This window comes from Streptosporangium roseum DSM 43021, from assembly GCF_000024865.1.
GTDB classification, from domain to species: domain Bacteria; phylum Actinomycetota; class Actinomycetes; order Streptosporangiales; family Streptosporangiaceae; genus Streptosporangium; species Streptosporangium roseum.
The window spans coordinates 1020297-1132732 of sequence record NC_013595.1 but is presented as its reverse complement, the minus strand read 5'-3'; the positions used below and the strand labels follow the sequence as shown (position 1 = coordinate 1132732).

General features: G+C 70.0%; 117 protein-coding genes and 1 tRNA gene (2 of these 118 cut by a window edge). 25 read left to right on the top strand and 93 right to left on the bottom strand.

Annotation, left to right across the window (positions count from 1 at the left end; all coding sequences use genetic code 11):
- From SROS_RS52695 to SROS_RS05145, 44 genes are all read right to left on the bottom strand, one after another.
- A protein-coding gene (locus SROS_RS52695) for a tRNA pseudouridine synthase A (protein ID WP_012887864.1) crosses the window boundary here: on the bottom strand, positions 1–465 show its 5' portion. The gene continues 618 nt to the left of window position 1, outside the view; the window shows 465 of its 1083 coding nt (coding positions 1–465); it begins with the start codon at positions 463–465; its stop codon lies off the left edge, out of view.
- An 80-nt stretch (positions 466–545) separates the two neighbouring features.
- On the bottom strand, positions 546–1076 hold the full coding sequence (gene rplQ / locus SROS_RS05355) for a 50S ribosomal protein L17 (protein WP_012887863.1): 531 nt from the start codon (positions 1074–1076) through the stop codon (positions 546–548).
- An 87-nt stretch (positions 1077–1163) separates the two neighbouring features.
- Positions 1164–2180 (bottom strand): DNA-directed RNA polymerase subunit alpha, encoded by a 1017-nt coding sequence (locus SROS_RS05350; RefSeq protein ID WP_031171182.1) that lies wholly within the window; start codon positions 2178–2180, stop codon positions 1164–1166.
- A gap of 97 nt (positions 2181–2277) precedes the next feature.
- Positions 2278–2904, bottom strand: coding sequence for a 30S ribosomal protein S4 (gene rpsD, locus SROS_RS05345; RefSeq protein WP_012887861.1), 627 nt, complete (start codon positions 2902–2904; stop codon positions 2278–2280).
- 20 nt (positions 2905–2924) lie between these two features.
- The gene (gene rpsK, locus SROS_RS05340) at positions 2925–3329 is read right to left on the bottom strand and encodes a 30S ribosomal protein S11 (RefSeq protein ID WP_012887860.1); all 405 of its coding nucleotides are present in this window, start codon (positions 3327–3329) and stop codon (positions 2925–2927) included.
- 45 nt (positions 3330–3374) lie between these two features.
- Positions 3375–3755 (bottom strand): 30S ribosomal protein S13, encoded by a 381-nt coding sequence (gene rpsM / locus SROS_RS05335; RefSeq protein ID WP_012887859.1) that lies wholly within the window; start codon positions 3753–3755, stop codon positions 3375–3377.
- A 211-nt stretch (positions 3756–3966) separates the two neighbouring features.
- On the bottom strand, positions 3967–4080 hold the full coding sequence (gene rpmJ / locus SROS_RS05330) for a 50S ribosomal protein L36 (protein WP_003956441.1): 114 nt from the start codon (positions 4078–4080) through the stop codon (positions 3967–3969).
- A 24-nt stretch (positions 4081–4104) separates the two neighbouring features.
- Positions 4105–4326, bottom strand: coding sequence for a translation initiation factor IF-1 (gene infA / locus SROS_RS05325; RefSeq protein WP_012887858.1), 222 nt, complete (start codon positions 4324–4326; stop codon positions 4105–4107).
- 185 nt (positions 4327–4511) lie between these two features.
- On the bottom strand, positions 4512–5060 hold the full coding sequence (locus SROS_RS05320; RefSeq protein WP_043654804.1) for a class F sortase: 549 nt from the start codon (positions 5058–5060) through the stop codon (positions 4512–4514).
- A 184-nt stretch (positions 5061–5244) separates the two neighbouring features.
- Positions 5245–5700 carry a hypothetical protein gene (locus SROS_RS45700; RefSeq protein WP_148268961.1) on the bottom strand — a complete coding sequence of 152 codons (456 nt, stop codon included), beginning with the start codon at positions 5698–5700 and terminating at the stop codon, positions 5245–5247.
- A gap of 198 nt (positions 5701–5898) precedes the next feature.
- Positions 5899–6354, bottom strand: coding sequence for a hypothetical protein (locus tag SROS_RS05310; protein ID WP_012887855.1), 456 nt, complete (start codon positions 6352–6354; stop codon positions 5899–5901).
- A 106-nt stretch (positions 6355–6460) separates the two neighbouring features.
- Positions 6461–6916 carry a DUF1707 SHOCT-like domain-containing protein gene (locus SROS_RS05305; protein WP_012887854.1) on the bottom strand — a complete coding sequence of 152 codons (456 nt, stop codon included), beginning with the start codon at positions 6914–6916 and terminating at the stop codon, positions 6461–6463.
- 32 nt (positions 6917–6948) lie between these two features.
- Positions 6949–7767, bottom strand: a complete 819-nt coding sequence (gene map, locus SROS_RS05300) for a type I methionyl aminopeptidase (RefSeq protein WP_012887853.1) — start codon at positions 7765–7767, stop codon at positions 6949–6951.
- A gap of 117 nt (positions 7768–7884) precedes the next feature.
- Entirely contained in the window at positions 7885–8535 is a 651-nt protein-coding gene (locus SROS_RS05295) for an adenylate kinase (protein WP_012887852.1), read from the bottom strand.
- Positions 8535–9851: a preprotein translocase subunit SecY gene (secY, locus tag SROS_RS05290; protein ID WP_012887851.1), complete on the bottom strand. Its 1317-nt coding sequence runs from the start codon at positions 9849–9851 to the stop codon at positions 8535–8537. Before secY ends, SROS_RS05295 begins: the two co-directional genes overlap by 1 nt.
- A 210-nt stretch (positions 9852–10061) precedes the next feature.
- A complete protein-coding gene (gene rplO / locus SROS_RS05285) occupies positions 10062–10517 on the bottom strand; it encodes a 50S ribosomal protein L15 (RefSeq protein WP_012887850.1) in 456 nt (151 codons plus the stop codon).
- Positions 10518–10519: 2 nt separating this feature from the next.
- Positions 10520–10702, bottom strand: a complete 183-nt coding sequence (rpmD, locus tag SROS_RS05280; protein WP_012887849.1) for a 50S ribosomal protein L30 — start codon at positions 10700–10702, stop codon at positions 10520–10522.
- A 3-nt stretch (positions 10703–10705) separates the two neighbouring features.
- On the bottom strand, positions 10706–11338 hold the full coding sequence (rpsE, locus tag SROS_RS05275; RefSeq protein WP_012887848.1) for a 30S ribosomal protein S5: 633 nt from the start codon (positions 11336–11338) through the stop codon (positions 10706–10708).
- Positions 11339–11378: 40 nt separating this feature from the next.
- Entirely contained in the window at positions 11379–11762 is a 384-nt protein-coding gene (gene rplR, locus SROS_RS05270; RefSeq protein ID WP_012887847.1) for a 50S ribosomal protein L18, read from the bottom strand.
- A 2-nt stretch (positions 11763–11764) separates the two neighbouring features.
- Positions 11765–12307 carry a 50S ribosomal protein L6 gene (gene rplF / locus SROS_RS05265; RefSeq protein ID WP_012887846.1) on the bottom strand — a complete coding sequence of 181 codons (543 nt, stop codon included), beginning with the start codon at positions 12305–12307 and terminating at the stop codon, positions 11765–11767.
- A 17-nt stretch (positions 12308–12324) separates the two neighbouring features.
- Positions 12325–12723, bottom strand: coding sequence for a 30S ribosomal protein S8 (gene rpsH, locus SROS_RS05260; protein ID WP_012887845.1), 399 nt, complete (start codon positions 12721–12723; stop codon positions 12325–12327).
- A gap of 145 nt (positions 12724–12868) precedes the next feature.
- Positions 12869–13054: a type Z 30S ribosomal protein S14 gene (locus SROS_RS05255; RefSeq protein ID WP_012887844.1), complete on the bottom strand. Its 186-nt coding sequence runs from the start codon at positions 13052–13054 to the stop codon at positions 12869–12871.
- A 2-nt stretch (positions 13055–13056) separates the two neighbouring features.
- Complete coding sequence (gene rplE / locus SROS_RS05250; RefSeq protein WP_012887843.1) at positions 13057–13641, bottom strand: 50S ribosomal protein L5; 585 nt, start codon at positions 13639–13641, stop codon at positions 13057–13059.
- Entirely contained in the window at positions 13641–13946 is a 306-nt protein-coding gene (gene rplX, locus SROS_RS05245; protein ID WP_012887842.1) for a 50S ribosomal protein L24, read from the bottom strand. The genes rplE and rplX overlap by 1 nt, the downstream gene beginning before the upstream one ends.
- Positions 13947–14315 carry a 50S ribosomal protein L14 gene (gene rplN, locus SROS_RS05240; protein ID WP_012887841.1) on the bottom strand — a complete coding sequence of 123 codons (369 nt, stop codon included), beginning with the start codon at positions 14313–14315 and terminating at the stop codon, positions 13947–13949.
- 260 nt (positions 14316–14575) lie between these two features.
- Positions 14576–14857: a 30S ribosomal protein S17 gene (rpsQ, locus tag SROS_RS05235; protein WP_012887840.1), complete on the bottom strand. Its 282-nt coding sequence runs from the start codon at positions 14855–14857 to the stop codon at positions 14576–14578.
- Positions 14850–15086, bottom strand: a complete 237-nt coding sequence (rpmC, locus tag SROS_RS05230) for a 50S ribosomal protein L29 (protein ID WP_012887839.1) — start codon at positions 15084–15086, stop codon at positions 14850–14852. Before rpmC ends, rpsQ begins: the two co-directional genes overlap by 8 nt.
- Positions 15086–15505: a 50S ribosomal protein L16 gene (gene rplP, locus SROS_RS05225; RefSeq protein ID WP_012887838.1), complete on the bottom strand. Its 420-nt coding sequence runs from the start codon at positions 15503–15505 to the stop codon at positions 15086–15088. The genes rpmC and rplP overlap by 1 nt, the downstream gene beginning before the upstream one ends.
- 2 nt (positions 15506–15507) lie before the next feature.
- On the bottom strand, positions 15508–16374 hold the full coding sequence (gene rpsC, locus SROS_RS05220) for a 30S ribosomal protein S3 (protein ID WP_012887837.1): 867 nt from the start codon (positions 16372–16374) through the stop codon (positions 15508–15510).
- Positions 16374–16727, bottom strand: coding sequence for a 50S ribosomal protein L22 (rplV, locus tag SROS_RS05215; RefSeq protein WP_012887836.1), 354 nt, complete (start codon positions 16725–16727; stop codon positions 16374–16376). Before rplV ends, rpsC begins: the two co-directional genes overlap by 1 nt.
- A 32-nt stretch (positions 16728–16759) precedes the next feature.
- Complete coding sequence (rpsS, locus tag SROS_RS05210; protein ID WP_012887835.1) at positions 16760–17038, bottom strand: 30S ribosomal protein S19; 279 nt, start codon at positions 17036–17038, stop codon at positions 16760–16762.
- Between the two features lie 11 nt (positions 17039–17049).
- Positions 17050–17886, bottom strand: a complete 837-nt coding sequence (gene rplB / locus SROS_RS05205) for a 50S ribosomal protein L2 (RefSeq protein WP_012887834.1) — start codon at positions 17884–17886, stop codon at positions 17050–17052.
- Positions 17887–17978: 92 nt separating this feature from the next.
- A complete protein-coding gene (gene rplW / locus SROS_RS05200) occupies positions 17979–18281 on the bottom strand; it encodes a 50S ribosomal protein L23 (RefSeq protein ID WP_012887833.1) in 303 nt (100 codons plus the stop codon).
- Positions 18281–18928 carry a 50S ribosomal protein L4 gene (rplD, locus tag SROS_RS05195; RefSeq protein WP_012887832.1) on the bottom strand — a complete coding sequence of 216 codons (648 nt, stop codon included), beginning with the start codon at positions 18926–18928 and terminating at the stop codon, positions 18281–18283. The genes rplW and rplD overlap by 1 nt, the downstream gene beginning before the upstream one ends.
- Positions 18925–19578 (bottom strand): 50S ribosomal protein L3, encoded by a 654-nt coding sequence (rplC, locus tag SROS_RS05190; protein ID WP_012887831.1) that lies wholly within the window; start codon positions 19576–19578, stop codon positions 18925–18927. Before rplC ends, rplD begins: the two co-directional genes overlap by 4 nt.
- Positions 19579–19592: 14 nt before the next feature.
- Complete coding sequence (rpsJ, locus tag SROS_RS05185) at positions 19593–19901, bottom strand: 30S ribosomal protein S10 (protein WP_012887830.1); 309 nt, start codon at positions 19899–19901, stop codon at positions 19593–19595.
- 337 nt (positions 19902–20238) lie between these two features.
- Positions 20239–21432 carry an elongation factor Tu gene (gene tuf, locus SROS_RS05180; RefSeq protein ID WP_012887829.1) on the bottom strand — a complete coding sequence of 398 codons (1194 nt, stop codon included), beginning with the start codon at positions 21430–21432 and terminating at the stop codon, positions 20239–20241.
- A gap of 163 nt (positions 21433–21595) precedes the next feature.
- Complete coding sequence (gene fusA, locus SROS_RS05175) at positions 21596–23644, bottom strand: elongation factor G (RefSeq protein WP_043654799.1); 2049 nt, start codon at positions 23642–23644, stop codon at positions 21596–21598.
- 87 nt (positions 23645–23731) lie between these two features.
- Positions 23732–24202 carry a 30S ribosomal protein S7 gene (gene rpsG / locus SROS_RS05170; protein WP_012887827.1) on the bottom strand — a complete coding sequence of 157 codons (471 nt, stop codon included), beginning with the start codon at positions 24200–24202 and terminating at the stop codon, positions 23732–23734.
- A gap of 2 nt (positions 24203–24204) precedes the next feature.
- On the bottom strand, positions 24205–24576 hold the full coding sequence (gene rpsL / locus SROS_RS05165; RefSeq protein WP_012887826.1) for a 30S ribosomal protein S12: 372 nt from the start codon (positions 24574–24576) through the stop codon (positions 24205–24207).
- A gap of 545 nt (positions 24577–25121) precedes the next feature.
- Entirely contained in the window at positions 25122–29009 is a 3888-nt protein-coding gene (locus tag SROS_RS05160) for a DNA-directed RNA polymerase subunit beta' (protein WP_012887825.1), read from the bottom strand.
- Positions 29010–29035: 26 nt separating this feature from the next.
- Positions 29036–32503 (bottom strand): DNA-directed RNA polymerase subunit beta, encoded by a 3468-nt coding sequence (rpoB, locus tag SROS_RS05155; protein WP_012887824.1) that lies wholly within the window; start codon positions 32501–32503, stop codon positions 29036–29038.
- A 443-nt stretch (positions 32504–32946) separates the two neighbouring features.
- Positions 32947–33462 carry a hypothetical protein gene (locus SROS_RS05150; RefSeq protein ID WP_012887823.1) on the bottom strand — a complete coding sequence of 172 codons (516 nt, stop codon included), beginning with the start codon at positions 33460–33462 and terminating at the stop codon, positions 32947–32949.
- Complete coding sequence (locus SROS_RS05145; protein WP_043651381.1) at positions 33459–33968, bottom strand: hypothetical protein; 510 nt, start codon at positions 33966–33968, stop codon at positions 33459–33461. Before SROS_RS05145 ends, SROS_RS05150 begins: the two co-directional genes overlap by 4 nt.
- A 196-nt stretch (positions 33969–34164) precedes the next feature.
- On the opposite strand from SROS_RS05145, the gene SROS_RS53745 reads away from it, so the two are divergent.
- The 3 genes from SROS_RS53745 (at position 34165) to SROS_RS05135 (ending at position 35589) form a co-directional block, all read left to right on the top strand.
- Positions 34165–34296, top strand: a complete 132-nt coding sequence (locus SROS_RS53745) for a hypothetical protein (protein WP_012887821.1) — start codon at positions 34165–34167, stop codon at positions 34294–34296.
- 160 nt (positions 34297–34456) lie between these two features.
- On the top strand, positions 34457–35038 hold the full coding sequence (locus SROS_RS05140) for a helix-turn-helix domain-containing protein (RefSeq protein ID WP_012887023.1): 582 nt from the start codon (positions 34457–34459) through the stop codon (positions 35036–35038).
- Positions 35035–35589 (top strand): transposase, encoded by a 555-nt coding sequence (locus tag SROS_RS05135; protein ID WP_081453037.1) that lies wholly within the window; start codon positions 35035–35037, stop codon positions 35587–35589. Before SROS_RS05140 ends, SROS_RS05135 begins: the two co-directional genes overlap by 4 nt.
- A gap of 57 nt (positions 35590–35646) precedes the next feature.
- Here the strand turns inward: SROS_RS05135 and SROS_RS05130 are convergent, their stop codons facing one another.
- The 9 genes from SROS_RS05130 to SROS_RS05090 form a co-directional block, all read right to left on the bottom strand.
- A complete protein-coding gene (locus SROS_RS05130; RefSeq protein ID WP_012887820.1) occupies positions 35647–36648 on the bottom strand; it encodes an ABC transporter ATP-binding protein in 1002 nt (333 codons plus the stop codon).
- Positions 36649–36946: 298 nt separating this feature from the next.
- Entirely contained in the window at positions 36947–37339 is a 393-nt protein-coding gene (gene rplL, locus SROS_RS05125; RefSeq protein WP_012887819.1) for a 50S ribosomal protein L7/L12, read from the bottom strand.
- Between the two features lie 84 nt (positions 37340–37423).
- Positions 37424–37948 (bottom strand): 50S ribosomal protein L10, encoded by a 525-nt coding sequence (rplJ, locus tag SROS_RS05120; protein WP_012887818.1) that lies wholly within the window; start codon positions 37946–37948, stop codon positions 37424–37426.
- A gap of 284 nt (positions 37949–38232) precedes the next feature.
- Positions 38233–39063 carry an SCO4651 family lipoprotein gene (locus tag SROS_RS05115; protein ID WP_012887817.1) on the bottom strand — a complete coding sequence of 277 codons (831 nt, stop codon included), beginning with the start codon at positions 39061–39063 and terminating at the stop codon, positions 38233–38235.
- Positions 39064–39206: 143 nt separating this feature from the next.
- Positions 39207–39920 (bottom strand): 50S ribosomal protein L1, encoded by a 714-nt coding sequence (gene rplA / locus SROS_RS05110; RefSeq protein WP_012887816.1) that lies wholly within the window; start codon positions 39918–39920, stop codon positions 39207–39209.
- A 178-nt stretch (positions 39921–40098) separates the two neighbouring features.
- Positions 40099–40530, bottom strand: a complete 432-nt coding sequence (gene rplK / locus SROS_RS05105; protein WP_012887815.1) for a 50S ribosomal protein L11 — start codon at positions 40528–40530, stop codon at positions 40099–40101.
- Positions 40531–40646: 116 nt separating this feature from the next.
- Entirely contained in the window at positions 40647–41447 is an 801-nt protein-coding gene (nusG, locus tag SROS_RS05100) for a transcription termination/antitermination protein NusG (RefSeq protein WP_012887814.1), read from the bottom strand.
- Between the two features lie 67 nt (positions 41448–41514).
- Positions 41515–41763, bottom strand: a complete 249-nt coding sequence (gene secE / locus SROS_RS05095) for a preprotein translocase subunit SecE (protein ID WP_012887813.1) — start codon at positions 41761–41763, stop codon at positions 41515–41517.
- A gap of 75 nt (positions 41764–41838) precedes the next feature.
- Positions 41839–41911, bottom strand: a tRNA-Trp gene (locus tag SROS_RS05090).
- Between the two features lie 245 nt (positions 41912–42156).
- Between SROS_RS05090 and SROS_RS05085 the strand changes: the two genes are divergently transcribed.
- Positions 42157–43362 carry a pyridoxal phosphate-dependent aminotransferase gene (locus SROS_RS05085; protein ID WP_012887812.1) on the top strand — a complete coding sequence of 402 codons (1206 nt, stop codon included), beginning with the start codon at positions 42157–42159 and terminating at the stop codon, positions 43360–43362.
- Between the two features lie 254 nt (positions 43363–43616).
- On the opposite strand, the gene SROS_RS05080 is transcribed toward SROS_RS05085, so the two are convergent.
- Entirely contained in the window at positions 43617–45566 is a 1950-nt protein-coding gene (locus SROS_RS05080; RefSeq protein ID WP_012887811.1) for an ATP-binding protein, read from the bottom strand.
- A gap of 390 nt (positions 45567–45956) precedes the next feature.
- On the opposite strand from SROS_RS05080, the gene SROS_RS05075 reads away from it, so the two are divergent.
- A complete protein-coding gene (locus SROS_RS05075; RefSeq protein ID WP_043651378.1) occupies positions 45957–47003 on the top strand; it encodes an adenosine deaminase in 1047 nt (348 codons plus the stop codon).
- 171 nt (positions 47004–47174) lie between these two features.
- Here the strand turns inward: SROS_RS05075 and SROS_RS05070 are convergent, their stop codons facing one another.
- Positions 47175–47741, bottom strand: coding sequence for a hypothetical protein (locus SROS_RS05070; RefSeq protein ID WP_012887809.1), 567 nt, complete (start codon positions 47739–47741; stop codon positions 47175–47177).
- A 61-nt stretch (positions 47742–47802) separates the two neighbouring features.
- Between SROS_RS05070 and SROS_RS05065 the strand changes: the two genes are divergently transcribed.
- A complete protein-coding gene (locus tag SROS_RS05065; RefSeq protein WP_043651375.1) occupies positions 47803–48006 on the top strand; it encodes a hypothetical protein in 204 nt (67 codons plus the stop codon).
- Here SROS_RS05065 and SROS_RS05060 read toward each other — a convergent pair.
- The 5 genes from SROS_RS05060 to SROS_RS50755 form a co-directional block, all read right to left on the bottom strand.
- Positions 47999–48601 carry an RNA polymerase sigma factor gene (locus SROS_RS05060; RefSeq protein WP_245564562.1) on the bottom strand — a complete coding sequence of 201 codons (603 nt, stop codon included), beginning with the start codon at positions 48599–48601 and terminating at the stop codon, positions 47999–48001. The genes SROS_RS05065 and SROS_RS05060 overlap by 8 nt on opposite strands.
- Positions 48598–50310, bottom strand: coding sequence for an ATP-binding protein (locus SROS_RS05055; protein WP_012887807.1), 1713 nt, complete (start codon positions 50308–50310; stop codon positions 48598–48600). Before SROS_RS05055 ends, SROS_RS05060 begins: the two co-directional genes overlap by 4 nt.
- Positions 50311–50355: 45 nt before the next feature.
- Positions 50356–52284, bottom strand: a complete 1929-nt coding sequence (locus tag SROS_RS05050) for an ATP-binding protein (protein ID WP_148268960.1) — start codon at positions 52282–52284, stop codon at positions 50356–50358.
- An 11-nt stretch (positions 52285–52295) separates the two neighbouring features.
- Positions 52296–54578, bottom strand: coding sequence for an ATP-binding protein (locus SROS_RS05045; protein ID WP_012887805.1), 2283 nt, complete (start codon positions 54576–54578; stop codon positions 52296–52298).
- 79 nt (positions 54579–54657) lie between these two features.
- Positions 54658–56682, bottom strand: coding sequence for an ATP-binding protein (locus SROS_RS50755; protein ID WP_169369258.1), 2025 nt, complete (start codon positions 56680–56682; stop codon positions 54658–54660).
- Between the two features lie 151 nt (positions 56683–56833).
- On the opposite strand from SROS_RS50755, the gene SROS_RS05035 reads away from it, so the two are divergent.
- The 3 genes from SROS_RS05035 to SROS_RS50750 all read left to right on the top strand — a co-directional run bounded on the left by SROS_RS05035 (position 56834) and on the right by SROS_RS50750 (position 60049).
- Complete coding sequence (locus SROS_RS05035) at positions 56834–57544, top strand: class I SAM-dependent methyltransferase (RefSeq protein ID WP_245564561.1); 711 nt, start codon at positions 56834–56836, stop codon at positions 57542–57544.
- Positions 57545–57741: 197 nt separating this feature from the next.
- On the top strand, positions 57742–59616 hold the full coding sequence (locus tag SROS_RS05030) for an acyl-CoA dehydrogenase family protein (protein WP_012887802.1): 1875 nt from the start codon (positions 57742–57744) through the stop codon (positions 59614–59616).
- Positions 59617–59875: 259 nt separating this feature from the next.
- A complete protein-coding gene (locus tag SROS_RS50750) occupies positions 59876–60049 on the top strand; it encodes a hypothetical protein (protein WP_012887801.1) in 174 nt (57 codons plus the stop codon).
- Positions 60050–60102: 53 nt separating this feature from the next.
- Here SROS_RS50750 and SROS_RS05025 read toward each other — a convergent pair whose 3' ends face one another.
- The 10 genes from SROS_RS05025 to SROS_RS04980 form a co-directional block, all read right to left on the bottom strand.
- Positions 60103–61248 (bottom strand): acetyl-CoA C-acetyltransferase, encoded by a 1146-nt coding sequence (locus SROS_RS05025; RefSeq protein WP_012887800.1) that lies wholly within the window; start codon positions 61246–61248, stop codon positions 60103–60105.
- A 75-nt stretch (positions 61249–61323) separates the two neighbouring features.
- On the bottom strand, positions 61324–62793 hold the full coding sequence (locus SROS_RS05020; protein WP_012887799.1) for a DUF2079 domain-containing protein: 1470 nt from the start codon (positions 62791–62793) through the stop codon (positions 61324–61326).
- A complete protein-coding gene (locus SROS_RS05015) occupies positions 62790–63665 on the bottom strand; it encodes a class F sortase (RefSeq protein WP_012887798.1) in 876 nt (291 codons plus the stop codon). The genes SROS_RS05020 and SROS_RS05015 overlap by 4 nt, the downstream gene beginning before the upstream one ends.
- A 14-nt stretch (positions 63666–63679) precedes the next feature.
- Positions 63680–64600 carry a hypothetical protein gene (locus SROS_RS05010; RefSeq protein ID WP_012887797.1) on the bottom strand — a complete coding sequence of 307 codons (921 nt, stop codon included), beginning with the start codon at positions 64598–64600 and terminating at the stop codon, positions 63680–63682.
- Positions 64601–64895: 295 nt separating this feature from the next.
- On the bottom strand, positions 64896–65678 hold the full coding sequence (locus SROS_RS05005; RefSeq protein WP_245564560.1) for a class I SAM-dependent methyltransferase: 783 nt from the start codon (positions 65676–65678) through the stop codon (positions 64896–64898).
- Between the two features lie 34 nt (positions 65679–65712).
- Positions 65713–66999: an MFS transporter gene (locus SROS_RS05000; protein WP_012887795.1), complete on the bottom strand. Its 1287-nt coding sequence runs from the start codon at positions 66997–66999 to the stop codon at positions 65713–65715.
- 497 nt (positions 67000–67496) lie between these two features.
- Positions 67497–67910 (bottom strand): STAS domain-containing protein, encoded by a 414-nt coding sequence (locus SROS_RS04995; RefSeq protein ID WP_012887794.1) that lies wholly within the window; start codon positions 67908–67910, stop codon positions 67497–67499.
- Positions 67911–68258: 348 nt separating this feature from the next.
- Positions 68259–69227, bottom strand: a complete 969-nt coding sequence (locus tag SROS_RS04990) for a helix-turn-helix transcriptional regulator (RefSeq protein WP_012887793.1) — start codon at positions 69225–69227, stop codon at positions 68259–68261.
- 227 nt (positions 69228–69454) lie between these two features.
- Positions 69455–70582 carry a glycerophosphodiester phosphodiesterase family protein gene (locus SROS_RS04985; RefSeq protein ID WP_012887792.1) on the bottom strand — a complete coding sequence of 376 codons (1128 nt, stop codon included), beginning with the start codon at positions 70580–70582 and terminating at the stop codon, positions 69455–69457.
- Positions 70583–71242: 660 nt separating this feature from the next.
- Complete coding sequence (locus SROS_RS04980) at positions 71243–72157, bottom strand: alpha/beta fold hydrolase (RefSeq protein WP_012887791.1); 915 nt, start codon at positions 72155–72157, stop codon at positions 71243–71245.
- Between the two features lie 265 nt (positions 72158–72422).
- On the opposite strand from SROS_RS04980, the gene SROS_RS04975 reads away from it, so the two are divergent.
- Positions 72423–72692 carry a DUF1876 domain-containing protein gene (locus tag SROS_RS04975; protein ID WP_012887790.1) on the top strand — a complete coding sequence of 90 codons (270 nt, stop codon included), beginning with the start codon at positions 72423–72425 and terminating at the stop codon, positions 72690–72692.
- A gap of 80 nt (positions 72693–72772) precedes the next feature.
- Here the strand turns inward: SROS_RS04975 and SROS_RS04970 are convergent, their stop codons facing one another.
- The gene (locus SROS_RS04970; RefSeq protein ID WP_043651369.1) at positions 72773–73531 is read right to left on the bottom strand and encodes a hypothetical protein; all 759 of its coding nucleotides are present in this window, start codon (positions 73529–73531) and stop codon (positions 72773–72775) included.
- 268 nt (positions 73532–73799) lie between these two features.
- Here SROS_RS04970 and SROS_RS04965 point away from each other — a divergent pair, with 268 nt between their 5' ends.
- Genes SROS_RS04965 through SROS_RS04955 form a run of 3 tightly spaced genes read left to right on the top strand, consistent with a single transcriptional unit; the run spans position 73800 to position 76593 of the window.
- Positions 73800–75296, top strand: a complete 1497-nt coding sequence (locus SROS_RS04965; protein WP_012887788.1) for an MFS transporter — start codon at positions 73800–73802, stop codon at positions 75294–75296.
- Between the two features lie 14 nt (positions 75297–75310).
- Positions 75311–76093, top strand: coding sequence for an alpha/beta hydrolase (locus tag SROS_RS04960; RefSeq protein ID WP_148268959.1), 783 nt, complete (start codon positions 75311–75313; stop codon positions 76091–76093).
- Complete coding sequence (locus SROS_RS04955) at positions 76090–76593, top strand: hypothetical protein (protein ID WP_012887786.1); 504 nt, start codon at positions 76090–76092, stop codon at positions 76591–76593. Before SROS_RS04960 ends, SROS_RS04955 begins: the two co-directional genes overlap by 4 nt.
- Positions 76594–76658: 65 nt before the next feature.
- Here the strand turns inward: SROS_RS04955 and SROS_RS04950 are convergent, their stop codons facing one another.
- The 8 genes from SROS_RS04950 to SROS_RS04920 form a co-directional block, all read right to left on the bottom strand.
- Complete coding sequence (locus tag SROS_RS04950; RefSeq protein ID WP_012887785.1) at positions 76659–77822, bottom strand: FAD-dependent monooxygenase; 1164 nt, start codon at positions 77820–77822, stop codon at positions 76659–76661.
- Positions 77823–77874: 52 nt separating this feature from the next.
- Positions 77875–80985, bottom strand: a complete 3111-nt coding sequence (locus SROS_RS04945) for an ATP-binding protein (protein ID WP_012887784.1) — start codon at positions 80983–80985, stop codon at positions 77875–77877.
- Positions 80986–81043: 58 nt separating this feature from the next.
- Positions 81044–81460 carry a hypothetical protein gene (locus tag SROS_RS04940; RefSeq protein ID WP_012887783.1) on the bottom strand — a complete coding sequence of 139 codons (417 nt, stop codon included), beginning with the start codon at positions 81458–81460 and terminating at the stop codon, positions 81044–81046.
- Positions 81461–81731: 271 nt separating this feature from the next.
- Entirely contained in the window at positions 81732–82064 is a 333-nt protein-coding gene (locus SROS_RS51970; protein WP_012887782.1) for a hypothetical protein, read from the bottom strand.
- 1040 nt (positions 82065–83104) lie between these two features.
- Positions 83105–83398 (bottom strand): hypothetical protein, encoded by a 294-nt coding sequence (locus SROS_RS51965; protein WP_012887781.1) that lies wholly within the window; start codon positions 83396–83398, stop codon positions 83105–83107.
- 18 nt (positions 83399–83416) lie between these two features.
- Positions 83417–83587 carry a hypothetical protein gene (locus SROS_RS50745; protein ID WP_169369256.1) on the bottom strand — a complete coding sequence of 57 codons (171 nt, stop codon included), beginning with the start codon at positions 83585–83587 and terminating at the stop codon, positions 83417–83419.
- A 171-nt stretch (positions 83588–83758) separates the two neighbouring features.
- Entirely contained in the window at positions 83759–84415 is a 657-nt protein-coding gene (locus tag SROS_RS53740; protein WP_169369254.1) for a hypothetical protein, read from the bottom strand.
- A 1290-nt stretch (positions 84416–85705) separates the two neighbouring features.
- The gene (locus SROS_RS04920) at positions 85706–86608 is read right to left on the bottom strand and encodes an alpha/beta fold hydrolase (protein WP_012887777.1); all 903 of its coding nucleotides are present in this window, start codon (positions 86606–86608) and stop codon (positions 85706–85708) included.
- Between the two features lie 169 nt (positions 86609–86777).
- On the opposite strand from SROS_RS04920, the gene SROS_RS04915 reads away from it, so the two are divergent.
- The 4 genes from SROS_RS04915 to SROS_RS04900 all read left to right on the top strand — a co-directional run bounded on the left by SROS_RS04915 (position 86778) and on the right by SROS_RS04900 (position 89807).
- On the top strand, positions 86778–87308 hold the full coding sequence (locus tag SROS_RS04915; protein ID WP_012887776.1) for a CGNR zinc finger domain-containing protein: 531 nt from the start codon (positions 86778–86780) through the stop codon (positions 87306–87308).
- A 186-nt stretch (positions 87309–87494) separates the two neighbouring features.
- Entirely contained in the window at positions 87495–88172 is a 678-nt protein-coding gene (locus SROS_RS04910) for a sulfotransferase family protein (RefSeq protein ID WP_012887775.1), read from the top strand.
- Positions 88173–88210: 38 nt separating this feature from the next.
- Positions 88211–88462, top strand: a complete 252-nt coding sequence (locus SROS_RS04905; RefSeq protein WP_245564559.1) for a nuclear transport factor 2 family protein — start codon at positions 88211–88213, stop codon at positions 88460–88462.
- Positions 88463–88496: 34 nt separating this feature from the next.
- Positions 88497–89807 carry an FAD-binding oxidoreductase gene (locus tag SROS_RS04900; protein ID WP_012887773.1) on the top strand — a complete coding sequence of 437 codons (1311 nt, stop codon included), beginning with the start codon at positions 88497–88499 and terminating at the stop codon, positions 89805–89807.
- A gap of 79 nt (positions 89808–89886) precedes the next feature.
- Here SROS_RS04900 and SROS_RS04895 read toward each other — a convergent pair whose 3' ends face one another.
- Positions 89887–90336: a hypothetical protein gene (locus tag SROS_RS04895; RefSeq protein WP_012887772.1), complete on the bottom strand. Its 450-nt coding sequence runs from the start codon at positions 90334–90336 to the stop codon at positions 89887–89889.
- Between the two features lie 215 nt (positions 90337–90551).
- The gene (locus SROS_RS04890) at positions 90552–93719 is read right to left on the bottom strand and encodes an AfsR/SARP family transcriptional regulator (RefSeq protein WP_012887771.1); all 3168 of its coding nucleotides are present in this window, start codon (positions 93717–93719) and stop codon (positions 90552–90554) included.
- Between the two features lie 92 nt (positions 93720–93811).
- Here SROS_RS04890 and SROS_RS04885 point away from each other — a divergent pair, with 92 nt between their 5' ends.
- The 4 genes from SROS_RS04885 to SROS_RS04870 all read left to right on the top strand — a co-directional run bounded on the left by SROS_RS04885 (position 93812) and on the right by SROS_RS04870 (position 96963).
- Positions 93812–94420, top strand: coding sequence for an NADPH-dependent FMN reductase (locus SROS_RS04885; protein WP_012887770.1), 609 nt, complete (start codon positions 93812–93814; stop codon positions 94418–94420).
- Positions 94417–94953: a dihydrofolate reductase family protein gene (locus SROS_RS04880; RefSeq protein WP_012887769.1), complete on the top strand. Its 537-nt coding sequence runs from the start codon at positions 94417–94419 to the stop codon at positions 94951–94953. Before SROS_RS04885 ends, SROS_RS04880 begins: the two co-directional genes overlap by 4 nt.
- A gap of 202 nt (positions 94954–95155) precedes the next feature.
- Entirely contained in the window at positions 95156–95656 is a 501-nt protein-coding gene (locus SROS_RS04875) for a SigE family RNA polymerase sigma factor (RefSeq protein ID WP_012887768.1), read from the top strand.
- Positions 95653–96963, top strand: coding sequence for a TolB family protein (locus SROS_RS04870; RefSeq protein ID WP_012887767.1), 1311 nt, complete (start codon positions 95653–95655; stop codon positions 96961–96963). The genes SROS_RS04875 and SROS_RS04870 overlap by 4 nt, the downstream gene beginning before the upstream one ends.
- Before the next feature lie 474 nt (positions 96964–97437).
- On the opposite strand, the gene SROS_RS04865 is transcribed toward SROS_RS04870, so the two are convergent.
- The 4 genes from SROS_RS04865 to SROS_RS50730 form a co-directional block, all read right to left on the bottom strand.
- Positions 97438–97674 carry a DUF397 domain-containing protein gene (locus tag SROS_RS04865; RefSeq protein WP_043654756.1) on the bottom strand — a complete coding sequence of 79 codons (237 nt, stop codon included), beginning with the start codon at positions 97672–97674 and terminating at the stop codon, positions 97438–97440.
- A 33-nt stretch (positions 97675–97707) separates the two neighbouring features.
- On the bottom strand, positions 97708–97944 hold the full coding sequence (locus SROS_RS53735) for a Scr1 family TA system antitoxin-like transcriptional regulator (protein ID WP_281047998.1): 237 nt from the start codon (positions 97942–97944) through the stop codon (positions 97708–97710).
- 147 nt (positions 97945–98091) lie between these two features.
- On the bottom strand, positions 98092–98946 hold the full coding sequence (locus tag SROS_RS53730; RefSeq protein ID WP_012887764.1) for a class F sortase: 855 nt from the start codon (positions 98944–98946) through the stop codon (positions 98092–98094).
- Between the two features lie 17 nt (positions 98947–98963).
- Positions 98964–100448 (bottom strand): hypothetical protein, encoded by a 1485-nt coding sequence (locus tag SROS_RS50730; RefSeq protein ID WP_043651359.1) that lies wholly within the window; start codon positions 100446–100448, stop codon positions 98964–98966.
- A 295-nt stretch (positions 100449–100743) separates the two neighbouring features.
- On the opposite strand from SROS_RS50730, the gene SROS_RS04850 reads away from it, so the two are divergent.
- Positions 100744–101889 carry an acyl-CoA dehydrogenase family protein gene (locus tag SROS_RS04850; RefSeq protein WP_012887762.1) on the top strand — a complete coding sequence of 382 codons (1146 nt, stop codon included), beginning with the start codon at positions 100744–100746 and terminating at the stop codon, positions 101887–101889.
- 277 nt (positions 101890–102166) lie between these two features.
- Here the strand turns inward: SROS_RS04850 and SROS_RS04845 are convergent, their stop codons facing one another.
- The 3 genes from SROS_RS04845 to SROS_RS50725 all read right to left on the bottom strand — a co-directional run bounded on the left by SROS_RS04845 (position 102167) and on the right by SROS_RS50725 (position 103905).
- Positions 102167–102826, bottom strand: coding sequence for a DUF998 domain-containing protein (locus SROS_RS04845; RefSeq protein WP_425358630.1), 660 nt, complete (start codon positions 102824–102826; stop codon positions 102167–102169).
- A 150-nt stretch (positions 102827–102976) separates the two neighbouring features.
- A complete protein-coding gene (locus SROS_RS04840) occupies positions 102977–103255 on the bottom strand; it encodes a hypothetical protein (protein ID WP_218919815.1) in 279 nt (92 codons plus the stop codon).
- 128 nt (positions 103256–103383) lie between these two features.
- Positions 103384–103905, bottom strand: a complete 522-nt coding sequence (locus SROS_RS50725) for a hypothetical protein (RefSeq protein WP_169369250.1) — start codon at positions 103903–103905, stop codon at positions 103384–103386.
- A 102-nt stretch (positions 103906–104007) separates the two neighbouring features.
- Here SROS_RS50725 and SROS_RS50720 point away from each other — a divergent pair, with 102 nt between their 5' ends.
- A complete protein-coding gene (locus SROS_RS50720) occupies positions 104008–104169 on the top strand; it encodes a hypothetical protein (RefSeq protein ID WP_012887758.1) in 162 nt (53 codons plus the stop codon).
- Positions 104170–104297: 128 nt separating this feature from the next.
- Here SROS_RS50720 and SROS_RS04830 read toward each other — a convergent pair whose 3' ends face one another.
- The 5 genes from SROS_RS04830 to pdxH all read right to left on the bottom strand — a co-directional run bounded on the left by SROS_RS04830 (position 104298) and on the right by pdxH (position 110303).
- A complete protein-coding gene (locus tag SROS_RS04830) occupies positions 104298–105071 on the bottom strand; it encodes an alpha/beta fold hydrolase (protein ID WP_012887757.1) in 774 nt (257 codons plus the stop codon).
- A gap of 56 nt (positions 105072–105127) precedes the next feature.
- Positions 105128–107359: an ATP-binding SpoIIE family protein phosphatase gene (locus SROS_RS04825; protein WP_012887756.1), complete on the bottom strand. Its 2232-nt coding sequence runs from the start codon at positions 107357–107359 to the stop codon at positions 105128–105130.
- A 120-nt stretch (positions 107360–107479) separates the two neighbouring features.
- Positions 107480–108184 (bottom strand): iron-dependent transcriptional repressor DtxR, encoded by a 705-nt coding sequence (locus SROS_RS04820; protein ID WP_012887755.1) that lies wholly within the window; start codon positions 108182–108184, stop codon positions 107480–107482.
- 157 nt (positions 108185–108341) lie between these two features.
- Complete coding sequence (locus SROS_RS04815; RefSeq protein WP_012887754.1) at positions 108342–109589, bottom strand: MFS transporter; 1248 nt, start codon at positions 109587–109589, stop codon at positions 108342–108344.
- Positions 109590–109649: 60 nt separating this feature from the next.
- Entirely contained in the window at positions 109650–110303 is a 654-nt protein-coding gene (pdxH, locus tag SROS_RS04810; RefSeq protein WP_012887753.1) for a pyridoxamine 5'-phosphate oxidase, read from the bottom strand.
- 169 nt (positions 110304–110472) lie between these two features.
- On the opposite strand from pdxH, the gene SROS_RS04805 reads away from it, so the two are divergent.
- The gene (locus SROS_RS04805) at positions 110473–111579 is read left to right on the top strand and encodes a citrate synthase 2 (RefSeq protein ID WP_012887752.1); all 1107 of its coding nucleotides are present in this window, start codon (positions 110473–110475) and stop codon (positions 111577–111579) included.
- Positions 111580–111704: 125 nt separating this feature from the next.
- A protein-coding gene (gene serC / locus SROS_RS04800; protein WP_012887751.1) for a phosphoserine transaminase crosses the window boundary here: on the top strand, positions 111705–112436 show its 5' portion. 378 nt of this gene lie beyond the right edge of the window; only the first 732 of its 1110 coding nucleotides appear in the window; the start codon lies at positions 111705–111707; the stop codon falls past the right edge of the window.

Sequence of the window (112436 nt, the reverse complement as noted above, 5' to 3'; positions counted from 1 at the left end):
GGCGGCGGCCCCGGCAAGGACGGATCCGATCTCGGCGGCGGCCCCGGCGGGGCGGGCGGCCTCGGGCCCGGACTCGACCGCGCGAGCGGCAGCGGCCCCGGCCTCAACCGCGCGGACGGCATCGGCGGCGGTCCCCGCCTCGGCCGCGCGGACGGCGGGCCCGGCTTCGGCGGGGCGGGCGGCGGGCCCGGCTTCGGCGGGGCGGGCGGCGGGTGCCCGGCGGCCGTGCCGGCTCTCCAGCGCGCCGAACGCCTCGACCCCCAGATCCACGTGGGCCACCTGGCCCCGGGCGTGCACCCCCGCGTCCGTCCGCCCGGCCACGGTCAGGACCGGCGGCTCGGGGAGCCTGAGGATCTTGCCGAGCGCCTCCTCGATCTCCCCCTGGACCGTCCGCCGGCCCGGCTGCTTCGCCCAGCCGGAGAAGTCGGTGCCGTCATATGCGAGGTCCAGGCGCAGCCGTACCACGATGTTCCTCCCGAAAAACGGGAACGGGCCCGGCACCTCCCCAGAAGGGGATGCCGGGCCCGTTCACAGGACCTGAAAGATCAGGCGTTGTCCTTCTTGGCCTCGGTCTCCTCGGCGGGAGCCTCGGTGGCCTCAGCGGTCTCCTCGGTGGCCTTCGGCTCCTCGGTGACCTCGGCGGTCTCCTCGGCCTTGGTCTCCTCGGCCTTGGGGGCCTCGGTGGCGGCCGGGGCCTTGGTGGTGCGGACCGTGTTCAGCGGCTCGGACACCAGCTCGATGACGGCCATGGGGGCGGCGTCGCCCTTACGGAGGCCGACCTTCGTGATGCGGGTGTAGCCGCCCGGACGCTCGGCGAAGGTCGGCGCGATCTCCGTGAACAGGTGGTGGACGACACCCTTGTCACGGACGACGGTCAGCACCTGGCGACGGTTGTGCATGTCGCCCTTCTTCGCCTTGGTGATCAGCCGCTCCGCCAGCGGGCGCAGACGCTTGGCCTTGGCCACCGTGGTCTTGATCCGGCCGTGCTGGAACAGCTGGGTGGCGAGGTTCGCCAGGATCAGCCGCTCGTGAGCCGGGCTTCCGCCGAGACGGGCACCCTTTGCGGGCTGAGGCATTTCGTTCTCCTTGAGAGTGAACCCGCCCCGGCCGTATCAGGTACCGGGGTCAGGCCGGGGAGTCGCTCGATCCCCGTTACAGAAAAATCAGTACTGCTCGGTCTCGACGTACGCGCTGTCGTCGTCGTCGTAGCCGCCGCCGGCCACCGCGCTGGGGTCGAACCCGGGCGGGGAGTCCTTCAGGGCGAGCGTCATCTCGTGCAGCTTCTGCTTGACCTCTTCGATGGACTTCGCACCGAAGTTACGGATGTCCAGCAGGTCCTGCTCGCTGCGGGCCACGAGCTCACCCACGGTGTGGATGCCCTCGCGCTTGAGGCAGTTGTAGGAACGGACCGTGAGGTTCAGCTCCTCGATCGGCAGCGCCAGGTCGGCGGCCAGAGCCGCGTCCGTCGGCGACGGGCCGATGTCGATGCCCTCGGCCTCGACGTTCAGCTCGCGGGCGAGGCCGAACAGCTCGACGAGGGTCTTGCCGGCGGAGGCCACCGCGTCACGGGGCTTCATGCACGGCTTGGTCTCGACGTCCAGGATCAGACGGTCGAAGTCGGTGCGCTGCTCGACTCGGGTCGCCTCAACCTTGTAGGTGACCTTGAGCACCGGGGAGTAGATGGAGTCGATCGGGATGCGCCCGATCTCCTGGCCCGGCTGCTTGTTCTGCGCCGCGGAGACGTAGCCGCGACCGCGCTCGACGGTCAGCTCCATCTCCAGCTTCGCCTTGCCGTTCAGCGTGGCGATGCGCAGCTCGGGGTTGTGCACCTCGACACCGGCCGGGGGCGCGATGTCGGCGGCGGTGACCTCGCCGGGGCCCTGCTTACGCAGGTACATGACCACGGGCTCGTCGTGCTCGGAGGAGACGACCAGCTCCTTGAGGTTCAGGATGATGTCGGTGACATCCTCCTTGACCCCCGGAACGGTCGAGAACTCGTGCAGCACGCCCTCGATGCGGATGCTGGTCACGGCCGCGCCCGGGATGGACGACAGCAGCGTGCGCCGCAGCGAGTTGCCGATGGTGTAGCCGAAACCCGGCTCCAGCGGCTCGATGATGAACTTGGACCGGGTCTCCTCGAGGGACTCCTCGAGAAGGGTCGGACGCTGAGCGATCAGCATGTGGGTCTCCCCTTGCATGGCGGCGCCCGCTATTTGACGCCGCTCGAACAACAGCATAGGTGCCGTACGGCGAACCGTACGGCACCTGCGTGAGCCGCTACTTGGAGTAGAGCTCGACGATCAACTGCTCCTGGACCTGGGTGTCAATCTGCTGACGGACCGGGAGCTGGTGGATCAGGACGCGCATGGCCTCCGGAGCGACGCCCAGCCAGGCCGGGAACGTCTTGTCGCCCGAGGTGGCGCGGGCCACCTCGTAGGGCAGGAGGTTGCGGGAGCGCTCGCGGACCTCGACGATGTCGTGCTCGCGGACGCGGTACGACGGGATGTCGACCTTCTTGCCGTTCACCAGGATGTGTCCGTGACGGACCTGCTGGCGGGCGGCGTCGCGGGACTCGGCGAAACCGGCGCGGTAGACCACGTTGTCGAGACGGCTCTCCAGGATCTGGAGGAGGTTCTCGCCGGTCTTGCCACCCTTGCGGTTGGCTTCCTCGTAGTAGTTGCGGAACTGCTTCTCGAGGATGCCGTAGATGCGGCGGGTCTTCTGCTTCTCACGGAGCTGGAGCTGGTACTCCGACTCCTTCGGCCGACCACGGCCGTGCTCACCCGGCGGGTAAGGACGGATCTCGATGGGGCACTTCGCGGACTCGCACTTCTTGCCCTTGAGGAAGAGCTTGGTCTTCTCCCGACGGCAGAGCTTGCAGTCCGCACCCGTGTAACGAGCCATTTTCTATCTTCTCCTGGGCGTCAGACGCGACGGCGCTTGGGCGGACGGCAGCCGTTGTGCGGCACGGGGGTGACGTCCTGAATGGAGCCAACCTCGAGGCCGGTCGCCTGCAGCGAACGGATTGCGGTCTCACGGCCGGAACCGGGGCCCTTGACGAAGACGTCGACCTTGCGCATGCCGTGCTCCATGGCGCGGCGAGCGGCGTTCTCGGCGGCCATCTGCGCGGCGAACGGGGTGGACTTACGGGAGCCCTTGAACCCGACGTGGCCGGCGCTGGCCCAGGAGATCACGTTCCCGCTCGGGTCGGTGATCGAAACGATCGTGTTGTTGAACGTGCTCTTGATGTGGGCGTGCCCGTGAGCGACGTTCTTCTTTTCCTTGCGGCGCACCTTCTTCGGGGCACCCTGGCGGCTCTTAGGAGGCATTCTTTGCCTTCACTCCTGAGGTCTTCGGTCCTGCGGCTGCGCGGACTACTTCTTACCGGGCTTCTTCTTGCCGGCCACGGTCTTCTTCTTGCCCTTACGGGTACGCGCGTTGGTCTGCGTACGCTGACCGTGCACGGGAAGGCCACGGCGGTGCCGGATGCCCTGGTAGCACTGAATCTCGATCTTGCGACGGATGTCGGCCTGAACTTCGCGACGGAGGTCACCCTCGATCTTGTAGTTCGCCTCGATGTAGTCACGCAGCGGGACGAGCTCTTCGTCCGTGAGCTGGTGAACACGGAGGTCACCGTTCACGCCGGTGGCCTTGAGGGTCTCGAGCGCACGGGTGCGGCCGATTCCGAAAATGTAGGTGAGAGCGATCTCCAGCCGCTTGTCGCGGGGGAGGTCGACGCCAACCAGGCGAGCCATGGTCGGGCATTCTCCTTCTTTATGGCGGAGGTCCTACGCCTCACTTCCCCTCCCCATGCCCGGGGTGAGGGCCCCGGCCTCCGACCGGGGGTCTCCTGCGGGGTACGGCCGTGGGCCGCCTGCACAGGTGTGAAGCGCGATTACTTTGCGGCCTCACATGGGTCGAGTCCGCCACCAAGGAGCGGACTCTTGCAAGACCTGTTTACTGCGACTATCCCTGACGCTGCTTGTGGCGCAGGTTGTCGCAGATCACCATGACGCGACCGTGCCGGCGGATCACCTTGCACTTGTCGCAGATCTTCTTGACGCTCGGCTTGACCTTCATAGTCCTTATTCGTCCCTCAGACGCTTATTTGTATCGGTAGACGATCCGCCCACGACTGAGGTCGTAGGGGCTCAGTTCGACGACAACCCTGTCGTCAGGAAGGATCCGGATGTAGTGCATCCGCATCCGCCCGCTGATGTGGGCCAGGACCTTATGGCCGTTGTCGAGCTGCACCCGGAACATCGCGTTCGGGAGCGACTCAACCACAGTGCCCTCGATCTCGATGGCGCCGTCTTTCTTGGCCATGTCCCTCGCGTTTCACTGATCGGTCGTCTGAGGCTTCGGAACACTAAGCAGCCGCGACCCAGCGCTTCGATGAGAGCGGCGGTTGCGACACCGCCGACGCGCAATGGTCATAGTGAACCGAAAAAGGAGTGTACGGCACCGGGCGAGGAAATGCGAAACACCCGGCCGGTACCTTGACACAACCGCTACTCAGGATACCTCAGATCCGAGGTGAGATATCCCGCACGGTACAGCGCGTGGACGATTATGTTGTCGTCGTAGGAACGTCTGGCCTGGTCAAAGCTACCACCGCAGGTCACGAGCCGCAGCCGCCGCCCGCCTGTCGGGCCGTACACCCGCTCCGCGGGGAAACGGTCCTTGGGCGCCTGCTCCAACCGCTCCACCGCGAAGAGCGCCACGGTCCCGTCCCCGCGCGCCACGCCGATGGAGTCCCCCGGCCTGAGCTCGTCGAGCCGGGCGAACACGGCGGGCCCGGTCCTGGTGTCCAGATGGCCGACGATGACCGCCGAACCGGGCTCCCCGGGTGTCGGGCCCCCGCCGTACCAGCCCGCGACGTCGGCGTGGTCGAGCGGCGGCACGGCGAGCGCGCCGTCGCCCTCCAGGCCGAGCACCACCAGAGGGGCGTTCACCCCGATGCGCGGAATCATGATGCGTGTCGGCTCGCCGCGGCCCAGCTCCCCCGCGAGCGGTGTCGGCCGGCCCCGCCCACCGGGCCCGGCCCACCCGGACGGCATGCCCGCCGGAGTGGTCACCGGCACGGCCACCGGCCGCCCGCGCCCGCCCTCCGGTACGGCTACGCCGCACCCCGCCGCGAGCGCGAGGCACAGAAGAACGCGGACGGAACAGCCGGGTCCGTGCCCGCCCGGAACGCCGCCCCGCCGATGGGCGGCATGAAAGGTCCCGGGCGGACACGGAGGTCTAGTGATCGGTTCGCTTGCGGCGTCCGCGCGCCAGCGCGAAGCTCGCGCCCAGCGCCGTCACGATCGCGATCAGCGACCCGAAGAGCCAGGCGGTGCGCGCGGTGTGGTCGGCGACGGTCATCGCGAGTCCGCCGCCGCCGGTGTCCGGGCCGCTGGTCGGGTGGGCGTCGCCCACGACGAAGGTGCCGTTGTACGGCCCGCCCTGGACGCAGCGGACGGTGATGGCGTAGGTGCCGGGCGCGGCGTGGGGACTGATCCTCGCGCTGCCCTGCATCGCGCGGGCGTGACGGTCGAGCCGCGCCGCGGTGGCGCGGAACGCCGCCGAGTAGGCGGTCGCCGGAGTGCCGCACCGACCGGCGGAGATGTTGACCGTCTGCCCCGGCCGGACGGTCGACGGCGTGACCTCCACATCCCCGACACCGGTCATGCCACCCGCGAACATGAGGGCCACCATGCTTCCCAGCATGACTTTGGCCGTCGTCACAGGGTCTCGCCCGAGGCCCATCACCCACCCCCACCTCACGGCCTGACCGGACAACGATCATCTACCCGGTCATGTCCAGGACAACTGCCACGGGCGGTAAAGCTCTGACACAACGCGAAAAACCCTCCGATGACCATGGTCATCGGAGGGCCCGCCCGGCCGAACGCCCTAGAAGGCGTCCCGCCAGCCGCCGCAGTCGTCGAAGCGGTTGTCGCCCTCGCAGACGCGGATCTTGAAGTCGTCGAAGCCACGGCTCTTCTTGAAGCCGCCGAACTTGTCGAAGTGCAGACCCCTGAAGGTCTTGTAGTACTTCACGTGGCTGCCGGAGTTGTCGTGCCACCTGAACCAGACGTAGCTGTACTCGCGGTCGCGATCCCGGTCGACCAGGTCGCCGAAGAACCAGTAGCGACCGCCGTCCTTGTACCAGTAGCCCTTGAAGTAGGAGCGGTGGCCGGAGCTCTCGCCGCCGCCGAACGTCGAATGGTACGGACCGAAGAAGTGCTTCTGGGGGCTCTGGACCTGCTGGGCGCCGGCCGTGGCGGCCTGGGCCGGGGCCGCGGCGAGGCCGGCGGCGAGCGAACCGGCGAGAGCGGCGCCGATGAGAAGGGTGCGGGCCTTCTTCATTTCTTCCTCCTGAGACGGTGTCCTGCTGTTCGGACACCGCTCACGTTAGGAAGAGTTGACCCGGACTTCTGTGGAGGAATGCACACTCAACGCCGAGCGTGGACTATTACCGGTTCCGCTTGTCGCCCAGGCCGGCGAAGAAGGTGGTGACCAGCAACACCGCACCCCACGGCCCCATCACCCACAGCGGCCAGGGGTAGGGGAAGTCGAAGCCACCCGTCACCCCGAGGATGAGCCAGACCGCCCAGTTGATGCCGCTGGCCGTCGCCCAGGTGGCCCACATCGCCGTCAATCCCCGCTTCTGCACCTGACGGACGTCGCGGTCCTCGCGGCGCTCCGGCGTGCGGTTGGAGGCCTCGGGGAGCCGGCCCAGGTCGACGTCGGGGAGGTCGGAGGTGAGCGTGGCGAGCTCGCCGTACGTCTTGCTCGTGTAGAGCTGCTCCAGCCGCTCGTCGAACTCCTCGACGGTGAGCCGGCCCTGCGCGTAGTGCTCCCGCAGGACCGAGGCGACCTTGTCCCGATCTCCGTCCGACGCCCGCATCTCCGGCCCAGCCGCCATCATCAACCACATCCGCTCACCGGCGGGCGCCGTACTCAGCCCGCGTCTCCCAACAGTTCGGCAAGCCGCTCTTCACCCCCGTCAAGGGCGGTCAGTACCCAAGGTCCATTATGTGTCACCGCGACGCTGTGCTCGAAGTGCGCGGACGCCTTGCCGTCGACGGTGACGACGGTCCAGTCGTCGGACAGCACCTTGGTCCGGTCGGTGCCGAGGTTCACCATCGGCTCGACGGCGAAGCACATGCCCGGCTCGAAGCGCGGCCCCCGGCCGGGCCTGCCGTGGTTGGCGACCCACGGGTCCATGTGCATCTCGGTGCCGATGCCGTGCCCGCCGTACTCCTGGGGGATGCCGTAGCGGCCCTGGGAACGGACGTACTTCTCCACCTCGTGGCCGATGTCGGACAGGTGGCGGCCCACGGTGAGCGCGGCGATGCCCCGCCACATGGCCTCCTCGGTCACCCGCATCAGCTCGGTCAGCTTGGGGTCCACCTCGCCGATGGGAACGGTGATGGCCGAGTCCCCGTGCCAGCCGTCCAGGATGGCGCCGCAGTCGATGGAGATGACGTCGCCCTCCCGCAGCGCGCGCCGGTTACCGGGGATGCCGTGGACGACCTCGTCGTTCACCGACGCGCAGATCGACGCCGGGAAACCCTGGTAGCCCTTGAAGGAGGGGATCGCCCCCTCGTCCCGGATCGCCTTCTCCGCGATCACATCGAGGTCCAGCGGCGTCATCCCGGGCTGGACGCTCTCGCGGAGCAGCTTCAGCGTCCGGCCGACCACGAGCCCCGCCGCCCGCATCTTCTCCAGTTGCTCAGGCGTCTTTACCTGAATTCCATGCTTGTTCTTCTTGAACACGTGCACACCCCCTGGGGTGGTTCAACGGGCAATCCGGGAGCCCAATTCCCCCGATTGTGCCCTAAACGACAGCACGCCACCCATGGGAGCCCATGGGTGGCGTGCTGGTGAATGTCGCTAACCCGCGAAGGGACGCAGGGCCTCCATCGCGCGCTGGGTGACCTCTTCCACCGGACCGGTCGCGTCCACCCCGACCAGGATGCCCTCGTCGGCGTAGAAGGAGACCAGCGGAGCGGTCTGCTCCTGGTAGACCTCCAGGCGGTGCCGGACGGTCTGCTCCTTGTCGTCGTCCCGCTGGTAGAGCCGTCCACCGCAGGCGTCGCAGATGTCGTCCTTCTTGTCGTCGAAGTCGACGTGCCAGATGCGGCCGCACTGGCTGCAGGTACGGCGGCCGGCCAGCCGGCGCACGACCTCCTCGTCGTCGACCACGAGCTCCAGGACGATGTCCAGTCCGGCGCCGAACTCCTCGAGCATCTTCTTCAGGATCTCGGCCTGGGGCACGTTCCTGGGGAAGCCGTCGAGCAGGAAGCCGTCCTGCGCGTCGCTCTCTGAGAGACGGTCGCGGACCATCGCGATGGTGACCTCGTCGGGCACGAGGTCGCCGCGGTCCATGTATTCCTTGGCAAGCTTGCCGAGCTCCGTGCCGCCCGAAACGTTGGCACGGAAAATGTCACCTGTCGAGATCTTCGGGATAGACAGGTTCGATGCAACGAACTGGGCCTGCGTCCCCTTACCCGCTCCGGGGGGCCCTACCAGGACGAGACGCACTATTTCAGGAAGCCTTCGTAGTTACGCTGCTGAAGCTGGCTCTCGATCTGCTTCACGGTGTCAAGGCCGACACCAACCATGATCAGAATGCTCGTCCCTCCGAACGGGAAGTTCTGACTCGCGCCGACGAGCGCCAGTGCGATGATCGGCACCATGGAGATCAGGCCCAGATAGAGCGCACCGGGAGCAGTGAGTCGCGTGAGCACGTAGTTCAAGTACTCAGCCGTCGGCCGGCCCGGGCGGATACCCGGGATGAACCCACCGTACTTCTTCATGTTGTCAGCGACTTCAACGGGGTTGAAGGTAATGGACACATAGAAGTAAGTGAAGAAGACGATCAGCAGGAAGAAGGTGATCATGTAGGCCGGGGTGTCACCCGTGACCATGTTCTGCTGGATCCACTGGACGACCGCGTTCGGCTCCTCCTGGGAGTTGCTGAACAGCGTCGTGACCAGCTGCGGCAGGTAGAGCAGCGAGGAGGCGAAGATGACCGGGATGATGCCCGCCTGGTTCACCTTCAGCGGGATGTAGGTCGAGGTCCCGCCGTACATCCGGCGGCCCACCATCCGCTTGGCGTACTGCACCGGGATCCGGCGCTGGGCCTGCTCGACCATGACCACCAGGGCGATCATCGCGATACCGGTCACGATCACCACGGCGAAGACGAAGGCGCCCTTCTGGCGGCCGATGTTCAGCAGCTCGGCCGGGAAGACCGCGATGACCTGGGTGAAGATCAGGATGGACATGCCGTTGCCGACGCCGCGGTCGGTGACGAGCTCACCCAGCCACATGATGACGGCGGTACCGGCGGTCATCGTCAGCACCATCGTGACGATGGCGAAGACGTTGTCCTTGTCCAGCAGGATGTCCTCACGGCACTGCGGGAACAGCTGCCCGGTGCGCGCGAGGGCGATGAAGGCGGTCGACTGGAGGATCGCCAGGCCGATCGTCAGGTAACGCGTATACTGTGTGATCTTGGTCTGGCCGGCCTGCCCCTCCTTCTTGAGGGCTTCCAGGCGCGGGATCACCACCACCAGAAGCTGAAGGATGATGCTCGCGGTGATGTACGGCATGATGCCGAGCGCGAACACCGACAGCTTCAGCAAGGCGCCACCGCTGAACAGCTGCACCATGCCGTAGATGTTGCCGGCATCGCCGGCCTGTGCCTGCTGGAGGCATCGGGCGATGTTTTCGTTGTTGACACCCGGAGTCGGAAGAACCGAGCCGAGCCGGAACAGCGCGATGATGCCCAGTGTGAAGAGCAACTTATTGCGCAGGTCCGGCGTACGGAACGCTCGGGTAAACGCGGTCAGCACGGTCCCTCCTGCGCGCCTGAAAGGCGAGGTCGGTCAGCGATGGTTCGGGGGTGGTCCATCTTTGCTATCTCAAGTCAGCGAGCCGACGGAAATGAGTTGAGGCCCACTATCCAGCGAACTCTAACGCACTACGGGCGCGGGGGCCCATAATGAGCCCCCGCGCCGCGTGATTATGCCCACGGCTCCGAGACAGAGCCACCGGCATTATGCCTACAGCTCCGAGACAGAGCCACCGGCGGCGGTGATCTTCTCCTTGGCGCTGGCGGAGAAGGCGTGCGCCTGCACGTTCAACGCCACGGAGATGTCGCCGGTTCCCAGAACCTTCACGAGCTGCCTCTTGCGGACCGCGCCCTTGGCGACCAGCGTCTCGACGGTGACGTCGCCACCCTCGGGGAACAGCTCGCTGAGCTTGTCCAGGTTGACGACCTGGTAGGTCGTCTTGAACAGGGCGTTGGAGAAGCCCTTCATCTTGGGCAGACGACGCTGGAGCGGAACCTGGCCACCCTCGAAGCCGAGGGGAACCTTGTTCCGTGCCCGCGTGCCCTTGGTGCCACGACCGGCGGTCTTGCCCTTGGACGCCTCGCCGCGGCCCTTGCGGACCTTCGACTTGTTGGCGCCGGGGGCCGGACGCAGGTGGTGGATACGGAGCGGAGTGTTCTCTGCCATGTCTAGTCGACCTCTTCCACGGTGACGAGGTGCGTCACCACGGTGACCATGCCGCGGATCTCCGGCCGGTCCTCCTTGACGACGACATCGCCGATTCGCTTCAGACCGAGGGAACGCAGCGAGTCACGCTGGTTCTGCTTGCCACCGATCTTCGAGCGGACCTGAGTGATCTTCAGGCGTGCCATTGGCTAGCTCACCGCCTTAGCAGCCGCAGCCTCCGCGATACCCTCGGCGCGAGCCTTGAGCATGGCCTTGGGGGCGACGTCCTCGATCGGCAGGCCACGGCGGGCCGCGATCTCCTCGGGGCGGCTGAGGCCCTTCAGAGCGGCCACGGTGGCGTGCACGATGTTGATCGGGTTGTCCGAGCCTAGCGACTTGGACAGCACGTCGTGGATGCCGGCGCACTCCAGCACGGCGCGCACCGGGCCACCGGCGATGACGCCGGTACCGGGCGAGGCCGGACGGAGGAAGACGACACCGGCGGCCTCTTCACCCTGCACGATGTGCGGGATGGTGCCCTGGATACGGGGCACCCTGAAGAAGTGCTTCTTGGCCTCTTCGACGCCCTTGGCGATGGCCGCGGGAACTTCCTTGGCCTTGCCGTAGCCGACGCCGACCATGCCGTTGCCGTCACCGACGATGACGAGGGCGGTGAAGCTGAAGCGACGACCACCCTTCACGACCTTGGCCACTCGGTTGATCTTTACGACGCGCTCGATGTACGAGACGCCCTTGTCAGCGTTGCCACCGCGGCGATCGTCACGACGACCGTCACGCCGCTCGCCACCGGCGGCGCCACCGCGACGCGGAGCTCCAGCCATCAGTGGTTCCTCTTCTCGTTGCTCTTGTTAGAACGGGCCATCAGAACTCCAGCCCGCCTTCGCGGGCGCTGTCCGCGAGGGCCGCGATGCGACCCGCGTAGCGGTTTCCGCCACGGTCGAACACGACCGCGGTGATCCCGGCAGCCTTGGCCCGCTGAGCGAGAAGCTCGCCGACCTGCTTCGCCTTGTCGGTCTTCGCGCCGGAGTCCGCGCGCAGGGAGGACTCCATGGTGGAGGCGCTCACCAGCGTGTGGCCCTGGGCGTCGTCGACGATCTGCACGAACAGGTGTCGCGTGGAACGGTTGACGACCAGGCGCGGACGCGCGGCCGTACCGACCACCTTCTTGCGGACTCGGCCGTGGCGGCGGGCCCGCGAGACGGCGCGGGCGGCCGTGTGCTTGCCGAACGCAGTCTTGCCAGCCATGCCTACTTACCAGCCTTTCCGACCTTGCGGCGGATAACCTCGCCCTGGTAACGCACGCCCTTGCCCTTGTACGGGTCGGGCTTGCGCAACTTCCGGATGTTCGCGGCGATCTCGCCGACCTTCTGCTTGTCGATGCCGTCCACGTGGAACAGGGTCGGCTTCTCGACGCGGAAGGAGACACCCTCGGGGGCGTCGACGATCACCGGGTGGCTGAAGCCGAGAGCGAACTCGAGCTGAGTCGGGCTCTTGGCCTGAACGCGGTAACCGACGCCCACGATCTCCAGGGTCTTGGAGTAACCCTGAGTCACACCGGTCACCATGTTGGCGATCAGCGTGCGGGACAGTCCGTGCAGCGCACGGACCTTGTTCTCGTCGTTGGGACGAGAGACGGTAACGGTGCCGTCGTCGCCCTTGGCGACGTCGATCGGCTCCGCGACCTTGTGAGAGAGCGTGCCCTTGGGGCCCTTGACCGTGACATCCCGGCCGTCGATGGCGACGTCCACGCCGTTCGGTACAGGGATGGGCAGCCGTCCGATACGTGACATGCTGTGATTTCTCCCTTCTACCAAACGAAGGCGAGGACTTCCCCGCCCACTCCACGCTTGCCGGCCTGCTTGTCGGTCATGAGGCCACCGGACGTCGAGATGATCGCGACGCCCAGTCCGCCCAGGACCCGAGGCAGGTTGTCCTTCTTTGCATAGACCCGCAGGCCGGGCTTGGAAACCCGGCGCAGGCCCGCGAGCGACCGCTCACGGCTCGGCCCGAACTTGAGCTCCACCACGAGGTTCTTTCCGACCTTGGCGTCCTCGACGCTCCAGGCCTGAATGTAACCCTCCTGCTGGAGGATCTCGGCGATGTGCGCCTTGATCTTCGAGTACGGCATCGCCACGGTGTCGTGGTACGCCGAGTTCGCGTTTCGCAGACGCGTGAGCATGTCTGCGATCGGGTCGGTCATCGTCATGGCCGGTGGCCTTCCTCACCGCGGTTTCCACAAGGGACCTACGGTGCGGTCATGGGCGCTTGAGGCAGCGCCCGGTGAATACGAACTTCTATGTACGGCTGGGAGCCCGCGCGGGCCTGCGGCGTCCACAGGGCCGCGCGGAGGGCTACCAGCTGGACTTGGTGATGCCAGGCAGCTCGCCCCGGTGCGCCATCTCGCGGAAGCAGATGCGGCACAGGCCGAACTTCCTGTAGACAGCGCGGGGACGACCACAGCGCGAGCACCGAGTGTACGCCCGGACCTCGAACTTGGCCTTGCGAGCAGCCTTGACCTTGAGCGACGTCTTCGCCATGATCAGGCCTCCTTGAAGGGGAAACCGAGGAGCTTGAGCAGCGCCCGGCCCTGGTCGTCGGTCTTCGCGGTGGTCACGACCGTGATGTCCATACCACGCTGACGGTCGACCTTGTCCTGGTCGATCTCGTGGAACATGACCTGCTCGGTGAGACCGAAGGTGTAGTTGCCGTTGCCGTCGAACTGCTTGGGCGACAGGCCGCGGAAGTCACGGATACGCGGCAGCGCCAGCGACAGCAGCCGGTCCAGGAACTCCCACATGCGGTCGCCGCGCAGCGTGACGTGCGCGCCGATCGGCATGCCCTCACGCAGCTTGAACTGGGCGATGGACTTGCGGGCCCGGACGACCGCCGGCTTCTGACCGGTGATCACGGTGAGGTCACGGACGGCGCCGTCGATGAGCTTCGAGTCGCGCGCGGCCTCGCCGACACCCATGTTCACCTTGATCTTGGTGATCGTGGGCACCAGCATGATGTTCTCGAACCCGAACTCCTCGTGCAGCTTCGCGATGATCTCTTCGCGGTAGCGCTGCTTGAGGCGCGGGAGCTGCCGCTCGGTCGCGACGGACTCAGTGGTGTTCGCGGTCATCAGTTGTCCTCACCCGACTCGTCAGAGGCGGCCTTGGCCGACTCCTTCTTGGCAGGCTTCTCGTCATCCTTGAGCTTCTTGACGTTGCTCACGTGGATGGGAGCCTCCATGGTCTGCACGCCGCCGGTCTTGGCGCCACGCGGGCCCTGGTTGGTCTCCTTGGAGTGCTTCTTGATCATGTTCACGCCTTCGACCACCACGCGCTCCTCGCGCGGGTGGGCGGCGATGACACGACCCTTGGCACCCTTGTCCTTACCGGCGATGACCTGAACCAGGTCACCCTTCTTCACGTGGAGCTTCGGCATTTACAACACCTCCGGCGCGAGCGAGATGATGCGCATGAACTTCTTGTCACGCAGCTCACGTCCGACGGGGCCGAAGATACGCGTGCCACGAGGGTCACCGCTGTCCTTGATGATGACGGCGGCATTCTCGTCGAAGCGGATGTAGGAGCCGTCGGGCCGGCGGCGCTCCTTGACAGTCCGGACGATGACGGCCTTGACCACATCGCCCTTCTTCACGGTGCCGCCAGGAATGGCGTCCTTGACCGTGGCGACGATGATGTCGCCGATTCCCGCGTAGCGCCGACCCGAGCCACCGAGCACACGAATGCAAAGAACTTCCTTCGCACCCGTGTTGTCGGCGACCTTGAGTCGCGACTCCTGCTGGATCACTTGTACTCCTGTTTGTCTCGCTGGTTCTCACCCGCGGTGAGCCTTGCGGAACCTGATGTGGTCTTTTTCCCCCGGCGACAGTTCTGCCTGGTCGAGCCGGCCTCGCCCGGCACTCCCGCGGCAGGGCTCACGCCCTCCCGCCGTGCCGGACCCGGCCTTCTCGCCCACGAACCGCCGCCGCAGGCGGAGCGAAGATCAACTTCGCCCCCTTGGACACCAGCATGGGGGGTGACTGCGTCACCCCCCACGAGGCGCGTTTCTTACTTGGCCTTCTCGAGGATCTCGATGACCCGCCAGCGCTTGCTGGCGGACAGCGGCCGGGTCTCCATCAGGAGAACGCGGTCGCCGACGCCACAGGCGTTGGCCTCGTCGTGCGCCTTGTACTTGGTCGTCCGACGGATGACCTTGCCGTACAAGGGGTGCTTCACGCGGTCCTCGACAGCGACGACGACAGTCTTGTCCATCTTGTCGCTGACGACCAGACCCTCACGGGTCTTGCGGTAGTTCCGCGTCTCGGTTGTGCTCTCAGCTGTCTCAGCCATCGATCGACTCCTTCTCAACCGTAACAATGCCGAGCTCCCGCTCGCGCATCACGGTGTAGATACGGGCGATCTCGCGGCGGACAGCACGCAGCCGCCCGTGGCTCTCCAACTGGCCGGTCGCGGCCTGGAAGCGGAGGTTGAACAGCTCCTCCTTGGCTTCCTTCAGCTTCTGGACCAGGGTGTCCTGGTCCTCCACCCGCAGCTCACCGGCGGTCAGGCCCTTAGCCATCACGCCTCACCCACTTCACGCTTAACGAACCGGCACTTCATCGGGAGCTTGTGCATCGCACGACGCAGGGCTTCGCGAGCCACCGGCTCAGCGACACCCGACAGCTCGAACATGACGCGACCGGGCTTGACGTTGGCGATCCACCACTCCGGCGAACCCTTACCGGAACCCATGCGGGTCTCGGCCGGCTTCTTGGTGAGGGGACGGTCCGGGTAGATGTTGATCCAGACCTTGCCGCCACGCTTGATGTGACGGGTCATGGCGATACGAGCCGACTCGATCTGGCGGTTGGTCACATAGGAGTGCTCAAGCGCCTGAATGCCGAACTCGCCGAACACGACCCTGGTGCCACCCTTGGCGGCGCCGTGACGGTCGGGCCGGTGCTGCTTGCGGTGCTTGACCCTGCGCGGGATCAGCATGGTCAGCTCCCTTCAGCACCCGGCTGCGCAGCCGGGCCGGTCTCGGGGGCAGCCTGCGAGGCCGCCTCAGTCCTGGGTGCGCGGTCGCCGCGGGCGGCTCCGCCACGACGGGGACGGTCGCCACCGGCGCCGCCGCCACGACGGGGACGGTCGCCACCGGCGCCGCCGCCACCGCGACGGTCGTCGCGGTCCCGACGCTGGCCTGCACGAGCGCCGGCGGCAGCCGCCTCACGCTCGGCGCGGCTGGTCGGGGCCTCACCCTTGTAGATCCATACCTTCACGCCGATGCGGCCGAAGGTGGTACGGGCCTCGTAGAGGCCGTAGTCGATGTCCGCACGGAGGGTGTGCAGGGGCACGCGGCCCTCGCGGTAGAACTCCGAACGGGACATCTCAGCGCCGCCCAGACGGCCGGAGCACTGCACCCGGATGCCCTTGGCGCCGCTCTTCATGGCCGACTGCATCGCCTTGCGCATGGCCCGACGGAACGAGACACGGCTGGACAGCTGCTCGGCCACACCCTGAGCGACGAGCTGAGCGTCGATCTCGGGGTTCTTGACCTCGAGGATGTTCAGCTGGACCTGCTTCTTGGTCAGCTTCTCGAGGTCGCCACGGATCCGGTCCGCCTCGGCGCCGCGGCGGCCGATGACGATGCCCGGACGGGCGGTGTGAATGTCGACCTGTACCCGGTCGGTGGTCCGCTCGATCTCCACCTTGGAGATGCCGGCCCGCTCCATGCCCTTCTTGAGCATGCGGCGGATCGCCACATCCTCGGCAACGTACGACTTGTAGAGCTTGTCGGCATACCACCGGCTCTTGAAGTCGGTCGTGATGCCGAGGCGGAACCCGTGCGGGTTAACCTTCTGACCCACTAGCGGGTCCTCCCCTTCGGCTCGCGGGACTCCACGATCACGGTGATGTGGCTCGTCCGCTTGTTGATCCGATAGGCACGACCCTGAGCGCGGGGACGGAACCGCTTCAGCGTCGGGCCCTCGTCGACCCAGGCACGGCTCACGAAGAGCGTGTCGCGGTCGAGCTTGAAGTTGTGCTCCGCGTTGGCAATGGCGCTGGACAGCACCTTGTACACGGTCTCGCTCGCCGACTGGGGAGCGAACTGCAGCACGGCCTGCGCCTCCGAAGCGGGCAGCCCGCGAATGAGGTCCACCACACGGCGGGCCTTCATGGGCGTGTGGCGCGCGAACCGCACCTGAGCCCTGGCTTCCATCGCTTACTCCTCTTACCTTCTTCGACAGGCGCTTACCGCCGGCTGCGGCGGTCTTCCTTGACGTGGCTGCGGAACGTCCGCGTCGGCGCGAACTCACCGAGCTTGTGACCGATCATCGACTCGGTGACGAACACCGGGACGTGCTTGCGGCCGTCGTGAACGGCGATCGTGTGACCGAGCATGTCCGGCACGATCATGGAGCGCCGCGACCACGTCTTGATGACGTTCTTGGTGCCCTTCTCGTTCTGGACATCCACCTTCTTCTGAAGGTGGTCGTCCACGAAGGGACCCTTCTTAAGGCTACGTGGCATTTTGGCTGCTCCTACCGCTTCTTCCGCTTAGTCCGACGACGGATGATCAGCCGGTCGCTGGCCTTGTTCGCCGCACGAGTACGACCCTCGGGCTTGCCCTTGGGGTTGACGGGGTGACGACCACCGGAGGTCTTACCCTCACCACCACCGTGCGGGTGGTCGACCGGGTTCATCGCGACACCGCGGACGGTGGGGCGCTTGCCCTTCCACCGCATACGGCCGGCCTTACCCCAGTTGATGTTGGCCTGCTCGGCGTTGCCGACCTGGCCGATGGAGGCCCGGCAGCGGACGTCGACCTGGCGCATTTCGCCGGAGGGCATACGCAGCGTGGCGTACTGGCCCTCCTTGGCGAGAAGCTGGATCTGCGCACCGGCGGACCGGCCCAGCTTGGCGCCGCCACCCGGACGGAGCTCCACCGCGTGGATGAAGGTACCGGTCGGGATGTTGCGCAGCGGGAGGCAGTTACCCGGCTTGATGTCGGCCGCGGGGCCGTTTTCAATCAGGTCGCCCTGCTTGAGGCCGGTCGGGCAGAGGATGTAGCGCTTCTCCCCGTCGGCGTAGTGCAGCAGAGCGATGCGGGACGTGCGGTTCGGGTCGTACTCGATGTGAGCGACCTTGGCCGGGATCCCGTCCTTGTCGTGGCGCCGGAAGTCGATGATCCGGTAAGCACGCTTGTGGCCGCCACCCTGGTGGCGGGTGGTGACTCGGCCGTGGACGTTACGGCCACCCTTGCTGTGCAGGGGTGCAAGCAGCGACTTCTCGGGCGTGCTGCGCGTGATCTCGGAAAAGTCCGAGACGCTGGCGCCGCGGCGACCCGGGGTCGTCGGCTTGAGTTTACGGATGCCCATCTTTTTCGTTCATCCTTCGTCGGTTAATCCGGGTGAATGCCCCTCGCCGCCTGGCGAGGGGCGTCCGCCCCGTTACTTACTGAGCGAGCGGGTCAGCCGACCTGGCCGAAGATGTCGATCCGGTCTCCCTCGGCCAAGCTCACGATCGCGCGCTTGGTGCTGGGACGCTGCCCGTAACCGGCCCTGGTCCGCTTGCGCTTGCCCTGGCGGTTGATGGTGTTGACGCTGGCCACCTTGACGCCGAAGATCTGCTCGATGGCGATCTTGACCTGCGTCTTGTTGGCCGTCTTCCGCACCAGGAACGTGTACTTGTTGTGCTCGTCGATCAGGCCGTAGCTCTTCTCCGACACAACCGGCTTGATGATGATGTCGCGCGGGTCGGCGATCTTTTCCATCAGGCGTCTTCCTTCCCGCTCTTGCTCAGGCGCGTGACGACCTGGTCGTACGCCTCCTGAGTGAAAACGACGTCGTCGTAGCAGAGCACGTCGTAGGTGTTCAGCTGCCCGGCGTCCAGCAGGTGGACCTCGGGAGCGTTGCGCAGGCTCAGCCAGGTGAGCTCGTCACCCTCGTCGACGACGACGAGGACGCTACGGGTCTGCGTGATCTTCCGCAGCGACTCGAGAGCCGCCTTGGTCTTCGGGGTCTCCCCCTGGACCAGGGCGCTGACCACGTGAACGCGGCCGCCGTTGGCCCGGTCGGAGAGGGCGCCACGCAGGGCGGCGGCCTTCATCTTCTTGGGGGTCTTCTGGGAGTAGTCCCGGGGAAGCGGCCCGTGGACGATGCCACCGCCGGCGAACTGCGGAGCGCGGGTCGAACCCTGACGGGCGCGGCCGGTGCCCTTCTGGCGGTACGGCTTCTTGCCGCCACCGCTGACCTCACCGCGGGTCTTGGCCTTGTGGGTGCCCTGCCGGCGAGCGGCGAGCTGGGCCACGACGACCTGGTGGATCAGCGGAATGTTGACCTTGGCGTCAAAGATGTCGCCAGGCAGGTCGACGGTGCCGGTCTTCGCGCCGCTCACGTCGAGGACGTCAATGGTGCTCACTTGGCAGCCCCCTTCTTGGCAGCGGTACGGACGAGAACCAGGCTGCCGTTGGCGCCGGGGATCGCACCCTTGATCAGGATGAGGCCCTTCTCGGCGTCCACGGCGTGGACCTTGAGGCTCTGGACGGTGGTGCGGACGTTACCCATCCGACCGGCCATGCGCAGGCCCTTGAAGACGCGGCCCGGGGTGGCGCAGCCACCGATGGAACCCGGCGAGCGGTGCTTGCGCTGGGTACCGTGCGAGGCGCTGAGGCCCTTGAAGCCGTGGCGCTTCATGACACCGGCGAAACCCTTGCCCTTGCTCTTGCCCGTCACGTCGACGAACTGGCCGGCCTCGAAGGTGTCGGCGGAGAGCTCCTGGCCCAGGGTGTAGTCGCCCGCGTCCTCGGTACGGATCTCCGCGAAGTAGCGGCGCGGGGTGATGTCGTGCTTGCGCAGGTAGTCGCCGAGCGGCTTGTTGACCTTCCGCGGGTCGACCTGCCCGAAGCCGAGCTGCACGGCGGAGTAGCCGTCCTTCTCGGGGGTGCGGACGCGGGTCACGACGCACGGACCAGCCTCGACGACGGTCACCGGGACCATCCGGTTGTCCGCGTCGAAGACCTGGGTCATGCCGAGCTTCTTGCCCAGGACGCCCTTGATCTGCTTAGCCATGTCAGTGCGTTCCCTCAGAGCTTGATCGAGATGTCAACGCCGGCGGGGAGGTCGAGTCGCATGAGCGAGTCGACCGTCTTCGGCGTCGGGTCGATGATGTCAATCAGCCGCTTGTGCGTGCGCATCTCAAAGTGCTCGCGGCTGTCCTTGTACTTGTGCGGCGAGCGGATGACGCAGTACACGTTCTTCTCGGTCGGCAGCGGCACCGGGCCCGCGACCTTAGCGCCAGTCCTCGTCACCGTCTCGACGATCTTCTTGGCCGAGCTGTCGATGACCTCGTGGTCATAGGCCTTGAGCCGGATGCGGATCTTCTGTCCCGCCATAATGGCCTCGGTGTCCTTCGCTGTCGTCTGAAAAAGTTACGTGCGGCCTGTTGCCGCTGTATGAGGTCGAGTCCGCCTCGTCCGGTGTCCTGCGGGCCCGTCTCCGGAATCCCGCCGTCTCCGGCTCGGCTTCTTCTCCCAGCCCCACGTAGCAGACACTATGGATCTGCGCTTTCTTCCGTGATCTGGCAGTTACTTCGGTCACTCCGTGGCCGAACCAACTGCGAGATCACGGTTCGTGGGGATCCTGCCGGGGGTGCGTGCCGTACGGCACGAGCCCCCTCGTGGTGCGGCGGTCGGCCCTGCGTCGAGGGCCGACCGCCACTCCGCGATCGTACTACTTGATGATCTTGGTCACTCGACCCGCACCGACGGTGCGGCCACCCTCGCGGATGGCGAACTTGAGACCGTCCTCCATCGCGATGGGCTGGATCAGCGAGACGCTCATCTCGGTGTTGTCACCGGGCATGACCATCTCGGTGCCCTCGGGCAGGTTCACAACACCGGTCACGTCAGTCGTACGGAAGTAGAACTGGGGACGGTAGTTGTTGAAGAACGGCGTGTGGCGGCCGCCCTCGTCCTTGGACAGGATGTAGACCTGAGCCTCGAACTCGGTGTGCGGGGTGGTCGTGCCCGGCTTGATGATGCACTGGCCGCGCTCGACGTCCTCACGCTTGATACCGCGCAGGAGCAGACCGACGTTGTCGCCCGCCTGGCCCTCGTCGAGAAGCTTGCGGAACATCTCGACACCGGTGACCGTGGTCGTGGTCTTGGTGTCCTTGATGCCGATGATGTCGACGGTCTCGTTGACCTTGACGATGCCGCGCTCGATACGACCGGTGACGACGGTGCCACGACCGGTGATCGAGAAGACGTCCTCGATCGGCATGAGGAACGGCTTGTCGGTCTCACGAGCCGGCTGCGGGACGTTCTCGTCCACAGCGGTCATGAGCTCGATGATGCTGTCGCCCCACTTCTCGTCGCCCTCAAGCGCCTTCAGCGCCGAGACGCGGACGACGGGCAGGTCGTCGCCGGGGAACTCCTGGGCCGAGAGAAGCTCGCGGACCTCGAGCTCGACGAGCTCCAGGATCTCCTCGTCGTCCACCATGTCGGCCTTGTTCAGGGCGACAACGATGTAGGGGACGCCGACCTGGCGGGCCAGGAGGACGTGCTCCTTCGTCTGCGGCATCGGGCCGTCGGTGGCGGCGACCACGAGGATCGCGCCGTCCATCTGAGCCGCACCGGTGATCATGTTCTTCACGTAGTCGGCGTGACCGGGGCAGTCCACGTGAGCGTAGTGGCGCTGCTCGGTCTGGTACTCGACGTGCGCGATGGAGATCGTGATACCACGAGCCTTCTCCTCGGGCGCCTTGTCGATCTTGTCGAACGGGGTCGCCTCGTTGAGGTTCGGGTAACGCTCGTGGAGCACCTTGGTGATCGCCGCGGTCAGAGTGGTCTTGCCGTGGTCGATGTGTCCAATGGTGCCGATGTTTACGTGCGGCTTGGTCCGCTCGAACTTGGCCTTGGCCACTGCTCTGTCTCCTTAGAGATTCTGACTTGACTTGCGTCTTCGTACTTGGGCTTGGGGAGGCCGGGCCTTTTCAGGACCGGCCGACGAGAAACTACTCGCCCCGCACCCCCTCGGCGCCGGGAAGGCGATCTCCTCGCCTCCCGCACCGAAACGGATGCCGGACTTACTCGCCCCGCACCTTCGCGACGATCTCCTTGGCGATGTGCGCAGGCACTTCCGCATAGGAGTCGAACTGCATGCTGTAGCTCGCGCGTCCCTGCGTCTTGCTACGGAGGTCACCCACGTAGCCGAACATCTCAGAGAGCGGCACGAGCGCCTTGACGATGCGGGCGCCGGAGCGCTCGTCCATCGCCTGGATCTGCCCGCGGCGACCGTTGAGGTCACCGATGACATCACCCATGTAGTCCTCGGGCGTGGTGACCTCAACGGCCATCATCGGCTCCAGGATTACGGCGTCCGCCTTGCGCGCGGCCTCCTTGAAGGCCATCGAGCCGGCGATCTTGAAGGCCATTTCGGACGAGTCCACCTCGTGGTAGGCACCGTCCTGCAGGGTGACCTTGACCCCGACCATGGGATAGCCGGCGAGAACACCGAACTCGGCGGCCTCCTGGGCACCCGCGTCGACCGACGGGATGTACTCCCGCGGGATGCGGCCACCGGAGACCTTGTTGGAGAACTCGTAGCCGTCGTTTCCGTCGCCCAGCGGCTCAATGTCAATGATGACCTTGGCGAACTGGCCGGAACCACCGGTCTGCTTCTTGTGGACGTAGTCGACCTTCTCCACCTTGCGGCGGATGGTCTCCCGGTAGGCCACCTGCGGACGACCGATGTTGGCCTCGACCTTGAACTCGCGGCGCATCCGGTCGACGAGGATCTCCAGGTGGAGCTCGCCCATACCCCAGATGACCGTCTGCCCGGTCTCCTCGTCACGCCGGACCTGGAAGGACGGGTCCTCCTCGGCCAGACGCTGGATCGCGGTGCCCAGCTTCTCCTGGTCGCTCTTGGTCTTGGGCTCGATGGCGACGCTGATGACCGGCGCCGGGAAGTTCATCGACTCCAGGACCACGGGGTTGGCCGGGTCGGCCAGGGTGTCACCGGTGGTGGTGTCCTTCAGACCCATGACGGCGACGATCTGACCAGCGACGGCCGACGGGCGCTCTTCGCGCTTGTTGGCGTGCATCTGGTAGATCTTGCCGATCCGCTCCTTGCGGCCCTTCACCGAGTTGACCACGGCGGTGCCGGTCTCGAGCGTGCCCGAGTAGATGCGGATGTAGGTGAGACGGCCCAGGTGCTGGTCGGCCGCGATCTTGAAGGCGAGCGCGGAGAACGGCTCGGTGACGTCAGCGTGACGCTCGATGATCTCGTCTTCCTTGCCGACCGCGTGGCCCTTGAAGGCCGGGATGTCGATCGGGGCGGGAAGGTAGGCGACGATCGCGTCGAGCAGGGGCTGTACGCCCTTGTTCTTGAACGCGGTGCCGGTCAGGACCGGGTTGATGGCGCTGGCCAGCGTCGCGCGGCGGATGGCCGCGACCAGCTGCTCCTCGGTGGGCTCGACGCCCTCCAGGAAGAGCTCCATCAGCTCGTCGTCGTTCTCGGAGACGGTCTCGACGAGCTTGTCACGCCACTCGCGGGCGGTCTCGGCGTGCTCCGCCGGGATGTCCACGGTCTCGTACATCTCGCCCTTGGCCGCCTCGGCGCTCCAGAGCAGGCCCTTCATCTTCACCAGGTCGATGACGCCCTTGAAGTCAGCCTCGACGCCCCAGGGAAGCTGGATGACCGCGGGGGTCGCGTTCAGGCGGCTGATCATCATGTCGACGCAGCGGTGGAACTCCGCGCCGACCCGGTCCATCTTGTTGACGAAGCAGATCCGGGGAACCTCGTAGCGGTCGGCCTGACGCCACACCGTCTCGGACTGCGGCTCGACACCGGCGACGCCGTCGAACACGGCGACGGCACCGTCGAGGACGCGGAGCGAGCGCTCCACCTCGATCGTGAAGTCCACGTGACCCGGCGTGTCGATGATGTTGATCGTGTGGCCGAGCCACTCGCAGGTCGTAGCAGCGGAGGTGATGGTGATACCACGCTCCTGCTCCTGCTCCATCCAGTCCATCGTGGCTGCGCCCTCGTGGACTTCACCGATCTTGTAGTTGATACCGGTGTAGAACAGGATGCGCTCGGTCGTCGTGGTCTTGCCCGCGTCGATGTGGGCCATGATCCCGATGTTGCGGACCTTGGCCAGGTCAAGAGCGGTCGTGGTGGCCACTTCTCTCGCGTCCTCGTCGTCTCGTCGAACCCGCTGTTACCAGCGGTAGTGGGCGAAGGCCTTGTTGGACTCGGCCATCTTGTGGGTGTCCTCGCGCTTCTTGACACTGGCACCGAGGCCGTTGCTGGCGTCGAGCAGTTCGTTCATGAGGCGCTCGGTCATGGTCTTCTCGCGGCGGGCGCGGGAGTACTGCACCAGCCAGCGCAGGGCCAGGGTGGTGCTGCGCGCGGCGCGCACCTCGACCGGGACCTGGTAGGTCGCGCCACCGACACGGCGGCTGCGGACCTCAAGGGTGGGCTTGACGTTGTCCAGCGCGCGCTTCAGGGTGACGACCGGGTCGTTGCCGGTCTTCTCCTTGGCGCCTTCGAGGGCGCCGTAGACGATGGACTGCGCGATGGAGCGCTTGCCGTCCAGGAGAACCTTGTTGATGAGCGCGGTGACCAGCGGCGAGTTGTGGACCGGGTCAGCCATGAGCTGACGACGGCCAGGAGAACCCTTGCGAGGCATTCTTACTTCTCCTTCTTCGCGCCGTAACGGCTACGGGCCTGCTTGCGGTTGCGGACACCCTGGGTGTCCAGCGAGCCGCGGATGATCTTGTATCGAACACCCGGCAGGTCCTTCACACGACCGCCACGGACGAGCACGATGGAGTGCTCCTGGAGGTTGTGGCCGACACCCGGGATGTAGGCCGTGACCTCGATGCCGTTGGTGAGCCGGACACGCGCGACCTTGCGGAGGGCGGAGTTCGGCTTCTTGGGGGTCGTGGTGTAAACGCGCATGCAGGTGCCGCGTCGCTGGGGGCTGGCCTTGAGCGCCGGGGTCTTGGTCTTGGTGACCTTATCCTGGCGGCCCTTGCGGACCAGCTGCTGAATCGTAGGCACCGCGTCTCCGTTCGTGCTTGCCGGTGATTCGAATATTGTGCTTTTTGCAGGCACTGCCGGTGTCATGACCTGCGGATTTTCCATCCACTCCGACCCACGCGGTCGGGCGTGTCGCGCATGTATCGCGCCACATCCTCGGCCAGGCCAGTGGAGGAGGCCATACGGCGCCTCTGCCGACTCCCCGTGGGAAACCTGTCGACGCGCACGCATGAGAGCCCATGAAGCCACGGGCACGAAGGGAAAGACTACCTAGTCCAACGCAACACGTCAAAACGGCTGCGCCCATCGAGCACCGTTACAAGCGCCCGCGTGCGTGTCGTGACTCCCGCGATCGGTTTCCGGCCGACCGCTGCTGGGTCCATAACGAGTTTACCGGCAGTAGGGGACTTCTCTGGCCGTTCTCTTCATCAAGGCGCGGCTTTCCCCGCAACGTTCCGGTCAAGAAAGATCCGCGGATCTCGGGCCGGACACGCGACGGCGCCCGGCCCCTCTGGGAGGGACCGGGCGCCGGCTTTGATCACTCAGCGGTTGTACCGACCGGGCGTCTAGCGGTTGTACTGACCGAAGTCGTACTCCTCCAGCGGCACGGCCTCGCCGGAGCCCGAACCGAAGGTGTAGTCCGCCGCGGAGCCGTCGTAGCCGCCGACCGTGTACATCGCGGCCTTGGCCTCCTCGGTGGGCTCGACCCGGATGTTGCGGTACTGCGGCATGCCGGTACCGGCCGGGATGAGCTTTCCGATGATGACGTTCTCCTTGAGACCGAGCAGCGAGTCCGACTTGGCGTGGATCGCCGCGTCGGTGAGCACCCGGGTGGTCTCCTGGAAGGACGCCGCCGACAGCCAGGACTCGGTGGCGAGCGAGGCCTTCGTGATGCCCATCAGCACCGGACGGCCCGAGGCCGGCGTACCGCCCTCGGCCACGCACTCGCGGTTGATCCGCTCGAAGCGCGGCCGCTCGACCAGCTCACCGGGCAGCATGTCGGCGTCACCGGACTCCAGCACGTTCACGCGCTTGAGCATCTGCCGGACGATGATCTCGATGTGCTTGTCGTGGATCGACACACCCTGCGAGCGGTAGACCTGCTGGACCTCGGCCACCAGGTGCAGCTGCACGGCCCGGGGGCCGAGGATGCGCAGTACCTCGTTGGGGTTGACGGCACCGGCGATCAGCTGCTGACCGACCGTGACGCGCTGCCCGTCGGAGACCAGCATGCGCGACCGCATGGAGACCGGGTAGGCGACCTCCTCCGAACCATCGTCCGGGACGATCACGATCTTGCGGGACTTGTCCGTCTCGTCGATCCGGACCCGGCCCTCGGCCTCGCTGATCGGGGCGACGCCCTTGGGGACGCGCGCCTCGAAGAGCTCCTGCACACGGGGCAGACCGTGGGTGATGTCCGCACCCGCCACACCACCGGTGTGGAAGGTACGCATCGTCAGCTGGGTGCCCGGCTCGCCGATCGACTGGGCGGCGATGATGCCGACCGCCTCGCCGACGTCCACGAGCTTGCCGGTCGCGAGCGAGCGGCCGTAGCAGGTGGCGCAGACACCGATCTTGGCCTCGCAGACGAGAGCGCTGCGGGTCCTGACGGTCTCCACTCCGGCCTCGACCAGCGCGGTGACGTGGGTGTCGTTGATGTCGACCCCCGCGGACGCGATGACCTTGCCGTCCACCTCGACGTCCTCGGCCATGATGCGGCCGTGCACGTTGCTCTCGGCGTTCTCCGCCTTGACCAGGTTGCCCTGGGAGTCACGCTCGCCGACGTGCAGCGGGACCCCGCGGTCGGTGCCGCAGTCGATCTCACGGACGATGACGTCCTGCGCGACGTCCACCAGACGACGGGTCAGGTAACCCGAGTCGGCGGTCCGCAGCGCGGTGTCCGCCAGACCCTTCCGCTGTCCGTGGGTGGAGATGAAGTACTCCAGCACCGACAGGCCCTCGCGGAACGAGGCCTTGATCGGACGCGGGATCGTCTCACCCTTGGTGTTGGACACCAGACCGCGGATACCGGAGATCTGCCGGACCTGCATCAGGTTTCCTCGGGCGCCCGACTGGACCATCATCCAGACCGGGTTGGTCTTCGGGAACGCCTTCTGCATGTCGTCGGTCACGTCACTGGTCGCGTGCGTCCAGATCTCGATGAGCTCCTGACGGCGCTCCTCGTCCGTGATGAGACCGCGCTCGTACTCGCGCTGGACCTTGTCGGCCCTGCGCTCGTACGTCTCCATGATCGCCGCCTTGTTGGGCGGCGAGATGACGTCCTCGATGGAGATCGTCACACCGGCCCGGGTGGCCCAGTAGAAGCCGGCGTCCTTGAGCGCGTCGAGCGCGGCCGCCACCTCCACCTTGGGGTACTTCTCGGCCAGCTCGTTGACGATCGCCGAGAGCTGCTTCTTGCCGACCTGGGAGTTCACGTACGGGTAGTTCGCCGGCAGCGTCTGGTTGAACAGGCAGCGGCCGAGCGTGGTCTCCAGGCGGTAGCTGTCACCCGGCTCCCAGCCCTCGGGGGCAGTCCAGCCGCGGGGCGGCGGGACCTCACCCTTCAACCGGATCTGGATCTTGGCCTGGATGTCCAGCTCGCGCCGGTCATAGGCCATGAGCGCCTCGGACACCGAGCCGAAGACCCTGCCCTGGCCGGGAGCGTCCTCGTCGTCGTCCTTGAGGGTGGTCAGCGAGTACAGGCCGATGATCATGTCCTGGGTGGGCATGGTCACGGGCTTGCCGTCGGCCGGCTTCAGGATGTTGTTGGTCGACAGCATCAGGATGCGGGCCTCGGCCTGCGCCTCGGCCGACAGCGGCAGGTGCACGGCCATCTGGTCACCGTCGAAGTCCGCGTTGAACGCGGTGCAGACGAGCGGGTGGATCTGGATGGCCTTGCCCTCGACCAGCTGCGGCTCGAAGGCCTGGATGCCCAGACGGTGCAGCGTGGGCGCACGGTTGAGCAGCACCGGGTGCTCGGTGATGACCTCTTCGAGGACATCCCAGACGACCGGGCGGGCACGCTCGACCATCCGCTTGGCCGACTTGATGTTCTGCGCGTGGTTGAGATCGACCAGGCGCTTCATCACGAACGGCTTGAAGAGCTCCAGCGCCATCTGCTTGGGCAGACCGCACTGGTGCAGCTTCAGCTGCGGGCCGACGACGATGACCGAACGGCCGGAGTAGTCGACTCGCTTGCCCAGCAGGTTCTGGCGGAACCGGCCCTGCTTGCCCTTCAGCATGTCGCTGAGGGACTTCAGCGGGCGGTTGCCGGGACCCGTGACCGGGCGGCCGCGGCGGCCGTTGTCGAACAGCGCGTCGACGGCCTCCTGGAGCATCCGCTTCTCGTTGTTCACGATGATCTCGGGGGCGCCGAGGTCGAGGAGACGCTTGAGGCGGTTGTTCCGGTTGATCACACGGCGGTACAGGTCGTTCAGGTCCGAGGTCGCGAACCGGCCACCGTCGAGCTGCACCATCGGGCGCAGGTCCGGCGGGATGACCGGGATGCAGTCCAGAACCATGCCGTTGGGCGAGTTGCGGGTGTTCAGGAACGCGGACACGACCTTGAGACGCTTGAGCGCGCGGGCCTTCTTCTGGCCCTTGCCGCTGCGGATCGTCTCGCGCAGGTTCTCGGCCTCGAGGTCGAGGTCGAAGTTGGTCAGACGCTCCTGGATGGCCTGGGCGCCCATGCCACCGCGGAAGTAGCGGCCGAAGCGGTCGCGCATCTCGCGGTAGAGCAGCTCGTCGCCCTCAAGGTCCTGGACCTTGAGGTTCTTGAAGCGGCTCCAGACCTCGTCCAGACGGTCCAGCTCGCGCTGGGCCCGGTCGCGGAGCTGGCGCATCTCGCGCTCAGCGCCCTCACGGACCTTGCGGCGCTGGTCGCCCTTGGCGCCGGCGGCCTCCAGCTCGGCCAGGTCGTTCTCGAGCTTCTTCTGCCGGGCCTCGATGTCGGCGTCGCGACGCTGCTCGACGTGCTGCCGCTCGACCGAGATCTTCGCCTCGAGCGAGGGCAGGTCACGCTCACGCATTTCCTTGTCGACATGCGTGATCATGTAGGCCGCGAAGTAGATGACCTTCTCAAGGTCCTTCGGGGCCAGGTCGAGCAGGTATCCCAGACGGGACGGGACACCCTTGAAGTACCAGATGTGCGTGACGGGCGCGGCCAGCTCGATGTGGCCCATCCGCTCACGACGCACCTTGGCGCGGGTCACCTCGACGCCACAGCGCTCACAGATGATGCCCTTGAAGCGGACGCGCTTGTACTTACCGCAGTAGCACTCCCAGTCCCGGGTCGGGCCGAAGATCTTCTCGCAGAAGAGTCCGTCCTTCTCGGGCTTGAGGGTCCGGTAGTTGATGGTCTCGGGCTTCTTCACCTCGCCGTGCGACCACTGGCGGATATCGTCAGCCGTCGCGAGGCCGATCCGAAGCTCGTCGAAGAAGTTGACGTCCAGCACTTGTATTCCCCTCCTCAGCTTCTAGATCAGACCTCTTCGACGCTGCTCGGCTCACGCCGAGACAGGTCGATGCCGAGCTCTTCCGCGGCGCGGAAGACGTCCTCGTCGGTGTCGCGCATCTCGATGGACATGCCGTCGCTGGAGAGCACCTCGACGTTCAGGCACAGCGACTGCATTTCCTTGATGAGGACCTTGAACGACTCCGGAATGCCCGGCTCGGGGATGTTCTCGCCCTTGACGATGGCCTCGTAGACCTTCACCCGGCCGAGGACGTCGTCGGACTTGATCGTCAGCAGCTCCTGCAGGGCGTAGGCGGCGCCGTACGCTTCCAGCGCCCACACCTCCATCTCACCGAAGCGCTGTCCACCGAACTGTGCCTTACCACCGAGCGGCTGCTGGGTGATCATGGAGTACGGGCCGGTCGAACGAGCGTGGATCTTGTCGTCGACCAGGTGGAGCAGCTTCAGGATGTAGATGTAGCCGACCGAGATCGGGTGCGGGAACGGCTCGCCGGAGCGGCCGTCGAACAGCTGGGCCTTGCCGTTGGCACCGACCATGCGCCCGCCGTCCCTGTTGACCAGGGTGTTGTCGAGCAGACCGACGATCTCTTCCTCATTGGCACCGTCGAACACCGGGGTGGCCATGTTGGTGCGCGGGTCGACCTCGGCGAAGCCCTTGTCGCGCAGCCGCTCGGCCCACGCCTCCTCGATCCCCGAGATGTCCCATCCTCGGGCGGCGATCCACCCCAGGTGGGTCTCCAGGACCTGGCCGACGTTCATACGGCCGGGCACGCCCAGCGGGTTGAGGATGATGTCGACCGGCGTGCCGTCCTCAAGGAACGGCATGTCCTCGACCGGAAGGATCTTGGAGATGACGCCCTTGTTGCCGTGACGGCCGGCCAGCTTGTCGCCGTCGGTGATCTTACGCTTCTGGGCCACGTAGACGCGGACCAGCTCGTTGACGCCCGGAGGGAGCTCGTCGCCCTCCTCGCGGCTGAACACGCGGACACCGATGACCTTGCCCTGCTCGCCGTGCGGCACCTTCAGGGAGGTGTCACGGACCTCGCGGGCCTTCTCACCGAAGATCGCGCGCAGCAGCCGCTCCTCGGGGGTCAGCTCGGTCTCGCCCTTGGGCGTGACCTTGCCGACGAGGATGTCGCCGGGGACGACCTCGGCGCCGATGCGGATGATGCCGCGCTCGTCGAGGTCGGCCAGGACCTCCTCGGAGACGTTCGGGATGTCCCGGGTGATCTCCTCGGGGCCCAGCTTGGTGTCACGGGCGTCGACCTCGTGCTCCTCGATGTGGATCGAGGAGAGGACGTCGTCCTGGACCAGACGCTGGGACAGGATGATCGCGTCTTCGTAGTTGTGACCCTCCCACGGCATGAACGCCACGAGCAGGTTCTTGCCGAGCGCCATCTCACCGTCGTCGGTGCAGGGACCGTCGGCGACGACCTGGTTCACCTCGATCCGGTCGCCTTCCTTGACGATCGGCTTCTGGTTGAAGCAGGTGCCCTGGTTGGAGCGCTTGAACTTGGCGACACGGTAGGTCGTGCGGGTGCCGTCGTCGTTCATCACGGTGACGTAGTCGGCGGAGACCTCCTCCACCACGCCCGCCTTGTCGGCGGTGATGACGTCGCCGGCGTCGGTCGCGGCACGGTACTCCATGCCGGTGCCGACCAGCGGCGCCTCGCTCTTGAGCAGCGGCACCGACTGGCGCTGCATGTTGGAGCCCATGAGCGCGCGGTTGGCGTCGTCGTGCTCCAGGAACGGGATCATCGCGGTCGCGACGGACACCATCTGGCGCGCCGACACGTCCATGTAGTCGACCTCGTTGGCCCGCAGGGACTCGAACTCCCCGCCCTTACGGCGGACGAGCACGCGGTCCTCAAGGAACGTGCCATCGGAACCGATCGGCGTGTTCGCCTGGGCGATGACGTAACGGTCCTCCTCGTCCGCGGTGAGGTACTCGACCGTGTCGGTGACCCGGCCGTCGAGGACCTTGCGGTACGGCGTCTCGACGAAGCCGAAGGAGTTGACCCGGCCGAAGGAGGCCAGCGAGCCGATCAGACCGATGTTCGGTCCTTCCGGCGTCTCGATCGGGCACATGCGGCCGTAGTGCGAGGGGTGGACGTCACGGACCTCGAAGCCGGCCCGCTCACGGGACAGACCACCGGGGCCCAGCGCGGACAGACGCCGCTTGTGCGTCAGGCCGGCCAGCGGGTTGGTCTGGTCCATGAACTGCGACAGCTGGGAGGTTCCGAAGAACTCCTTGATCGACGCGACGACCGGACGGATGTTGATCAGGGTCTGCGGCGTGATCGCCTCGACGTCCTGAGTGGTCATCCGCTCGCGGACGACGCGCTCCATACGGGCCAGACCCAGGCGGACCTGGTTCTGGATGAGCTCGCCGACCGTGCGCAGGCGACGGTTGCCGAAGTGGTCGATGTCGTCGGTCTCGACGACGATCTCACCGTTGGCGCCCGCCATCGAGGTCTCGCCGGCGTGCAGCTTGACGATGTACTCGATCGTGGCGACGATGTCCTCTTCGGTCAGCGTCCCCTGCGTGATCTCGCTGTCGACGCCGAGCTTCTTATTGATCTTGTAGCGGCCGACCTTGGCGAGGTCATAACGCTTGTGGTTGAAGTACAGGTTCTCCAGCAGCGTCTGTGCCGACTCCTTGGTCGGCGGCTCGCCCGGACGCAGCTTGCGGTAGATGTCCAGCAGGGCGTCGTCCTGGCCGGCCGTGTGGTCCTTCTCCAGGGTGGCGCGCATGGACTCGTACTGTCCGAAACGCTCAAGGATCTGGTCGTTGGTCCACCCGAGCGCCTTCAGCAGGACCGTGACGGCCTGCTTGCGCTTACGGTCGATGCGGACGCCGACACTGTCACGCTTGTCGATCTCGAACTCGAGCCAGGCGCCCCGGGAGGGGATCACCTTGCAGCCGTAGAGGTCCTTGTCGGAGGTCTTGTCGACGCTGCGGTCGAAGTAGACGCCCGGGGACCGGACCAGCTGGGAGACCACGACACGCTCGGTGCCGTTGATGATGAAAGTGCCCTTGCCGGTCATGAGCGGGAAGTCGCCCATGAACACGGTCTGGCTCTTGATCTCACCAGTGGTGTTATTGATGAACTCCGCCGTGACGAACATCGGGGCGGAGTAGGTCATGTCCTTGTCTTTGCACTCATCGACTGAGTACTTGGGCGGCTCGAACCGGTGATCCCGGAACGACAGGGACATGGTCCCGGAGAAGTCCTCGATGGGACTGATCTCTTCGAAGATCTCTTCGAGACCCGACTGGGCCGGAACGTCCTTGCGCCCGGCCTGGCGAGCCGCCTCGACCCGCCCCTTCCACTTCTCGTTGCCGAGCAACCAGTCGAAGGACTCGGTCTGGAGAGCGAGAAGATCAGGAACTTCGAGCGGCTCCTGAATTCGTGCGAAAGACACACGACGGGGACCAGCGGGTACGGCGGAGGCGTTGCGCGAGGCTGCCAACAGATGTCCTTCCGAGGGCTCGCGGCGGACTGACTACACGCACGCCAGACGACCATGCATCAGAGCACCAAAAGAAGCGGGTCGTCAAAGGGCAGCGCAAAGGGGCAGTGTAGCCGAACGGCATACACCTGTCCACTTCAGTCTTGCTGCATGCTCCACGTTGGTCGCAGCATCGCCCGTCAGCGCCGAAACGTCAAGCCCGTGACCCGACATTTCGGCCGAGGAACAGCCGTGACGCTGGGAGTTTCCCCCCGGGTGACCTGCGCACACCACTGGATCCAAGACGATACCCGCGACCTGGTGTGGCTAACGCTCAGTCACACGGCGGTTCGAACGCTAGCCGAGTTCGGGCTGACGATCGACGTTGCCATGGCTGATGTACCCAGAGGCACGCCAAAGCCAAACATGGTCTTTACTAACAATTGGGTAACCCGCCACGCCGACTAGCCCGGCGGAGGGTTTCCGAGCAGCGTGGACAGCTCCGCCACCAGCCAGCGCGAGTCCTTTTTGACCATGACCAGCCGGGCCCGGTTCTGGCTGACCTGGCGCCGGGGCTCCTTCTCCCCGGCGAGGGTCTTCACGGTGCCCGTGTTCATGAAAAGCAGCACCTCGACCCGGCCGGGCTCCGCCGACTCCACCGCCGCCCCGGCCACCGTCACCTGCTGAACCGTGTGCTGCTGCCTGGCCAGCGGCACCAGGGTCGCGGCGAGCTGCCTGTAGTGCTCGGTGAGGGCGCCGGTGGTGTGTCCCCCGGCCCGTGCGAAATCTTGTTCGATCGTACGATAGTCGTACGACAGCATGTCGGAGGCGACCAAGCGCGCCGCCGTCAGCGCCTCCTGCCCGGCGGCCTCGTTGCCGCGCAGGCGGCTCAGGTCGGCGTACATGACCCAGACCGCGGCCGCGAGGGCGAACGCCACAGCGGTCAGCACCCCGATCACCAGCAGGGAGACGCGCGTCACAGGACCAGCTCCGCCTTCGACACGAGCCAGACGCCCTCGACCTTGGTCATCTCCATGTTCCACCGGTAGAAGCGCTCCTGGGGGGCGCTCTTGCTCCCCTCCCAGCGGATCACCGCGTCGCCCACCACCATCACCCGGGCCGCGTTCCCCTTCAGCGAGACGAGCCCGGAAGCCCGCAGCGCGCCCGTCTGGACGACCTTGTTCTTGACCGTGGTCTCCTTGAGCTTCACGAGATTGCCGGTGTACTCCGCCTTGGCCGGCCCGGTGGAGGTGTCGAGGATGCGTTTGACGTCCGCGTCGACGCTCTGGTGGCTGACCGAGAGCAGATCGACCGCGTGCGCTCCCGCCGCCCGGACCGCAGCCCTGCGGTCGTCGGCCGCCGCCTGGGCTTCGCGCAGATCACCGCCGATCCAGAAGGCGGCGCCCAGCAGTGCCGCGATCAGCACGCCCAACGCCGGCCCGGCGATCCTCAGCGGGCGGAGGGGCCGAGCAGTTCTCACCGCCATGCGTCGCCTCCCATCGCACGGTCTCCGGAACACCGGCCGGTGACCGCGTGGCGTGGGCCGTCCAGGCCGACAAGCCCCCGGTCGCCGGATCATAACCCGCCGCACGATCACCACAGGAGGCTTTCCAGAGCCGTTTCGGAGCCGTTTCGGCCCCGGCCGGGACTCTCCTGCCACCGGACGGCCCGGCGGCCGGGGTATGGCGGGCACAGGCGGAGCGGCGGGTACAGGGGACACCGGCCGGACGGGCACCCGCCGGGCGGACGCCGGCGAGGCGGGCGCCGGCGAGGCGGGCGCCGACGGGGAGAACGGCGGCGAGGAGAACGCCTAGAGAGAGGACGCCCGGAGGGGAGGACGCCCGGAGGGGAGGACGCCCGGAGGGGAGGACGCCTAGAGACCCGGCGGGGAGGACACCTAGTGCTGCGTTCCTGAATGCGGCCGTACATCCCTGCCCGCCGACCTGGGGAGATGATGGTCTCAGGGGTATTGTCATGCCGAAACTGCTGTACGCGCGTCCGCCGGCGGACGCCGAAGAAGAGCGGCAGATCCGCAAACTGGCCGGGGCCCGCCATGCCCCGGCCGACTGGATCACGCGGGCGCAGATGATCGCCTTCAGCTGGCAGGGGCAGCGCACCAGCGCCATCGCGGCCAGGCTGGGCTGTCACATGCAGACCGTGCGCGAGCGGATCGAGCGCTTCAACGCCGAAGGCCTGGCCGGGCTCGGCGATCGGCCCGGGGCGGGCCGTAAACCCCGGCTCACCGAGATCGAACGCGGGTGTGTCATCGCCCTGGCGCGCTCGGCCCCGCCCGGACGACCGGTTCGCGAAGGGGCTGGCGACCTGGTCGCCGACGACGAGAGCGGTCCCGCGCAGTGGACTCTGGACAGCCTGACCGCCGCCGCCCGCGCGCAGGGCATCGTCATCGCCCGCAGCCAGGTCCGCCGGATCCTACTCACAGAGAAGGTCCGCTGGCGGCACACCCGCTCCTGGAGCGAATCGACCGATCCGCAGTTCACCCCAAAAGGGCCGAAATCATCGGCCTCTACACCCACCCGCCGCCCGGCACCACGGTGATCTGCGCCGACGAGCTGGGACCGGTGACCCCGCGCACCTTCCCGCCCGCACCCGGCTGGTCGGTCGGCGGGCATCGGATCAAGGACCGGCTGGAGTATTCACGCGGCACCGACAAGACCTGGGTCTACGGCGCGCTGCGCATCCGCGACGGCACCGAGCTCACCTTCTGCGCGCCCTCGCGCAACAGCGACGGCTGGATCCAGCTGCTGATGCGGATCGCCACCGCCAACCGGCGTGGCCCGATCGTCGTCATCACCGACAATCTGTCCAGCCATTTCAGCTGGCGGGTCCGCCAATGGCTGGCCCGTCATCCGCGGATCCGCCAGGTGTTCATCCCGGTCAGGGCCTGCTGGCTGAACCTGGCCGAGGGCTGGTGGCGACTACTACGCCGGGCCGCGTTCGCCGGGCAGACCTTCGCCGACGCCACCGAGATCGCCTACGCGGTCGCCCTCGCCACCGCCCAACTCAACGCCCACGCCCAGCCCTGGATCTGGGGACGGCCATCCCCGCAGCCCCGAATCCTCCGGCATAAGTTCGTCTACCTGCTTTAAGGAACGAAGCACTAGGGAGAGGACACCCGGAGGGAGGGATCATCTGTGTGACAGAAGTCACCGCACGCCGTTGACGTGAGCCGCGACGAGCCGGGGGTACTCCTCCAGCCAGTTCCGGCCGCGCTCGTCCACGAACGAGTTGGGCGGCGGGATGACGCCGTTGGCGGCCAGCCAGGAGCCCGGCGGGCGCTGCGTGCGCCGGATCCGGCTCTCGCTGGGCATGAGCTGCGGCGGGATCGGCGGCAGGCCGCCCGGGTCGTGCCCCATCTGCGCCTCGGCCTCCAGCTCGGAGACGTCCTTCTCCTCGGACATGCCGATGGGGCCGTGCCTGCGGGCGTTGAGGAACTGCCGGACCACCGGCTCGTCGCTGGAGAGCAGCATCTCGCGCGGCCCGAACATGACCAGCTCGCGCCGGAACAGCAGGCCTATGTCGTCGGGCACCGTGCGCGCGGTGTTGATGTCGTGGGTGACGATGAGGAACGTCGCCTCGGTCTCCGCGTTGAGGTCGACGAAGAGCTGGTTCAGATAGGCCGTGCGGACCGGGTCCAGGCCGGAGTCGGGCTCGTCGACCAAGATGACCTCCGGATCGAGGACGAGCGCCCTGGCCAGGCCGGCCCGCTTGCGCATGCCCCCGGAGATCTCACCGGGAAGCTTCGCCTCCGCGCCGACCAGGCCGACGAGGTCGATCTTCTCCATGACGATGCGACGGATCTCGGTCTCGCTCTTCCTGGTGTGCTCGCGCAGCGGGAAGGCGATGTTGTCGTAGAGGTTGAGCGAGCCGAACAGGGCTCCGTCCTGGAACAGGACGCCGAACAGCCTCCGGAACTCGTAGAGCTTGTTCTCGCTGCAGTTGGCCAGGTCGTGGCCATCGATCCAGATGTGGCCGCGTTCGGGCCGCAGAAGGCCGACCAGGGTCTTCAGGAAGACGGATTTGCCGGTTCCCGAAGGGCCGAGCAACACCGAGATCTCCCCGGCGGGGAGCGTCAGCGTGACGTCCTCCCAGATGACCTGCCTGCCAAACGACTTGGTCAGGCCCTCGACCACGACTTCGACGCCCACGTGCCGCCCTCCAGAGACTACGGACCGTGACCGGTCGATAGCTTGACGGGGAATCACCCACGGATGACACAACCGTAGCGACGATCCCCCGAATTGGAAGAGGGTCCAATAAGTTCCGGTGATCGTTACGGCACGGTTACGGGGCACCGGGTCCGACCGCCGACATGCGGGCGGACGCCGGGAAAAGCCGCGATCGGCGTCACGACACCCCCGGCGGCCGCAAGGGCACCGGGGGTGGAGACACGGAAAGAGCGGGCCACCGGCACCTGGTGGACCCGCTCTTTCCGGTGAAGCTGAACTACTTGACGGTGACCGTCGCGCCGGCGGCCTCGAGGGCGGCCTTGGCCTTCTCAGCCTGCTCCTTGTTGACCTTGCCGTCGAAGACGGGCTTGGGGGCGCCGTCCACGAGGTCCTTGGCCTCCTTGAGGCCCAGGCTCGTCAGAGCGCGGATCTCCTTGATGACCTGGATCTTCTTGTCGCCGGCGGCCTCGAGGACGACGTCGAACTCGTCCTGCTCCTCAACCTCTTCGGCGGCGGCAGCGCCACCGGCACCCGGGGCGGCGGCAACGGCGACCGGAGCGGCGGCCTTGACGTCGAAGGTCTCCTCGAAGAGCTTCACGAAGTCGGACAGCTCAAGGAGGGTCATCTCCTTGAAAGCGTCGAGCAGCTCGTCGGTGCTGAGCTTCGCCATGGTGGTTCCTCCGTATGGATCTAACGATTAAGAATTGGGACCGCGGTATGTATGCGCTAATCCCCTGCGACCGCTTGCGCGGACCTACTCGCCGGCCTCGTCGCGCTTGGCGCGCAGAGCCTCGGCCAGCTGAGCCATGTTGGTGGGCAGCGCGTTGAAGACGGCGGCCGCGTGGCCCTGCTTCGCCTTCAGAGCGCCGGCCAGCTTCGCGAGGAGAACCTCACGCGACTCGAGGTCGGCAAGCTTGCTGATCTCGGCCGGGGTCATCGACTTGCCGTCGACGACACCACCCTTGATGACCAGGAGGGGATTGGCCTTGGCGAAGTCACGCAGACTCTTGGCAGCCTCGACCACGTCGCCGTTGACGAACGCGATCGCAGACGGACCCGCGAGCAGGTCGTCGAGCTGGCTGATCCCGGCCTCGTTGGCCGCGATCTTGGTCAGCGTGTTCTTCACCACGGCGAACTTCGCATTCTCACCGAGAGAAACGCGCAGCTGCTTGAGCTGAGCGACGGTGAGACCGCGGTACTCGGTCAGAACGGCAGCGCTAGAGCCGTCGAAGCTGCTCTTGAGCTCGGCTACAGCCGTTGCCTTTTCCGCCTTCGCCATGGGCCTCCTTCCAGATGTGCCGCCGGCAAAGGCCCATAAACGCGAACAAGCCCCGGCGCGGGCGCACGGGGCTCACATAAGGAGATCAATCCAAATGAAAACTCACATCACACCTGCGCGGGCCGTCCACTGATGTGGATCCTTGGGTCATCAAGCCATGAGGCCTGACGACGACCGGCGGTCTTCGGCGTTGGTATCTTACGCCCTATCGGGCCGCACGCCAAATCATGTGGAAAAGCCCGCGCCCCCGGCCGGATGGCCGGGGGCGCGGGCTTTGACGGACATCAGTTTCCGCGGTGGTTCTCCGGCAGGTCACCCACCTGGTCGGCGGGCGGGGCGGCGATCTGCACGGGCTCGTTGAAGCCCTTGAAGGACGCCGCCAGATTGAACGTGGCGTTCTGCTCGGAGCCGCTCAGCGTCACCTTGCGGGGCAGGCTCTCGGCGTCGGACCACAGGTCGAACTTGACGTTCTTGATCCGCGAGAGCTTCTCCTGGAGTTGCTCGCGCTTGGCCGGGTCGATCACCTGGGCGGCCTCGGCCACCGGGAAGGTGCCGCTGTAGTGGGTCGTCTCCACCCCGCCGACCGTCTCGGTACCGACCGCCTTGACGTCCTTCGACGTCGTCAGCAGCTTGACGGTCCCCGCGAGGTCGAACTGCTGGACCTGAGCCATGAAGTCCCTGACCTTGGCCTGCTCGTTGGTTTCGAGATCGCTGAGCGACACCTTGACCCACGGCTTGGTCGCGCCGGCGAACTTGTTGAGCAGCTCCGACTTCACGTACACGGTCTCGCCGGTCAGGATCGCCCGTGCCCCGCCCGGCACGTTCTGCCCGCCGAAGGTGATCGTGTCCAGCTTGATGTCGGTGGCCAGTTGGGGCTTGCTCTGGTAGAGCAGGCTGCCCTGCACCTTGCTCGCGCCCTTGTCTCCGCCTGTGGCGTCGAGCACCAGGTCCGCGGAGTAGGAGGTGACCTCTCCGGCCCTCTGCGCACTCTGCTGCACCGCCTCGGCGGCGGCCAGCTTGATGTTTCCGAGGGAACCGGTGCTCTGCGCACCGCATCCCGTGACCGCGACCAGAGCGGCCGCTCCCAATGCCAGTGCGGGAGCCAATCGGCGCATCCGTCCTCACCCCTTCGTGTCCCCCGATGAACTTGTCTACGACACTACGCGGCGGCGCGCCGGAGCGCGTCCTCCGGGAGAACGAAGAAAGGCCTCAACCGAATGGCCATTCGGTTGAGGCCTCCCTACGGAGACGTCTGGTATCAGGCGTCGAGTTCGGCGGTCATCGCCCGCGTCACGTTCGGGTCGACCGGGATGCCGGGGCCCATGGACGTGGAGAAGACGACCTTCTTGACGTAACGGCCCTTGGCCGCGGACGGCTTGAGACGCAGCACCTCGTCGAGGGCGGCGGCGTAGTTCTCGATGAGCTGACGCTCGCCGAACGACACCTTGCCGATGATGAAGTGCAGGTTCGCGTGCCGGTCGACACGGAACTCGATCTTGCCGCCCTTGATGTCGGTGACGGCCTTGCCGACGGCCGGGGTCACGGTGCCGGTCTTGGGGTTCGGCATCAGACCACGCGGACCGAGCACGCGGCCCAGGCGGCCGACCTTGCCCATGAGGTCCGGGGTGGCGACGACGGCGTCGAAGTCGAGGCGGCCCTTGGCGACCTCGTCGATCAGTTCGTCGGCACCGACGATGTCGGCACCCGCTGCGCGGGCCTCCTCGGCACGGTCGCCGGTCGCGAAGACCAGGACCCGGGCGGTCTTACCGGTGCCGTGCGGGAGGTTGACGGTGCCACGCACCATCTGGTCCGCCTTACGGGGGTCGACGCCGAGTCGCAGAGCGACCTCGACGGTCGCGTCGAACTTGGTGACCGAGGTCTCCTTTGCCAGCTTGGCCGCCTCGGCCGGGCTGTAGAGGTTCTCGTTGTCGACCTTCTCCGCTGCGCTGCGGAAAGCCTTGCTGCGCTTCACTTGATCACTCCTGTGGATCCGAGTGTTCGTGGTACGGGCCAGCGCCTGGCCCCTCCACTTACTTCGAAGTTGTGGTGACGGACCTCGCGGTCGCGTCCGCTGTCGGACCTTCGACGGTCACGCGGATCATGTCCGGCATCCGCGCCGCCGCCCTCGGGCCCTGCTCGCCGCTTTCCGACTAGTCGGCGATCGTGATGCCCATCGACCGGGCGGTGCCGGCGATGATCTTCTCGGCCGCCTCGATGTCGTTGGCGTTGAGGTCCTGCATCTTGGTCTCGGCGATCTGGCGCAGCTGCTCCTTGGTGAGCTTGCCGACCTTGTCCTTCTGCGGGACGGGCGAGCCCTTCGCCACACCGGCGGCCTTCTTGATCAGCTCGGGCGCCGGAGGCGTCTTCGTGACGAAGGTGAAGGTGCGGTCCTCGAAGATGGTGATCTCAACGGGGATGATGTTGCCGCGCTGGGCCTCGGTGGCAGCGTTGTACTGCTTCACGAAGTCCATGATGTTGACGCCGTGCGGACCGAGGGCGGTACCGACCGGCGGAGCGGGCGTGGCCTGGCCAGCGGGAAGCTGGACCTTGACCAGTGCCGCAATCTTCTTCTTAGGAGGCATGGTTCTCTCCGGGTCCTAATCGGGGTGATGCGGCTCCCACGCAGACACGGGGAGCATGTCGGCAGGCCGCGCTTCGCGAAGCACGGCCGCCGAACGTCTTAGTTTATGTGATCCGGTCAGATCTTCGAGACCTGGTTGAACGAGAGTTCAACGGGGGTCTCACGACCGAAGATCGACACCAGCACCTTGAGCTTCTGCGACTCGGCGCTGATCTCACTGACCGTGGCGGGCAGCGTGGCGAACGGGCCGTCCATGACCGTGACGGACTCGCCGATCTCGAAGTCGACGGTCGCGGCGGAGGCCTTGGCGGTCGACTTCTTGACCTCTTCGGACGGCTCCGGCGCGAGCAGCTTGGCGACCTCGTCGAGGCTCAGCGGGCTCGGCTTGTTCGACAGACCGACGAAGCCGGTGACGCCGGGCGTGTTACGCACCGCGGACCAGGACTCGTCGGTGAGGTCCATACGGACGAGCACGTAGCCGGGCAGCACCCGCTCCTTGACGAGCTGGCGCTTGCCGCTCTTCACCTCGGTCACGTGGTGGGTGGGCACCTCGACCTGGAAGATGTAGTCCTCCATGTTGAGGGACTGCGTGCGGGTCTCGATGTTCGACTTCACGCGGTTCTCGTAACCCGCGTAGGAGTGGATGACGTACCACTCGCCGAACTGGCTCCGCAGCTGGCGCTTGAACTCCTCGACCGGATCGACGTCGGGAAGGACGTCACCGTCCTCGTCGACCTCGCCGGCCGGGGCCTCGTCGGCCTCGTCGGTGTCGGCCGGGGCCTCGGCGGCCTCGTTTTCGGCGTCGACGTCAGACTCGTCGGACTCGACGAGCGAGTCCTCCGTAACGTCGACGACCTCTTCCGGCTCGCCCGCCCGCTCTTCGCGGGACTCGCCGGCCGACTGTGAAGACTCGGACACGGTGGCTCATTCTCTTTCCGTCGATGGGCTGATGGACTTACCGCGGGATGACACGCCGGATGCCGGCTCAGGCTCCGCCGAAGATCCGCAGCACACCCTCGGTGAACACCGCGTCGAGCCCAGACACGATCCCGACCATGATCAGAACAAAGACCAGGACGATGATGGTGTAGGAAATAAGGTCCTTGCGCGTAGGCCAGATGACCTTGCGCAGCTCAGCGACAACCTGCCGGTAGAAGAGGGCGGGAGAAGTTCGCTTCGCCTTCTTCTCACCGCTCGGCTTGTCTGCGGTTTCGCCGCGCGTGTCGATCGCCACAGTCCTCACCTGATCCGTCGTATCCAACGCATGTCTGCGGCGCGCTAGACGCCCTGATGCGCGGACCGCTCCTCGCAGGGCACGAGGGACTCGAACCCCCAACCGCCGGTTTTGGAGACCGGTGCGCTACCAATTGCGCTAGTGCCCTAAGACATGAACCACCATACATCGGTTGGACCGAAGTTTGTCCGTGGCTCACGGTCTTGACCGCCGATTCACGCATACGGCGGAAAGACCATGCCGGAGTCTACGTGGGAATGGTCCCTACGTCGAACCGGCAGAAGACGGCCCCGCGCAGACCCCTTTCATCGCGTCTTGCACGGCTTCCCCACGGCTCGTCCACATCCTGGATAAGCGGGGAAAACAGCCGTACAGGTCTGTAACCATGGAGGTATGACCCGTCCTCGCATCTCAGCGCGCATCTCCGCGATCTCCGAGTCCGCCACGCTCGCCGTGGACGCCAAGGCCAAGGCGATGAAGGCGGCGGGCCGCCCGGTCATCGGCTTCGGCGCCGGCGAGCCGGACTTCGCGACTCCCGACTACATCGTCGAAGCGGCCGTCGAGGCGTGCCGGAACCCCAGGTTCCACAAGTACACGCCGGCCGGCGGCCTCCCGGAGCTGAAGCAGGCCATCGCCGACAAGACGCTCCGCGACTCCGGCTACCAGGTCGACGCCGCCCAGGTCCTGGTCACCAACGGCGGCAAGCAGGCCGTCTACGAGGCGTTCGCCACGCTGCTGGACCCGGGTGACGAGGTTCTGGTCATCGCCCCCTACTGGACGACCTACCCCGAGGCCATCAAGCTGGCCGGCGGCGTCCAGGTCGATGTCGTGACCGACGAGACCACCGGCTACCTCGCGAGTGTGGAGCAGCTCGAAGCCGCCCGCACCGAGCGCACGAAGGTCCTGCTGTTCGTCTCCCCGTCCAACCCGACCGGCGCGGTCTACACCCCCGAGCAGGTCGAGGCGATCGGCCGCTGGGCCGCCGGGCACGACCTGTGGGTCGTCACCGACGAGATCTACGAGCACCTCACCTACGGCGACGCGACCTTCGCCAGCATCGCCACCGTCGTCCCCGAGCTGGGCGACAAGGTCGTCGTCCTCAACGGCGTCGCCAAGACCTACGCGATGACCGGCTGGCGGGTGGGCTGGCTGATCGGCCCCAAGGACGTCGTCAAGGCCGCGACCAACCTGCAGTCGCACGCCACCTCCAACGTCTCCAACGTCTCCCAGGCCGCCGCCCTGGCCGCCGTCACCGGCGACCTGGCGGCCGTGGCGATGATGCGCGAGGCCTTCGACCGCCGGCGCCAGACCATGGTCCGCATGCTGAACGAGATCCCGGGCGTGCTCTGCCCCGAGCCGAAGGGCGCGTTCTACGCCTACCCGTCGGTCAAGGAGCTGCTGGGCAAGGACTTCGGCGGCAAGCGCCCGCAGACGTCCGCCGAGCTGGCCGAGATCATCCTTGAGGAGGCCGAGGTCGCCCTCGTCCCCGGCGAGGCCTTCGGCACCCCGGGCTACTTCCGCCTGTCCTACGCACTGGGCGACGAGGACCTCGTCGAGGGCGTCAGCCGGGTGGCCAAGTTCCTGGGCGACGCCCGCTAGCTCCGCACGCACGTCGACGGCAGAAGGCCCGGAGCCCCGCGCTCCGGGCCTTTGCCGTGCGGGGGGGCGGGAAGAAGGCCCCCGACTTCCGTGCGGGGGGGCGGGAAGAAGGCCCCGGCATCCGTGCGGGGAGCGGAAAGAAGGCCCCGGCATCCGTGCGGGGGACGGGAAGAAGGCCTCGGCCTCCGTGCGGGCCGGACGTCCGTACGGAATCCGGACGAGGACCCGGAAGAGGACCCGGTTCCGCGTGAGGGTCAGGGGAAGGTCCCCCGGAGCGCGTGCTCCACGGCGGCCTCCAGGCCGGTCGACGCTCCCAGCCCGGTCAGCCGCTCGAACTCCGCCCTGCCCATGCGCCCGCGCAGCCTCAGTTTGGCGGTGCGCAGCAGGCTCGTGAGCATGGGCGAGCGGCTGGGCGGCACCTCCGCGCGCGTCCAGGCGGCGTAGGAGGCGCCGAGCAGGAGGGCGGCGAGCGCGTCGTCCACGCCGGCCTCGGCGATCACGGCGGACACCTCCAGCGCCTCCAGCATGGAGAAGGTGTCGCCGAACAGCCGGGCGCCGCGCAGGGAGTCGTGGGTGGCCACGACGGCCTCGGCGCTGTTGCCGAGAAGGTGCTCGGCCAGGGCCAGCAGGAGGTCCAGGCGGATGAGGGTCCACTGGTCGCCGCAGGAGTCGCACAGCTCGCGGCCCTCCTGCAGGACGGACACGGCCTGCCCGTGGTTGCCCGCGAGGATCATGGCGGTGGCCACGACCGTGTAGGTGGGCAGGAATCCGGGGAAGACGTTGCCGGTCGAGCGGTGCCGCACCCGGGCGTTCCTGATCAGCCGCAGGGCCTCGCCCACGTCGCCCCGGAGGACCGCCAGGTGGGCCTGGAACTGGCTGACGTAGGCCGTGGCGTATCCATGGGAGTCTTCGGCGACGCACTCGGCGAGGGCGCGCTCCGCGCGTACGAGGTCGCCGCGCTGGATCGACACCCAGGCGTGCACCCACAGTGCCTTGATCCGCTCGGGGCTGGGGGTGGGGTCGAGGTCCAGGCCCTGCTGGAGAAAGTTGTTGCCGGGGGCGTGCATGCCGCAGCAGGCCCACAGGAACCACAGGTTGCCGACCAGGTCGAGGCCTTTGCGGCGTTCGTCGGGCCGGGAGTAGCAGTATTCGATGGCCTGGCGCACGTTGGCGCACTCCAGGACCAGCCTGCGGTACCACTCCAGCTGCTGGCACTGCCAGCCCATCTCGGCGCGGGCCGACAGGGCGAGGAAGTGGTCGCGGTGCCGCAGCCGCATCTCGTCGGTCTCCCCGAGGAGGTCCAGCCAGCCGGCGCCGAACGCGCGGACGGTGCCCGGCATGCGGTAGCGGACGCCGCACTCCCCTTCCTCCCTGGTGAGGACGGACTTGTCCAGCAGGCCGAGCAGGGTGTCGAGGACCTCGTCGGCGCCGAGGCCGTCGGCGGCGCAGACGTCCTTGGCGGCTTCGAGGTCGAACGTGCCGTCGAAGATCGACGCCCTGGCCCACAGGAGGCGTTCCTGCGGGCCGCACAGCTCGTGGCTCCAGCCGTAGGCGGCCCGCATGGAGCTGTGCCGGCGGGTGTCGGCGGCGGCGGCGAACACGTCGGTGGTGGCCGGATCGGGGCCGGCGGCGGCGAGCTCGATCGCCAGGGGCAGGTTGTCGAGCCGTCCGCAGAGCTCGGCCGGCTCCACGCCGTCGAGCCTTCTGTCGGCGAGAATGGTGAGCAGCTCGACGGCGTCGTCCGGGCGCAGGCCGTCGACCTGGTAGAGGTGCTCGCCGGGCAGCCCCAGCCGCTGCCTGCTGGTGACCAGGATCCGCAGCTCCTCGACGGACCGCAGCAGCAGGCCGGCCAGGATGCCCGCCGTACCGACGACGCGGTCGCAGGTGTCGAGGACGATCAGGCTGCGGCGCGGGACGAGGTCGTTGACCAGGGCCTCCAGCACGGGCACGCCCGGCCGCCGGTCGACGCCGATCACGTCGGCGAGCATCCCGGCCAGGGAGGTGAGGTCTCCGGGAGCGTCGGACAGGTCGACGACGTGGACGCCCCCGGGGAACTCGGATTCGAGGGTCCGGGCCAGGCGGAGCGCGAGGCAGGTCTTCCCCACCCCCGCGGTGCCGGTCAGCGTGACATGCCTGGCTTTTGACAGCAGGGCGGAAACCTCGTCCAGCTCTGTCTGTCTGCCGACGAAGACGTCCGCTCTCATTGCAGCCCCAGATCCGTACTGACTACACGTGCTCCTACGGTCGCACGGCGGAACGGTCGGCTGAAACCCCGTTGGCCACATTTCCTCGGGTCACGACTTGAGTCAGAGACGTGTGCCGTGGTAGGAGCACATTCGTTCTTCAAATGACTTAAGACGCCATAAGCCGACGAATCAGCAAACAGACGTCATCGGCCCCAGGGGCGACATGCCGGTACGGCTCGCACGAGATCGCGCGAGCCGCACCGGGCCGGCCGGAGCGGGCCGCGAGCCGTGGCGGGGCTCTGCTCCGTCGTCGGCGAGGACCCCTTTCGACCTCCCGACGCACGAGCGCGTCGTCAGGTTGAGAGCAATCGTGGCCGGGGAGTGCCGGCCGTACGGCACCATATGGAAATGCCACGTCCCCTCAGCGAACTGCCCAAGGCCCACCTGCATCTGCACTTCACCGGCTCGATGCGGCACTCCACCCTGATCGAGCTCGCCCAGGAGCAGGGCCTGCACCTGCCGGACGCGCTGAAGGAGGACTGGCCGCCCAAACTCCGGGCGACGGACGAGCGGGGCTGGTTCCGGTTCCAGCGGCTGTACGACATCGCGCGGACGGTCCTGCAGCGGGAGTCCGACGTCTACCGGCTGGTGCGCGAGGCCGCCGAGGACGAGGCCGCAGAGGGGTCGCGGTGGCTGGAGATCCAGGTGGACCCGTCCGGGTACGCCCACCGGTTCGGCGGGCTCACCCCGACCCTGGAGCTGATGCTCGACGCCGCGCACAAGGCGGCCGGCTACGCGGGGATAGGGGTCGCGGTCGTGGTGGCCGCCAACCGGACCCGGCATCCGCTGGACGCCAAGACGCTGGCCCGCCTCGCCACGCAGTACATGGACCAGGGCGTGGTCGGGTTCGGGCTCTCCAACGACGAGCGCCGCGGCCGGGCCCGTGACTTCGACGGGGCGTTCCGGCTCGCCAAGCGGGCCGGGCTGCTGGCCGTACCGCACGGCGGGGAGCTGCTGGGCGCCGGCAGCGTGGCCGAGTGCGTGGACGTGCTGGGCGCCGACCGGGTGGGGCACGGCGTGCGCGCGGCCGAGTCGCCGAGGCTGATGGAGCTCCTCGCCGACCGGCGGATCACGTGTGAGATCTGCCCCACCTCCAACATCGGGCTCGGGGTGGTCGAGCAGGCCGAGGACGTGCCACTGCGGCGGCTGTTCGACGCCGGGGTGCCGATCGCGCTGGGCGCCGACGACCCGTTGCTGTTCGGCGCCCGGTTGCTGCCGCAGTACGAGCTGGCCAGGCAGGTGTACGGCTTCGGCGACGCGGAGCTGGCCGAGCTGGCCCGGCAGTCGGTCCGGGCGTCGGCGGCCCCGGAGTCGGTGCGCGAGAACCTGCTCAAGGAGATCGACGGCTGGCTGGCCTCGGAGGGGCCGGAGGTCCCGGAGGGGGCAGCGGGCTGAGCGGGCTCGGAGAGGTCAGCGGACGGGCGGACCGGGCGGGTTGAGCGGACCGGGCGCGCTCAGCTGAGCGGGCTCGGAGAGGTCAGCGGACGGGCGAGCTGAGCGGGCCGACTGGGCTCGGCGGATCGGGTGGGCTCGGCGGATCGGGTGGCTCAGCAGGACCGGGTGGGCTCAGCGGATCGAGCGGGCGATCCGCAGAGCCCGCTGCAGGTCGTCGACGCCCTCCAGGCGCAGACCGGCCTGCGCCGACTGCCAGATGAGGGTGGGGCCGGCCGAGCGAGGACGGAGCGGGGCCGTGCCACCGCCGCGGGGCAGGTAGGTCAGACCGTGGCGGGCCGGGATCCACTGCGCCTGCGAGGGGCCCAGATAGACCTCCTCCGGCCAGGGCGGGCCCAGCTCCTTGCGGAAGACGACCTCAAGCGTGCCGTCGTACTCGTCCAGCCTGACCCCCGGCCATAACAGCGACACCACGCGTCCGCCGTCACTCACCCTGACCTCGTGGGGATCGCCCAGCTCGGTGGGGACGGAGATCGGGAACGCCACCTGTCCCCGGGCCTGCTCCAGCGTGACCCGCCGTTCTCCCGGCAGCGGCACGGGCATCCCGGACGGCTGCGGCCCGGGATCGCCGATCCTCAGCTCCACCCCCGCGAACCGCAGGATCTCCGCCACCGCGGCCCGTCCCACCGGCGTGCCTCCGAGGAACAGCGCGACGAGGACGGCGACGGCGGAGAGGACCATCCGCCGCCGCAGGCGGACGCCCGGCCCCGGCCCCGGCCTCCGCCATGCCCGCCGTACCGGCGTGCGCGGGAGGTCGTCCGGACGGCGCGAGGACGGGCCGTCCGGGGCGGGGCGCGCGGTCCGGGGCGGGCGCGAGATCGCGGTCCGGGGCGGGGAGGGATTCGAGGCGCGCCCGTACGGCCCGCGCCACCTCCGCCGGGGGCGGCGCGGGGACGTCGAGGGACTCGCCGAGGGCGAGGAGCCGGGCTTCGAGATCGTCAGGTGAGGTCACGGGCCACCCCCTCACGCAGACGCTGCAGGCCGCGGAAGGTCCGCGACTTGACGGTGCCGGCCGGGAGGTCGAGCACCTGGGCGGTCTCGGCCTCCGACAGCTGCAGGAAGTACCGGCAGACGACGACTTCACGTTCCCGCTCGGGAAGCGTACGCACCACGTCGAGGAGCCGGGCGCGCCGGTCGGTGGCGACGGCCACGTCCTCCGGGCCGTCCGCGCCGGGAGGGTCCAGCTCGGTCAGCTTCACGGCGAGCTCGGCCCGGCGGCCCCGCGAACGGGTCAGGTTGTGGGTCTCGTTGGCCACGATCCGCAGCAGCCACGGACGGAACGGCGCGTCACGACGGAAGGTGGCCAGGTGGCGGTAGGCCTTGACGAACGCCTCCTGGACCACGTCCTCGGTCTCGTCCGCGGCGCCGAGCATCGCCGCCGTGCGATGTGCGAGCGCGCTGTAGCGGGTGACCAGCACCTCGTAGGCGGCCAGGTCACCGGCCAGGGAGCGGGCGATCGCCTCGTCGTCGTCCGTCGGGGGCTCCTTCGCGGTGTCGGGAGAGATTCCACCGCACGGGAGCACCCGAGGGGAAGCCCTCAACCGAGGGCGTAGGCCACCGCGGAGTCGGGGTCGTCGTCGTTGCCCTCGGCGAAGGCCGCGTCGTAGGCGTCGTCGCCGAGCAGCTGCCTGGCCGTGCGCTCGGCGACCGTCCTCGGCTCCGACATGCCCTCCGAACCGAACTCCCGCAGCCCGAACATGGCCCGCAGCCGCACTCCCGCACCCTGCATGCGGGCCGTGCGGTAGCCGTCTCCCTGGACCGCGGCGATCACCGCGAGCTGGTCGGCGGCCAGGGCCACTCCGGTGGCGTCACGGAAGCGCCACTTGGCGTCGAGCGACTGCCGGGCCGACACCGCCGCCTCGGCCACCCGCCCGAGGCCGAGCTGGGCGATGGAGAGCACGTAGTCGGCGCTGGCGCGGGCCCAGCGCTCGCCCCGGGCGTCACAGAGCCGCCGCACCTCCTCCAGCACGGATACGGCCTCGGTGAACTCGCCGCGCCAGGTGGCCGCCATCGCCACGGTCACCAGGGCGAGCGGCTCGCCGACGGTCGCGCCGCCGGCCCTGTGGAAATACTCACGCACCAGCTCGATGCCGGGCTCCACCTTGTGGAGGGCGCCGACGGCCGGCGAACCGCCGGCCGGCGAACCGCCGGCCGGCCGGAGCTGGGCGTGCCCGGCCGCCTCGTAGTCGCCCCGGTCGAGGGCGGCCGACAGCGCCGCCTCCGCCCGCCGGCGGCCGGACTCCAGGTCTCCCTGGGCGATGGCCACGCAGCCGTCGGCCCACAGGAGCCTGGGCAGCCCGGGGTCGGTGACGGGCGCGGCGTCGATCGACCGTCCCATGTAGTGGCGGCCCTCGCTCGACCGGCCCAGGCAGGACCAGAGGATCCAGAGCATCCCGGCGAGCTCGACGGACAGCGGGGCGGCGGGATCGCCGGAGTCGAGCGCGAGGCGGATGTCGGTGATCGAGAAGTTCAACCGGGCCGCCCATTCCTCCTGCCTGGGGCCGTACCAGGCGGCGTCGGCCTCGCGGGCCGGGTCGAGGTGGTAGCGGCGGTGCCGCTGGACCAGCCGGGCCTCCTCACCGAGCCGGACGAGCCACTCCCCGCCGTGGTCCCTGATCGCCTCGGGCTGCCGGTAGCCGCCGGGGACCCGGGCGAGCAGCGACTTCTCCGCGAGGCCGGGCAGGACGTCCCGGGCCCGGTCGAGGAACAGCCGGAGCGCGTCGTCCGTCCGCGGGTCCGCGGCATCGGGGGCGGGCGTCTCGAACGGCTCGACGGACAGCAGCGCCTCCCGGGGAAGACCGAGTGCCCGCCGGGAGGTCACGATGACCCGCACCCCCGGGGCCCGCTCCAGGATGGCGGCGACGAGGGCGCGGCAGGCGTCCAGGAGACGCTCGCATGCGTCCAGCAGCACCAGGAGGTGCTTGTCCGCGAGGAACTCGGCCAGCGTCTCGATCCGGGGGCGGGCCGAATGCTCGCGCACCCCCAGGACCGCCGCGACGATGGAGGCGAGCAGCTCGCCGTTGCGCTCGCCGGACAGTTCCACCAGCCAGGTGCCGTCCGGATAGGAGTCGCGGCATTCCTCCGCCGCCTTGACGGCGATCCGTGACTTGCCGACCCCTCCGCCGCCGGTGACTGTGACCAGTGAGGTCTCGGCCAGGAGCTTCAGCAGCTCCCGGATCTCGGTCTCACGGCCGATGAAGCCGCTCGTCTCCGCGGGGAGGTTCCCGCGCCACCATGGGTTCCGTTCCATCGGTTCGCGCTCCTTCCACTCTGTGGGAATCGCACTCCGCCTGGGTCACGAACCGGTCGGACGCCCTTCCTCGGGTGGGGTTTCCTTCTCACCCAGTGCAAAACTCACCGCGGTTTCGAGGTCGAACTTCCTCCCACGCGCGGTGAAATTTCCGAATCGCTCACATTTGGCATCTAATGCGGCAGAGTCGCTGATCAACGCCAGGACGGGCGAGCGCAGGTGCCCGCCCCCCAGCGCGGACCAGGCGCCGCGGGCGGCCGCCAGCAACGTCGCCCCCCTCTCCACCCGTCCCTCCGCGATCGCCAGCACCCCGATCAGCTCGACCCCGGAGGCCTGGGCCACCCGGTCGCCGAAGAGACGGGCGGTCCGCAGGGCCTCGCGGGCGTGCTCTCCGGCGGCGGCGACGTCACCGCGCAGGCAGTCCGCCTGGGCGCGGAGGTGGCGGAGATGGGAGCGGGTCCAGGACTCCTGGCAGGCCTCACAGAGCTCAAGGCAGTCGGTGAGGACCTCGACCGCGGCGTCGACGTCTCCCCCGGCCAGCAGCGAGGCGGCCATGACGGTGGAGCTGGGCAGCAGGCCGGGGAAGACGTCGCCGGCCGAACGGTGCCGGTCACGGGCGTCCCGGATGAGCGGCATGGCACGGGCGGCCTCGCCGCGCTGGGCGGCGACCTGCGCCCGGAGCTGGTTGACGTAGGCCGCCGCGTGGCCGTCGGGATCGCCCGCGCGGCACTCGGAGAGCCGTCCCTCCGCCGACGGCAGGTCGCCCTGGACGGCGGCGACCCAGGCGCAGACCCACAGGGCCTTGGTCCGCGCGGGGCCCGCCCTGCGGTCCCCCGCCAGGGCCCTGTCAAGGTGGTGCCGCCCTTCCTCCTGCATGCCGCAGCACACCCACAGGAACCACAGCGCGCCCGCGAGGTCCAGGCCGGTCCCGGTCTCCATGCCGGTCTCCAGCGCCAGCCGGAGATTGCCCAGCTCCAGCCGGAGCCTGTGGCACCAGAGCAGCTGGCGCCCCCGCCACTCCGCCTCGGCACAGCGGGCGAGGCGCAGGTAGAAGTCACGGTGGCGCAGCCGTACCGCGCCCTGCCGGCCGAGCCGCGCGAGCCAGCCGGCGCCGAACTCGCGCAGCCCCTCAAGCATCCGGAACCGGACTCCCGCCGGGGTCTGCCGGCGGAGCAGCACGGACTTGTCCACCAGGCCGGCGATCATGTCGGCCATGTCCTCGGCGCCGAACTCGTCGTCCTGGCAGACGTAGGTGGCCGCCTCCAGGTCGAACTCCCCCGCGAACACCGAGGCCCGTGCCCAGAGCAGCCGTTCCCCGACCGTGCACAGCCGGTGGCTCCAGCCGATGCAGGTGGCCAGCGCCCGGTGGCGGGACGGGCCGCGGCTGTCGTCCACCAGGAGGCCGAACCGGTCGTCCAGGCCGGCGAGAACGTCGGCGGGGCTCATCGTGCGCAGCCGTACGGCCGCCAGCTCGATCGCCAGCGGGAGACCGTCGAGCCTGTCGCACACCTCGGGGAGCCACGCGCCGCTCAGAGCGGCGAGAAGGGTGCACGCCTCCGCGCCGGACAGGCCGGCCAGCACCCGCAGGTGCTCGCCGGAGACCGCGAGCGACTGGCGGCTGATCGCCAGGACGCGGAGCCGGGGGTCCGCCGTGAGCAGCTCGCTCACCAGCGAGGCCACCTGGTCGATCAGCGCTTCGCAGGTGTCCAGCACGAGCAGGGAGACATCCGGTCCGCCCAGCGCGCAGGTGACGGCAGGGGCCAGCGCCTCGGGGCCGTCCACGGCGGCGACGTCGACGATCACCGCCGTCCCCGGGGCGACCCTCCCGGCGATCTCAAGGCCGAGCCGGGTCTTGCCCACGCCTCCGCTGCCGGACAGGGTGACGAGCCGCACCCGGTCGAGCAGGGCCGTGATCTCCGCGACCTCGGCCCGCCTGCCGACGAACGCGCCCATCCCACCGTCCCCTCGGGGCATGCGCATTCATGCTAAAGGTGATCGAAGCCCCGGGTATCCCGAATCCGCGCCACGGCCGCGCCCGGATCCATGGCCAGCCCCTGGGCGAACAGGCGCTCGTAGACCGCGTCTCCGACGAGAGCCCTGGCCCGGCTCTCCGTGAGCTCGCGGGAGATCGGGAAGCCCTGGCGGGACGGCACGGGGCCCCCGCGTGCGGGCGGAGGGCCTTCGCGAGGCGGCGCGGAAGCCTCGTGCGACAGGTGAGAACCCTCACGGGACGGCAGCACGGGGCTCCTGCGAGGCGGCGGGGAAAGCTCGTGCGACGGGAGCGGACCACCGTGAGACGCCACCGGACCCTCGTATGGGAGGACCGGCCCCTCGTGGGGGAGCAGGGGCCCCTCACCGCGCGCGGGCGGAGTCACGGGCTCGGGCACGCCGGACCGGGGCAGGCCGAAGGCCGTCCACATCCGCCGGCCGGCGCCGAGCAGGCACGCGGCCCGCCGCCCGTCACCGCGCGCCACGGCGGTGGCGGCGAGCTGGTCCATCGCCATGGCGCTGCCCATCGCGTCACCCAGGCGCCACTTCCCGTCGAGCGCCGCGCGCGCGTAGACCTCGGCGATGCCGGGCTCACCGCGGCCCAGCTCGGCGAGCGACCGCGCGTGGTCGCCGTGGGAACGCGCCCACAGCTCGCCGCGTTCCGCGCACCGCGCCCACTGCCGCGTCAGCACCTCCACGGCCCGGTCGAACTCGCCCCGGACACCGAACGCCACGGCGAGCGTCACCTCGGCGAGGGGGAGCCCGATGTGGGAGGAGACCGCCCGCCCGAACAGCTCCGCCGCCTCGGCCGCGAGACGTTCGGCTCCGTCGAGGTCGCCGCAGATCAGAGCCGCGGCTGCGGCGTTCTGCCGGGCGCACCCGGCGGCGGCGAAGTCGCCCGCGGCCATCGCCGCCTCGTAGGCCTCGGCCGCCCGGTCGCGGGCCGCGGCGGTGTCACCCGCGCTGAGCGCGGCCCAGGCGTACGCCCACAGCGCCTTGGTCCGCGCCGGACTCGGCCGCTTGTGCCGCCGGAGCACCCGGTCCAGGTAGTAGCGGCCCTGCCGGACCTGGCCCAGGCAGCACCAGACGAACCACAGGGCCGTCACCAGGTCGAACCCGTCGTCGTGGTCGAGGGCCACCTTCAGGTTCGGCAGCTCGCGGTGGGCCCAGTCGGCCCACCGGAGCTGGTGCGGGCCGTACCACTCGGCCTCGGCCCTGCGGGCCTGCGCCAGGTAGTGGTCGCGATGGCGGCGGATCAGGGTCTTCTCCTCGCCCAGCCGGCGCAGCCACTCCCTGCCGTAGTCGCGGATCGTGTCGAGCATCCGGTAGCGCGACCCCTCGGCGATCAGGATCGACTTGTCCACGAGCCTGAGCAGCGGGAGCCAGCTCAGCCGCTCGTCGGCGCAGACCGCCCGCGCGTCGTCGGCGTCGAACCAGCCGGCGAAGACCGACAGCCGCGCCCAGAGCAGGCGCTCCTCGGCGGTGCAGAGCTCATGGCTCCAGCCGACCGCGGTGCGCATGGTCTGGTGGCGTCTCAGCGGGGTACGGCTCCCGCCGACGAGCAGCGCGAAGCGGTCGTCCAGCCGTTCGGCGATCTGCTGGACCGACAGCGCCCGCAGCCGCCGGACGGCGAGCTCGACGGCCAGTGGGATGCCGTCCAGCAGGCGGCAGACCTGGGCGACCGCCACCGGATCGAGGGTGAGGTCGGGCACCAGCGCGTGGGCCCGCTCGGTGAACAGCCGGACCGCGTCGGTCCCGGCGGCGCCGGTGGACCCGGGTTCGGGCACCGCCAGCGGCTCGATCGGCAGCACCCGCTCCCCGGGCAGGCCGAGCGGCTGGCGGCTGGTGGCGAGCACCCGCGCGTGCGGGGCATCCGACAGCACCCGGCGCAGCAGCGCCGCGCAGGCGTCGATCAGATGGTCGCAGGTGTCCAGGACCAGCAGCAGCCTCTTGTCCGCGACGAAGTCGGCCAGCACCTCGGACTGGGGGCGCGCCGACTGCTCGCGCAGGCCGAGCACCTCGGCGATGTCGTGACCGATCAGGTCACCGTTCTGCTCGGCCGACAGCTCGACGACCCACACCCCGTCGGCGAAGGAGTCACGGAGCCGGTCGGCCGTCCTGATGGCCAGCCTCGTCTTGCCCACGCCGGCGACCCCGGTGAGGGTCACCAGCGGTGAGCGGCCGATCAGCACGGCGATCTCGTCGAGTTCCGCTCTGCGCCCGACGAGACTGCTCGTCTCCGCCGGGATGTTGTCCCGGCGCGTCCGCGTCTCCGCCACCGATCTCCAGCCCCTCCGCGTGAGGTGGCAAGCCAACCACGGAACCGGCAACGGAACCGACGGGGTGCGGCACCCCCGGTTATGAGATCTTCTCCTCCAGCGCATATTTCACAGCGATGCCCAGGTCAAGGCGGTGTCCCTCGGCAAACAGGGTGTCGAATTCTCCACCGCCGAGGGCTCTCACGGCCTGGTTCACCGCCCGCCTCCGGATCGGAATGAAGATCGGCGAGCCGAACTGCGACAGCCCCGAGGAGTCCCAGACGGCCTGGGCCGCGCCCAGCAGCCGTGCCGCCCTGCCCGCGGCGCCCTCCACCGCCACCGCCCAGGCGATCATCTCGACGCAGACGACGCTCAGGAGCAGGTCGTCGAAGAGCCGTGCGGCGGTGAGCGCCGCCCTGGCGTGCCGGAGCGCTCCGGAGGTGCCGCCCTTGACATGCTCGGCCCAGGCGAAGACGTATTCCATCTGGGCGCGGCTCCACTCCTCCCCGTGGGCCTCGCAGAGCGCCTGCCCCTCCGACAGGGTCTCCATGGTCTCCTCCGGCCGGCCCGCGGCCAGCAGGCTGAGCGCCGCCAGCGTGTAGCAGGGCAGCAGCCCGGACAGCACGTCGCCCTCGGCCATGTGCCAGGCCATCGCCTCGTCCAGCAGCTCGACCGCCCGGGGGTAGTCCCCCCGCATCAGGGAGATCAGGCCCTCGATCTGGATGGCGTAACCGGCGGCGCTCCCCCCCGGATCCTCGGCGCGGCATCGGTCGAGCCGTTCCCACGCGCCGTCGAGGTCGCCCTGGAGCGCGGCCACCCACGCGCAGACCCACAGGGCCCTGATCCGCTCCGGGCCGGGCCGGGTGTCCATCCCCAGCGCCGTCTCCAGGTAGTGGCGGCCCTCGCGCAACATGCCGCAGCAGACCCAGAGGAACCACAGGGTCCCGGCCAGGTCCAGCCCCGTCCGGGACCACTCCGGATCGGCCAGGCAGAGCTCGAACGCCTTGCGGAAGTTGCGCTGCTCGGCGCGTATCCGTCCGTACCACTCGACCTGCCGGCCGGGCCATTCGGCGGCGCACCGCCTGGCCAGCCGGAGATAGTGGTCGCGGTGGCGGTCCCGGACCGCGCCGGTCTCGCCCAGCAGCAGAAGCCACTCGGCGCCGAACTCCCTGACGGTGTCGAGCATGCGCAGCCGTACCCCGGCGGGATGGTCCTCCCGCTGCACGAGGGACTTGTCGACCAGGCCGGTCAGCGTTTCGAGGACCAGTCCGGACGGGAGCGGCCCGCCCGCGCAGACCCGCTCGGCCGCCTCCAGGTCGAACCCCGCGGCGAACACCGACAGCCGGGCCCACAGCAGCCGCTCGGCCGGGGTGCACAGCTCGTGGCTCCAGCCCATCGCCGCGCGCAGCGACTCGTGCCGCATCGGGCCGTCGCCTCCGGTCAGCAGGCGATAGCGGTCGTGCAGCTGCGGGGTGAGCAGGGCGGGCGGCATGGTGCGCAGTTGCACGGCCGCCAGCTCGATCGCCAGCGGGATGCAGTCGAGCCCCTCGCAGAGCGCGGCCATGCCCTCCGCGCCGTCGCCGGCTGTCCCGGCCCCGTCCGCGTCACCCGCGTCACCCGCGTCGCGGGCCAGGCCCGCGCGGTCGCGCAGCAGGGCCACCGCGTCCTCGACCGGGAGCGGCGGGACGAGGTAGATGTGCTCACCCGACACGCCGAGCGGCTGGCGGCCGGTGGCCAGCACCCGGAGGCCGGGCGCGCGGCGCAACAGGGTGTCCACCAGGGAGGCGACCGCTTCGACCAGGTGCTCGCAGGTGTCCAGCATGAGCAGCGACCTGCGCGGGCTCAGCCAGTCCGCCAGCACCTCCTCCTGCTGCCGGGCCGACTGGTCGGCCAGGCCCATGCTGTCGGCCACGGTCTCGGCCAGCAGATGGGGATCCGTCAGGCAGGCCAGCTCGACCAGCCAGAGGCCGTCGGGGAACTCCCCCGCGATCTCCTCGGCCGCCCGGCCCGCCAGCCGCGTCTTGCCGACGCCGCCCAGCCCGGTGAGCGTGACCAGGCGGGATTCCCGGATCAGGCGGACCACTTGTGCGATCTCTACGCGCCGGCCGACAAAGGTAGTTTCCATGGGGGTGCCCATGCTAGGCCGCGGCGAGTTGTTTGGGGGGCCGCTCCCGGGGAACCGCCACTAGACTCTGCCTGTCCGTAGCCGTGGCCCCCGCGCCACGGTTTTCTGTTAGCGATCTGGACGGAACCGCATGTCTGGGTATGACCGCGTAGTGCAACCCGCGGCCGGCGACGAGGCCCTGGAGAACCACCTGGGTGGGGACGAGGCCAAGAACTACCGGCAGTACGAGCTCGACATGGTCGCCCCGCACGTGGGCCGCTCCATGTTGGAGATCGGTTCCGGCCTGGGCCATTTCGCCGAGGCGTTCCTGCCCCGCCTGGACCGGCTGGTGGTCAGCGACTTCGACCCCTACTGCGTGGACCGGCTCCGCAAGCGTTTCGCCGGACGCGACGAGATCGACGTGCTGCAGTTCGGCCTGCCGACCGACATCCCGATCGGCGAGAAGGTCGACACCGTCGTGATGATGAACGTCCTGGAGCACATCGAGGAGGACGTCGAGGCCCTGCGCTCCCTGGCCAAGGTCACCCTCCCCGGCGGGCGGATCGTCATCTGGGTCCCGGGCTACATGCAGCTCTACGGCGACTTCGACCGCAAGGTCGGCCACGTCACCCGCTACACCCCCGCCACCCTGCGCAGCACGGTCTCCAAGGCGGGCCTGGACATCGACGTGCTCAAGCCGATCAACTTCCTCGGCGGCATCGCCTGGTGGGCCGCCGTCCGCCGCGGCGGCGTCGGCTACCCCGACCCCCGCCTGGTCAAGATCTACGACCGCACCGTGGTCCCCACGACGCGCTTCATCGAGCGCTTCATCCGCCCGCCCTTCGGGCAGACCGTCTTCTGCGTGGCCCGCGTCCCGAAGTAGGCGCGGACAGGGACCTCTCAGGGGTTTCCGGAAGTGCCGCCGCGTGCACCCTCCCCGGCCGTACGGCAGGCCGCCCGGCGGCGGTATACCTCCAGGTGGGGGCGGAGCCGACACACCGGGCTCCCTCCGCGCCGGTTCCTTCTCGGACCGGTGACTCGGGCGTAACGTCGAAGTCATCCGCGCCCGAGGAGGTCACGATGACCGATTACGCCAAGGCACGCGAGGTGGCCGAGCAGGCCAGGGAGAAGGAGTGGGCGCGTCCCAGCTTCGGCAGGCAGCTCTTCCTGGGAAACTTCCGCCTCGACCTGGTGCATCCGGCTCCGGGCATGTCCGAGGCCGACGCCAAGAAGGGTGAGGATTTCCTGCGCGCCCTGCGGCGGTTTCTGGACACGCGGGTGGATCCGGCGCTGATCGAGCGGACCGCACAGGTGCCGGACGAGGTGGTCAAGGGGCTCGCGGAGCTGGGGGCCTTCGGGATCACCATCGGGGAGGAGTACGGCGGGCTGGGGCTGAGCCATCTCGACTACGGCCGGGCTCTGATGCTCGTCGGATCGTACTGCCCGGCGCTGAGCACGCTGCTGTCGGCCCACCAGTCGATCGGGGTGCCGCAGCCGTTGAAGGAGTTCGGCACCGAGGAGCAGAAGCGGCGGTTCCTGCCCCGCTGCGCGAAGGGCGAGGTGTCGGCGTTCCTGCTGACGGAGCCCGACGTCGGCTCCGACCCCGCGCGGCTCGCCACCACGGCGGTGCGCGACGGCGACGACTACCTGCTGGACGGCGTGAAGCTGTGGACGACCAACGGGGTCGTCGCGGACCTGCTGGTGGTCATGGCCCGCACCGGCACGAAGATCTCCGCGTTCGTCGTCGAGGCGGACACCCCCGGGATCACCGTCGAGCGGCGCAACGCGTTCATGGGCCTGCGCGGCATCGAGAACGGCGTGACCAGGTTCCACCGGGTCCGTGTCCCCGCCGCCAACCTGATCGGCCGCGAGGGCCAGGGCCTGAAGATCGCGCTGACCACCCTCAACACCGGGCGGCTCTCGCTGCCGGCCGTCTGCGCCGGGAACGCCAAGTGGGCGGTGAAGATCGCCAGGGAGTGGGGCGACGCGCGGGTGCAGTGGGGGCGCAGGATCGGCGAGCACGAGGCGGTGGCACGCAAGATCGCCTTCATCGCCGGTACGGCCTACGCCCTCGAAGCCGTGATGGACCTTTCCTGCCGCCTGGCCGACGAGGAGAGCAACGACATCAGGATCGAGGCGGCGCTGGCCAAGCTGTACGCGTCGGAGATGGCCTGGCAGGTGGCCGACGAGCTGGTCCAGATCCGCGGCGGGCGGGGCTATGAGACGGCCGAGTCGCTGGCCGCCCGGGGGGAGCGCGGGGTCCCGGCCGAGCAGGTGCTTCGGGACATGCGGATCAACCGGATCTTCGAGGGGTCCACCGAGATCATGCAGCTGCTGATCGCCCGCGAGGCGGTCGACGCGCACCTGACGGTCGCCGGCGAGCTCATCGATCGGTCGCTGGACGGCAGGGCCAAGGCCCGCGCCGCGGTGAAGGCGGGCGGGTTCTACGCGCGCTGGCTGCCGACGCTGGTCGCGGGGACCGGCAACCGGCCCGGCTCCTACGCGGAGTTCGGCGCGCTCGCCCGGCACCTGCGCTACGTGGAGAGGACCAGCCGCAAGCTCGCCCGCGCCACCTTCTACGGCATGTCCCGCTGGCAGGGCAGGCTTGAGCACAAGCAGGGCTTCCTCGGCCGGATCGTGGACATCGGCGCCGAGCTTTTCGCGATCACCGCGACCTGCGTCCGTGCCCGCGAGGACGAGGCAGAGCTGGGGCGCAGGCCCGCCGAGATCGCCGACACCTTCTGCCACCAGGCCCGGCTCCGGGTGGACGCGCTGTTCGACCGGCTGTGGGACAACAGCGACGCCCGGGACGTACGGCTGGCGCGCCACGTGCTGCGGGGCCGCTACACGTTCCTGGAGGAGGGCATCCTCGACGCCTCCATCGACGGCCCGTGGATCGCCGCCACCGCTCCCGGCCCCTCCGCCACCGGGAACGCGCACCGGTCGATCCGCTGAGGACGTGCCGGCACCGCCGGATCGCCCGCCTCTCCCCGGGGCGGGCTCCGGGTGCGGAGCGGGCCCGGATAAATGGGTTGCACCGCCCGATGCGGCCGCCGTACGGTGATCACATGTGGATTAACTCCTAAGAGCCGGTGTCGATCAGTTCCGACTGGTCCACCCGCGCACTCAGCCCTCTGGCCCCGTTCGTCTGACGCGGCAGCTGAGTTTCTGGCACGGCTTTCGGCCGCGTCGTCATCTTTCTCAAGGAGTCCATATGCGAATTCATGCCGGTCAAAAGCCTGACGACAACAGCAAGACCCCCAAGCCCCGCACCCCGCTGCCCGAGCGGAACCTGCCTCCGGCGGCGCCCCGGCACATGCCGAAGCCGCACATGCCGATGAGGCCGACCCAGCAGCCGCGCCGGATCCCCGGCAAGGGCGGCCGCTGAGACGGCGGACGCCCCGGCCCCGGACTTCCGGGTGCCGGGGCATCCGCCTCCGCTCAGAGGCGCTCGATGATCGTGACGTTGGCCTGGCCGCCGCCCTCGCACATCGTCTGCAGGCCGTACCTGCCGCCGGTCCGCTCCAGTTCGTGGAGCAGCTTGGTCATCAGGATCGCGCCGGTCCCGCCCAGCGGGTGGCCCAGGGCGATCGCGCCGCCGTTCGGGTTGACCTTGGCCGGGTCGGCGCCGAGGTCCTTGATCCACGCCAGCGGGACCGGGGCGAACGCCTCGTTGATCTCGGTGACGTCGATGTCGTCGATGGACAGGCCGGACCTTTTCAGCGCCTTCTGGGTCGCCGGGATCGGCGCGGTCAGCATGTAGACCGGGTCGTCTCCGGTGAGCGCCAGGGTGACGATGCGGGCCCGGGGCGTCAGGCCGTGGTCGCGGACCGCCTGCTCGGAGGCGATGAGGAGCGCACCCGAGCCGTCGGAGATCTGCGAGGAGGTCGCGGCGGTGATCCGGCCGCCGTCCCGCAGCGTCTTCAGGGAGGCCATCTTCTCCAGCGTGCTGTCCGCGCGCGGTCCCTCGTCGTCCTCGACGCCGTTGACCGGGGCGATCTGGTCCTTGAAGTAACCGTTCGCGATGGCCTTGGCCGCCCGCTGGTGGCTCTCGTAGGCGAACCGCTCCAGTTCCTCCCGCGACAGATCCCACTTCTCGCACATGAGCTCGGCGCCGCGGAACTGGGAGATCTCCTGCTTGCCGTACCGCTCGACCCACATGTCACCGAACGGGAAGGGCATACCCTTCTCCAGCGCCGCGGTGATCGACGAGCCCATCGGCACGATGCTCATCGACTCCACTCCGGCGGCCACCACGAGGTCCTGGGTGCCGGAGAGCACTCCCTGGGCCGCGAAGTGAATCGACTGCTGGGAGGAGCCGCACTGGCGGTCGATGGTCACCCCGGCGACGCTCTCCGGAAGACCTGCCGACAGCCAGGCGTTACGCGCGATGTCCATGCTCTGCGGGCCGAACTGCATGACGCAGCCCATGATGACGTCTTCCACCGCGGACGGGTCGACGCCCGTGCGGTCGATGAGCGCCTTGAGGGTGTGCGCGGCCAGATCGGTGGGGTGGACGGTGGACAGACCGCCCTTCTTCTTACCGACCGGGGTGCGGACCGCCCCGACGATGTACGCCTCTGCCACAATGCCTCCTGCTCATGAAACCGAGCATTGTTCGGTTATGAGGAGGTTACAACAGAACCTTTGTCCATGTCGTGTTCAGGAGGGCCGGTTGAGCACGATGTAGCCGTCACGGTCGAATACCTTGCGGTAGCCGTTCGCCAGCGCCTCGTCGACCCGCCGCTGCTGCATGCCGAAGTCGCCGAACGGATAGCTCCACCGCGCCACGTCGGCCACGATCCAGGGCGCGTCGTGGGCCTGCGGCCCCCAGAGCAGCACCGTCGTCCGCGCGGTGAGCGCGGGGCCGACGTTGTTGGACGCCTCGACGATCACCCCGTCCGGGACCATGGTCACGGCCTCCCGCGCCGCCGCGATGTGCGGCTCGCCGTCGTAGTAGCCCGGATCCAGGAGCTTGCCGAGCTCGAAGCGGGGGACGAGGGTGAGACCGATCAGGCAGACCGCGACCGCCCAGTGGGTGGCCACGCCCCGCCCCGGGAACCGTTTCGCGAGCCGGGCGGCCCCGTCCACCCCGGCGCAGACGAGGATGGCGACGATGAAGGCGTTGTAGTGGTGCTCCGGCCCCCACCACTGCGGCCGGTCGGCCAGGAAGCGCTCGGCGACGAGCGGGACCGCCACCAGCGTCAGCGGCGACAGCAGCGCGGTCAGCGCCATCGGCCACAGCAGGAAGGCCAGGGTGTTCACCTTGACCATCGGGCTGACGGACTGCGCCAGCGCGCCCAGCGGGTCTCTCAGGATGGCCACCGCCACCTCACCCAGGGTGGCGCCCCAGTTGCCGTAGGCCCAGTGGAACCCCGTGGTGCTCGCCCCCGCCAGGGGCATCAGCGCGCTGCGGATCACCACGAGCGCGCCCAGCGAGAAGAGGATGAAGGCGGCCCCCTCCAGCCGCCGCCGGGTGACGACCAGATACACCCCGAACCCGGCCAGCAGCAGGCCCATGTCCTCCTTGACCAGCAGCAGGCCCGCGGCGGCGAGCACCCCCAGGAGCGGCCGGCGGGCGTCGAACCGCTCGATCATGGTCGCGCTCAGCAGCGGGACGAAGGCCGCCTCGTGGAAGTCGAACCCGGCGGCCTGCGCGATCGGCCACGACACCGCGTAGGCCACCGCGACCAGGTGGGCCGGGACCGTGCCGATCCGGCGCTCGGCGTAGTGCCAGATCGGGATCGCGGCCAGCGCGAACAGCACCGCCTGGGCGACGATCAGCGACTGCGGCCCGCCGCCCAGCCAGTACAGCGGGGCCAGCAGCGCCACGATCGGCGAGAAGTGGTCGGCGAGCTGGATGAAGTCCATCCCCATGCCGTACTGCATGCCGACCGAGGGCTCGGTGGGCGCCCCGAAGCCGGCGTAACCGCGCACGGCCTGGTCGAAGATGACCAGGTCGAAGGTGGTGGCCCGGAAGGTCGCGAACTTGACCAGGCCCAGCAGCGAGTAGACCGCCGCGGCCAGCACCACGAGCGCGCCCAGCGCCAGCCCGTGCCGCCGCCTCCGCAGGAGGTCCATGACACCGGGGACCACCGGGGCCGCGGCCTCGGGCGGAGCGGTGGCGCTCATGCCTTGCGCGTGCTCGTCATCGTCGCGTAGGCGATGACATTGTCGGTGTAGTGGCCGGTCGCGCGGTCGTAGGTGCCGCCGCACGTGATCAGGTGGAGCTGGGGATTGGGCGACTCGCCGTACACCCGCTGCGTCGGGAAGACCGCCTTCTCCGCCTGTTCGAGGCCTCCCACGGTGAACACGGCGACGATGCCGTCCTTACGGTGCACCTCGATGACGTCGCCGTTGCGGATCTCGTCGAGGCGGCTGAAGACCGCGCTCCCCGACTTCGTGTCCTTGTGCCCCAGCATGATCGCCGGACCGGCCTCCCCGGCCGTGGGCCCCGAACGGTACCAGCCGACCAGGTTCGGGTTGGTGACCGGCGGCACCTCGATCGCGCCCTGCTTGTCGAGCCCCACCGACCTGATCGGTGCGTTGACGCCGAGGCGTGGGATGACCACGCGTACCGGGGTCGAGGGCTGCATGGCGGGGGCCGGCGGGATGCTCGGCTGGGGCGGCGGCACGGTCGGCTCGGCCTGGAAGTAGGGGTCCGCCGGTCCGGTGGCGTTCGTCTGGCTGCGGGGCGGCAGCGTGGTGCGCTGGTCGGCCAGGCCGTACTGCTCGGGCGCCGCCACCATGTAGAGCATGCCGACCAGCACCGTGATCACCCCGGCGACCCCCGCCAGGATGAGCACCGACCGCATCACCCGGCCGCCGTCGACCCGGCCCTCGGGCCACTCCTCATATGGCTGGCCGTACTGCTGGTATCCAGGGTGCTGCTGCTGGTAGGGCGGCTGCCCGTACGGCGGCACCGGCCCGCGGGGATGCCCTTGCGGCCTCCCCCCCTGGGAGGGAGGCCGCGGCGGCCAGCTGTCAGGCGTCGGGGTGGTCATCCGGCCGCCCCCGGTCAGCCTCGGGTCGCCGTACGGCGGCGCAGCACCAGCCCGCCGGCCGCCGCGCCCGCCACCATCAGCGCGCCGCCGAGCATGATCACCCGAGCGTCCGGCCCGGCGTCCCCGCCGCCGCCCGTGGAGGCGCCGCCGCCGGGGGTCTCGTCGATCTGCCGGTCGTCCTTGGCGGGCTTGGACGTCTCGGTCTGGGTGACGGTGATCGTCGGCTTCGGCGGGCTGGTGGTGCCCGTGTTCGTGTTGCTCGGGGTGGGGGTCGGTGTCGGGGTGGGGGTCGGTGTCGGGGTGCCCGTCCCGGTGCCGGCGGCCGACGGCTTGACCGTGATCAGCAACGCCGCGGCGCTCGCCTCCGCGGGGGTCGCGACGTCGCAGTCGTACAGCGTGACCCCGTTACCGCTGCCCGGTCCGGCGGCCGGCTCCAGGTAGAGGCCGAACGGGCCCGGCTGGACCGCGATGACGCCGGTCGCGGTGGGGGTCATCGTGATCATCACGGCGGGCAGTTGCAGCGGGGCACCGGACGTCGCCGCGACGGCGGCGGCGGTGGCCCCGACCGTCCGGAGCTCGGAGGGGACGATCGAGGGGTTGGCGGTGACGAGCGCGTCCCCGTCGAACACGAGGCGCTCGGTCGCGGGGATCGCCGACGGCGCGAGGAGGGACGGCGAGGCGGCGGGCTGCCGGATGGCCCAGGTCGCCACGACGGTGGAGTTGGGCGTCGGGGCCAGCGGGCCGGTGATGTCCATCTGCAGCTTGTAGGTGGCGGCCACGCCCCCGGTCCCGGCCGTGCAGCTGTAGGAGACCGGCAGCGGGGCCGCCGCCATGGAGGCGATCGCCGGGACAGCGCCGAAGAAGAGGCCTCCGCACGCTGCTGCGATGGCGGCTGTCTTGACCGCGACGCGGCGGCGCGTCTTGGACTTCAGCACAGTCTCTCTCCACTTCGGAACAGTTGAGCGCTTTGGGCGGTTGTCCACGATTCCAGGCGATGGTCACAGTCAGGCATAGATCCTATGAACAGAGACCGTGAGATGCGCGCAACTCGGCAAAACGGGCATAAATTCCTCTCTGTCCCATCACTGCCGACTTCGCCCACCGTCGCGCCCGCTCCGCCGGGGCACCGCGTCGCGTCCCGCACCGCACCACGTCGCGCGTCCTACCGCACCGCACCGCACCGCACCGCACCACGTCGCGTCGCGTCGCGTCGCGTCGCGAGCCGGGACGCTAGGCGAGCAGCGCGCGGACCGTCACGGTCGTGATCGGAAGCTCGAACTCGCCGTGCGCGGTCTCGGGAGTGGATCGCAGGTAGCCGAGGACCCGGGCCAGCAGCTCGGCGCGCTCGGCCTTGGAGAGGGTCAGCACGTGGGAGTGGGTGGCGATCGTCGCCGCCATCGACTCGGCGGTCCGGCGCTGGCCGTGGGCGAACTCGGCGTGCTCGACCACGCGGAAGTGCGGCCCTTCCAGCGGGATCGAAGCGGGCCACCACTGCCTGAACGACACCGTACTGGCGGCTGCCTCCTTCATGCCCTGCACCCACGGGACCCGGTCGTCGTCGAGGTTCCACAGTCCCGCCAGGACTCCGCCCGGCGCCAGGACCCGGGCCATCTCGGGGACGGACCGGTCGAGGTCGAACCAGTGCAGCGCCTGTCCGACCACGATCGCGTCGACCGAGCCGTCCTCCAGCGGGATCCGCTCCGCCGTGCCGGCCAGTGCCCGGACTCCGGGCAGCCGCCGGCGGAGCTGGGCGAGCATGGCCGCGTCGGGCTCCACCGCGACGACGTCGGCGACGTGCCGCAGCAGCACCTCGGTCAGCTTCCCGGTCCCGGCCGCCAGGTCGAGGACGCGCAGCGGCGCGCGGCCGGAGACGGGTTCGAGTGCCCACAGCAGGGCGTCGTCGGGGTAGTCGGGCCGCTCCTTCGCGTACGCGGCCGCCTGGCCGCCGAACGACGACGCTCTCAGCGCCCGGATCTCGGGATCGACACCGTCAAAGGCGGATGAGCTGCCCACCCGCCCACGATAACCCCGCGGCCCGGCCGGCATCTCATGAAAATCGTCCGACGGGAGGTGCCGGGTCGGGGGATGCGCCCCTCCCGCCGGACGCCCGTCGCTCCCGGCGCCGCTCACCGCCGGAGCGCGGCCCGCCGCCGCGGGTCAGGGCCAGCGCGAGGACGAGGTACGGCACGGCGAAAACGGCGAAGATCACGTCGTGCCCGGCCACCGTGGAAGCCGCGGCGTAGCCGCCGTAGACGAGGATGCCCGCCACATCCGTGCCCAGTCCGGCCAGCGAGGTCACCGTGGCACGGGCCGGACCGGTGATGCGGTCCTGGAGCCGCGCGCCGGCCAGCACTGTCGCCATCTCGAATAGGCAGAAGGCCACCGCGATCGCGGCGAATCCCGCCGGGACCCCACTGATCGCTCCCGCGCCGAGCGCCAGCGCCCCGGCGGCGAGGATTCCGGCGAACGCCCGGTCCGTGAGACGCCGCCCGGTCGTCGCGAGCACGCCGCCGAGCGCGACCCCCGCCGAGACGAGAAGCACCAGGAGCGGTACGGCGTACGCGACGACGCCGGTGGCGGCCGCGAGCAGGGCGACGTACTCCTCAAGCGAGCCCCAGACCGCCCACACCACGGCCAGCAGCAGTACCGCCCGCCGTACCGATCGGCTGGAGCGCATCTCCCGCACGCCTTCCCGCAGGATGGCGGCGTAGCCGCCCGGCGGCGTCTCCTCCGGGCTCTCCGTGCTCTCCACCCGGTGCTCGGGGAAGGTCGTCGCGACGGCCGCGCAGAGCAGGCATGCCAGGACGCTGGCCGCCCCGAGCATCGGGTAGCCGCCCACGGCCAGCGCGGGGGCGGCGGCGGCCGTGGCCACCATGGTGGCGCCGGTGCCGAGCGCGCGGCCACGACCCATGATCGTGGCGTAGCGGCCGGCGGCGCCCAGGCGGTCGAGCTCGGTGTAGACGAGCGCTTCCATGGCGCCCGACTGCAGCGCTCCCGCCGCGCCCCAGAGCACGAAGCCGGCGGCGAACGCCCAGTAGGAGGGAGCGATGATCCACAGGGCGTAGCCGGCGGCGGCCAGCAGCGGCGCCAGGGTGAGGAGCAGCCGCCGCGAGACGGCGTCGGCCCATACGCCGGAGGGCACCTCCAGCACCAGGGAGGTGACCGACCAGATCACGAACAGCGAGGAGATCTCGGCGGTCGACAGGCCCGTGTCGACGAACAGCAGTGCGTAGACCGGGTAGAGCAGGATGAAGTCGTTCAGGAACGTGTAGCCGTAGAGAGTCGTGGCCAGGCGGTTCACGTGTGCGCCGGGTCCACGTAGAAAGGAGATCATCAGGAGGTCCTTCGCGCGGGGGGAGACTGTGCGGGCTCGGGATGCTCGGCATCCCGGGCGGTCCGCGACAGCGTGGTCCGCGTCGACCTCTGGTGATGGATCAATGTCGCCAGGTCATGGAGCCGACTCTACCTCCGGCCGCCCCACCCGGCCCAGTGGATTTCACGAGGCGGGGCCGCTCCGGTCCCGCGGCCCCCCGCCGCGCCGAAAAGATCCGCTCCGGTCCCGCGGCCCCCGCCACGCTGAAAAGATCCGCTCCGGTCCCGCGGCCCCCGCCACGCCGAGAAGATCCGCTTCCGGACGGTCCCGCAACAGACCTGTCCGGCCGTAGCCGCCATCGGCGACCACGGCTCCGTCGCCGCCGGCCGTCACGACGTCGGCCATGAGCGCGTGTCAGCGCCGCGGGACGGCTACGGCCCGGCGTTCCCGCGCTCCGCGGGCTCCATGGTCGCGGGCGGGGCCGCTTCGATCACCGGCCGCTTCGATCACCGGCCGGTTCAGTCTCCGGTCCGCGTCTGCGCCGGCAGGCTGTACGTCTCCGGCTCGCCCTGGTCGCTCCCGTGCATCATGAGGACCCGGTCCAGTCCGGTGACACGCAGCATCCGGACCGTCTGGGAGCGGGGCGCGGCCAGGCGCAGAGTGATGCCGAGCGCTCGGGCGCGGCGCTGGGTGCCGACCAGTACGGCCAGCCCCGACACGTCGCAGAACGACACCCTGGACAGATCCAGGACGAGCGGGCCGGTGCTGAGCCGCAGGGCGCGGAGCAGGCGTTCGCGGAGAGCCGGACTGGTGAAGATGTCGATCTCACCGTAGAGCGGGACGATGGTGGTGGCGGGATGTACGGGCCGAAGGCCCGCCCCGTGGCGGGTCTGGGTCTTCGTCGTCTTTGTCTTCGTCTGAAAAACGGTCATGGGATCTCCGATCGGAGAAGAGGCGGGACCCGGGCGGCCGGTCAGCGGCGCGCGGTGGCACGGATGCCGCTCGGAGCCAGGTGCGCGGCGGCGCCCAGGCCGTTGTGGTCAGGTCGCGGGCACGCGGTCGGCGAGATGCCCGCCCTCATTCTCCCCGGCGGCCCCGCCGTCGCCTCGTATGGACGAGGTTTCGGCTCAGGCCCGCCGGTGGGCGTCGGTGAGGACATGTCCTCGGTACCCCCAGCTTACTCCCCGGAAGCGCTCATGGCCGGACATCGACACGCCGTCGTCCCTGGTCGCCCGGGATCATTGCCCGCGGGCTCGGGGGAGGATCCGGCCGTCACCGGCTCAGCTCGGCGGCGGGGACGGCGGGAGGGAACCGGCGAGGAGCGCGGTGAGCGAGCGGATGCGCCGCACCAGCTCGGGTGGCTCATGCACCTCGAAGCGGTAGCCGAACAGGCCGACGTACAGCGCGAGTTCGTCGAGGGAGTTCGAGCCGGCGCGCAACGTGCAGGAGTGCTCGTCGACGGCTTCGAGCACGCCGATCGTCGGCGGGATCTTCTCCGCGGCGACGTGAACGGGCACGTGCAGCGTGAACCTGCCCTGATAGCGGTAGACCTCGGTGGAGACCCCGCGCGCGGTGTAGCCGGCCAGATCGGTGTCCGGCGGCCGGCGTGGCGTGAACCGCGGCCCGGTGGGGACGCGCGGGCGCAGCCGGTCGACGCGGAAGGTCCGCCAGTCGCCGCGGTCGAGGTCCCAGGCGACGAGATACCAGCGCCGGCCGGTGTGCACGAGGCGATGCGGCTCGGTGCGGCGGACGCTCGGCCCGCCCTCGCGACCGGCGTAGTCGAAACGCAGCTGCTCGTGCGCGCGGCAGGCGGCGGCCACGGCCGTGAGCACGTCGGGGTCCACGACAGGACCGCCGGAGGGCACGGTCACGGTGACCGACTGCAGCGTGTTGACGCGGTGCCGCAGACGTGCCGGCAGGACCTGTTCGAGTTTGGCCAGGGCGCGTAGCGAGGTCTCCTCGATGCCGGCGATGGTGCCGCTGGCCGCGGTGCGCAGGCCGACGGCGACCGCGACCGCCTCGTCGTCGTCGAGCAGCAGCGGGGGCAGCTTCGCACCGGCACCGAGCAGGTAACCGGCGGCGCCGGGGGTGGCGTGCACCGGATAGCCGAGGGTCCGCAGCTTCTCGATGTCACGGCGGACCGTGCGCACGTTCACGCCGAGCCGCTCGGCGAGATCCGTGCCGGTCCACTCACGGGGCGTCTGCAGCAGCGACAGCAGGCGGAGCAATCGGGCCGAGGTTTCCAACATGCATGCGAGTTTCCCACCGGGCTAGGGCGGAGCCTGCCCTAGCCACTGCCCTGACGTCGGCCTTGAGCCGGCGCAGAAGGCATCCTCCCCTTCCGCCGCGACACCCCGCAGACCGTGCTCGACGACCTGCGGACCGTGCTCGACGACCTGCACGACAGGCGGGGGGGACGGGCGGGCCTCGGGTGGCGGCCGGGACTCCCTGTCGCCGGCGGTCAGGCTCCGGGCGGTCAGCCGCCGGTGAGCAGGCGATCCCGTACGGCACGGGCGACACCCGGGTTGTCGGCGAGCACCCCGTCCACCCGGAGCCCGTACAGCCGTGCCAGCCAGCCCGTCACGTCCCCGGCGGCACGGGAGTAGGCCCGTCCGGCGGGATCGCCCCGCCGGTAGTCCGCCGGGAGGCTCATGTTCTCGTCGCGGATCGTCGCGACGTGAACCTGGAGACCCAGCTGGTGGGCGTCCTGGACGAGCGAGGTGGGAGCGCCCAGTCTCCCGTCGGAGCCGACCGGCACGATCCGCGTGGTGGTCACACCGATGCCGGTGGCGTACGCGGCGATCTGCCGCAGACCGGCCGGGGTGACGAGATCGTCGCAGGTGGGCGGGTTGACGCTCTTCAGCAGATCGTACGGCGGGCCGCTTCCGGCCCCGATGAGCTGGATGAGCCGCAACCGTGTGACGGACCGCAGCCGCTTGAGGTTCCCCGTCTCGAAGGACTGGATGAACACCGGATCGCAGGCGTCGTCCCAGCCGTGGCGCCGGAGGGTCTCCAGCAGCGGTCCCTCGATCGGCAGCCCGATCGAGGCGAAGTAGCTCGGATATTTGATCTCGGGATAGATGCCCACGCCGTGCTTCTGCGCGAGCAGGACGATCTCCTCCAGCGTCGGGATCTGCGCCTTCCCGTCGTATGCCGTGCTGGCCGGCCGCCGCCGGGGGAAGCGTTCCCTGGCGCGGAGGGTACGCAGCTCGGCGAGGGTGAAGTCCTCGGTGAACCAGCCGGTCACCCGGCCGCCGTTGATGGTCTTGGTCGTCCTGCGGGCGGCGAACTCCGGGTGGCCGGCGACGTCGGTGGTCGCCGAGAGCTCGTTCTCGTGCCGGGAGACCAGCACGTGGTCCTTGGTGGAGACCAGGTCCGGCTCGATGTAGTCGGCGCCCAGCCGGATGGCGACCTCGTAGGCGAGAAGCGTGTGCTCGGGCCGGAAGGCGCTGGCCCCCCGATGCGCGACGACGATCGGCAGACGAGCGCCACCGCCGAGCGGGGCGGACGACGGACCCGTGGGCCGAGCCGTACTCGGGGGTTGAGCCGCGTTCGGTGGCTGGGCGGGCGTCGTCGGCCGGGCGGCCCTCGGGTGCCGGGCCATGCGCGCGGCCCGGGCCGCCCGCGCGGATCTCGCCGTCCACGCGGACCGTGTCGCCTTCGGCCGGCGGGCCTCTCTCGAAGACCGGGCCGAGCGGGTGGTCCGGGCCATGCGCGCGGATCGCGCTGTACGGGCGGATTGCGCTGTACGGGCGGATCGCGTCGTACGGGCGGGTCTCGTCATACGCGCGGGCCGAGAGGAACCCGCGAGCCGGACAGGACCCGCGGGCTGCACCGAGGTCACGGGCCGATCCGGACCCGCAGCCCGGCCGGAACCCGTGGACTGAGCGGAGGTCACGGGCCGATCCAGGCCGGTGGGCCGGGCTGGATCGGCGGGATGGAGGGTGAGACCCGCCACCCCTCCTACGAGCACGACAAGGACACTGAACCACGTTTTCCCGACCACCCGGGTACACCCCCACTTTCCTGCCTTGCGGGGGGCACACTGGTACAAACACCCCTACCCTGAGCTGCCGAACGGCTAACGGCCGGTGGAGCTCCGGAAGGCACGGCGACAGGCCCGCGGACCGGTTCCGGCCAGGTGTTCGAAGCGGACGCGGGAGGTGATCCCCTCCGTCCGGCGCAGCAGGGGTCGAAAGGGGGCGCCGCCGGGAGCGGGCCGCTCGGGGACTCCTCCCCCGCCCCGTGACGGGCGCCCGGCCGATCAGCGCTCCGGGCGGTCGCCGGTGTGCTCCAGGATGGCGTCGGCGAGCTGCCGGTGCACCTGAGGGGGCAGGGTGTGGCCCATCCCCTCGATCATCAGGAGCTCGGCTCCCGGGATCTCCTGGGCGATGAATGCTCCGTGACCCGGTTTGACCGGCTCGTGCGTGCCCTCGATGACGAGCGTGGGCGCGACCACCCGGTGCAGGATTCCCACGGGCTCGAAGTCGGAGGCCGTGGTCCCGGCGCGCTGGTGGTTGACCACGGCCGCGGGGTCGACGGCGCGGTCGTGGAGCCGCTCCTCCACGCGCCGCTGCTCGTCCTCGTCGAACGGCAGGGCCGGGCCGTGCAGCACCCGGGCCAGCTCGATCTGGAAGTCGATCTGCTCGCGCCGGCCGGCGGGCGGCGGGTTCACCGCCGCCTTGGTGAAGAACTCCACGAACTCCGGCGTGGGCGGGGGCAGGCTACCGGGGGGCTGCTCCTGGCCCATCAGCGCGCGCATCAGCACCTGCCCCTCCCTGCCGCCCAGCGGTGACGACCCGATCGCCGTCAGCGTCAGCACCCGGTCCGGCTGCTCGGCCGCGATCCACTGGCCGAGCAGGCCGCCCGCCGAGTGCCCGACGATGTGGGCCGCGCCGATCCCGTAGGCGTCCAGGAGGCCGAGCACGTCGGCCTTGATGTCGGCCCAGGTGTAGGGATGGGAGTCGAAGTCGACGGTGTCCGAGCGGCCGGTGTCGCGGTGGTCGTAGCGGATGACCCGCCGGCCTCCGGCGACCAGCCGCCCGACGAACTCGTCCGGCCACAGGACCCCCTGCGACATCGCGCCCATCACCAGCAGCACCGGGGGGTGCGACGGGTCGCCGAACTCCTCGGTCCACAGTTCGACGTCGCCGACGTTCACCATGCGTCCCTGAGACATATAAACCGGCTCCTTCTCACAGAGGTCGTCGTCTGCCGATGCCACGAGCTTGGTCTACCAGCGCACCGGTGCCATCAGTAGGACTACTGGGCTCGGCCTGCCCCAGTGACGCGGTCCTGTTCGCGCGCCACCACGGATGAACCACCTGTGAGTAGGAAATTTTCCCTTTTGGGAGGTCATAGGCGGCAAAACCCTGTCATGACAGGGCTAATGCCCCTTCCGGTCACGCCGGTGGAGGAGGAGGCTTGAACGGGAGGTGTTCGTAATGGAATCAAAGCAATGGGACGTGCAGATATTCATCAGTGAGGACGACAACGACGACGTCACCACCGCCAGGGCCGTGCTGATGACACCTGACGGCAGAAGGCGCGAGTGCGTCGCGTACGCCCGGCGCAACCCGGAGGACCAGCCTGTTCCGGCGATCGGTGACGAGCTGGCGGCGGGGCGTGCCCTGGCCGACATGGCCGGCAAGCTGATGAGAGACGGCGCCGAGGACGTCGCCCAGCTGGCAGGGCATGCGCCCAGGGCATGGTGAGCTCCCGCCCACCCCAGGGGCCTCCGGCGGATCCGCCGGAGGCCCGCGCCTGCCCGCGGTGACGGGTCAACGCCGCCGGATCACCACTCCAGCTCCGCCCGGGGCCGGTCCTGCCGGGCCTGCCCCCTGCCGGGCCGGAAGGGCCGGGCGCCGGACTCTGCCCGCGACGGCCGCCTGACCATCCCCTCCCCGGGACGCCTGCCGTTCCAGTCCTCGTACCGTCCGAACGCCCGGTTCCTGTGCCGCCTGGTGAGCGGGCCGTCGGACCGCCCGTACCCCCAGTCCCCGTCGTTCCTGGCGTCCGGCCCGTTGGAGCGCCCGTAGCCCCGGTCCCCGCCCCGGCCGGCCGCAGGTCCGTCGAACCGCCCGTAACCCCGGTCCCTGCCACGGCCGGCCGCCGATCCATCGGACCGCCCGTAGCCCCGGCCGGCCGCCGATCCATCGGACCGCCCGTAACCCCGGTCCCTGTCGTACCTGGCATCCGGGCCCTGCTGCCTGGCCTTCCAGCCATCGGGCCCCCTGAGCGCCGGCCCTCCGGGCCGCCCGGACGCCCACTGCCTGTCGCGCCTGGCATCCATGCCCGGCCGCCTGACCCTCCAGTCACCGTGCCGCTTCACGCCCGGTCCCCCCGGACGCCCGAACCCCCGGTCCCTGTCCCGCCCGCCGGTCGGGTTCGGCCGCCTGATCGTCCAGCTCGCAGGCCGCTTGACGGACGAGTGTCCCGGCCGCTTGACCACCCAGCTCGAGGATTGACCCGATGTCGGCTTCGAGTGCTGGACGGCGCCGACCGCCGCCACCCCTATGAGTACGGCCAGCACGCCGGCCTTCATGATGCTCATCCGAGCACACCCCCCATTTTCCGATCTTCCGGGGGGCACACATGTACAGACGGATCTCTACCCGAGTTGGCCGGACGACTAACGATCAGATGGGGACATCGCCCGGGGCATGGATGCGGAGCGGTGCACCCGGCCGCTCCGCGGCCGGCTCCGCACCTTCACCACCCATAACGGTTCTCTAGTTCCATTAAGCCATCCTCCTGTGCTACCGTCGTCACATCTTAATAGAACCAAAGTTCCATTAAAGGGTTCATCCAGGAGGAAATCCATGTCCACACTCGACCAGGCCCCGCCGGCCACCACACCTCACCCCTCGGACTCACCGGCGACCGCGACCACGCCGACCGGCCGGCGACAGGCGGCACGCATGACAGGGCGCCAGAAACTGGTGCTCGCCCTGCTGCTCGGATCCCAGTTCATGGTCGCGGTGGACTTCTCCATCCTGAACGTGGCCCTCCCCGTGGTCGGCGCCGGCCTGGGCTTCTCCCTGGCCGACCTGCAATGGATCGCCACCGCCTTCGCCCTGACCGCGGCCGGCTTCACCCTGCTGTTCGGCCGGGTGGCGGACCTGTTCGGCCGCAAGCGCCTGTTCCTGGGCGGCATGGCACTGCTCGGCCTGTCCTCCGCCCTCGGCGGCCTCGCCACCTCGCCGGGGATGCTGCTGGTCGCCCGCGTGCTGCAGGGGCTGGCCACCGCGGCCGTCACCCCAGCCGGACTTTCCCTGCTGACCACCTCCTTCAAGGAAGGGCCGCTGCGGGACAGGGCCCTCGGCCTCAACGGCGCCCTGATGTCGGCCGGGTTCACCGCCGGCGCGATCCTCGGCGGGCTGCTGACCGACCTGCTGTCCTGGCGCTGGGCCTTCCTGATCAACGTTCCGGTGGCCGCCCTCGTGGTGATCCTGGCCCCGTCCGCCATCCCCGACTCCCGCCCCGCCGGCCGTTCCCGGCTGGACGTGCCCGGCGCCGTCGCCGTCACCGGCGGCCTGCTCACCCTGGTCTACGGCCTCACCCAGGCGGGCGAGACCGGCTGGGGCGACCCCGCCACCCTGGCCGCCCTGGTCGCCGGCGCGGCGCTGCTGGCCGGGTTCTGGTTCATCGAGAAGCGCTCCGCCGACCCGCTCGTCCCCGTGCAGATCATGAAGCGGCCCACCGTGGTCTGGGGCAACGCCGTGGGCCTGATCGCCTTCGTCACCGAGACCTCCCTGGTCTTCCTGCTCACCCTCTACCTGCAGAAGGTGCTGGGCTACTCCCCGCTGGCCACCGGACTGGCCTTCGGCGTCCTGGGGCTGGGCACCGTCATCGGCGGCACCTTCGGCGGCAGGGCCGTCGGCCGGATGGGCAACCGCGCCACCATCGTCACCGGCGGCGTCATCCAGGCCGTCGCCACCGTCTCCCTGGTCGCGCTCGGCACGTCCGGCGCCTGGATCTGGCTGCTGCTGGCGGCCACCTTCATCGGCGGCGTCGGCAACATGTTCATGATCGTCGGATTCATGGTCACCGCCACCTCCGGCCTGCCCGACCGCGAGCAGGGCCTGGCCACCGGTCTGGCCACGATGACCCAGCAGGTCGGCATCACCATGGGCATCCCGATCATGAGCGCCATCGCCACCGCCCGGATGACCGCCCTGGACGGCAGCGGCCCCGACGCCGTCCTGTCCGGCGTCTCCCTCGCCATCCTCGTCAACTCCGCCGTCGTCCTCGTCGGCGCGGTGCTCGCCGGAGCGTTCCTCGCCCCCCGCCGCGCCGAGCACGCACCGGTCAAGTGACCTCGCCTCAAAGAGTGCCGGGACCTCCCGGCACCGTCCGCTGGGAGGCGGCCACCGTGCCCGGCCCGGATCACGACGTCCCCCTGCGGGTCTACCGGAGTGGACCGGCCCCGCGTGGCGTGCTGGTGTGGGCGCACGGCGGGAGCTGGTCGGCGGGATCGGCCGCCGGCTGGCACCCGGCCTGCGCCGACCTGGCACGGGCCGCCTCGGCCACCGTGGTCAGCGTTGACTACCGGCTGGCCCCCGGGCACCCTCACCCGGCCGCCCTTCTGGACGTCCTGGCCGCCATGACCTGGGCCCAGACCATCTCCGACGGGCCGATCGCGGTGGGCGGGGACAGCGCCGGCGGCACGGTCGCCGCGTGCGCCGCTCTCGTGTGGCGGGACCGGCGGCTGCCGCTGGCCGCGCAGGTGCTGGTCTACCCGCCGATCGACCCGCGGTGCCAGGCCCCCTCCTACAGCCGCGACGCGGAGGCCTTCCCCAGCCGGGCCGGACTGCTGGCGGCCTGGCGGGCCTACCGGGGCACCGCGGGCCGCCACCCGGCCGCCGGCGGCGCCACCCCGCTCTACAGCACCCCGGACGAGGCCGCCGACCCCACCGGACTCGCTCCCGCGATCATCGCCGCGGGCTCCCTCGACCCCGTCGCCGACGACGCCCGTGGATACGCCCGGCACCTGCAAACGGCCGGGAACACCGTCACGTTCCGGGAGTTCCGCGGCATGCGCCACGGCGCCTTTCTGACCGACCCCGCGCTCCGCCACTGGCTGGGCGTCACGTACTCCCGGAGGACCCCGTGAACACGACCGCACCGGACCACGCGGCGGCGCTGCTGCGCCACTTCGCCGACCTGCGCGACCGCACCCACGGCGACGCCGTCTCCCGCCAGGACAAGGAGCGCCTCTTCCAGCAGGCCGTCACCCTCCTCGACCCCTACGCCCGGCAGACCCTGGAGGAGGTCGACACCCATCTGCTGCGCGGCACCGGTGCGGTGACCGCGACCGGAACACGCCGCTCGCCGGACGGCGGAGTCGACGCCGTATGGGCACTGTCCTGGCCCGAACAGCGCGCCACCGGCATCAGTCCGATCATCATCCGGGCCTTCTACGGTGCCGGATTCCACCACCCGCACCTGCGGGGCGGCACCGTGGGCGAATGGCCGCTCAACGTCTTCACCCCCGGGCAGGCCGCGGCCGAGCTGCCCACCCTCCGGGCCGTCGTCACCGCCGACCTGCACAATCTCGTCTTCCAGCGCGACTACCGGATCATCCCCGCCGTCACGGACGGGCAAGCACGATGACCTCTCGGCGCTCGTCCCCGTTCCCTGCGGGTGCGGGCGGCCGAGGGTTTCCGGGAACGACACCGTCAGCGGGCCTGCCGTACGGGCTCGTAGTCCTTCAGGGTGATGCGGGTGGCGAACATGTCGGTCATCTTCAGCATCAGGCCCAGCAGGAAGCCGTACTTGAACGTCCAGTTGCGCATGCGGATCCTGGCCGGGCTGCCGGGGGCGAGGAAGGGGCCGGCGTTGCCGCTCCGGGCCACCTTGGCGTATCCGCGGAACTCCTCCTCGTACCGCTCGAAGGCCAGGCGGTGATCACCACCGGCCGCGGCCAGCTCCCCCGCCAGGACGTAGGCGCCGACCACGGCCAGACCGGTGCCGAAGCCGCCCAGGGTGTTGCCGTAGGCGGCGTCGCCGAGCAGCACCACCCGGCCCCTGGCGTAGTGGTCGATCCTGACCTGGCTGATCGAGTCGAGGTAGAGATCGTCCGCCCGCCGTACCGCGTCGACGATCGCGGGGCCCCGCCAGCCCATGCCCGCGTAGGCCTCGGCCACGATCCGCTTGTGCTGCTCGACGTCGTAGCGGTCGTAGTCGAGCTGCTCGGAGGCGAAGACGAAGAACGCGGGCGCCTTCGGCCCGCCGACGGCGACCATCCTGCCGGGCTCGTTGTACATCTTCGGCACGGGCCCGAAGTCTCCCGGCAGCTCGGCCAGGGCGTAGTAGTGGCCGAGGAACGCGACGTGGTCGGCCTCCGGGCCGAAGGCCAGGCGGCGCACGTTGGAGTGGATCCCGTCCGCGCCCACCACCAGGTCGAACGTGCGCGGCGCGGCACGCTCGAAGGTGACATGCACGCCGTCCGCGGTCTCGGTCAGGGACGTGATGGAGTCACCGAAGACGTATTCGCAGCCGGCGGCCGTCCTGTCGTACAGCAGCCTGGACAGGTCGCCGCGCTTGATCTCGATCTCACCGCCGGTGAACTCGCCGGGGATGACCGCCAGCCTGCGGCCGTCGGCGTCGACGATCTCCTGGTCGGTCCCGCCGGTCTGCAGCCGCCGCACATCCTCCAGGATGCCCATCCGCCTCAGCACGGTGAGGTGGGTCTCGCCCTTGAAGTCGACGGCCTGGCCGCCCGCGCGCAGGGCCGGGGCCTTCTCGACGACGGTGACGTTGAAGCCGTAGCGGTCGAGCCAGTAGGCGAGGGCGGGGCCGCCGATGCTGGCGCCGGAGATGAGGACGTTGGTGTTCTTCATGTCCCGGAGCCTCGCCGGAGCCGCTGACAGCCGGGTCCCCACCGGCTGACAGTCACGCGCCGGGGCCGCCCAGGACTGTCAGCGCCTCCTGCCGGCCCATCGCCGCGCCCCGCGCGAACACCGTCGCGAACGCCTCCGCGCCGAGGACGTCCGTGGCGCCCGCGGCGATCCCGGCGACGTCGCGATCACCGGTCACGGCCATGCCGCGCAGCGCCACGCCCACGCCGAGCAGCAGCGCCGCCCGCTCCGCCGTACCCTCAAGCAGGGCCTGCCCGGCCAGGCCCTCGGCGGCGTCGGCGAGGTCGATCGCCAGCGGTGACCTCAGCGCGGCGGCCAGCGCCCCGCGATGCCTGATCATGGCCTCCCGCGTGTCGCCCGTCGCCCCGGCCAGCCGTCCCAGCGCGGTGAGCACGCGCGACCTGATGCCGTCGGTGGTGAACGCGCCGGTCTCCCCGGCCGCCAGCGCGGCATCGAACCGCCGGGCCGCCTCGGCGTGATCGCCCTCGAAGCGGGCCAGCTCGCCCAGCCCCAGGTGGGCCACCACCATCGTCTCCGGCCTGCCCGTCCTGCGGGCGAGCTCGGCCACGCGAAGGTAGTCGGCGGCCGCGGCCGCGTCGTCACCCCGGCGCCGCAGCCCGTCGGCGCGCCTGCACAGCACATCCATGATCTCTTCGAGCGCGCCGAGCTCTTCGAGCAGGTCCAGCGCGCCCTTCCACAGCTCCATGGAGCGCGCCCACTCACCGCGCCAGCTCGCGATCAAGCCGAGCCAGTCGAGCCCCTGTGCCTTCCCCCAGCGTTCGCCCACCGCGCCGAAGGCCGCGACCACGTCCTCGAACTCCCGCTCGGCCCGGGTGACCCGGCCGTTCAGCAGCGCCAGCATGGCTCCGCCGAGCCCTTCGAGCGCCCGGCTCCACGGACCGGAGCCGAGCAGCCGTCGCTGCCGCTCGATCTCCTCGGACGTGGACCCCGGCGGCCCCGCGGTCATCCCCCACAGGGCGGGGGCGAACGGGTAGCGCATCGGCCGGTCCAGCGACCGCATGATCGCTTCGGCGCACTCCCAGTGCCGCGGCCCCGCGTCCGGTACGGCGTGCAGCACGGCCAGGACGTACTCGTCGGTCAGCTCCATGGGCGGCTCCGGCCCGACCGCGTCGAGGAGCCGTACGGCGTGCTGCGTGGCCTGGCCGCGCCGCCCGCTCAGCCACCAGTACATGGCCAGGGCGGCGATCAGCCGCAGCGCCGTCGGCCGGTCGTGCCCGACGGCCCAGCGCAGCGCGGCCTGCAGGTTGGCGTTGTCGGCCGACAGGCGGGCCAGCCACCGGAGCTGCTCCGCCCGGTAGAGGTGGGCGTCGGCGCGCCGCGCGAGGTCGAGGAAGCAGGCGGCATGGGCGGCGCGCAGCCGCTCCTCCTCTCCCGCCTCCGCCAGCCGTTCCGCGCAGAACAGCCGGATGGTGTCGAGCATCTGGTAGCGCTCGCCATCGGTCTCGATCAGCGACCTGTCCACCAGGTCGGCCAGCAGTTCCGCGGTGTCCTGGCCGCAGACCCGCTCGACCGCCTCCAGGCTCGCGCCCCCGGAGAACACCGAGAACCGCCTGGCCAGCGCCTGTTCGTCGGTGTCCAGCAGGTCCCAGCTCCACTCCACGACCGCGTGCAGGGTCCGGTGGCGGGCGGCGGCGGTGCGGTCGCCGCGCGAGAGCAGCCGGAACCTGCCGTGCTCGGCCAGGCGTGTGGCGATCTCCTCGACCGAGAACGTGCGCACCCGCGCCGCCGCCAGCTCGATGGCCAGCGGCAGGCCGTCGAGCGCCGCACAGATCCGCAGGACCGCGCCGAGGTTGCCGGGCCCCAGCGAGAAGCCCTGCCGTACGGCCGCCGCCCGGTCGGCGAACAGCCTCACCGCCGGATAGCCGAGCGGGTCGCCGGACGCGCCGCCCGGCGGCGGGGTGGCCAGGGGCGCCAGCGGGACCAGGTGTTCGCCGGTGATACCCAGAGGTTCCCTGCTGGTGGCCAGGACGGTCAGGCCGGGGCAGGCCGCGAGCAGCCGGCGGGCGAGCGTGGCGGCCGCGGTGACCACGTGCTCGCAGTTGTCCAGGACGAGCAGCAGCTCCTGCTCGGCCAGCGCCGCCACCAGCCGGTCGGTGGGATCGGAGGTGCCGGACATGGGTGACCGCAGCCCGGTCTCGCGCAGGCCGAGCGCGCCGAGCACCGCCTGCGGGACCTGGCCGCCGTCGTCGAGCGTGGAAAGGTCCACGAAGCACGCCTCGCCGCCCCGGCGGACCGCCGCCTCGACGGCCAGCCTGGTCTTGCCGGTGCCGCCGGGGCCGATGACCGTGACCAGCCGGGCGGGGCGCAGGGCGTCGATCCGCTCCAGCTCCCGCTCGCGGCCGACGAAGCTGGTGAGCTGGGTGGGCAGGCCCGCCCGTGCGGCGCGCTCGCGCGGCTGCCCGCCGCGCAGGATCGCCAGGTGCACCGCCGCGAGCTCCGGTGAGGGGTCGGCGCCTAGCTCGTCGGCGAGCAGCCGCCGCCCGTCCTCGAACACCGCCAGCGCCTCGGCCTGCCGCCCGGCCGCGTGCAGCGCCCGCATCAGCAGCCCGCGCGGCCGCTCGCGCAGCGGATGAGCGGCGACCAGCTCCTGCAGCCCGGCCACCGGGCCGGCCTCGGGGAGGGCCAGCTCCGCGTCGAGGAGATCCTCCGCGGCCGTGAGCCTGAGCTCCTCCAGCCTGCTGACCTGCGTGCCGGCGAACGGCGCATCGGCGACGTCCGCGAGCGCGGGCCCCCGCCACAGCTCAAGGCCCTGCCTGAGCAGGGCGGCCGCGCCGGCGTGGTGACCCGCGGCGAGCAGGCGCCGTCCCTCGCGGGCGAGCCGCTCGAACCGGTGCGCGTCGACGTCTTCCGGGTCGACCGCCAGCCGGTAGCCCGCGCCGTGGAACTCGATCAGGTCGGCGGGCAGGTTGCGTCTGAGCCGGGAGATCTGCGCCTGGATGGCGTTGGCGGCGCCCGCGGGTGGCCGCTCGCCGTACTGGCCGTCGATGAGCCGGTCCACTCCGACCATCTTGCCCGCGTCCAGGAGCAGCAACGCGAGCAGGGTGCGCGGCCGCGGACCGCCGACGGCGATCAGATCGCCATCGGCCGATCGCACCACCATCGGGCCCAGGATGCCGAACTGCACGAGGTCGATTGTCCCCCACCCTCACCCGGCCGGGGGCCGGCGAGGCTCGCCGACCGGCTCACCTGGCGTTCGGCCGCATGTCCGTATGCTTCCCGGAAGGCCGCGAGGCCATGCGCCCCGCCTGTCGCGGCATGATCCTGAAGCGGTGGAGGGCGAGCAGGATGACGCCCCCGACAAGACCGGCTCCCCCGGCGCCGGCCAGGGACCATCCGCCCTGCGACTGGGAGGAGTACTCCTCCTGATCCGATTCGGCGAATCCCGCGCGCCGATCGGCGTCCTGCTTCAACTGCTCGTACCGCTCGGGTTCGGTCTCCTTGACGGCCTCCGCCTCGCGGAGCAGCTCGGTCGCCGCCTGGAGGTGACCCTCCAGCCGCGCCGCCGTGTCGCTCGCCCGGGAGAGGGCGAACACGCCCAGCGCCCCGGCGATCAGACCCGCCACCAGCAGTACGGCTCCGAGCCGTGGCACCCATTTCATGGCCGAGAACGGTAGTTCCGTGTCGCGACCGGCCGCACCCGTCCGCCGGGTGATCTCGTATCCCCCGCCCGGGTGACCTGGATACCGAGGGGGCGACCGCCGTCACGACGGTGCTCGTCCTCTGCCGGGCTCTCTGCCGGACGGTCGCAGCCGATGCCGGACTGCGCGGACAGGTCCGGGAACGGCGGGTCCCCGGCCGAGACGGTGAGTGCCGTTCCCGGCCTTTGCCGGGAACGGCACTCACGGTCATCTCGTCAGGCCCCGACGGGGCTCAGAACGTTGGCGTGTTGTTGACGAAGGCGGTGCAGTTCGCCGGGTACGCCGGAGGCCCGAGGGGCGTTCCCGGGGCAAAGTAACCTCCCATGACCGGAACGGGAAGCCCCACGAGGCACCGTGTCCGGGCGATGTCGCCGCTTGCGCTCTGCACCGCGACGTGCAGGTAGGGCAACACACCCTCGAAGATCACCGACGTGGCGACGTCGGTCACGCCGTTGGGGAAGCCGGGCAGACCCGAGAGGTTGTGCCAGACGGGGGTCGTCCTCGGGTCGCGGAGAGCCAGTGTTCCGCCGCCTCGTACCGACGTGACGAACTCGTCGAGGAGCAAGGACGACGTGGCGAGGGCGGATCGCGGTCCTGCGGGGCCTTCCGGACCCACGGGACCAGCAGCGCCCGTGGCACCCGTGGCACCCGTCGCGCCCGGAGCACCGGCAGGACCCACCGGGCCCGCGGGACCCGCGGGACCAGCCGCACCCGTGGCACCCGTGGCACCCGTCGCGCCCGGAGCACCCGCGGGGCCCACCGGGCCCGCGGGACCCGCGGGACCTATGTCGCCCGCAGGACCCGTGGCGCCCTCGGGACCGGCGGCACCCGCCGGACCCGCGGGACCCGCCGCGCCCGTGGCACCCGCCAGGCCTGCCGCGCCCGCCGGACCCACAGGACCGGCAGGACCCGTCTCCCCCGCCGCGCCCACCGGACCAACCGCACCCGCAGGGCCCGCCGGACCCACGAGGCCCGCCGCACCCGCCGCACCCGCGGGTCCAACCGGCCCCGCAAGACCAACCGGACCCGCAGGACCCGTGTCACCCGCAGGACCGGTCGCACCCGCCGGGCCAGCGGGACCTGTCGCCCCCGTGGCACCCGTGGCACCCGTCGCGCCCGGAGCACCGGCAGGACCCACCGGCCCCGCGGGACCCGCCGGGCCTGTGGCGCCGGTCGCACCCGTGGCACCGGTCGCGCCCGCGGGACCAGCCGCGCCCGTGGCACCCGTGTCCCCCGTGTCACCGGTCGCACCCGTGGCACCCGTCGCACCCACCGGCCCCGCAGGACCCGTCTCTCCCGCAGGACCAGCCGGGCCGGCAGGACCCGTGTCACCCGCAGGACCCGCCGCACCGGTCACACCCGCCGGACCCGTCTCGCCCGCGGGCCCCGCAGGACCGGCAGGACCCGCCGCGCCCACCGGACCAACCGCACCCGCCGGGCCGACAGGACCCGTATCACCCGTTGCACCGGTCTCACCCACAGGACCGGCAGGACCGGCCGCACCCGCTGGACCCGCCGGACCTATGTCACCCGCAGGGCCCGCCGCACCGGCAGGACCAGCCGGGCCGGCAGGACCCGTGTCACCCGCAGGACCCGCCGCACCGGTCACACCCGCCGGACCCGTCTCGCCCGCGGGCCCCGCAGGACCGGCAGGACCCGCCGCGCCCACCGGACCAACCGCACCCGCCGGGCCGACAGGACCCGTATCACCCGTTGCACCGGTCTCACCCACAGGACCGGCAGGACCGGCCGCACCAGTCGCGCCCACAGGACCCGCCGGACCTGTGTCACCCGCAGGACCCCTCGCACCGGCAGGACCCACTGAGCCGGCAGGGCCCATGGCGCCCGTGTCACCTGCTGGACCAGCCGCACCCGCCGGGCCAGCCGGACCCGTGTCACCCGCAGGACCCGCCGGACCTATGTCACCAGCAGGACCTCTCTCACCCGCAGCACCTGCAGGACCGGCCGCACCAGTCGCGCCCGCAGGACCCGCCGGACCTGTGTCACCCGCAGGACCCCTCGCACCGGCAGGACCGGCAGGACCCGTATCACCAGCAGGGCCCACCAGACCCGTAGCACCGGTCGCACCCGCAAGACCCCTTGCGCCCGCAAGACCCCTTGCGCCCGCAGGACCCGTGGCACCGGTCGCACCGGTCGCACCCACAGGACCCCTTGCGCCCGCAGGACCCGTAGCACCGGTCTCACCCGCAGGACCCGCAGGGCCCACGGCACCGGTCGCACCGGTCGCACCGGCAGGACCTATGTCACCCGCAGGACCCCTCTCGCCCGCAGGACCGGCCGCACCCGTGGCGCCCGTAGCGCCCGCCGGACCGGCAGGACCCGTCTCACCCGCAGGACCCCTCTCGCCCGCAGGACCAGCAGGGCCCGTATCACCAGCCGGACCCACCAGACCCGTATCACCAGTCGCACCCGCAGGACCCCTTGCGCCCGCGGGACCCGTCTCACCCGCAGGACCCGTGTCACCCGCAGGACCCCTCTCTCCCGCAGGACCCGTCGCACCCGTGGCACCGGTCGCACCGGTCGCACCCGCAGGACCTCTCTCGCCCGCAGGACCGGCCGCACCCGTAGCACCCGTAGCGCCCGTAGCGCCCGTAGCGCCCGTGGCACCGGTCGCGCCCGCCGGACCGGCAGGACCTGTATCACCGGCAGGACCCACTGGGCCAGCAGGGCCCACGGCGCCAGTGTCACCCGCAGGACCCCTCGCACCTGTAGGACCAGCAGGGCCCGTGTCACCGGCAGGACCCGCAGGACCGGCCGCACCGGTCTCACCCGCAGGACCCACCGGACCTGTGTCACCCGCAGGACCTCTCTCGCCCGCAGGACCGGCCGCACCCGTAGCGCCCGTAGCGCCGGTCGCACCCGCAGGACCAGCCGGGCCCCCCGGACCCGTCGCACCTGTGGCACCGGTCGCGCCAGCAGGACCTATGTCACCCGCAGGACCCCTCTCGCCCGCAGGACCGGAAGGACCCGTCTCACCCGCCGGCCCCGCAGGGCCCGTAGCACCGGTCTCACCCGCCGCCCCCGCAGGACCCGTAGCGCCCGTCACACCAGTCTCACCCGCAGGACCCCTCTCACCCGCAGGACCCGCCGCACCCGTGGCACCGGTCGCGCCGGTCGCACCCGCAGGACCAGCCGGCCCCCCCGGACCCGTCGCACCCGCAGGGCCTGTCGCACCCGTCGCACCTGTGGCACCGGTCGCGCCAGCAGGACCTATGTCACCCGCAGGACCCCTCTCGCCCGCAGGACCGGAAGGACCCGTCTCACCCGCAGGGCCCGTGGCACCAGTCGCACCAGTCGCACCAGTCGCACCAGTCGCACCAGCAGGACCCGTATCACCCGCAGGACCCGCCGCACCCGTGGCACCGGTCGCGCCGGTCGCACCCGCAGGACCAGTCGGGCCTCCCGGACCCGTCGCACCCGTAGTGCCCGCAGGACCAGTCGGACCCCCCGGACCCGCAGGACCAGTCGGGCCTCCCGGGCCGGTGGCGCCCGCCGGGCCCCGCGTTCCCGGCGGCCCGTGCCGGCCGTCACGACCGTCGCGGCCGTCGCGACCGTCCCGCCCGTTGCGGCCATTACGGCCGTTGTGACCATTGCAGCCGTTATGGCCGTTCCAACCATTGCAGCCGCGGTGGCAACAATGGCGCCTTCGGCACCCGCAGTGCCTCAGCGCGAAAGCTCCCCCCACACGGAGGCTCGAACTGTCGAGAGTCCGGACGTCGTAGCGGGCAGAAGTGGATTCGCCACCACCGGCCCGATACTGGAGGAGAAAGGCGCCCGCGCTCTCCGAAGTGGCGCTTGACGGCGTCTGACATGAGATCGCCAGGATAGCGCCGATTGCCGTTGTTGCGACGGCCCAGCTCCGGCCGCGTTTCCCGGGGTCCACATTTGGAGCCCGTCTGATACCGCTAGATGTCATCGCATTCCATGTCGTTCACGATTCCGGGGAATCAGGTTCTGCAGACCGCGACAGCGGTGGCACCCCCCGAAGTACCCCATGATCGACACGAGGATCCATCGCCCTGCTTAATGAGATTTAAATGGATTAACCAACGATGGAGAAATGTCGTACTTATTTAATTTCATCTATTTATGCCTCCCTGAGAATCGATCCCTCACACCGGCACGCCGAGCCCGGAAAGGCTTTCGCGCCGCCGGCGCGCTCGACGCGCCGGGCGGAGCGAGCGGTCAGGAGACCTTCCGGCCGAGGAAGTCGCGGATGAGCGCCGCGATCTCGGCGCCATGGGTCTCCAGGGCGAAGTGCCCGGCGTCCAGGAGGTGGATCTCCGCGTCGGGCAGGTCGCGGGCGTATGCCCGAGCCCCGTCGGCGCCGAAGATCTCGTCGTTCTCCCCCCACGCGACGAGCACAGGCGGCCGGTGCGTACGGAAGTACTCCTGGAAGCCGGGATAGCCGTCGAGGTTGAACTGGTAGTCCCAGAAGAGCTGGAGCTGAATCTCCTTGTTCCCGGGCCGGTCCAGGTAGGCCTGGTCGAGGGTCCAGGTGTCCGGAGTGAGACGGTCGAGCCGGTCGGCGGGCACGCCGTGGGTGTACTGCCACCGGGTCGCCTCCGCCTCCAGGAGCGTACGGACCTCGGCTTCGTTGGCGGCCCGGTCCTTGGCGTGGGCGAACAGGACCTCCCAGAAGGGAGTGAAGCCCTCCAGGTAGGCGTTGCCGCTCTGACTGATGATCGCGGTCACCCGTTCCGGGTCACGGCCGGCGATGCGCAGCCCGATCGGCGCGCCGTAGTCCTGGATGTAGAGGGCGAACCGGTCGACGCCGAGAGCGTCCAGCAGCCCGACGGTGACCTCGGTCAGCTTTTCGAAGCTGTACGGGAAATCGCCGGCCGGGGGCATCGCCGACTGCCCGAAGCCGATGTGGTCCGGCGCGATCAGGTGATACGAGTCGGCCAGGTCGCGCAGCAGGTTCCGGAACATCGCCGAACTGCTCGGGAAACCGTGCAGCAGGACCAGCGTCGGGTTGGCCGGGTCTCCCGCCTCCCGGTAGAAGACCCGCAGCCCCTGGACCTCGACGGTGCGGTGCCGGACCCCGTTCGTGGCGATGTCGCCGACGGCCGTGTCAGTGGTGGACATTCCGGTCTCCTCTGTTCGATCTTGATCTGCCGACGCGGGCGAGCCGAGGGGCGGGGATCGTCCGGGCCACCGCCGAATATCGCCTAACCCTCTAAATCGCTCTTGTCGGTTAGACCGTACGGTCGCGAACCTAACTTGTCAAAGCGACTTTGAGGGTTAGGATTGGACGGTGACCGACAGACCGCTGACCGGGGAGCCTCTGGCTCTGGACCTCGTCAACACCGAGTGGCCCGAGCAGGGGCGGATGCTGGACTACCTGGCGGACCCCGCCGGCCTGCGGACCTGGCTCGCTGAGCACGAGGACGAGTTCGGGCCGGTGGATCCGGAGGGCCAGACCCCGCTCGGACCGCTGCGACACGCACGACGCGCGATCCGGCGGGCACTTGAGGAGAATGAGTACGGCGAGCTCAACACCGTGCTCGCCCACGGCCGGCTCCGGCTGAGCATCGACGGTCACGGGCCGGCGGAACGTCCGGAGCTGGACGACCCGGCGTGGCTACCCGCCTGGGAGGCCGGGCGGGCCTTCCTCGACCTCGTCCGGACGGCGCCTCCCGGACGGGTGCGGAAATGCGACGGGCCCGGCTGCGTGCTCTGGTTCCTCGACACCTCACGCAACGGCCGCCGCCGCTGGTGCTCCATGACCGGCTGCGGCAACCGCGCCAAGGCCCGCGCCCACTACACCCGGGGGCAGGCCGGCTGAGCCGGGCCCGCCCGTCAGGCCCGCGCCTCGGGAGCGGCGGACAGGCCACCCGAGGTGATCATGATCGCGTTCCCGGGCGGCCCGATGTTCCGCAGGTCACAGCTCCGGGCATCCAGGAGGTGGCGGGCCGGCGGCCGCAGACCGGACGCGCCGCCACACGGGACGACGGGGCGGCCGGGAGGTCACATGCAGGTCATCGGAGCGGGGTTCGGCCGTACGGGGACCGCCTCGTTGAAGGCGGCGCTGGAGCATCTGGGCCTGCGGCCCTGCTATCACATGCTTGAGATCTTCGATCATCCCGAGATGGCCGGGCAGTGGCTGGACATCGCGGAGGGACGGTCGGCGGACTGGGACGCGGTGTTCGACGGCTACCAGGCCACGGTCGACTGGCCGGGCGCGTCCTACTGGCGCGAGCTCGCCGACCACTACCCCGAGGCCAAGATCCTGCTGAACGTCCGGGACCCCCAGCGGTGGTACAGGAGCATGGAGGCCACGATCTTCAAGCAGGCACGCAAAAGGGAGTCCCTGGCCGGACGCGCGGGATACGCCGTACTGTGCCGGATGAGCGGTGATTTCGCCGCGTTCACCAGGATGACCCGCGAGGTGGTCGTCGAGCGGGTCTTCGGCGGCGACATCACCGACAAGGCACACGTCCTGAAGGTCTTCAAGGACCACACCGACGCGGTGCGCGCGTCGTTCCCGCCGGACCGGGTGCTGGTCTACGACGTCACGCAGGGCTGGGAGCCGCTCTGCGCCTTTCTCGGTCTCCCCGTCCCCGCGGCGCCGTTCCCCCGGCTCAACGACAGTGAGAGCTTCGTCCGCGACGCTCGCAGGCGGATCGCCCGGATGGTCCTGCGCCGCTGATGTTCGGGCGGGACACGATCGTCGCTACCATCCTGGGCATGTTCAGCGGCCGGGTGGACACGACCCACCAGGTCACCGACCCGCGCATCGCCGTCGACGGCGACACCGCGCGCCTCACCGCACTGATCGAGGCCCAGCACCTGCTCACCGCCGACCGGAGCAAGAACGCCCTGCTGAAGAACCTCTACGACGTCGGCCTCGTCCGTGACGGCGACCGCTGGGGCATGCGCCGGGTCGGCATCGACTGCCTCTGGTTCACCGGCGACCCCACCGCCGTCTTCGGCCGCTGAGCGGTTCGCGAACTGACCCCCGAAAGAAGAGATCATGAGTAACCTCAACGACCTGCGCTCCCTGATCCGCGGCCACGTGTCGCTGGCGGGAGACGACGGCTTCGACCAGGCCCGCCGGCCGTGGAACCTGGCCGTCGAGCAGCCGGTGCGGGCGGTGGTCGAGGCCGCCGGCGCCGACGACGTGGCGGCCCTGGTGCGCTACGCCCGCGACGCGGGACTGACGGTGTCGGCCCAGCCCAGCGGCCACGGCGCCACGGGTGATGTGGACGGGGTGATCCTGCTGCGCACCGGCAGGCTCGACGAGGTGCGGGTGGATCCCGGCGCCCGCACCGCCCGCGTCGGCGCGGGCGTCGCCTGGGGGCAGGTGCAGTCCGTGGCCGGGCCGCATGGCCTGACCGGACTGCCCGGCAGCTCGCCGGTGGTCAGCGTGGCCGGCTACACCCTCGGCGGCGGGCTCAGCTGGTTCGGCCGCAGCTACGGATGGGCCGCCGACTCCGTCACCGCCTTCGAGGTCGTCGACGCCGACGGGGTCCGGGCCCGGGTCACCGCCGACTCCGACGCCGACCTGTTCTGGGCGCTGCGCGGCGGCGGCGGCGACTTCGCACTGGTCACCGCGATCGAATTCGACCTGCACCCCGCACCCGCCCTGTACGGCGGGCGCCTGCTCTGGCCGGCGGACCGCGCGGCGGAGGTGCTGGAGGCGTACCGGGCGATCACCACCACGGCCCCCGACGAGCTGACCGTCTGGTTCGACCTGCTGCAGTTCCCCGGCTCGGCGCCGCTGGTCGCCGTGGACGTCACCCACCTGGGCGACGCGGCCGAGGGCCGGGCGCTGCTGCGCCCTCTGGACCGGATCGGCGGACTGATCTCCGACAGCCGCGCCGCCATGCCGGTCGCCGAGCTCGGCGCCATCACCGCCGAACCGACCACTCCCGGCCCCGGCATGTCCCGCGGCGAACTGCTGACCGGCCTGGACGACCTCGCGGCCAAGACCCTGCTCTCGGCGCCCATCGACCCACTGCTCAGCGTGCAGGTCCGGCACCTGGGCGGAGCCCTGGCCCGGCCTTCCGAGAGCCCGCACGGCCCCCTGACCGAGCCCTACGCCCTCTACCTGTTCGGGGTCCCGTCCACCCCCGACGTCGCGGCCGCCATCCGGACCAGGCAGCGGGAACTCGTCCGGAGCCTCGCCCCCGCCGTCAGCGGGCGCAAGCCGTACACCTACCTGAACCCGGCCGAAACCGTGGCGGTCGCCTTCACCCCCGCCGTCCTGACCCGCCTGCGGGAGATCAAGCGCCGGCGCGATCCCCGGAACGTCCTGCGCGGCAACTTCCCCGTCGGCGCCTGATCCCCCGCCCCGGAGGACCTGCGGGGGCCGGCCGCGACCGCGCCCGGCCCCCGTCTCCCCTGCGGACCGGTCGGCGGGCCTACTTGATCCTGGTCATGCTGGAGTCGTAACCTCCGCCGCCGGGGTAGACCCACGCGCCGGAGAGGGTGTCGCCGTCGGCGCTGAAGGTTCCCCTGTAGTACGCGGGTGAGCCCTTCTCGCCGCCCCAGATGGTCAGGGTGTCACCGTCGAGCTCGTAGACGTAGTCGAAGGTGTTGCCCTGGCTGTCGTAGAAGCGGGACTTGATGTCCTCGCCGGCACTCTCCGCGCCGAAGGGCTTCTCACGACCGATCACCTCGAAGCCGGCGATGCGCTGGCCGTACTGCTCCATCTCGATGTCCTGGATGAGGAAGAAGCCGCCGTCCAGCCAGCGGTAGGTGACCGTCCCCTCGGCTCCTCCGCTCACCCGCCAGGAGCCGACGAGCCGCTCCAGGGCCCTGACCTGCTCGTCCGGCTGCGCGACCTGCGTGTTCTCGGTGATCTCCGTCATGACTGTTCCTTCCTGCCGTTCCCCGCGATCACCGCGTCGTCGCGGTGTCGCCCATATGACCGGGAGGTCGGCGGAAGGGAATCGGCCGGTGAGAGTGACCTGCGTCACATCTGTTTCCAGCCTGGTCCACGGGGGCGCCGGGTTCACGAGGTCAGAGACACGCCGGAGCGGGATCGCAGTGCCGTCCCGGCCCCGCCAGGTCCACGGAACAGGCCCTATCCGGCCACCGCGCGGGCGGCGGCAGGGGTGAGGGTGGCGCCGTGCCGGTGGGCCAGGGTGAAGCGCGGCTCGCCCAGCCGCTCGCATACCTGTGCGGTGATGCGGTCGATGTCCGTCTGCTCGGCCGGCGCGACGCTCTGCCCGGCGCGGAGCGCGGAGGCGGCGCCGAGGAGCCAGGCAGCCTGCTCATGCCGCCCCAGCAGGCCAAGGGCACCGGCCAGGCCGTCCAGCGCCGCCGGCAGCTCCCTGCTTCCGGGGAGGGCCATGCCCAGGTCGAACGCCTCCCGGTGGCGGGCGAGCGCCTCCGGCCCGTTCCCGCGCCGCTCGGCGACGAACCCCAGCTCGCAGTGGATCATCGGCAGGTACGGCGGGGGCGTGCCCCCCACGGCCGTACCGGGACTGCGCTCCAGCACGGAGCGCAGGTGCGCCTCGGCCTGGTCCAGCCGTCCCAGCCTGCGCAGCGAGAACGCCAGCCCCATCGTCGCGAACACCTCGCCCGCCCGGTTCCCCTGCTCGGCGTACAACCGGAGGCCGCGCTCACAGGTCTCGGCCGCGACCGGCAGGTCCCCGCGTTGCAGCGCCAGCCAGCCGAGCCAGGCGACCCGCCCGGCGACCTCCGCCCACAGGCCCAGCTCCTCGGCCCAGCGCAGGCCCTGACGGTGCAGCCGTTCCGCCTCGGCGTGGTCTCCGGTCAGCTCGGCCAGCGCGCCCAGCCAGCCGGTGGCCTCCAGCTGCCCCCACCGGTCCCCCGCCTCGGCGAACAGCGCCGCGGCGCGCCCGGCGTCACGCCCCAGACCGTCGAGGTCACCGCGGACGTGGGCCAGCTTGGCCCTGGTGGTCAGCGCGGCGGCGGTGCCCCACCGGTCGTTCAACCGCTCGAACACCGGCAGCGCCTCGCGTACCAGCTCCTCCGCCGCCGCCAGGTCACCCAGGTCGCTGCCGGCGTAGGCCAGGAACCAGGCGGCTCTGGCCTGCCCGCCGGGGTCGTCGTGCAGGCGCAGCGCGACCTCTCTCCGCCGGTCACGGTCGCCGTCGTCGCCGTCGCCGTACAGGAAGGCGATCCCGGCGTCCCACGCGAGCGCCCGCCCGCGCAGGGCCGGCTCGCCGGCGTCGGGTACGGCCAGCGCCACCGCGAACGACCGCCCGGCCTCGGCCAGCCTCCCCCGCAGGAACCAGTACCACGCGAGGGCGTTGACCAGCCGCAACGCGGGCTCGCCGGCCGAGGCCGGGAGAACGGCCGGGCCGGCGGCGGTGGCGAGGGCCACCCTGAGGTTGGCGGCCTCGGCGTCCAGCCGCCCCAGCCACTCGCGCTGGTCGGCGCCCCGCAGCCGCCGCTCGGCTTCCTCGGCCAGATCAAGGTAGTAGGCGAGGTGACGGTGCCGTATCAGCTCCTCCTCACCCGCCTCCCGCAGCCGGTCGGCACTGTAGGCCGCGACGGACTCCAGCAGCCGGTATCTCGGCCCGGCCGGATCGTCGGTCATGACCACGAGCGAGCGGTCCACCAGGCGGGTCAGCGGATCGAGCACGTCGTGCCCGCTGACGGCGGCGGCGGCCTCCAGCGTGCAGCCGTCGGCGTGTACGGCCAGCCGGCGCAGCACGGCCCGCTCCGTCTCGCCCAGCAGCTCCCAGCTCCAGTCGATCATCGCCATGAGTGTCTGCTGGCGCGGCGGCGCACCCCTGTGCCCGGTGGCGAGCAGCCTGAAGCGATCGTCGAGGCGGCGCACCAGCTCGCGTACGCCGAGGGAGCGCACACGGGTGGCGGCCAGCTCCAGCGCCAGCGGGATCCCGTCAAGGCGGCGGCACAGCACGGCCACATCGGCCGCGTTCTCCTCGTCCAGCGTGAATCCCCGCGACGCGGCCCCCGCCCTGGCCACGAACAGCCGTACCGCCCCGGAGGCGGCCAGCTCACCGAGACCCGCGTCCGGAGCGGCCACGTCCAGGGGCGGCACGTTCCACACCACCTCGCCGGGCAGCCCGAGCGGCTCCTGACTGGTGGCCAGCACCCGCAGCCCCGGCGCGGCGGCCAGCAGCCGCGCGACCAGCGCGGCCACCGGTTCGACGACGTGCTCGCAGTTGTCGAGGACGAGCAGCGTGCGGCGCCCGCGCAGTGCCTCGACGAGCCGGTCCGCGGGCTGCGCGCCCTCGCTGATCCCGAGCACCGCCATGACGGCCTCGGCCAGCCTGGACTCCGCGTCCTTGGCGCCGGGCCGGTCGAGGACGGCCAGTTCGACGAACCACACCTCGTCGAGGCCGGCGGCGGCCTCGATGGCGAGCCTGGTCTTGCCGACGCCGCCGGGTCCGCTCAAGGTCACCAGCCGCTCGCCGGCCAGCCGTTCGCGCAGCTCGGCGACGGCGCTGTCCCGGCCGATGAGCGCGCCGAGCGGCGTCGGCAGATTCGTCCGGCCGGGGGACGGGCCGGGGGACGGGCCGCCCGCGACGGACTGCGTGAGGACCTGCCGGTGAAGGGCGACGAGGTCCGGGCTGGGGTCCAGGCCGAGCTCTTCGGCCAGCACGGCGCGCAGGCGCTCGTAGCTGCCGAGCGCCTCGCTCTGGCGCCCGGACCTGTACAGCGCGAGGATGTGCGCGGCGCGCAGCCGTTCGCGCAGGGGGTGGGCGGCGACCAGTTCGCCCAGCTCACCGGCGAGCAGCGCGTGCTCACCGAGCGCGAGCCGTACCTCGGCCAGCTCTTCCACGGCGGCCAGCCGCCGCTCCTCCAGCCGGGCCGCCGCCGCGCGCGTGAACGGCGCGTCGGCGAAGTCGGCGAACGCGCTCCCCCGCCACAGGCCCAGCGCCCGTCCCAGCAGCTCGGCCCGCTCACCGGCGGCGGCCCGGTCCGCGGCTTCCAGCCAGGCCTCGAAGTCGACGGCGTCGGTCTCGGCCTTCAACAGGTATCCGGCCGGCTGGTGGGACACGAGCTCACGTGCCCCCGGCTCGGCGTCCTCCAGCACGCGCCGCAGCTGTGACACCTTCGCCGACAACGCGCCCGCCGGGTTGCCCGGCAGGTCGTCGCCCCACAGATCGTCGATGAGCCGGTCGGCCGGCACCGGGCGGCCCTCGTGCAGGAGCAGGTCGGCCAGCAGCGCCCGGACCTTCAGCCCCGGCACCGCGACCAGCTCGCCCGCCGATGTCCACACCGCCACCGGCCCCAGCATCCCGAAACGCATGCGGGCCACGATAACCGGGCCGTAAGACAAGCAGAAACATTCCGTAAAGCACTTCCAGCACAGTGGACTCACACGGCAGGAGGGAGGACGAGATGAGCGGGCAGACCGAGCGCACCGCCCCGTTGAGGGTCGCGGTGATCGTCGCCAGCACCAGGAGCGGGCGGTTCGGACCGACCGTCGCGGGCTGGGTCGCCGGCCGGGCGGCGCGGCGGAGCGACCTTGAGGTCGAGATGGTCGATCTGGCGGAAACGGGCTTGCCGGAGCGGCTGGTGGACGAGGGCGAGCCACGCCCGCCTCAGGTCGTCGCCCTGTCCAGGCGGCTGGCCGCGGCCGACGCCTTCGCCGTGATCACCCCCGAGTACAACCGCAGCTTCCCTGCCGCGCTCAAGACGGCCATCGACTGGTACTACGAGGAGTGGCAGGCCAAGCCGGTCACATTCGTCGCGTACGGCCGCGACTCGGGTGGCCTGTATGCGATCGACCAGCTACGTCAGATCTTCACCGAACTGCACGCCGCCGTCCTGAGTGACGCCATCACCCTGCCCCGCTACTGGGACCTGTTCGCCGCGGACGGCAGCTGGCCCAAGGCGTCGGCGGACTGCAACACCGCACTGCCCACCGTCCTGGACCGGCTGGCCTGGTGGGCCAGGGCCCTCCGGGACGCGCGGGCCGCACACCCCTACACAAGGAGACAAGCATGAGGAAGATCATCGCTTCCACGTTCAGCACCCTCGACGGCTTCATCGACGAGCCGCACACCTGGTCCATGGAGCACAACAACGAGGAATGGGCCGCGTACTCCAGTGGCCAGCTCGCGGACGCAGGCGCGCTGCTCATGGGCCGGGTCACGTTCGAGGGCATGGCCCAGGCATGGCCGGCCATGCCCGGTGACCCGTTCGTCGACAAGGTCAACTCGATGCCGAAGTACACCGTCTCATCGACGATCGACAAGAGCGACTGGGCCAACTCCACCGTCATCCCCGCCGCCGACCTGGTGCCGGCGATCACCAAACTGAAGGAGGAGCCCGGCGGCGACATCATCGTCTGGGGCTGCGGCCGGCTCACCGACGCGCTGCTGGAAGCCGGCCTGATGGACGAGTACAAGATCTGGGTCTACCCCGTGGTGCGCGGGCACGGGCAGCGGTTCTGGCGCGAGGGCCTCTCGGCGAAGCTGTCGCTGACCGAGGCGCGGGCCTTCGGACAGGTGGTGCTGCTCGACTACCGGACCACCTGACCATGACGCCGGGGCCGGGGCCGCCCGGCCCCGGCCCCGGTCGGCGTCCGCAGATGCCGGGCGACCGCCGGTCGGCCGCCGCCGGGGAGACGCCCTGCGATCCGCTCCGGAGCATCCGGGATCACGCGAAAACATTTTGCCGCGTGGTGCAACATCTTCGCCCCTCTGGCCGTCTGGGACATGACGACCGAAGGGACGACAAGTGGATGACGAACCGGGCTTCGACGACTTCGTGGCCGAGCAGGCAGATGCGCTGCTCCGCTACGGATACGTCCTGACCGGAAACCCTCACGACGCCGCCGACCTGGTCCAGGAGGCTCTGGTACGGCTGCGCGGCGCCTGGCCGCGCGTGAAACGCAAAGACAGCCCGCACAGCTACGCCCGGACCACGATGGCGCGGCTGCACATCAGCATCTGGCGGCGGCACAGGCGTGAACACCTCACCGGAGAGCCGCCGGAGCGGGCTCACCACGAAGTCTTCCCTCCCGACGAGGATCACGGTCTCTGGGAGGAGCTGGCCGCGCTGCCCCGCAGACAGCGTGCCGTACTGGTGCTGCGCTACTACGAGCAGCTCGCCGACGCCGAGATCGCCGAAGTGCTCGGCATCTCTCCCGGCACCGTGCGCAGCCAGGCCTCCCGGGGCCTGGACAAGCTGCGTTCCTCCCTCTCCCCCTCACCGGCGACCCACGGGAGCATGCGATGACCGATCTGGAAGACAAGCTGAGCCGCGTCCTCTCCGGAGCGGCGCACCGTGCGCCACAGGCGCCGGCCGGGCTGACCGCGGCGGTCAAGGCGCGCCATCACCGGCGGCGGGCGCGGACCGCCGCCGTGCTCGCGGCCGCGGCCGTGATCGTGGTGGCGGGCGGGGCGGGCGCGGCAGTGAGCGCCCTGCGCGCGACGGCCGCGCCGCACCCCGCGGCCGGCGCGACCGGCGAGGCCACGCCGTCGGCGGGCGAGCTCCCGCCGCCCATCGAGAAGGTGTGGCCGCAGGCCGTACACAAGATCCCGGCCAAGCTGCCCGACGGCCGCGCGTACTACCCGCAGCTCCTCCTCGACGATCGCACGCTGCTGGTCATGACGGGCGTCCCCGACGGGGACCGCCAGTTCCTGTGGAGCTACGACCTGGTTACCGGCGAGCCCCGGCAGATCGCCGAGATCCCCCCGACGAAGGGGTCGGCGATCTTCGCCGACGGCGTCGCCGCCGGTGGCGGCAACATCGTCTGGTGGGCGTCCTACAAGGAGGCGGGCAGCCCGCGGGTCGCCCGGATCTGGACGGTGCCGGAAGCCGGCGGCCGGCCTCGGCCGGTGACCGACGTCCCCCTCGGAAACGTCATGAAGCAGGGGCACATCAACGGGCTGACGGTGGCGGGCTCCGACGTGGTCTTCGCCTACGAGAAGGGCGGGGTCTACCGGGTGCCGCTGAGCGGGGGCCGTCCGCAGCCGGTGAAGGGCGCCGAGCGGCACCACGTCCTGCAGTGGCCGTGGGTGGGCGTCCACCACGGGAAGGCGATCTTCAGCGAGCTGCTCAACGCCGAGACCGGTGAGCGGCGCGACGCCGTGCTCAAGGCCGACGAGGAGGTCAGGTGCGGCGTCGAGCGGTGCGCGGGCATGGCGGTGCGATACAGGACCGTCAAGTTCGAACCTCCCCGCGACCGCTCCGGGAAAGAGATCAAGTGCGGCACTCGCCGGTGCCCGGACACGGAGCGGGTCCAGACCGTCCTGCGCAGGTTCGTCCGCGACCGCGACGGCTCCCGGGAGCGCGAACTGCCGGCCGGCTTCCAGATAGCCGACGACGCCGGCCTTGAGCGCTTCTTCAAGGTCCATGTGACGGGACCGGGAGACCAGCGCATCCTGACGCTCTACGACGTCGACACCGGCAGATCCGCCGATCTCGGCATACGGCCGGACGCGGAGAGAAGAACGGGGATCCCCGACGGCGGCCTCGACCGGCTGATGACCTACCCGATCAAGAACGAGATGTACGTCCTGGACCTGGCCGCGATCAAGTGAGAGACCCGGGACGGCAGGCGACGTCTCGACGGAGATCGTCTGACGGGAAGTGCACAGGCGGGTGACACCGGGGGCGTGCACTTCCCGTCAGACGACCACCTTCCGGTTCCGGCAGCAGACCTCCGGTTCCGGCGGCAGCGGGAACAACCGCGACCGGTCGGCGGTTACACCCCCCGTAACGGTGTGTTCAGTGTCCCCCGGGCCTGACCCACTGCCATCGCGGACTGCCGTACGGCTGGAGCCGCGTTGAGCCTTTCGCCGTGAGGCGACCTGCACACCGCTACGCAAACGTCGAACCCCCGCCGGGAGGCTCTCCCGGCGGGGGTTCGCTGTTTCATCCCACGTCCATCGGGCCCGTTCCACCATGCGGCAGGACAGAGTCGCCCAGGGGCACCCTGCCGTCCTCCACCGGCGTCCCTGGGCGGCGCTCGTCGATCACCGCCGCGACCACGCCGAACACCGCGGACAGGTCCGTCAGCCGTCGAACTCCCCCAGCTTCACGCCATTGACGAACGCGTCCCACTCGGAACGGGTGAAAGCGAGCTTCGGACCGTCCGGGTCCTTGGAATCACGGACGAGGTAGAGCTCATCGGCGTCGGGCTTGTGCCCCGCCAGCGCCGGGTCGCCGGGAACGACCGCCACTTCGACGCAGTCAGCACCACCGTTACCGCTGAAGTTGCTCTTGCGCCAGGTGACGCGGGAAAAGTCCATCGTGGACACCCGCACCCTCCTATTCGTGGTCTCTCAGAGGGCCTCCTCGGCCATACGCGCGATCAGAGCACGTGACTCATCAGGACCAAGCGCCCTTGCGCGCAGATGATCGAAGAGCTTGGCATGAGCATCCACATCCGGCTGCCGTTCCAGATACAGGGCACCCTGCCGATATTCAACGTACACGACAGCTCTATCGGCCGGTCTGAAGGACCCGAAGACCGCGTGAGGCGGACGCTTATCCGGCAAGCCGTCCCGCTCCACGCCCATCCGCCGTGCAGGCAGACCCGAGGTGGCCGATCGGCGTCTCCCCGAGCTCACCCTGACAGGGAAAAGCATCCTCGAACAGCGGCGGGAAGACACGCTCCCCGGCAGGCGGTCACGCTCCGGCCCCGCCAGGACGGCCGAGAACAGTGATCAGACGCGGCGGGTCTTCGACAGGGTCGCGTAGACGATGATGTTGTCGGTGTAGTGGCCGGTCTTGCGGTTGTAGACGCCGCCACAGGTGATCAGCCGCAGGGTGGCCTCACCGGTGTTGCCGTAGACCCGCTTCGACGGGAACGCCTTCTTGCTGACCTGCTCCACGCCGTCGACCGTGAACTCCGCGATGGTCTTGTCCGACCGGGACACCTTGATCGTGTCACCGCGCTTGATCTCCTTCAGACGGCTGAAGACGGCGGCCCCACGCTTGGTGTTCACATGCCCGAGGACCACCGAAGGCCCCTGCTGGCCGGGGATCGGCCCATGCTTGTACCAGCCGGCCTGGTTCGGCTTGCTCAGCGGCGGGGTCTGGATCTCCTTCTTGGCGTCCACTCCCAGCGCCATCAGCGGAGCCAGCAGCCCGATCTTCGAAATGGCGATCCTGTACGGCTTCACCCCGGCGCTCTTGAGCGGCTCCGGCGGCTGGACGACGGGCAACGGCGGCGGCGCGGTGGGCGCGGCGGCCGTCAACGGCACGTCCAGCCCACCCGGCCCCACCGCAGGAGACAGCGCCACCGCCGGATCCTGCTGCGCCGGCTGCTCGCCCGGCGCCGGGACGTTCTCCACCACCGAGCTGTCCGCCGCCTGCGCGATCGGAGGCCCGTAGGGCTCCTCGTCGGCCGCCGGAGTCAGGTAGGTGAGCAGCCCCGCCATGATCGCGGCCACCCCGCCGAGCGACCCGACCACGAGCGCCGCCGGGAGCAGCATGCTCTTGGGGGACCTGGGGGGCTTGGGGGGACGGCCGCCACCGTAATAGGGGTCGGGACCACCCTGGGAAGGCCCTGGATACATACGGCGTGCCTCCTTACCTAACCTCGGCCACGCACATGCGCTGCCTGCCGCCTCTTCAACGCCACTCCACCGAGGACGCTTCCGATCACCATGGCCGTCCCGCCGCCGATCAGGCCCATGCCCGAGGGACCGTCGTCGGAGGCCTCACCGGTCTGGGCGCCGCCCGAGGGGACGACGGTCACCTGAGGAGTGGTCGGCGTCGCCCTCGTGGGCGTGACGGTCGCCGTCACGGTCAGAGTCGGCTTGGGCGTGGACGTGCTCGTGTTTCCCTGTCCGGTGTTGCTGGAGCTCGGCGTCGACGTGGGAGTCGGAGTGGTCGTGGACCTGCACGTCGGTGAAGGGCTCGGCGAGGGGGTCGGCGTCGGCGTGATGATGCATGTCGGCGTCGGCGTCGTCGGCGGCGGGGTGTTCGTGGGCGTGTTCGTGGGGTTGCACGTCGGAGTGGCCGAAGGAGTGCCCGTGGGAGTACCCGTCGGAGTGCTCGTGGGGGGGACACACGTCGGGGGGACCGTGGGAGTGCCCGACGGGTCAGGCGACTGGGTCCCGCCACCCGAGATGGTGACGTTCACCGACACCGGCGCGCTGACGAGCGTGCAGGTGGCGCGGTGCTCGGTCGGCGGCTCCGCCAGCTCCTTTGTGATCACCCGGAAGGCGTCGAGCTGTGTCCACTTACCCTGCTCGTCGTTCACGATCTTGACCAGGTGCTTGCCGTACTTGAGACCGTGGAACTTCCACAGCGTCAGCCCGCCCTTGTTCGCGTCGTTGGACGGCGTGCCATTGGAGTTCTTCGAGGCGTCAACGTAGGCCGGGGTGGCGGCCTTGCCGTCGATGAAGAACAAGACCTTCCCCGCACGGAAGTCACGCTGGGCGACGTACTCGATCCCGGTGCCGGTGAACTCGAAGGACGCCTCGGCGCCCTTCTCCAGCGTGCGATGGATGTCGTAGTGGTAGTCGTTGTTATTCGCAGGCTGGTCGTTCTCGTCAGTCCAGGTGGGCGGTCCTGCGGGCTGGTACTTCACCCGCTGGTCGTCGTCGTTGACCATGACCTCGCCGGCGGGCGGCGTGAAGTCCACGAACAGCTTCCGGGGAGTGACCTTGACCGTTCCCGCCTCTTCGGTATGGGCGGAGTCGGAGAGATTGGCGGGGAGTTCCAGAATGGTGCCGGGCTCAAGCTGGCCGGACTGCTCGGCGCTTCCCATCGGCTTGAGGGTGCCTGTCCAGACACCGGACAGCTCGATGTTCCCGGTGACCGCGACCTTGCCTCCGGGGGCGAAGTAGTCCGGCGAGCCGAACCTCGACGCGTCCTTGTAGTCGAGCGCCCAGCCGATGTTGAGCGGCTCGCCGACCGAGAGCGTCGTGGGGACCGTCACCTTGGTTCTGAGTTTCACCGGACCGTTCTGCACGATCGTGCCGGGCCCTCCGGTGCATCTGTAGTCGACCACGAGCTCGGCGGTGTTCGCGCCGGCCGGTCCGGAGGCCAGCGTGACCAGCGCACCGCTCAACAGGCCGAGGACTGAAACCGCGACAGTCCCACGGAGTCCCGCTCCCCACCGCACCACTAGACACTCCGATTCACCGGGATCTTGCCGCAAAACCGGCCATCTAATCACAACTAGGCCCGGATCGTACCGCCCTGCGATCTCCCGCCGCAGGGAGACGACAGAACCCCCAGGTGACTGTGGCGGACTTGTGATCTGGCCACTCTGGGCACAACAGCCGTACCGGCACCGCAGGGCGGGTGTACCTGAAAGTAACAGAATCGTATTCTGGTCCACGGAACCCCCAAGGAGGCAGTCAATGCAGCGAGACCTCTTCGAGGAGGAGCACCAGCTCTTCCGTGAGACCGTGCGCGAGTTCCTGGCCCGCGAGGTCGCGCCCCACCACGACCAGTGGGAGAAGGACGGCATCGTCCCCCGCGAGGTGTGGAAGAAGGCCGGCGAGATCGGGATGTTCGGCTTCGGGGTGCCGGAGGAGTACGGCGGGGCGGGGATCACGGACTTCCGCTACAACGCCGTGATCGTCGAGGAGGTCATCAGGATCGGCGCGTCCGGCCTGGGCTACTCGCTGCACAACGACGTGATGGCGCCGTACTTCGTGGACCTCACCGACGACGAGCAGAAGGCCCGCTGGCTGCCCGGGTTCGTCAGCGGCGAGCTGATCACGGCCGTCGGGATGACCGAGCCGGGCGCGGGCAGCGACCTGCAGGGCATCAGGACGACCGCCGTACGCGAGGGCGACCACTACGTCCTCAACGGCCAGAAGACCTTCATCACCAACGGCATCAACTCCGACCTGGTCGTGGTGGTCGCCAAGACCGATCCGGCGGCGGGCGCCCGGGGGACGTCCCTGCTCGTCGTCGAGCGGGGCATGGAGGGCTTCAGCCGGGGCCGCAACCTTGAGAAGATCGGCATGCACGCCCAGGACACCGCGGAGCTGTTCTTCGACAACGTCCGGGTCCCCGCGGCCAACCTGCTGGGCGAGGAGGAGGGCCAGGGCTTCTTCCAGCTCATGGGCAACCTCCCGCAGGAACGGCTGTCGATCGCCGTCATGGCGGTGGCCGCCGCCGAGACCGTCCTGCAGACGACCATCGAATACTGCAAGAACCGCAAGGCCTTCGGCCGCAACATCGGCAGCTTCCAGAACACCCGCTTCGTCCTGGCCGAGCTGGACACCGAGGTCGAGATCGCCCGCCACTACGTGGACAAGTGCATCCGCGCCCTCAACGCCAAGGAGCTCAGCGTCGTGGACGCCGCCAAGGCCAAGTGGTGGACCACCGAGCTGCAGACCAAGGTGATCGACCGCTGCCTCCAGTTGCACGGCGGCTACGGCTACATGATGGAGTACCCCGTCGCCAAGGCCTGGGTCGACAGCCGGGTCCAGACCATCTACGGCGGCACGACCGAGATCATGAAGGAGATCATCGGCCGCTCCTTCGGCTTCTGAGCACTCTGCTGAGCACCGGCTCCTTCCCGGTCGCGGCTTGGACGGGCGCGCCGCCCTGGGTGCTCACAGGTCGCGCGGGACAGCCGGCGGCGGGCGGTGGCCCGTACGGCCACCGCGCCCGCCGTCAGCACCGCGAGGAGGTCGAGCAGGGCGACACCGCCGAGGTAGCCCCAGGGCACAGGGACAGCGGGGGGGACAGGTGAAGGTTGGCGCAACGTTCACCTTGGCCCTGCGGCTCCGATGGGATGACCGCCGGAGCCGGACGGGAATGCCTCCGCTACGAGGGGAGGACCAGATCGCGGGATGCGGTCGTCTCGGCCGTGCCGGTGGTGACGAGGTGGATGGAGATCGTGGAGATCCAGGTCCAGCCGATCAGTGACGCGACGGCGAACAGCAGGCTCATCAGTTCGGGGTTGGTCTGCGGCAGCACGGTGTAGACGATCCCGCCGGCCGTGCTGTAGATCGCCCATCCCTTTCGCTTCCCGGCGAGGAACCGGCGGGCGAACACCAGGCTGGCTGCCAGCAGGGCCAGGCCGCCCACCATGGCTGCCACGTTGTGAAGCATGCCGTGCCAGGACGTCTCGCCCTCCACGGATCCGACGGGGTAGCCGGCGGCCGGGTCGGTGACGAAGACGCCCGCGGCGATCAGCCCCGCGCCGACGATGCCGATCAGTCTAGGGCCCCATTTCGCCCCGGGGCCTTGGCGCAGGGTCCGCCGCATCCCGACGGCCGCCGCCATGAACAGCGTCCCGGTGACGATGAAGTTGGCGATCTGCAGCCACCCGAGGTCTCCCATCGCCAGCTGGCTGAGCATGTGCCGGGACAGGTCGAAGCCGTCCCGGGAGAATGCCTGGGCGAACGCCACCGTGAAGAACAGCGGGGTCGCGATCACGCCGGCGGCCAGCAGTCGCTTCGTGGTCGTGGTGTCAGTCAACACTTGATCCTTGTCATGGTGAACGGAGCCGCCGCCCAGCCAGGTCCAGGTGCTGGAAGCAGCGGCTCTCCGTCTCAGGCGTTCCGTCGTTTTCCTAGCTATGTGACGGCGCCTGTCCAGAAAAGGAATCGGTCCGGTCCCGACAGACCGCGATCAGCGTGCCTGCCCCAGCCCCGGGTTTCGCAGCACGCGCACAGGCAGACCGGCCAGCCACAGCACCGCGCCGTGGCCGAAGCGCCGGCGGGCGCCGTCGGCCGTCTCCAGTTCGACCTGCCCGCCCTCCACCCGGACGATCGCGTCGCGCCACTCGGCCGGGTCGTAGGGGCGGGCCTCGCCGCAGGCCAGGCACGGGATCGCAGAGCTGGAAGAGGGCTGCCCTGCGACCGTCCCCGGCCCCCGAGCGACCGTCCCACCGGTCATCTCACCGGTCATCTCACCGGCAGGGTACGGCTCGCGCCCCTCGCCGGGCGCGAGCCGTACCGGCGTGACCGATCGACCCGCGGGCCGGTGCTCAGATCTTCAGCGGGCTACCCGGCATCGACAGCCGCCCGCCGGAACCATCATTCCGGGACGATCTCCTCGATCCGCGTGGCCGTCCCGTCCTTGACCGTCACCTTGGCGTAGAAGGACACGCCCGACTTGAGCGCCTTCCGGAGCTGGTCCGTGGTGCACTTGTGCGGGATCTTGCCCTCACTGCAGACGGCGCCCTGCACGTCCAGCACCTCGGTGAACGGCGTGAGCTCGACCTTCTGGGCCTTCTCCCCCTCGGGGGCCACCATGATCGCGCCCGCCCCCGACAGCTTGACGTCGCCCAGCAGCTCACCGTCGGTCCCCCGGGGCAGGTCGATGACCGGCGAGGCCGACGCCGACGCGTCGGGCGTCACGGGGGCCGGGGTGGAGGGGAGAGTGGAGGGGGTGGCCGGCTCGGAGGAGACGGCGGGCTCGGAGACGGAAGCGGACGCGGACGCGGACGCGGACGCGGTGGGGGCCGCCGAGGAGTCGCCCTCGCCCGAACAGGCGGTGAGGCCGGCGGCGAAGGCGGCCACCAGCAGGATGCGCGTTACCTTCGTTGATCTGTTCACGTTGCGCAACGATGCCACGGAGTCCAGCATCATGCTCAATAGCCGCAAGATCAGCTCGGGGAACGCATACTGGTCAGCGAAGGCTCACCAGAGGCGGTGTTGATGGACAGCGGACTGATCCTGCTGATCTTCCTGGCGTTCCTGTTCGCCTGGGGTCTCAACCGGGTCCGGCGCGCTCTGCGGCTCGGCCCGGTCGCCTACGCGGGCGTCGTGATCGTGTTCGTCCTGGTCATGCTCGCGCTGTGGGGGCAGACCTTCCGGTAGGGGCAGGCCCGCCGGCGGCCGCGGTGCCGCCTCCGGGCCCGGCCCGGCCCGGCCCGGCGGAGCAGGCGCCTGGCCGTCCGCACCCGGGGCGGGTCAGGGGCCCGTCGTGCCCTGAGGCCCGCCTCCGGTCACCGCGACCCCTCCAGCAGCACCCCGGCGACCAGCTCGGGATCGTCGCTCATCGGCAGGTGCCCGCAGCCCGCGAGCAGCTTCACCCGCTGGCCCGACCACCTGGCGGCCCGTACGGCCTGCCGCCGGAGCAGCAGCCGGTCGTGCTCCCCCCAGGCGATGGTGATCGGCACCTTCGGCGGGGCCGGGGGCATCATCCACGCGAATGAGTCCAGGGTGTCGTCGAAGCCGGGGGCGGCCCCGAGCGCCTGGGTGGCCGCGAGCAGCGCCTCGGCGGAGATCCGGGACGGATGCGCCACCATCAGGCCCGCCGCGACCATCCGGCCCAGCGGGCTCTCCAGGGCGGCCGTGGCCCGCTCCGGCGGCATGGCGCGGGCCGAAGCCCGCGCCACCCGGAGCGCCGCCCGCGCGTACACGAACTCCCCCCGGCTCCAGAACCCCGCCGGGGAGAGCGCCGTGGCCGTGCGGACCACGCCCCGCGAAGCCAGCTCAAGGGCGACGTAGCCGCCGAGGGAGTTTCCCGCCACGTGAGGCTCGCGCAGGCCGAGCATCGCGCAGAACGACTCGACCGCGTCGGCGAGGCTCTCCGCCGTGTACGGCGAGCCGGGCGGCAGCGGCGGGGAGACACCGAAGCCGGGAAAGTCGACGGCGATGACGTCCCGCTCGGCGGCGAGCCGGTCGAGCACCGGCAGCCATGCCTGCCAGTGGTGCCCGATGCCGTGCAGCAGAACCAGAGGCGGTCCGGCCCCACGCCGTTCGAAGGCCAGTTCCATGCCCCCGAGTCAAGCACCGATCCGGAGCTTCTCCTAGCCCCGCCGCGCCACCGCGCTCACCGGGACTTGGTGGGGATCTCGAACCAGACGGCCTTGCCCTCCTTGGTGGGACGCGAGCCCCAGCGCTTGGCGAGCTGGTCGACGAGGTAGAGGCCCCGGCCGCCCTCGTCGTTCTCCCCCGCGCTGCGGATGCGGGGAAGCCGCAGATCCTGGTCGAAGACCTCCACCCAGACGGCCTCCCCGCCCCGGCGGAGCCGGAGCGTGAACTCCTTCTCGTTGACGACCTCGTTCTCCAGGCCCGGGAGGTCGTCCCAGGTCTCGTCGAACGGCATCGGGGCGCTGTCCAGCACCAGCTCGCGGCGCGGGACGCTGGCGCTGGCGGCGTGCAGCACCACGTTCGTCACCACCTCGGAGACCAGCAGGCAGGCGAGCTCGGCGCGCTCCTCGGGGACGTTCCAGCCCGTGAACGCCTCCGCCGCCATCCGGCGGGCCTCACCGACCATGATCGGCTGGGCCGGGAAGGTGCGCTCCTCGACCTCAAGGTCGTCGGGGGCGGACCTGACCACCAGGATGGCCATGTCGTCGTCGATCTCGCCGGGCACGGCGACCGTCGCGGCGTCCGCGATCCGTTCCACCGAGGAGTCGGAGACCTCGATGAGCTTGCCCGCGAGCAGCGCGAGGGTCTCCTCGTCGCTGGGCGGCCTGCCGTCGGCGTCGCGCACGGGGCGGCGGTCCACGAGGCCGTCGGTGTAGAGCAGCAGCGCGGCCCCGGGGGGCAGCGTCCGCGTCTCCTCCTTGTAGACCAGGTCGGCGTGGACGCCCTTGGCGCGGACGCCGAGCGGCTGGCCGACCTCCTTGATGTCGAGCTCCGCGCAGGTGCCGTCGTTGAGCAGCAGCGGCGGCGCGTGACCGGCGTTGGCGAACGACAGCTGCCGCGACCAGGCGTCGTAGACGAGGTACTGGCAGGTGACGATGGGCGGGACGCTGATGTCCTCGCCGCTGTCGTCCTGCTCGGGGGTGGCGATGATGCGCGTCCACTCGTCGAGCCGGGCGAGGATCTCCGCGGGCGGCTTGTCGTCCTGGGCGAAGGCGCGCAGCGCGGCGCGGAGCTGCCCCATGACGGCGGCGGCCTTGGCCCCCCGGCCCTCGACGTCGCCGATGACGATGCCGACCCGGCCCGCCGACAGCGGGATGACGTCGTACCAGTCGCCGCCGACCTGGGTCTGGATGCCCTGCCCGTGCGAGGCGAGCGGCGCCGCCGGGTAGTAGCGGACCGCGATCTCCAGCCCGTCGAGCTCGGGCAGCGGCGCGGGGGGCAGCAGGTATTTCTGGAAGGACTCGGCGGTGTGCCGCTCCTCCTCGAACAGCAGCGCGTTGTCCACGGCCAGGGCGACCCGGGTGGCGATGGCCCCCACGAAGTCGCGGTCGAAGGCGTCGTAGTGCGGGCTGCGCCGGTCGGTGAGGTTCGACAGGCCCAGGTACATCAGCCCGAGGACCTCGCCCCGCACGCACAGCGGCGCCACGATGGCCGAGGTCATCCCGATCTCGGCCGCCAGGCGGGTGTTGGCCTCGCCGGGGCTGGGATAGTTGGTCTGGGAGAAGTCCTCGACCAGGATCGTCTCCTGGCGGCGCAGCGCGATCTCGGCGTAGTGCCCCACCGGGTAGCGGATCTCCGCGCCGAGCGGCGCCCAGGTGTTGGGCGGCGGGCTCCAGCCCTGGACGTGGGTGGAGACCCTCCGGGTCAGCCGCTGGCCCTCCATCAGCTCGATGAAGCAGTGGTCGGCGAACTGCGGGACGAGCATGTCGGCGACGCGCTTGAGCGTCTCCTCGACGTAGAGCGAGCCGGCGAGCCGCTCGCCGATCCGCTCCAGCAGGCCGAAGCGGTCCTTCTCCCGCTCGTTGCTGCGCATCGCCTCGCGGGCGGTGATGACGATGCCCGTCACCGATCCCGACGGATGCCGCAGCGGCACGGCCTGGGCGCGGACGTAGATGATCGTCCCGTCACCGCGCCTGACGTCGAACGTGCCCTCCCAGACGCCACCCTTGAGCACGTGTTTGGCGAGCTCGATGGCGAGTGGGTGGTCCTTCTCCATGATGCCCAGCGAGAGCGCCTGGTCCCGCGACCCGGGGACTCCGGGGCGGCCGAACAGCTTCTCCGCGAAAGGGTTCCAGTAGAGAAGGTTGCTGAACCTGTCGGTGACGACCACCGCCATCTCGGCATGGTCAAGAACGGAACCTGCCGAAAGGTGGTCGGCGGTGTCCTGTGTCACGTCCCCCCACCGCTTCATCCGGTGACCACCCCTCGGGGACGGGTGTGCGCAAAGCGAACCACGGTTGCTCCTGCTGCAGTCTCGGCCGGGGAGTGAAGGGGCTCCCGAGGGGGATCCAACCAAGCAGAGGGGCCTTGGTCAGCGAGTGGAGACGAAGACGTGCGCGGCGACGTCTCGCGGGAGGTCCGCAAGAGTGTTCTCCGCTTCGTCGTCACCTGTCACCCGCACACCGTCGTCGCTCGCCGCGAGCGTTACCTCGCGTCCGGGTTGTATCCCAACTTGCTTGAGTTTAAGCATCACAGCCGGATCGCTTTGCACTTGTTCGCTAATTCGCCGCACGACCACGGGTATATCTCTGGGTCCGGCTATCGCGGCCATCGACGGCAGCGACTCCCACCCCCCGCCCTGGACGCCCTCGACGCCGAGCTCCTCGAGACCGGGGATGGGGTTGCCGTGGGGATCCTCGGTGGGGTTGTTGAGCAGGCTGACCAGCCGAGCCTCGACGGACTCGGACATGACGTGCTCCCAGCGGCACGCCTCGATGTGCACCTCCTCCCAGGGCAGGCCGATGACCTGAGTGAGCAGGCATTCGGCGAGGCGGTGCTTGCGCATGACCCGCGTCGCGAGCGTGCGGCCCAGGTCGGTCATGGTCAGGTGCCGGTCGCCCTCCACCCGGACCAGGCCGTCGCGCTCCATGCGGGCCACCGTCTGGCTGACGGTCGGACCACTCTGCTGCAGCCGCTCGGCGATTCGCGCACGCAGAGGGGTGATCCCCTCCTCTTCCAACTCGAAGATCGTGCGGAGGTACATCTCCGTGGTGTCGATCAGGCCGTGTGCGGTCAAGGCTCCTCCCGTCCTATCTCGATGCCGGGTCCGTCGCGCACCATTCCCATGGGATCGCGCGGAGCCGGGAAGTCTCGGACCTCGACCCTATTGTGAGATCCGCCCACGATGACAAAGGACGGCAACACCGGGGCGCGCCGAATCCTTCCCGAGCTGCTCAAAGACCCCGTACGGCGGGGCGGTAATTTCTGAACGCCGGTACGGCGAGCCCCACGGCGAGCACCACGACCGCGCAGGCGATGCCGCCGCCGATCCACGCCCCGGTGGCCCCGAACCAGCTCGCCGTGGCCCCGGCCCGCAGGTCCCCCAGCCGGGGGCCGCCGGCGACCACCACCATGAACACCCCCTGCATCCGCCCGCGCATGTCGTCGGGCGCGTGGGTCTGCAGGATCGTCTGCCGCCACACCGAGGAGACCAGGTCCGCGGCCCCGCCGAAGGCCAGCAGCGCGACCATCAGCCAGAGCTGCCCCACGAGCCCGGCGGCGGCGACGCTGAGCCCCCAGGCCGCGATCACGAACGTGAGCGCCAGGCCCTGGCGCCGCACCCGGCCCACCCAGCCCGACATCAGGCCGCCGAGCACCGAGCCGATGGCCATGCTCGCCGACAGCCAGCCGAAGGCGATCAGCGACCCGCCGAACCGCTCGGCCACGATCTCCGGGAACAGCGCCCTGGGCAGCGCGAACGCCATGGCGATGATGTCGACGACGAACGACATCATCACGACCGGGTGCCCGGCGACGTAGCTCAGGCCGTCCACGACCGACCGCAGGCCGGGGCGGGTCACCTCGCCGATCGGCTTGAGCCGCGGCAGCCGTACCGCGGCGTAGAAGCCCGCGCCGAACAGCAGCGCGTCGATCAGGTAGGCGCCGGCGAAGCCGCCCTGGGTGAGCACGATCCCGCCGACCAGCGGGCCGACGACGGTGCCGACGCCGCCCGCCAGGAAGTTGAGCGTGTTGGCCGCCGGGACGAGCTCGGCCGGCACCAGCCGGGGGATGATCGCGCCGCGGGTCGGCCCGGTGATGGCGAACCCGGTGGCGTGCACGGCCACGGTCGCCAGCAGCAGGCCGACGTGCGTCGCCCCGAGCGCCGCCTGGACCAGCAGCGCGAGCGTGGCCGTCCAGGCGATCACGGCGCCGACCAGGAGCAGCCGACGCCGGTCCACCGCGTCGGCGACCGCCCCGCCCCAGAGCCCGAAGACCACCAGGGGGATCAGATTGGCGGGGCCGAGCATGCCGACCCAGAAGGACGATCCGGTGATGTCGTAGATCTGGGCGCTGACCGCCACCGAGGTGAGCTGGAAGCCGATGAACGACACGCCCTGCCCGGCCCAGAGCCGCCGGTACGCGGGGATCCCCAGAGGACGGGTGTCCATCGCCAGCCGCCGAACGAGATCCCCGAACCTCACGTTGCCCCCCTCTACCCGCCGGATATATGCGGATATATCAGTAAAAGGCGGGTAATGGGGTCAGGGGGCCAGTCGCTCCACGACCCAGGAGGCACCCGAACGGCGGTATCGGAGGCGGTCATGCATGCGGTCGAGCTGCCCCTGCCAGAACTCCACCTCCGCGGGCACGACCCGGAAGCCGCCCCAGAAGTCGGGCACCGGAGGATCCTCCGGCCAGCGCTCGGCCAGCTCCGCGTAGCGGGCGTCCAGCTCCTCCCTGGAGTGCACGACGGCCGACTGCCGGGACGCCCAGGCCCCGATCCGCGAGCCGTACGGACGGGACCTGAAGTAGGCGTCCGACTCCTCGCGCGGCAGCCGTACCACCGCGCCCTCCACCCGCACCTGGCGGCGGATGGCGTGCCAGGGGAACAGCAGGCCGGCCCTGGGGTTCTCGGTGAGGTCGCGGCCCTTGCGCGACTCGTAGTTGGTGTAGAAGACGAACCCGTCCTCGTCGTAGTCCTTGAGCAGCACGGTCCTGGCCGTCGGCCGCCCGCCCGCGGAGGAGGTGGCGACCACCATCGCGTTCGGTTCGGGAAGTCCCGCGTCCACGGCCTCGCCGAACCAGACGGCGAACTGCGACACGGGATCGGGTGCGAGGTCGGCCTCCAGCAACGGCAGGCCCTGATAGGTACGGCGGAGCCCCGCCAGCGACGGCGGGCGCGAGGTGGCTTCCACGGGAAGGTATTCTCCCGTGCTTGACGGAGAACGTACGCACCGCCCCCACCTGGGACGATCGCGTTCCGGAGGGTCCCGGCGGCACACCGCCGTGTCCCGCAGGGTTGAATATGACCCGCCGGTATCTCGACATCAAGGCTTTGACTTCAAGAAAGGGAGGCGGCCGAGAATGTCCGACTTCAAACCCGGGCTCGAAGGCGTAGTAGCTTTCGAGACGGAGATCGCGGAACCGGACAAAGAAGGGGGCGCTCTTCGGTATCGGGGCGTCGACATCGAAGAGCTGGTCGGCCGCGTCTCCTTCGGACACGTGTGGGGCCTGCTCGTCGACAACAAGTTCCAGCCGGGTCTCCCCCCGGCAGAGCCGTACCCCATTCCTGTCCATTCCGGTGACATCCGCGTCGACGTGCAGAGCGCACTGGCCATCCTGGCCCCCGCGTACGGCTTCAAGCCGCTGCTCGACATCGACGACGCGCAGGCACGCGAGGACCTGGCGCGCGCCAGCGTGACCGCCCTCAGCTTCGTCGCCCAGTCCTCTCGCGGCCTCGGCAGGCCGATGGTCCCCCAGAGCGAGATCGACAAGGGCGAGAGCATCGTCGAGCGGTTCATGATCCGCTGGCAGGGCGATCCCGATCCCAAGCACGTCAAGGCCATCGACGCCTACTGGACGTCCGCGGCCGAGCACGGCATGAACGCCTCCACCTTCACCGCCCGCGTCATCGCCTCCACCGGCGCCGACGTGGCCGCGGCGCTGAGCGGCGCGGTCGGCGCCATGTCCGGACCGCTGCACGGTGGCGCCCCCGCCCGCGTGCTGCACATGATCGAAGGCGTCGAGCAGGTCGGCGACGCCAAGAAGTACGTCCAGAGCGAGCTGGACAAGGGCCAGCGCCTCATGGGCTTCGGCCACCGCGTCTACCGTGCCGAGGACCCCCGCGCCCGCGTGCTCCGCCGCACCGCCAAGGAGCTCGACGCGCCGCGTTACGAGGTCGCTGCCGCCCTGGAGAAGGCCGCCCTGGAAGAGCTGCACGCCCGCAAGCCCGACCGGGTGCTCGCCACCAACGTCGAGTACTGGGCGGCGGTGATCCTGGATTTCGCCCAGGTTCCCTCCTCCATGTTCACCTCCATGTTCACCTGCGCCCGCACCGCGGGCTGGGCCGCCCACATCCTGGAGCAGAAGCGCACGGGCAGGCTCGTCCGCCCCAGCGCCGACTACGTGGGTCCGGCACAGCGCTCGGTCAACGACGTCCCCGGCGCCGCCGAGGTCCTCGGCTCCGCCTGACCGGTGTCCTGTACGGCTGTCGCGCGATCTGTCTCGCGCGGCAGCCGTTTCGCGTTCCCGGACACGCCCGTCTCACAATCCGGACTTCGGCCTGGACCAATCGGAAGGCTCAGTAGGCTGGTCAGGTGGCTGACATCGTGATTCCCTCTGACATCAAGCCCGCCGACGGCCGTTTCGGCTGCGGGCCCTCGAAGGTGCGCCCCGAGCAGCTCTCGGCTCTCGCCGCCTCAGGATCCAGCGTGCTGGGCACCTCCCACCGCCAGAAGCCGGTCAAGGCTCTCGTCGGGCGCGTCCGCGCGGGCCTGTCGGAGCTGTTCTCGCTCCCCGAGGGGTACGAGGTCGTCCTCGGCAACGGCGGCACCACCGCGTTCTGGGACATCGCCGCCTTCGGGCTCGTCCGTGAGAAGTCGCAGCACCTGCACTTCGGCGAGTTCTCCTCGAAGTTCGCCTCCGTCGTGGCGAAGGCCCCGTGGCTGGGCGAGCCGACCGTGATCAAGTCCGAGGTCGGCAGCCACCCCGAGGCCCGCACGGAGGAGGGCGTGGACGTCTACGCGCTCACCCACAACGAGACCTCGACCGGCGTCGCGATGCCGATCAGGCGCGTGGGCGAGGACGGCTCGCTCGTCCTGGTCGACGCCACCTCCGGCGCCGGCGGCCTGCCCGTCGACATCAGCGAGACCGACGTCTACTACTTCGCCCCGCAGAAGAGCTTCGCCTCCGACGGCGGCCTGTGGATCGCCCTGATGTCCCCGGCCGCGCTCGCCCGGGTCGAGGAGATCGCCTCCAGCGGCCGCTACATCCCCGAGTTCTTCAGCCTGCCGGTGGCGGTCGACAACTCCTCCAAGGACCAGACCTAC

What these genes read in the sequence shown, in the direction of transcription:
- SROS_RS50750 (WP_012887801.1), top strand. Translation starts at nt 59,876, where the DNA reads ATGCGAATTCATGCCGGTCAAAAGCCTGACGACAACAGCAAGACCCCC.
- rpsM (WP_012887859.1), bottom strand. Translation starts at nt 3,755, where the DNA reads ATGGCTCGCCTGGTTGGCGTCGACCTCCCCCGCGACAAGCGGCTGGAG.
- SROS_RS04980 (WP_012887791.1), bottom strand. Translation starts at nt 72,157, where the DNA reads ATGTCTCAGGGACGCATGGTGAACGTCGGCGACGTCGAACTGTGGACC.
- rpsD (WP_012887861.1), bottom strand. Translation starts at nt 2,904, where the DNA reads ATGGCTCGTTACACGGGTGCGGACTGCAAGCTCTGCCGTCGGGAGAAG.
- SROS_RS04970 (WP_043651369.1), bottom strand. Translation starts at nt 73,531, where the DNA reads ATGAGCATCATGAAGGCCGGCGTGCTGGCCGTACTCATAGGGGTGGCG.
- rplW (WP_012887833.1), bottom strand. Translation starts at nt 18,281, where the DNA reads ATGGAAAAGATCGCCGACCCGCGCGACATCATCATCAAGCCGGTTGTG.
- SROS_RS53735 (WP_281047998.1), bottom strand. Translation starts at nt 97,944, where the DNA reads ATGGGCGTGGAGCGGGACGGCTTGCCGGATAAGCGTCCGCCTCACGCG.
- SROS_RS04890 (WP_012887771.1), bottom strand. Translation starts at nt 93,719, where the DNA reads ATGCGTTTCGGGATGCTGGGGCCGGTGGCGGTGTGGACATCGGCGGGC.
- SROS_RS05070 (WP_012887809.1), bottom strand. Translation starts at nt 47,741, where the DNA reads ATGGTCCTCTCCGCCGTCGCCGTCCTCGTCGCGCTGTTCCTCGGAGGC.
- SROS_RS04885 (WP_012887770.1), top strand. Translation starts at nt 93,812, where the DNA reads ATGAGCGGGCAGACCGAGCGCACCGCCCCGTTGAGGGTCGCGGTGATC.
- SROS_RS05320 (WP_043654804.1), bottom strand. Translation starts at nt 5,060, where the DNA reads ATGCCGTCCGGGTGGGCCGGGCCCGGTGGGCGGGGCCGGCCGACACCG.
- SROS_RS04865 (WP_043654756.1), bottom strand. Translation starts at nt 97,674, where the DNA reads ATGGACTTTTCCCGCGTCACCTGGCGCAAGAGCAACTTCAGCGGTAAC.
- SROS_RS04830 (WP_012887757.1), bottom strand. Translation starts at nt 105,071, where the DNA reads ATGGAACTGGCCTTCGAACGGCGTGGGGCCGGACCGCCTCTGGTTCTG.
- SROS_RS50720 (WP_012887758.1), top strand. Translation starts at nt 104,008, where the DNA reads ATGGACAGCGGACTGATCCTGCTGATCTTCCTGGCGTTCCTGTTCGCC.
- rpsQ (WP_012887840.1), bottom strand. Translation starts at nt 14,857, where the DNA reads ATGGCTGAGACAGCTGAGAGCACAACCGAGACGCGGAACTACCGCAAG.
- SROS_RS04910 (WP_012887775.1), top strand. Translation starts at nt 87,495, where the DNA reads ATGCAGGTCATCGGAGCGGGGTTCGGCCGTACGGGGACCGCCTCGTTG.
- SROS_RS05075 (WP_043651378.1), top strand. Translation starts at nt 45,957, where the DNA reads ATGCCACGTCCCCTCAGCGAACTGCCCAAGGCCCACCTGCATCTGCAC.
- SROS_RS05085 (WP_012887812.1), top strand. Translation starts at nt 42,157, where the DNA reads ATGACCCGTCCTCGCATCTCAGCGCGCATCTCCGCGATCTCCGAGTCC.
- rpsH (WP_012887845.1), bottom strand. Translation starts at nt 12,723, where the DNA reads ATGACGATGACCGACCCGATCGCAGACATGCTCACGCGTCTGCGAAAC.
- rplK (WP_012887815.1), bottom strand. Translation starts at nt 40,530, where the DNA reads ATGCCTCCTAAGAAGAAGATTGCGGCACTGGTCAAGGTCCAGCTTCCC.
- SROS_RS04905 (WP_245564559.1), top strand. Translation starts at nt 88,211, where the DNA reads ATGTTCAGCGGCCGGGTGGACACGACCCACCAGGTCACCGACCCGCGC.
- rpsJ (WP_012887830.1), bottom strand. Translation starts at nt 19,901, where the DNA reads ATGGCGGGACAGAAGATCCGCATCCGGCTCAAGGCCTATGACCACGAG.
- rplB (WP_012887834.1), bottom strand. Translation starts at nt 17,886, where the DNA reads ATGGGCATCCGTAAACTCAAGCCGACGACCCCGGGTCGCCGCGGCGCC.
- rplF (WP_012887846.1), bottom strand. Translation starts at nt 12,307, where the DNA reads ATGTCACGTATCGGACGGCTGCCCATCCCTGTACCGAACGGCGTGGAC.
- rplP (WP_012887838.1), bottom strand. Translation starts at nt 15,505, where the DNA reads ATGCTGATCCCGCGCAGGGTCAAGCACCGCAAGCAGCACCGGCCCGAC.
- SROS_RS05055 (WP_012887807.1), bottom strand. Translation starts at nt 50,310, where the DNA reads ATGGAACGGAACCCATGGTGGCGCGGGAACCTCCCCGCGGAGACGAGC.
- SROS_RS05115 (WP_012887817.1), bottom strand. Translation starts at nt 39,063, where the DNA reads ATGCGCCGATTGGCTCCCGCACTGGCATTGGGAGCGGCCGCTCTGGTC.
- SROS_RS05080 (WP_012887811.1), bottom strand. Translation starts at nt 45,566, where the DNA reads ATGAGAGCGGACGTCTTCGTCGGCAGACAGACAGAGCTGGACGAGGTT.
- SROS_RS53730 (WP_012887764.1), bottom strand. Translation starts at nt 98,946, where the DNA reads ATGTATCCAGGGCCTTCCCAGGGTGGTCCCGACCCCTATTACGGTGGC.
- SROS_RS05255 (WP_012887844.1), bottom strand. Translation starts at nt 13,054, where the DNA reads ATGGCGAAGACGTCGCTCAAGGTCAAGGCTGCTCGCAAGGCCAAGTTC.
- rpmJ (WP_003956441.1), bottom strand. Translation starts at nt 4,080, where the DNA reads ATGAAGGTCAAGCCGAGCGTCAAGAAGATCTGCGACAAGTGCAAGGTG.
- SROS_RS04965 (WP_012887788.1), top strand. Translation starts at nt 73,800, where the DNA reads ATGTCCACACTCGACCAGGCCCCGCCGGCCACCACACCTCACCCCTCG.
- SROS_RS45700 (WP_148268961.1), bottom strand. Translation starts at nt 5,700, where the DNA reads ATGGTGGCCCTCATGTTCGCGGGTGGCATGACCGGTGTCGGGGATGTG.
- SROS_RS05050 (WP_148268960.1), bottom strand. Translation starts at nt 52,284, where the DNA reads ATGCCCCGAGGGGACGGTGGGATGGGCGCGTTCGTCGGCAGGCGGGCC.
- fusA (WP_043654799.1), bottom strand. Translation starts at nt 23,644, where the DNA reads ATGGCCCACATCGACGCGGGCAAGACCACGACGACCGAGCGCATCCTG.
- infA (WP_012887858.1), bottom strand. Translation starts at nt 4,326, where the DNA reads ATGGCCAAGAAAGACGGCGCCATCGAGATCGAGGGCACTGTGGTTGAG.
- rplV (WP_012887836.1), bottom strand. Translation starts at nt 16,727, where the DNA reads ATGGAAGCCAGGGCTCAGGTGCGGTTCGCGCGCCACACGCCCATGAAG.
- SROS_RS05000 (WP_012887795.1), bottom strand. Translation starts at nt 66,999, where the DNA reads ATGATCTCCTTTCTACGTGGACCCGGCGCACACGTGAACCGCCTGGCC.
- SROS_RS04900 (WP_012887773.1), top strand. Translation starts at nt 88,497, where the DNA reads ATGAGTAACCTCAACGACCTGCGCTCCCTGATCCGCGGCCACGTGTCG.
- rpmD (WP_012887849.1), bottom strand. Translation starts at nt 10,702, where the DNA reads ATGGCACGCCTGAAGATCACTCAGGTCCGCTCGAAGATCGGTGGCAAG.
- SROS_RS04895 (WP_012887772.1), bottom strand. Translation starts at nt 90,336, where the DNA reads ATGACGGAGATCACCGAGAACACGCAGGTCGCGCAGCCGGACGAGCAG.
- SROS_RS50755 (WP_169369258.1), bottom strand. Translation starts at nt 56,682, where the DNA reads ATGGAAACTACCTTTGTCGGCCGGCGCGTAGAGATCGCACAAGTGGTC.
- rplO (WP_012887850.1), bottom strand. Translation starts at nt 10,517, where the DNA reads ATGGCAGAGAACACTCCGCTCCGTATCCACCACCTGCGTCCGGCCCCC.
- SROS_RS04950 (WP_012887785.1), bottom strand. Translation starts at nt 77,822, where the DNA reads ATGAAGAACACCAACGTCCTCATCTCCGGCGCCAGCATCGGCGGCCCC.
- SROS_RS04975 (WP_012887790.1), top strand. Translation starts at nt 72,423, where the DNA reads ATGGAATCAAAGCAATGGGACGTGCAGATATTCATCAGTGAGGACGAC.
- rplE (WP_012887843.1), bottom strand. Translation starts at nt 13,641, where the DNA reads ATGACCGCGAACACCACTGAGTCCGTCGCGACCGAGCGGCAGCTCCCG.
- SROS_RS04995 (WP_012887794.1), bottom strand. Translation starts at nt 67,910, where the DNA reads ATGACCGTTTTTCAGACGAAGACAAAGACGACGAAGACCCAGACCCGC.
- SROS_RS04840 (WP_218919815.1), bottom strand. Translation starts at nt 103,255, where the DNA reads ATGACCGGTGAGATGACCGGTGGGACGGTCGCTCGGGGGCCGGGGACG.
- rplJ (WP_012887818.1), bottom strand. Translation starts at nt 37,948, where the DNA reads ATGGCGAAGGCGGAAAAGGCAACGGCTGTAGCCGAGCTCAAGAGCAGC.
- rpsS (WP_012887835.1), bottom strand. Translation starts at nt 17,038, where the DNA reads ATGCCACGTAGCCTTAAGAAGGGTCCCTTCGTGGACGACCACCTTCAG.
- SROS_RS04805 (WP_012887752.1), top strand. Translation starts at nt 110,473, where the DNA reads ATGTCCGACTTCAAACCCGGGCTCGAAGGCGTAGTAGCTTTCGAGACG.
- SROS_RS05350 (WP_031171182.1), bottom strand. Translation starts at nt 2,180, where the DNA reads ATGCTGATCGCTCAGCGTCCGACCCTTCTCGAGGAGTCCCTCGAGGAG.
- rpsG (WP_012887827.1), bottom strand. Translation starts at nt 24,202, where the DNA reads ATGCCTCGCAAGGGTTCTCCTGGCCGTCGTCAGCTCATGGCTGACCCG.
- rpsE (WP_012887848.1), bottom strand. Translation starts at nt 11,338, where the DNA reads ATGGCTGGAGCTCCGCGTCGCGGTGGCGCCGCCGGTGGCGAGCGGCGT.
- rpmC (WP_012887839.1), bottom strand. Translation starts at nt 15,086, where the DNA reads ATGGCTAAGGGCCTGACCGCCGGTGAGCTGCGGGTGGAGGACCAGGAC.
- SROS_RS05020 (WP_012887799.1), bottom strand. Translation starts at nt 62,793, where the DNA reads ATGAGCGCCACCGCTCCGCCCGAGGCCGCGGCCCCGGTGGTCCCCGGT.
- SROS_RS04850 (WP_012887762.1), top strand. Translation starts at nt 100,744, where the DNA reads ATGCAGCGAGACCTCTTCGAGGAGGAGCACCAGCTCTTCCGTGAGACC.
- rplR (WP_012887847.1), bottom strand. Translation starts at nt 11,762, where the DNA reads ATGGCTGGCAAGACTGCGTTCGGCAAGCACACGGCCGCCCGCGCCGTC.
- SROS_RS05305 (WP_012887854.1), bottom strand. Translation starts at nt 6,916, where the DNA reads ATGATGGCGGCTGGGCCGGAGATGCGGGCGTCGGACGGAGATCGGGAC.
- SROS_RS53745 (WP_012887821.1), top strand. Translation starts at nt 34,165, where the DNA reads ATGGCGGGCACAGGCGGAGCGGCGGGTACAGGGGACACCGGCCGGACG.
- rplL (WP_012887819.1), bottom strand. Translation starts at nt 37,339, where the DNA reads ATGGCGAAGCTCAGCACCGACGAGCTGCTCGACGCTTTCAAGGAGATG.
- rplX (WP_012887842.1), bottom strand. Translation starts at nt 13,946, where the DNA reads ATGCCGAAGCTCCACGTGAAGAAGGGTGACCTGGTTCAGGTCATCGCC.
- SROS_RS04880 (WP_012887769.1), top strand. Translation starts at nt 94,417, where the DNA reads ATGAGGAAGATCATCGCTTCCACGTTCAGCACCCTCGACGGCTTCATC.
- SROS_RS05030 (WP_012887802.1), top strand. Translation starts at nt 57,742, where the DNA reads ATGACCGATTACGCCAAGGCACGCGAGGTGGCCGAGCAGGCCAGGGAG.
- SROS_RS04940 (WP_012887783.1), bottom strand. Translation starts at nt 81,460, where the DNA reads ATGAAATGGGTGCCACGGCTCGGAGCCGTACTGCTGGTGGCGGGTCTG.
- rplC (WP_012887831.1), bottom strand. Translation starts at nt 19,578, where the DNA reads ATGGCTAAGCAGATCAAGGGCGTCCTGGGCAAGAAGCTCGGCATGACC.
- rplQ (WP_012887863.1), bottom strand. Translation starts at nt 1,076, where the DNA reads ATGCCTCAGCCCGCAAAGGGTGCCCGTCTCGGCGGAAGCCCGGCTCAC.
- SROS_RS04985 (WP_012887792.1), bottom strand. Translation starts at nt 70,582, where the DNA reads ATGGCCCGGCACCCGAGGGCCGCCCGGCCGACGACGCCCGCCCAGCCA.
- rpsK (WP_012887860.1), bottom strand. Translation starts at nt 3,329, where the DNA reads ATGCCTCCTAAGAGCCGCCAGGGTGCCCCGAAGAAGGTGCGCCGCAAG.
- SROS_RS04870 (WP_012887767.1), top strand. Translation starts at nt 95,653, where the DNA reads ATGACCGATCTGGAAGACAAGCTGAGCCGCGTCCTCTCCGGAGCGGCG.
- SROS_RS05015 (WP_012887798.1), bottom strand. Translation starts at nt 63,665, where the DNA reads ATGACCACCCCGACGCCTGACAGCTGGCCGCCGCGGCCTCCCTCCCAG.
- SROS_RS04990 (WP_012887793.1), bottom strand. Translation starts at nt 69,227, where the DNA reads ATGTTGGAAACCTCGGCCCGATTGCTCCGCCTGCTGTCGCTGCTGCAG.
- SROS_RS04825 (WP_012887756.1), bottom strand. Translation starts at nt 107,359, where the DNA reads ATGAAGCGGTGGGGGGACGTGACACAGGACACCGCCGACCACCTTTCG.
- SROS_RS05145 (WP_043651381.1), bottom strand. Translation starts at nt 33,968, where the DNA reads ATGGCGGTGAGAACTGCTCGGCCCCTCCGCCCGCTGAGGATCGCCGGG.
- SROS_RS05140 (WP_012887023.1), top strand. Translation starts at nt 34,457, where the DNA reads ATGCCGAAACTGCTGTACGCGCGTCCGCCGGCGGACGCCGAAGAAGAG.
- SROS_RS04920 (WP_012887777.1), bottom strand. Translation starts at nt 86,608, where the DNA reads ATGTCCACCACTGACACGGCCGTCGGCGACATCGCCACGAACGGGGTC.
- SROS_RS05310 (WP_012887855.1), bottom strand. Translation starts at nt 6,354, where the DNA reads ATGAAGAAGGCCCGCACCCTTCTCATCGGCGCCGCTCTCGCCGGTTCG.